This window comes from Sinorhizobium kostiense, assembly GCF_017874595.1.
GTDB classification, from domain to species: Bacteria; Pseudomonadota; Alphaproteobacteria; order Rhizobiales; family Rhizobiaceae; genus Sinorhizobium; species Sinorhizobium kostiense.
Genome location: NZ_JAGILA010000006.1, coordinates 1 through 114,028, shown reverse-complemented (window position 1 = coordinate 114,028; position 114,028 = coordinate 1). Strand labels below are relative to the sequence as shown.

The 114,028-nt window shown below is 63.1% G+C and carries 101 protein-coding genes, 1 tRNA gene and 1 pseudogene (1 of these 103 cut by a window edge); 61 read left to right on the top strand and 42 right to left on the bottom strand.

Annotated features, from left to right (window positions below; all coding sequences use genetic code 11):
- Positions 1-847, bottom strand: the 5' portion of a protein-coding gene (locus J2Z31_RS20335; protein WP_209603990.1) for a ubiquinone biosynthesis hydroxylase. 368 nt of this gene lie to the left of the window's left edge; only the first 847 of its 1,215 coding nucleotides appear in the window; it begins with the start codon at positions 845-847; its stop codon lies beyond the left edge, outside the window.
- Positions 848-933: 86 nt separating this feature from the next.
- Between J2Z31_RS20335 and tesB the strand changes: the two genes are divergently transcribed.
- The 6 genes from tesB to J2Z31_RS20305 all read left to right on the top strand — a co-directional run bounded on the left by tesB (position 934) and on the right by J2Z31_RS20305 (position 8,613).
- Positions 934-1,854 carry an acyl-CoA thioesterase II gene (gene tesB, locus J2Z31_RS20330; protein WP_209603988.1) on the top strand — a complete coding sequence of 307 codons (921 nt, stop codon included), beginning with the start codon at positions 934-936 and terminating at the stop codon, positions 1,852-1,854.
- A 238-nt stretch (positions 1,855-2,092) separates the two neighbouring features.
- Positions 2,093-2,431, top strand: coding sequence for a P-II family nitrogen regulator (locus J2Z31_RS20325; protein ID WP_209603986.1), 339 nt, complete (start codon positions 2,093-2,095; stop codon positions 2,429-2,431).
- Between the two features lie 28 nt (positions 2,432-2,459).
- Positions 2,460-3,827, top strand: a complete 1,368-nt coding sequence (locus J2Z31_RS20320) for an ammonium transporter (RefSeq protein WP_209603984.1) — start codon at positions 2,460-2,462, stop codon at positions 3,825-3,827.
- 303 nt (positions 3,828-4,130) lie between these two features.
- Positions 4,131-6,782 (top strand): FtsK/SpoIIIE family DNA translocase, encoded by a 2,652-nt coding sequence (locus J2Z31_RS20315; protein WP_209603983.1) that lies wholly within the window; start codon positions 4,131-4,133, stop codon positions 6,780-6,782.
- Between the two features lie 114 nt (positions 6,783-6,896).
- Complete coding sequence (locus J2Z31_RS20310) at positions 6,897-7,559, top strand: outer membrane lipoprotein carrier protein LolA (protein WP_209603981.1); 663 nt, start codon at positions 6,897-6,899, stop codon at positions 7,557-7,559.
- A 247-nt stretch (positions 7,560-7,806) separates the two neighbouring features.
- Positions 7,807-8,613: an exodeoxyribonuclease III gene (locus J2Z31_RS20305; RefSeq protein WP_209603979.1), complete on the top strand. Its 807-nt coding sequence runs from the start codon at positions 7,807-7,809 to the stop codon at positions 8,611-8,613.
- Between the two features lie 67 nt (positions 8,614-8,680).
- On the opposite strand, the gene J2Z31_RS20300 is transcribed toward J2Z31_RS20305, so the two are convergent.
- Together J2Z31_RS20300 and J2Z31_RS20295 are read right to left on the bottom strand one after the other, a co-directional pair.
- Complete coding sequence (locus tag J2Z31_RS20300) at positions 8,681-9,136, bottom strand: Crp/Fnr family transcriptional regulator (protein ID WP_209603977.1); 456 nt, start codon at positions 9,134-9,136, stop codon at positions 8,681-8,683.
- A 60-nt stretch (positions 9,137-9,196) separates the two neighbouring features.
- Entirely contained in the window at positions 9,197-9,880 is a 684-nt protein-coding gene (locus J2Z31_RS20295; protein ID WP_209603975.1) for a response regulator transcription factor, read from the bottom strand.
- Between the two features lie 138 nt (positions 9,881-10,018).
- On the opposite strand from J2Z31_RS20295, the gene J2Z31_RS20290 reads away from it, so the two are divergent.
- The gene (locus J2Z31_RS20290) at positions 10,019-10,564 is read left to right on the top strand and encodes a L,D-transpeptidase family protein (RefSeq protein ID WP_209603973.1); all 546 of its coding nucleotides are present in this window, start codon (positions 10,019-10,021) and stop codon (positions 10,562-10,564) included.
- Positions 10,565-10,568: 4 nt separating this feature from the next.
- Here J2Z31_RS20290 and J2Z31_RS20285 read toward each other — a convergent pair whose 3' ends face one another.
- Complete coding sequence (locus J2Z31_RS20285; protein ID WP_209603971.1) at positions 10,569-11,096, bottom strand: SixA phosphatase family protein; 528 nt, start codon at positions 11,094-11,096, stop codon at positions 10,569-10,571.
- A 277-nt stretch (positions 11,097-11,373) separates the two neighbouring features.
- Positions 11,374-12,783 carry a 3-isopropylmalate dehydratase large subunit gene (gene leuC / locus J2Z31_RS20280; RefSeq protein WP_209603969.1) on the bottom strand — a complete coding sequence of 470 codons (1,410 nt, stop codon included), beginning with the start codon at positions 12,781-12,783 and terminating at the stop codon, positions 11,374-11,376.
- 439 nt (positions 12,784-13,222) lie between these two features.
- Here leuC and J2Z31_RS20275 point away from each other — a divergent pair, with 439 nt between their 5' ends.
- Together J2Z31_RS20275 and ppa are read left to right on the top strand one after the other, a co-directional pair.
- Positions 13,223-13,729, top strand: a complete 507-nt coding sequence (locus J2Z31_RS20275; protein WP_209603967.1) for a GNAT family N-acetyltransferase — start codon at positions 13,223-13,225, stop codon at positions 13,727-13,729.
- Positions 13,730-13,902: 173 nt separating this feature from the next.
- Positions 13,903-14,436 carry an inorganic diphosphatase gene (ppa, locus tag J2Z31_RS20270; protein ID WP_209603965.1) on the top strand — a complete coding sequence of 178 codons (534 nt, stop codon included), beginning with the start codon at positions 13,903-13,905 and terminating at the stop codon, positions 14,434-14,436.
- A 42-nt stretch (positions 14,437-14,478) separates the two neighbouring features.
- Here ppa and J2Z31_RS20265 read toward each other — a convergent pair.
- A pseudogene (locus tag J2Z31_RS20265) lies at positions 14,479-14,750 on the bottom strand (DUF167 family protein).
- 42 nt (positions 14,751-14,792) lie between these two features.
- Positions 14,793-15,086: a YggT family protein gene (locus tag J2Z31_RS20260; RefSeq protein ID WP_209603963.1), complete on the bottom strand. Its 294-nt coding sequence runs from the start codon at positions 15,084-15,086 to the stop codon at positions 14,793-14,795.
- A 193-nt stretch (positions 15,087-15,279) separates the two neighbouring features.
- Here J2Z31_RS20260 and J2Z31_RS20255 point away from each other — a divergent pair, with 193 nt between their 5' ends.
- The gene (locus tag J2Z31_RS20255) at positions 15,280-16,527 is read left to right on the top strand and encodes an MFS transporter (protein WP_209603961.1); all 1,248 of its coding nucleotides are present in this window, start codon (positions 15,280-15,282) and stop codon (positions 16,525-16,527) included.
- A 1-nt stretch (position 16,528) separates the two neighbouring features.
- On the opposite strand, the gene J2Z31_RS20250 is transcribed toward J2Z31_RS20255, so the two are convergent.
- From J2Z31_RS20250 to hemC, 6 genes are all read right to left on the bottom strand, one after another.
- Positions 16,529-17,323 carry a glutamine amidotransferase gene (locus tag J2Z31_RS20250; RefSeq protein ID WP_234939548.1) on the bottom strand — a complete coding sequence of 265 codons (795 nt, stop codon included), beginning with the start codon at positions 17,321-17,323 and terminating at the stop codon, positions 16,529-16,531.
- 2 nt (positions 17,324-17,325) lie between these two features.
- Positions 17,326-17,808 (bottom strand): tellurite resistance TerB family protein, encoded by a 483-nt coding sequence (locus tag J2Z31_RS20245; protein WP_209603959.1) that lies wholly within the window; start codon positions 17,806-17,808, stop codon positions 17,326-17,328.
- 85 nt (positions 17,809-17,893) lie between these two features.
- Positions 17,894-19,513 (bottom strand): heme biosynthesis protein HemY, encoded by a 1,620-nt coding sequence (locus J2Z31_RS20240; RefSeq protein ID WP_209603957.1) that lies wholly within the window; start codon positions 19,511-19,513, stop codon positions 17,894-17,896.
- Positions 19,514-19,534: 21 nt separating this feature from the next.
- On the bottom strand, positions 19,535-20,779 hold the full coding sequence (locus J2Z31_RS20235; RefSeq protein WP_209603955.1) for a COG4223 family protein: 1,245 nt from the start codon (positions 20,777-20,779) through the stop codon (positions 19,535-19,537).
- 168 nt (positions 20,780-20,947) lie between these two features.
- Positions 20,948-21,658: a uroporphyrinogen-III synthase gene (locus J2Z31_RS20230; protein WP_209603953.1), complete on the bottom strand. Its 711-nt coding sequence runs from the start codon at positions 21,656-21,658 to the stop codon at positions 20,948-20,950.
- A 3-nt stretch (positions 21,659-21,661) separates the two neighbouring features.
- A complete protein-coding gene (hemC, locus tag J2Z31_RS20225) occupies positions 21,662-22,591 on the bottom strand; it encodes a hydroxymethylbilane synthase (RefSeq protein WP_209603951.1) in 930 nt (309 codons plus the stop codon).
- A gap of 185 nt (positions 22,592-22,776) precedes the next feature.
- On the opposite strand from hemC, the gene tsaD reads away from it, so the two are divergent.
- Genes tsaD through J2Z31_RS20200 form a run of 5 tightly spaced genes read left to right on the top strand, consistent with a single transcriptional unit; the run spans position 22,777 to position 26,331 of the window.
- Positions 22,777-23,871, top strand: coding sequence for a tRNA (adenosine(37)-N6)-threonylcarbamoyltransferase complex transferase subunit TsaD (gene tsaD, locus J2Z31_RS20220; RefSeq protein WP_209603949.1), 1,095 nt, complete (start codon positions 22,777-22,779; stop codon positions 23,869-23,871).
- Positions 23,872-23,881: 10 nt separating this feature from the next.
- On the top strand, positions 23,882-24,880 hold the full coding sequence (locus J2Z31_RS20215; RefSeq protein WP_209603947.1) for an NAD(P)H-dependent glycerol-3-phosphate dehydrogenase: 999 nt from the start codon (positions 23,882-23,884) through the stop codon (positions 24,878-24,880).
- Between the two features lie 60 nt (positions 24,881-24,940).
- A complete protein-coding gene (locus J2Z31_RS20210) occupies positions 24,941-25,234 on the top strand; it encodes a YciI-like protein (RefSeq protein WP_209603945.1) in 294 nt (97 codons plus the stop codon).
- A 6-nt stretch (positions 25,235-25,240) separates the two neighbouring features.
- Positions 25,241-25,672 carry an EVE domain-containing protein gene (locus J2Z31_RS20205; protein WP_209603943.1) on the top strand — a complete coding sequence of 144 codons (432 nt, stop codon included), beginning with the start codon at positions 25,241-25,243 and terminating at the stop codon, positions 25,670-25,672.
- A 2-nt stretch (positions 25,673-25,674) separates the two neighbouring features.
- A complete protein-coding gene (locus J2Z31_RS20200; protein ID WP_209603941.1) occupies positions 25,675-26,331 on the top strand; it encodes a class I SAM-dependent methyltransferase in 657 nt (218 codons plus the stop codon).
- A gap of 6 nt (positions 26,332-26,337) precedes the next feature.
- Here J2Z31_RS20200 and J2Z31_RS20195 read toward each other — a convergent pair whose 3' ends face one another.
- Positions 26,338-27,249, bottom strand: a complete 912-nt coding sequence (locus tag J2Z31_RS20195; RefSeq protein WP_234939547.1) for a hypothetical protein — start codon at positions 27,247-27,249, stop codon at positions 26,338-26,340.
- Between the two features lie 26 nt (positions 27,250-27,275).
- On the opposite strand from J2Z31_RS20195, the gene sdhC reads away from it, so the two are divergent.
- The 17 genes from sdhC to J2Z31_RS20110 all read left to right on the top strand — a co-directional run bounded on the left by sdhC (position 27,276) and on the right by J2Z31_RS20110 (position 45,514).
- Positions 27,276-27,668: a succinate dehydrogenase, cytochrome b556 subunit gene (gene sdhC, locus J2Z31_RS20190; protein WP_209603939.1), complete on the top strand. Its 393-nt coding sequence runs from the start codon at positions 27,276-27,278 to the stop codon at positions 27,666-27,668.
- Between the two features lie 10 nt (positions 27,669-27,678).
- On the top strand, positions 27,679-28,059 hold the full coding sequence (sdhD, locus tag J2Z31_RS20185; protein ID WP_209603938.1) for a succinate dehydrogenase, hydrophobic membrane anchor protein: 381 nt from the start codon (positions 27,679-27,681) through the stop codon (positions 28,057-28,059).
- A gap of 7 nt (positions 28,060-28,066) precedes the next feature.
- Positions 28,067-29,908, top strand: a complete 1,842-nt coding sequence (gene sdhA / locus J2Z31_RS20180; RefSeq protein ID WP_209603919.1) for a succinate dehydrogenase flavoprotein subunit — start codon at positions 28,067-28,069, stop codon at positions 29,906-29,908.
- A gap of 18 nt (positions 29,909-29,926) precedes the next feature.
- Positions 29,927-30,706, top strand: coding sequence for a succinate dehydrogenase iron-sulfur subunit (locus tag J2Z31_RS20175; RefSeq protein ID WP_209603909.1), 780 nt, complete (start codon positions 29,927-29,929; stop codon positions 30,704-30,706).
- A 153-nt stretch (positions 30,707-30,859) separates the two neighbouring features.
- Positions 30,860-31,456, top strand: coding sequence for a peptide-methionine (S)-S-oxide reductase MsrA (msrA, locus tag J2Z31_RS20170; RefSeq protein ID WP_209603908.1), 597 nt, complete (start codon positions 30,860-30,862; stop codon positions 31,454-31,456).
- Positions 31,457-31,592: 136 nt separating this feature from the next.
- On the top strand, positions 31,593-32,126 hold the full coding sequence (locus tag J2Z31_RS20165) for a protease inhibitor Inh/omp19 family protein (protein ID WP_209604472.1): 534 nt from the start codon (positions 31,593-31,595) through the stop codon (positions 32,124-32,126).
- 197 nt (positions 32,127-32,323) lie between these two features.
- Positions 32,324-33,478, top strand: coding sequence for a cell division protein ZapE (gene zapE, locus J2Z31_RS20160; protein ID WP_209603906.1), 1,155 nt, complete (start codon positions 32,324-32,326; stop codon positions 33,476-33,478).
- 180 nt (positions 33,479-33,658) lie between these two features.
- Entirely contained in the window at positions 33,659-34,621 is a 963-nt protein-coding gene (mdh, locus tag J2Z31_RS20155; protein WP_209603904.1) for a malate dehydrogenase, read from the top strand.
- A 33-nt stretch (positions 34,622-34,654) separates the two neighbouring features.
- On the top strand, positions 34,655-35,851 hold the full coding sequence (sucC, locus tag J2Z31_RS20150) for an ADP-forming succinate--CoA ligase subunit beta (RefSeq protein WP_209603902.1): 1,197 nt from the start codon (positions 34,655-34,657) through the stop codon (positions 35,849-35,851).
- A gap of 6 nt (positions 35,852-35,857) precedes the next feature.
- Positions 35,858-36,760, top strand: a complete 903-nt coding sequence (sucD, locus tag J2Z31_RS20145) for a succinate--CoA ligase subunit alpha (protein ID WP_209603900.1) — start codon at positions 35,858-35,860, stop codon at positions 36,758-36,760.
- A gap of 252 nt (positions 36,761-37,012) precedes the next feature.
- Entirely contained in the window at positions 37,013-40,009 is a 2,997-nt protein-coding gene (locus tag J2Z31_RS20140; protein WP_209603898.1) for a 2-oxoglutarate dehydrogenase E1 component, read from the top strand.
- A gap of 58 nt (positions 40,010-40,067) precedes the next feature.
- On the top strand, positions 40,068-41,327 hold the full coding sequence (odhB, locus tag J2Z31_RS20135; RefSeq protein ID WP_209603896.1) for a 2-oxoglutarate dehydrogenase complex dihydrolipoyllysine-residue succinyltransferase: 1,260 nt from the start codon (positions 40,068-40,070) through the stop codon (positions 41,325-41,327).
- Between the two features lie 177 nt (positions 41,328-41,504).
- Entirely contained in the window at positions 41,505-42,146 is a 642-nt protein-coding gene (locus tag J2Z31_RS20130; protein ID WP_209603894.1) for a LysE family transporter, read from the top strand.
- A 2-nt stretch (positions 42,147-42,148) separates the two neighbouring features.
- A complete protein-coding gene (locus J2Z31_RS20125) occupies positions 42,149-42,646 on the top strand; it encodes a hypothetical protein (protein ID WP_209603892.1) in 498 nt (165 codons plus the stop codon).
- The gene (locus J2Z31_RS20120) at positions 42,643-43,395 is read left to right on the top strand and encodes an SDR family oxidoreductase (protein WP_209603890.1); all 753 of its coding nucleotides are present in this window, start codon (positions 42,643-42,645) and stop codon (positions 43,393-43,395) included. The genes J2Z31_RS20125 and J2Z31_RS20120 overlap by 4 nt, the downstream gene beginning before the upstream one ends.
- Before the next feature lie 25 nt (positions 43,396-43,420).
- The gene (gene lpdA, locus J2Z31_RS20115; protein WP_209603889.1) at positions 43,421-44,827 is read left to right on the top strand and encodes a dihydrolipoyl dehydrogenase; all 1,407 of its coding nucleotides are present in this window, start codon (positions 43,421-43,423) and stop codon (positions 44,825-44,827) included.
- Positions 44,828-45,013: 186 nt separating this feature from the next.
- Complete coding sequence (locus tag J2Z31_RS20110) at positions 45,014-45,514, top strand: DUF2867 domain-containing protein (RefSeq protein ID WP_209603887.1); 501 nt, start codon at positions 45,014-45,016, stop codon at positions 45,512-45,514.
- Here the strand turns inward: J2Z31_RS20110 and J2Z31_RS20105 are convergent.
- Both J2Z31_RS20105 and J2Z31_RS20100 read right to left on the bottom strand, forming a co-directional pair.
- A complete protein-coding gene (locus J2Z31_RS20105; protein ID WP_209603885.1) occupies positions 45,492-46,574 on the bottom strand; it encodes a TraB/GumN family protein in 1,083 nt (360 codons plus the stop codon). The two genes, J2Z31_RS20110 and J2Z31_RS20105, sit on opposite strands and share 23 nt — an antisense overlap.
- Positions 46,575-46,761: 187 nt before the next feature.
- Complete coding sequence (locus tag J2Z31_RS20100) at positions 46,762-47,697, bottom strand: tyrosine recombinase XerC (protein ID WP_209603883.1); 936 nt, start codon at positions 47,695-47,697, stop codon at positions 46,762-46,764.
- A gap of 203 nt (positions 47,698-47,900) precedes the next feature.
- On the opposite strand from J2Z31_RS20100, the gene J2Z31_RS20095 reads away from it, so the two are divergent.
- Positions 47,901-48,815 carry a GNAT family N-acetyltransferase gene (locus tag J2Z31_RS20095; RefSeq protein WP_209603881.1) on the top strand — a complete coding sequence of 305 codons (915 nt, stop codon included), beginning with the start codon at positions 47,901-47,903 and terminating at the stop codon, positions 48,813-48,815.
- A 34-nt stretch (positions 48,816-48,849) separates the two neighbouring features.
- Positions 48,850-49,983, top strand: a complete 1,134-nt coding sequence (locus J2Z31_RS20090) for an AAA family ATPase (RefSeq protein ID WP_209603879.1) — start codon at positions 48,850-48,852, stop codon at positions 49,981-49,983.
- Between the two features lie 55 nt (positions 49,984-50,038).
- On the opposite strand, the gene fsa is transcribed toward J2Z31_RS20090, so the two are convergent.
- Positions 50,039-50,692 (bottom strand): fructose-6-phosphate aldolase, encoded by a 654-nt coding sequence (gene fsa, locus J2Z31_RS20085; protein ID WP_209603877.1) that lies wholly within the window; start codon positions 50,690-50,692, stop codon positions 50,039-50,041.
- A 167-nt stretch (positions 50,693-50,859) separates the two neighbouring features.
- On the opposite strand from fsa, the gene J2Z31_RS20080 reads away from it, so the two are divergent.
- The 7 genes from J2Z31_RS20080 to J2Z31_RS20050 all read left to right on the top strand — a co-directional run bounded on the left by J2Z31_RS20080 (position 50,860) and on the right by J2Z31_RS20050 (position 58,992).
- Positions 50,860-53,064: a primosomal protein N' gene (locus J2Z31_RS20080; RefSeq protein WP_209603875.1), complete on the top strand. Its 2,205-nt coding sequence runs from the start codon at positions 50,860-50,862 to the stop codon at positions 53,062-53,064.
- 121 nt (positions 53,065-53,185) lie between these two features.
- A complete protein-coding gene (locus J2Z31_RS20075; RefSeq protein WP_209603873.1) occupies positions 53,186-53,572 on the top strand; it encodes an AGROH133_08824 family phage infection protein in 387 nt (128 codons plus the stop codon).
- Positions 53,573-53,924: 352 nt separating this feature from the next.
- Complete coding sequence (locus tag J2Z31_RS20070) at positions 53,925-54,491, top strand: F0F1 ATP synthase subunit delta (RefSeq protein WP_209603871.1); 567 nt, start codon at positions 53,925-53,927, stop codon at positions 54,489-54,491.
- On the top strand, positions 54,491-56,020 hold the full coding sequence (atpA, locus tag J2Z31_RS20065; RefSeq protein WP_209603869.1) for a F0F1 ATP synthase subunit alpha: 1,530 nt from the start codon (positions 54,491-54,493) through the stop codon (positions 56,018-56,020). Before J2Z31_RS20070 ends, atpA begins: the two co-directional genes overlap by 1 nt.
- Before the next feature lie 27 nt (positions 56,021-56,047).
- Positions 56,048-56,929, top strand: a complete 882-nt coding sequence (locus J2Z31_RS20060; protein ID WP_209603867.1) for a F0F1 ATP synthase subunit gamma — start codon at positions 56,048-56,050, stop codon at positions 56,927-56,929.
- 24 nt (positions 56,930-56,953) lie between these two features.
- Positions 56,954-58,468 (top strand): F0F1 ATP synthase subunit beta, encoded by a 1,515-nt coding sequence (gene atpD, locus J2Z31_RS20055; RefSeq protein ID WP_209603865.1) that lies wholly within the window; start codon positions 56,954-56,956, stop codon positions 58,466-58,468.
- Positions 58,469-58,587: 119 nt separating this feature from the next.
- Positions 58,588-58,992 carry a F0F1 ATP synthase subunit epsilon gene (locus J2Z31_RS20050; protein ID WP_209603864.1) on the top strand — a complete coding sequence of 135 codons (405 nt, stop codon included), beginning with the start codon at positions 58,588-58,590 and terminating at the stop codon, positions 58,990-58,992.
- A 299-nt stretch (positions 58,993-59,291) separates the two neighbouring features.
- On the opposite strand, the gene J2Z31_RS20045 is transcribed toward J2Z31_RS20050, so the two are convergent.
- Positions 59,292-60,395, bottom strand: a complete 1,104-nt coding sequence (locus J2Z31_RS20045; RefSeq protein WP_209603862.1) for a saccharopine dehydrogenase family protein — start codon at positions 60,393-60,395, stop codon at positions 59,292-59,294.
- A 125-nt stretch (positions 60,396-60,520) separates the two neighbouring features.
- Between J2Z31_RS20045 and J2Z31_RS20040 the strand changes: the two genes are divergently transcribed.
- On the top strand, positions 60,521-60,952 hold the full coding sequence (locus tag J2Z31_RS20040) for an Lrp/AsnC family transcriptional regulator (protein ID WP_209603860.1): 432 nt from the start codon (positions 60,521-60,523) through the stop codon (positions 60,950-60,952).
- An 88-nt stretch (positions 60,953-61,040) separates the two neighbouring features.
- On the opposite strand, the gene J2Z31_RS20035 is transcribed toward J2Z31_RS20040, so the two are convergent.
- The 5 genes from J2Z31_RS20035 to J2Z31_RS20015 form a co-directional block, all read right to left on the bottom strand.
- On the bottom strand, positions 61,041-61,874 hold the full coding sequence (locus J2Z31_RS20035; RefSeq protein WP_209603858.1) for a DUF6030 family protein: 834 nt from the start codon (positions 61,872-61,874) through the stop codon (positions 61,041-61,043).
- 187 nt (positions 61,875-62,061) lie between these two features.
- Positions 62,062-62,913, bottom strand: a complete 852-nt coding sequence (locus J2Z31_RS20030; RefSeq protein WP_209603855.1) for a metal ABC transporter permease — start codon at positions 62,911-62,913, stop codon at positions 62,062-62,064.
- Positions 62,910-63,770 carry a metal ABC transporter permease gene (locus J2Z31_RS20025; protein WP_209603852.1) on the bottom strand — a complete coding sequence of 287 codons (861 nt, stop codon included), beginning with the start codon at positions 63,768-63,770 and terminating at the stop codon, positions 62,910-62,912. Before J2Z31_RS20025 ends, J2Z31_RS20030 begins: the two co-directional genes overlap by 4 nt.
- Positions 63,767-64,702: a manganese/iron ABC transporter ATP-binding protein gene (locus J2Z31_RS20020; RefSeq protein ID WP_209603850.1), complete on the bottom strand. Its 936-nt coding sequence runs from the start codon at positions 64,700-64,702 to the stop codon at positions 63,767-63,769. The genes J2Z31_RS20025 and J2Z31_RS20020 overlap by 4 nt, the downstream gene beginning before the upstream one ends.
- Positions 64,699-65,604, bottom strand: coding sequence for a metal ABC transporter substrate-binding protein (locus J2Z31_RS20015; RefSeq protein WP_209603849.1), 906 nt, complete (start codon positions 65,602-65,604; stop codon positions 64,699-64,701). The genes J2Z31_RS20020 and J2Z31_RS20015 overlap by 4 nt, the downstream gene beginning before the upstream one ends.
- A gap of 122 nt (positions 65,605-65,726) precedes the next feature.
- On the opposite strand from J2Z31_RS20015, the gene J2Z31_RS20010 reads away from it, so the two are divergent.
- Entirely contained in the window at positions 65,727-66,155 is a 429-nt protein-coding gene (locus J2Z31_RS20010; RefSeq protein ID WP_209603847.1) for a Fur family transcriptional regulator, read from the top strand.
- 30 nt (positions 66,156-66,185) lie between these two features.
- Here the strand turns inward: J2Z31_RS20010 and J2Z31_RS20005 are convergent, their stop codons facing one another.
- The 10 genes from J2Z31_RS20005 to J2Z31_RS19960 all read right to left on the bottom strand — a co-directional run bounded on the left by J2Z31_RS20005 (position 66,186) and on the right by J2Z31_RS19960 (position 77,324).
- Complete coding sequence (locus tag J2Z31_RS20005) at positions 66,186-66,791, bottom strand: deaminase (protein ID WP_209603844.1); 606 nt, start codon at positions 66,789-66,791, stop codon at positions 66,186-66,188.
- A 97-nt stretch (positions 66,792-66,888) separates the two neighbouring features.
- On the bottom strand, positions 66,889-68,361 hold the full coding sequence (locus J2Z31_RS20000) for a nucleobase:cation symporter-2 family protein (RefSeq protein ID WP_209603842.1): 1,473 nt from the start codon (positions 68,359-68,361) through the stop codon (positions 66,889-66,891).
- Between the two features lie 352 nt (positions 68,362-68,713).
- The gene (locus J2Z31_RS19995; protein WP_209603840.1) at positions 68,714-70,438 is read right to left on the bottom strand and encodes an ABC transporter substrate-binding protein; all 1,725 of its coding nucleotides are present in this window, start codon (positions 70,436-70,438) and stop codon (positions 68,714-68,716) included.
- Between the two features lie 81 nt (positions 70,439-70,519).
- Positions 70,520-70,939 (bottom strand): DUF2160 domain-containing protein, encoded by a 420-nt coding sequence (locus J2Z31_RS19990; RefSeq protein WP_209603838.1) that lies wholly within the window; start codon positions 70,937-70,939, stop codon positions 70,520-70,522.
- Positions 70,939-71,760, bottom strand: coding sequence for a carbohydrate ABC transporter permease (locus tag J2Z31_RS19985; protein ID WP_408022049.1), 822 nt, complete (start codon positions 71,758-71,760; stop codon positions 70,939-70,941). Before J2Z31_RS19985 ends, J2Z31_RS19990 begins: the two co-directional genes overlap by 1 nt.
- A 20-nt stretch (positions 71,761-71,780) precedes the next feature.
- The gene (locus tag J2Z31_RS19980; protein ID WP_209603833.1) at positions 71,781-72,647 is read right to left on the bottom strand and encodes a carbohydrate ABC transporter permease; all 867 of its coding nucleotides are present in this window, start codon (positions 72,645-72,647) and stop codon (positions 71,781-71,783) included.
- 1 nt (position 72,648) lies between these two features.
- A complete protein-coding gene (locus tag J2Z31_RS19975; RefSeq protein ID WP_209603831.1) occupies positions 72,649-73,719 on the bottom strand; it encodes an ABC transporter ATP-binding protein in 1,071 nt (356 codons plus the stop codon).
- Positions 73,720-73,740: 21 nt separating this feature from the next.
- Positions 73,741-74,811 (bottom strand): ABC transporter ATP-binding protein, encoded by a 1,071-nt coding sequence (locus J2Z31_RS19970; RefSeq protein WP_209603830.1) that lies wholly within the window; start codon positions 74,809-74,811, stop codon positions 73,741-73,743.
- 111 nt (positions 74,812-74,922) lie between these two features.
- The gene (gene glpD / locus J2Z31_RS19965) at positions 74,923-76,440 is read right to left on the bottom strand and encodes a glycerol-3-phosphate dehydrogenase (protein ID WP_209603828.1); all 1,518 of its coding nucleotides are present in this window, start codon (positions 76,438-76,440) and stop codon (positions 74,923-74,925) included.
- 119 nt (positions 76,441-76,559) lie between these two features.
- Complete coding sequence (locus J2Z31_RS19960) at positions 76,560-77,324, bottom strand: DeoR/GlpR family DNA-binding transcription regulator (RefSeq protein WP_209603826.1); 765 nt, start codon at positions 77,322-77,324, stop codon at positions 76,560-76,562.
- A gap of 164 nt (positions 77,325-77,488) precedes the next feature.
- On the opposite strand from J2Z31_RS19960, the gene J2Z31_RS19955 reads away from it, so the two are divergent.
- The 7 genes from J2Z31_RS19955 to J2Z31_RS19925 all read left to right on the top strand — a co-directional run bounded on the left by J2Z31_RS19955 (position 77,489) and on the right by J2Z31_RS19925 (position 85,757).
- Positions 77,489-78,256 carry an SDR family NAD(P)-dependent oxidoreductase gene (locus J2Z31_RS19955; protein ID WP_209603824.1) on the top strand — a complete coding sequence of 256 codons (768 nt, stop codon included), beginning with the start codon at positions 77,489-77,491 and terminating at the stop codon, positions 78,254-78,256.
- Between the two features lie 135 nt (positions 78,257-78,391).
- Positions 78,392-79,288 (top strand): LysR family transcriptional regulator, encoded by an 897-nt coding sequence (locus tag J2Z31_RS19950; protein WP_209603822.1) that lies wholly within the window; start codon positions 78,392-78,394, stop codon positions 79,286-79,288.
- Between the two features lie 159 nt (positions 79,289-79,447).
- On the top strand, positions 79,448-79,927 hold the full coding sequence (locus J2Z31_RS19945; protein ID WP_209603820.1) for a formate dehydrogenase subunit gamma: 480 nt from the start codon (positions 79,448-79,450) through the stop codon (positions 79,925-79,927).
- Positions 79,924-81,480, top strand: a complete 1,557-nt coding sequence (locus tag J2Z31_RS19940; RefSeq protein WP_209603818.1) for a formate dehydrogenase beta subunit — start codon at positions 79,924-79,926, stop codon at positions 81,478-81,480. The genes J2Z31_RS19945 and J2Z31_RS19940 overlap by 4 nt, the downstream gene beginning before the upstream one ends.
- Positions 81,481-81,712: 232 nt before the next feature.
- The gene (gene fdhF, locus J2Z31_RS19935) at positions 81,713-84,592 is read left to right on the top strand and encodes a formate dehydrogenase subunit alpha (protein WP_209603816.1); all 2,880 of its coding nucleotides are present in this window, start codon (positions 81,713-81,715) and stop codon (positions 84,590-84,592) included.
- Between the two features lie 8 nt (positions 84,593-84,600).
- Positions 84,601-85,500, top strand: coding sequence for a formate dehydrogenase accessory sulfurtransferase FdhD (fdhD, locus tag J2Z31_RS19930; protein ID WP_209603814.1), 900 nt, complete (start codon positions 84,601-84,603; stop codon positions 85,498-85,500).
- A gap of 23 nt (positions 85,501-85,523) precedes the next feature.
- Complete coding sequence (locus J2Z31_RS19925) at positions 85,524-85,757, top strand: formate dehydrogenase subunit delta (RefSeq protein ID WP_209603812.1); 234 nt, start codon at positions 85,524-85,526, stop codon at positions 85,755-85,757.
- Between the two features lie 261 nt (positions 85,758-86,018).
- On the opposite strand, the gene J2Z31_RS19920 is transcribed toward J2Z31_RS19925, so the two are convergent.
- Positions 86,019-86,498, bottom strand: coding sequence for a chemotaxis protein CheW (locus tag J2Z31_RS19920; protein ID WP_209603810.1), 480 nt, complete (start codon positions 86,496-86,498; stop codon positions 86,019-86,021).
- A 244-nt stretch (positions 86,499-86,742) separates the two neighbouring features.
- Positions 86,743-87,666: an arginase gene (gene rocF, locus J2Z31_RS19915; protein WP_209603808.1), complete on the bottom strand. Its 924-nt coding sequence runs from the start codon at positions 87,664-87,666 to the stop codon at positions 86,743-86,745.
- A gap of 126 nt (positions 87,667-87,792) precedes the next feature.
- Between rocF and J2Z31_RS19910 the strand changes: the two genes are divergently transcribed.
- Together J2Z31_RS19910 and J2Z31_RS19905 are read left to right on the top strand one after the other, a co-directional pair.
- The gene (locus J2Z31_RS19910) at positions 87,793-88,227 is read left to right on the top strand and encodes an Lrp/AsnC family transcriptional regulator (protein WP_209603806.1); all 435 of its coding nucleotides are present in this window, start codon (positions 87,793-87,795) and stop codon (positions 88,225-88,227) included.
- Positions 88,228-88,401: 174 nt separating this feature from the next.
- Positions 88,402-88,881: a VOC family protein gene (locus J2Z31_RS19905; RefSeq protein ID WP_209603804.1), complete on the top strand. Its 480-nt coding sequence runs from the start codon at positions 88,402-88,404 to the stop codon at positions 88,879-88,881.
- A 222-nt stretch (positions 88,882-89,103) separates the two neighbouring features.
- Here J2Z31_RS19905 and J2Z31_RS19900 read toward each other — a convergent pair whose 3' ends face one another.
- The 4 genes from J2Z31_RS19900 to J2Z31_RS19885 all read right to left on the bottom strand — a co-directional run bounded on the left by J2Z31_RS19900 (position 89,104) and on the right by J2Z31_RS19885 (position 98,765).
- Positions 89,104-94,716, bottom strand: a complete 5,613-nt coding sequence (locus J2Z31_RS19900; protein ID WP_209603802.1) for a translocation/assembly module TamB domain-containing protein — start codon at positions 94,714-94,716, stop codon at positions 89,104-89,106.
- Between the two features lie 133 nt (positions 94,717-94,849).
- Positions 94,850-96,763 carry an autotransporter assembly complex protein TamA gene (locus J2Z31_RS19895; protein ID WP_209603800.1) on the bottom strand — a complete coding sequence of 638 codons (1,914 nt, stop codon included), beginning with the start codon at positions 96,761-96,763 and terminating at the stop codon, positions 94,850-94,852.
- Between the two features lie 249 nt (positions 96,764-97,012).
- Positions 97,013-98,212: an NAD-dependent formate dehydrogenase gene (locus J2Z31_RS19890; protein ID WP_209603798.1), complete on the bottom strand. Its 1,200-nt coding sequence runs from the start codon at positions 98,210-98,212 to the stop codon at positions 97,013-97,015.
- Positions 98,213-98,513: 301 nt separating this feature from the next.
- Complete coding sequence (locus J2Z31_RS19885; RefSeq protein WP_209603796.1) at positions 98,514-98,765, bottom strand: glycine zipper domain-containing protein; 252 nt, start codon at positions 98,763-98,765, stop codon at positions 98,514-98,516.
- 430 nt (positions 98,766-99,195) lie between these two features.
- On the opposite strand from J2Z31_RS19885, the gene J2Z31_RS19880 reads away from it, so the two are divergent.
- The 4 genes from J2Z31_RS19880 to hemA all read left to right on the top strand — a co-directional run bounded on the left by J2Z31_RS19880 (position 99,196) and on the right by hemA (position 104,325).
- Complete coding sequence (locus J2Z31_RS19880; protein WP_209603794.1) at positions 99,196-99,684, top strand: (2Fe-2S)-binding protein; 489 nt, start codon at positions 99,196-99,198, stop codon at positions 99,682-99,684.
- Positions 99,685-99,738: 54 nt separating this feature from the next.
- Complete coding sequence (locus J2Z31_RS19875) at positions 99,739-102,087, top strand: xanthine dehydrogenase family protein molybdopterin-binding subunit (protein ID WP_209603792.1); 2,349 nt, start codon at positions 99,739-99,741, stop codon at positions 102,085-102,087.
- Positions 102,088-102,101: 14 nt separating this feature from the next.
- Entirely contained in the window at positions 102,102-102,899 is a 798-nt protein-coding gene (locus J2Z31_RS19870) for an FAD binding domain-containing protein (RefSeq protein WP_209603790.1), read from the top strand.
- A gap of 211 nt (positions 102,900-103,110) precedes the next feature.
- Complete coding sequence (hemA, locus tag J2Z31_RS19865; RefSeq protein ID WP_209603788.1) at positions 103,111-104,325, top strand: 5-aminolevulinate synthase; 1,215 nt, start codon at positions 103,111-103,113, stop codon at positions 104,323-104,325.
- 22 nt (positions 104,326-104,347) lie between these two features.
- Here the strand turns inward: hemA and dxr are convergent, their stop codons facing one another.
- Entirely contained in the window at positions 104,348-105,517 is a 1,170-nt protein-coding gene (dxr, locus tag J2Z31_RS19860) for a 1-deoxy-D-xylulose-5-phosphate reductoisomerase (RefSeq protein WP_209603786.1), read from the bottom strand.
- A 254-nt stretch (positions 105,518-105,771) separates the two neighbouring features.
- On the opposite strand from dxr, the gene J2Z31_RS19855 reads away from it, so the two are divergent.
- Entirely contained in the window at positions 105,772-106,497 is a 726-nt protein-coding gene (locus tag J2Z31_RS19855; protein WP_209603784.1) for an META domain-containing protein, read from the top strand.
- A gap of 94 nt (positions 106,498-106,591) precedes the next feature.
- Here J2Z31_RS19855 and J2Z31_RS19850 read toward each other — a convergent pair whose 3' ends face one another.
- Both J2Z31_RS19850 and J2Z31_RS19845 read right to left on the bottom strand, forming a co-directional pair.
- The gene (locus J2Z31_RS19850; RefSeq protein WP_209603782.1) at positions 106,592-106,783 is read right to left on the bottom strand and encodes a DUF6494 family protein; all 192 of its coding nucleotides are present in this window, start codon (positions 106,781-106,783) and stop codon (positions 106,592-106,594) included.
- 36 nt (positions 106,784-106,819) lie between these two features.
- Positions 106,820-106,896 (bottom strand) — tRNA-Arg (locus J2Z31_RS19845).
- Positions 106,897-107,077: 181 nt separating this feature from the next.
- Here J2Z31_RS19845 and J2Z31_RS19840 point away from each other — a divergent pair.
- From J2Z31_RS19840 to metH, 4 genes are all read left to right on the top strand, one after another.
- Entirely contained in the window at positions 107,078-107,974 is an 897-nt protein-coding gene (locus J2Z31_RS19840; protein WP_209603780.1) for an ROK family protein, read from the top strand.
- A gap of 51 nt (positions 107,975-108,025) precedes the next feature.
- Positions 108,026-108,520: a heme-degrading domain-containing protein gene (locus J2Z31_RS19835; protein WP_209603779.1), complete on the top strand. Its 495-nt coding sequence runs from the start codon at positions 108,026-108,028 to the stop codon at positions 108,518-108,520.
- Positions 108,521-108,531: 11 nt separating this feature from the next.
- Entirely contained in the window at positions 108,532-109,689 is a 1,158-nt protein-coding gene (gene pmi, locus J2Z31_RS19830) for a mannose-6-phosphate isomerase Pmi (RefSeq protein WP_209603778.1), read from the top strand.
- Positions 109,690-109,855: 166 nt separating this feature from the next.
- Positions 109,856-113,623, top strand: coding sequence for a methionine synthase (metH, locus tag J2Z31_RS19825; RefSeq protein WP_209603775.1), 3,768 nt, complete (start codon positions 109,856-109,858; stop codon positions 113,621-113,623).
- Positions 113,624-114,028 lie beyond the last annotated feature (405 nt).

Sequence of the window (114,028 nt, the reverse complement as noted above, 5' to 3'; positions counted from 1 at the left end):
CGAAACGGGGCGCGACGAATTCGCGCGCGAGCGTCAGGCCGAGCGGAAAGGCCCTGCGGCCGCCGACCACCTTGAGATGGCCGAGCTTGTGGCCGAAGCGGCGCTCCAGTTCAACCTCGAAGAGAAAGTCGTCGCCCTTGACCAGGCGTTCGGCGTCGACCGCATTTTCGGTCCAGACGAGCGACGAGCGATTGTTCTTGAGCGGCAGGGTGGCGAAGGGGCCGGCCGGCAGGAAATGCTCTTCCGCCGTGCCGTTATGCGGGCGCTCGTGCTCGACCGTCGTGACGATGCCGGATTGGCCGTAATCAAACTCGACCACCTTGATTCCGGCCGCCTCCCTGAGCTTCGAGCGTACCCCGTCACAGGCGACGAGCAGCCGCGCTTCGACCTCCTCGCCGTCGGCCAGCGATATGCTGACGGCGTGATCGCCGCTCGCGAAACGCTCGACCATCGTCGACTGGCGGATCGGAATGCCGAGTTCGCCGCAGGCTTCGCGCAGCGCTCCGACCAGCGCGGTGTTCGGCACCATGTGGGCGAAGGGCCGCCCTTCGCCGCCGTCGCCTTCGAAGGTCAGGAAGACCGGGCGCACCGGGTCGGCCGCCTTCGAATCGGTGATCACCATCCTGAGGATCGGCTCGGCCTCGGGCTTGATGGCGTTCCAGACGCCGAGGACATCGAGCATCCGTTCCGCCGCGAGCGCCACCGCCGAGGCGCGCTCGTCCCGCTTCCAGGCATCTTCCGGCGCGCCGTCGACGACGCGCACGTCGAGATGGGGTGCGGCTTTCTTCAGCGATACCGCAAGCGACAGGCCGACATAACCGCCGCCGGCAATCAATACATCGATCATTGCTGTCACCCCGTCGCACTTGAGCATCATCTTTCGCCTATATAGATCAATGCCATCGCCGTTCCTACCGTCGGAGACCGCCGAAAATGTCGCGCCCTACCGAGACCGCAACCCTCACTCCCATGGACGCGCTGCTCGCGATCCTCGATCTCGAGAAGCTCGAGGAAAACCTGTTCCGCGGATTGAGCCCGCAAGTCGGCTGGCAGCGGGTGTTCGGCGGGCAGGTGATCGGCCAGGCGCTGGTCGCCGCCCAGCGCACCGTCGACGAAGGGCGTTATGTCCATTCGCTGCACGCCTATTTCATGCGGCCCGGCGACCCTTCCGTTCCGATCATCTACGAGGTCGACCGCATCCGCGACGGCTCGAGCTTCGCGACGCGGCGCGTGGTGGCGATCCAGCACGGCAACGCGATCTTCGCGATGTCGGCCTCCTTCCAATATGACGAGGGCGGTTTCGATCATCAGGTCCGGATGCCGGACGTGCCGATGCCGGAGACCTTGCCAGGCGAACGGGAGCTCAAGGAGAAGTTCCTCGTTCACGCGCCGGAGGCGATCCGCCGCTACTGGGAACGGCCGCGGCCGATCGAGATTCGGCCGGTGTCGCTGGAGCAGTATTTCTCGCGTGACGAGGCTTCGCGCGAAAGGATCCTGCGGGATGGGGCGCTTCCGACGCAGAACGTCTGGGTCAAGGCGGTCGGCTCGGTGCCGGACGAACGGCATCTGCAGGCGGCCGTCCTTGCCTACCTCTCCGACATGACGCTGCTCGACACCTCCCTCTACGCCCACGGCACCTCCGTGTTCGACCGGTCCCTGCAGGTCGCGAGCCTCGATCACGCCATGTGGTTTCACCGCCCGTCCAGGATGGACGATTGGCTGCTTTACGCCCAGGACAGCCCGAACGCGCACGGTGCGCGCGGCATGACTCGCGGCTGCCTTTACGATCGCTCGGGCGCGCTGATTGCCTCCGTGGCGCAGGAGGGATTGATTCGTAAAAAGGCAATTGAATAAAAAATGCGCAATTCTGAATTTTTGCATATTTTTTAGGCTGAATAACTGACGTCTTTTTTAGCATTCTGCGGGGAACGCGCCGTGAAATGCGGTTTTTTCGTGTTTTTCCGGCATTTCAGGCCGCTTCATCGAATCTGGCACGCCCCTTGAATGTGGTTTCCCAGTTGCCCGGCGCCTCAGCGCTTAAAGCAGCCAGGAGAGACGGCCTCCCGCCGGAGGCAGACAAGGATGGGAACTGATGAAAATTGTGATGGCCATTATCAAGCCGTTCAAGCTCGATGAGGTTCGCGAAGCCCTCACCGCCGTTGGCATTCAGGGTTTGACCGTAACCGAAGTGAAGGGCTACGGCCGCCAGAAGGGGCACACCGAAATCTACCGCGGCACCGAGTATGCCGTGAGCTTCCTGCCGAAGCTGAAAGTCGAGGTCGCGGTCCCGACGGAGATCGTCGACAAGGCCGTGGAGGCGATCGCCTCGGCCGCCAAGACGGGTCAGATCGGTGACGGCAAGATCTTCGTCTATTCGATTGACCACGCCGTGCGCATCCGCACCGGCGAAACCGATTCAGAAGCGTTGTAAAACCACGCCGAGCAGGGAGCTTTCTTCGATGTCGTCATTCAACCTTTCCACCTCTCTTCGACGCGTGGGCGCAACCGCTGCCGCCTTGCTTGCGCCGGTCGTTGCATTCGCCCAGGAGGCGGCGCCTGCCGCTGCCGAGGCAGCCGCAGCAACGCCGGTTCCCGACAAGGCCGACACGACCTTCATGTTCATCTCGACGCTGCTGGTGCTCTTCATGCTGATCCCGGGCCTGGCGCTGTTCTATGGCGGCCTGGTGCGCGCCAAGAACATGCTGTCGGTGCTCATGCAATGCACCGTCGTCGGCGCCACGATGATGATCGTGTGGGTGGTCTACGGCTATTCCTTCGCCTTTGGCGGCTCGGAGAGCGCCTATTTCGGCGGTTTTGCCAAGCTCTTCCTCGCAGGCGTGACGGTCGACAGCACGTCGGCCACCTTCAGCGAGGGCGTGGTCATCCCGGAATACATCTTCATGCTGTTCCAGATGACCTTCGCAGCCCTCACCCCGGCGCTGATCGTCGGCGCCTTTGCCGAGCGCATCAAGTTCTCGGCAGCGATCCTCTTCGCCGTCCTCTGGGCGACCTTCGTCTACTTCCCGATCGCGCACATGGTCTGGGACGCCAACGGTCTGCTGTTCGGCATGGGTGCGCTTGACTTTGCCGGCGGCACGGTCGTGCATATCAATGCCGGCATCGCCGGGCTCGTCGGCGCGATCATGGTCGGCAAGCGCACCGGCTACGGCCGCGACATGATGGCACCGCATTCGATGACGCTGACGCTCGTCGGCGCGGCCATGCTGTGGTTCGGCTGGTTCGGCTTCAATGCCGGCTCCAACCTGGAAGCTTCCGGCGGTGCGGTTCTCGCGACGGTCAACACCTTCCTGGCGACCGCCGCGGCAGTGCTCTCCTGGTGCGTCGTCGAAACCCTCACGCGTGGCAAGGCCTCGATGCTCGGCGCCGCTTCCGGCATGATCGCCGGTCTCGTCGCCGTCACCCCGGCCGCCGGCATAGCCGGACCGATGGGCGCCATCATCATGGGCCTCGCCGTCTCGCCGCTCTGCTACTTCTTCGTCTCGGTCATCAAGAACAAGTTCGGCTATGACGACACGGCGGACGTCTTCGGCGTGCACGGGGTCGGCGGCTTCTTCGGGGCGCTCGCAACCGGCATCTTCGCCTCCGCATCGCTCGGCGGCATCGGTTATGCCGACGGCGTCACCATGGGCAGCCAGTTCATGACCCAGCTCACCGCCGTCGTCATCACGATCGTCTGGTGCGGCGTGGTCTCGGCGATCCTCTACAAGGTGGTCGACGCGCTCGTCGGCCTGCGGGTGACGGTCGAAGCGGAGCGCGAAGGTCTCGACCTCTCCTCCCACGGCGAAGCCGCCTACCACATCAGCTAAGCGAATCGCGGCGCCGGCAAACGGCGTCGCCAACAGTCCCGTCGCGGTCCGCTTTCGTGGATCGCCCTTGGCCCGGCTCCCCGCGATCCGGGCTTTTTTTGTGGACCGCCGCTGCACACGCTCATGGTTAATGTCGCATTAACCCTGCTCAGCTTAGGTTGTTTCCATGGCACGCAATGTGTCCGGTGCATCCTCGCTCGCGCGATCCCAGCGGACGGCGGCATGCTCCGACGGCAAACGACCGGACGTTCCCATTCGACAATCGCGTGGCGCTCCGGCGGATCGAAACGGGCAGCAGGCAATATGAGCAGAAGCAATACCGCAGCGCTTGACAGCCGTTCCAACCAGTTCGTGCTGAGCATCTTCCTCTGGCGCCAATTGGCGTCGCTGGCGGGGTTTGCCCTCCTCGGCGCGCTGGCGCTCGCCATTGCCGCCCTGTCGACCTGGAACGTTGCCGACCCGAGCTTTTCCTATGCGACCTCGGCGGAGCCGACCAACCTGCTCGGCTATGGCGGCGCCGCCTTCGCCGATATCTTCATGCAGTTCTTCGGGCTGGCGAGCGTCGTCGCCTTGCTGCCGGTCGTCGCCTGGGCCTTCGTGCTGATCGGCAACAAGCCCTTCGACAGGGTCCTGAAGCGGTTCGGCTCCTGGTTCCTCGGCACGGTGCTTGCGAGTGCCGCACTCAGCTGCGTGCCGGCGCCGATCACCTGGCCGCTGCCGAACGGCCTCGGCGGCGTCTTCGGCGACATGATCCTGCGCTTCCCGGCGCTTTTCACCGGCGCCTTTCCGACCGGTACCTTCGCGACCATTCTTGCCTGTCTGTTCGTCGCTTCGGCGGCCTGGGCCCTGGTCTACAGTGCCGGGCTTATCGGCATCAGCGAAGAGGACGAGGGGGAGCAGGTACCGGAACCTGCCCCGAGCAAGGCGCGCACCATCCGCGACGAACTCGAGGACGACGAAGACGAGGGTCCGCTGACCCTGCTGATGGGATCGCTCGCCCATATGCGCTACACGGCGCAAGCCCGGCTGCGCCGAGCCTTTGGCATCAGCGCTTCCCGCTCGGCGAAACGGCCGGACGAGCCTTATGATTTCAACGACGACGAGTTCGGCACGCTCAACGAGCCGGTTCGCCCGAAGGCCTTCTCGTCGGCCGATCGGATCGAGCCGTCGCTCGATCGCGCCGAGCGCCGCATCGTCACGCCGCCCTCGATCGCCGTCGACGACGAGCCGCCCTTCGACATCGACGAGCGCCGCCCCGCCGGCATCCTGCCGGACGACGACGAGGATGATGTCGCCGCCGACTGGGCGCCGCGGCCGGCACCCGCGAGGCCCGCTATGGCTGGGCCCGCATCAAGGGTCTCGGCGCCGCCGCCACGACCGAAGGGCGGCCAACGCATCGAGCGCGAGGCGCAGCGCTCCTTCGTCGAGGACGACGGCGATTTCGTGCTTCCGCCGATCCATTTCCTCGCAGAGCCGAAAAATGTCGCGCGCGATGCTTCGCTTTCGACCGATGCGCTGGAGCAGAACGCCCGCATGCTCGAGGGCGTGCTCGAGGATTTCGGCGTCAAGGGCGAGATCATCCACGTCCGACCGGGGCCCGTCGTCACGCTTTACGAGCTCGAACCCGCGCCCGGCATCAAGTCGTCCCGCGTCATCGGCCTTGCCGACGATATCGCCCGTTCGATGAGCGCGATCGCCGCCCGCGTCGCCGTCGTGCCGGGCCGCAACGCCATCGGCATCGAACTGCCCAACCAGCGGCGCGAGATGGTCTATCTGCGTGAGCTGATCGGCTCGCGCGATTTCGAGACGACCAAGACGAAGCTCGCCATGGCGCTCGGCAAGACGATCGGCGGCGAGCCGGTCATTGCCGACCTCGCGAAGATGCCGCACCTGCTTGTCGCCGGTACCACCGGCTCGGGCAAGTCGGTGGCGATCAACACGATGATCCTGTCGCTCGTCTATAGGCTTACGCCGGAGCAATGCCGCCTGATCATGATCGACCCGAAAATGCTGGAGCTCTCGGTCTATGACGGCATTCCGCACCTGCTCTCGCCGGTCGTGACGGACCCGAAGAAGGCCGTCGTCGCGCTCAAATGGACAGTGCGCGAGATGGAGGAGCGCTACAAGAAGATGTCGAAGATCGGCGTGCGCAACATCGACGGCTTCAACAGCCGCGTCGAGCAGGCGCTTTTGAAGGGCGAGGCGATCACCCGCACCGTCCAGACCGGCTTCGACCGCCAGACGGGGGAGGCGATCTACGAGACGGAGGAATTCGACCTTTCGCCGATGCCTTACATCGTCGTCATCATCGACGAGATGGCCGACCTGATGATGGTCGCCGGCAAGGATATTGAAGGCGCCGTGCAGCGGCTGGCGCAAATGGCCCGTGCGGCCGGCATCCACGTGATCATGGCGACGCAGCGCCCGTCCGTCGACGTCATTACCGGCACGATCAAGGCGAACTTCCCGACCCGCATCTCGTTCCAGGTGACGTCGAAGATCGACAGCCGCACCATCCTCGGCGAGCAGGGCGCCGAGCAGCTCCTGGGGCAGGGCGACATGCTCTATATGGCCGGCGGCGGGCGCATCCAGCGCGTGCACGGCCCCTTCGTGTCAGACACGGAGGTAGAGGAAGTCGTTTCCTACCTGAAATCGCAGGGAACGCCGCAGTATCTCGATGCGATCACCGCGGACGACGACGAGGACGGCGAGGGCGGTCCGGCGGGAACCTCCAATCTCGCCGATTCCGAGGATCCATACGACCAGGCCGTGGCGATCGTGCTGCGCGATGGCAAGGCTTCCACCTCCTATGTGCAACGGCGCCTCGGCATCGGCTATAATCGGGCAGCCTCGCTGATCGAGCGCATGGAGCAGGAGGGTATCATCGGACCGGCGAACCATGCCGGAAAGCGTGAGATTCTCGTACCCACGGAGGCGGAGATTTCCGGCCGCTGACGCCGCGTCGCGTGCCGGTAACGATCATTTGATCACGATGCATTGCGGGTTCTGGCAACGCCTTGAAGACGCCCCAGTTGCTCTCCAAATGATCCTTAATTGAAGGAGACTGCGATGACAGAGACAAAAACCGGCGAAATCGGAGTTCGGCCCATCTCGCGGCGCCTCTTCGTTTGCGGTCTGGCGGCTTTCGCCGGAACGGCCGGCACGCTGCTAAACACGCCACGCGCCTCGGCACAGGCGTCGAGCGTCGCCCAGAAGATCGCCGATCATTTCTCGTCGGTGAAGACGATGGCTGGAGAGTTCGTGCAGTTCGGCCCGCGCGGCGAACAGACCGGCGGCAAGTTCTATATCCGCCGGCCCGGGCGTATCCGCTTCAATTACGAGGCCCCTTCGCCGATGCGCGTGATCGCCGACGGCAGATCGGTGGTCATCGGCAATATGAAGCTCAAGACCTGGGACATCTATCCCTTGTCGAAGACGCCGCTGAAGCTCTTGCTCAGCGAAAGGATCGATCTCAGCAGCAGGATGGTGCGCGCCGTCCGGGAAGAGTCCGACCTCATCACCATCGTGCTCGGCGACCGTTCGATCTTCGGCGATTCGACGATCACGATGATGTTCGACCCGAAGACCTACAACCTCAGGCAATGGACGATCACCGACGCGCAGAAGAAGGACACCTCGGTGATGATCTTCAACGTCAGGACCGGGTTGCAACTGGACGACAAGGTCTTCCGCATTCCCTATGACGAGGTGCGCAACAGGGGCGGCGGCTGATCACGCCAGCTCTGACCACAGCATTGATGGGCCGCCTTCGGGCGGCCCTTTTTCGTGGCTTGCCGAAACCGGCCGGAGCTGGTTAAAAGCTTCCGCGCTGCCGGACGCGACTCCCTGACCGGCGGCATCTTCCTGGAGCGGAATGCGCTCACATGCGTTCGCACGCCCGCTCTATCCCTTTGTTTATGCCCCATTTATGCGACGTCAGGTGATTCCACCTGGCTGCAAAATGCTCCAAGGTTCGAAAATGGTCCTTTCCATCGCCACGTGGAACATCAACTCCGTACGCCTGCGCATGCCTCTGGTGGTGCGCTTCCTCGAAGAATGGCAGCCGGACGTCCTGTGCCTGCAGGAGACGAAGTGCCCGAACGAACAGTTCCCTTCGGCGCCGCTCAAGAACCTCGGCTACAGATATATCGAGATGCACGGGCAGAAAGGCTATCACGGCGTCGCCACCATATCGCGCTTGCCGCTGACCGAACTGACCGATCGCCGGGATTATTGCGGCGTCGGCGACGCGCGCCACCTGTCCGTCGTCTTCGATGCCGGGGGTCGACGAATCCGGTTGCACAATTTCTATGTCCCGGCCGGCGGCGACGAGCCGGACCGCACGATCAACCCGAAGTTCGGCCACAAGCTCGATTTCGTCGAGGAGATGAAGCTGCTGCATGCCGAGGCCGAAGCGGGCATGTCGTCGGTCCTTGTCGGAGACCTCAACATCGCGCCGCTCGAGCACGACGTCTGGTCACACAAGCAGCTGCTGAATATCGTCAGCCATACGCCGATCGAAACCGAGGGGCTGACCGCGGTGATGGCTGGAGGTGCCTGGGTCGACCTCATGCGCCAGCACACACCGGTGCCGGAAAAGCTCTATACCTGGTGGAGCTATCGGGCGAAGGATTGGGCAGCCGCCGACCGCGGCCGCCGGCTCGATCACATCTGGTCTTCCGCCGACCTCGCGCGGCAGCTCACGCGCGTCGATATCCTGAGAGAAGCCCGCGCCTGGGATCGCCCGTCGGACCACGTACCGGTGATCGCGCGCTTCGAGCTTTGAGGCCTTCGGATTTGCCTCTCTCCTCGAGTTTAACCCGAGGAGCGGGGCAAATCCTACTGGCGCTCACTTACGCAAAACGACCGGCGAGCGCCTCGACACGGCGGATCATCGCCTGGAGATTGTCGCGGATGCGGGCTTCGACGAGCACGGTGACCTCCGGATATTCCTCCAGCATGCGGCGGAAGAGCGGCCGGTTGATACGGATCACTTCGCTGTCCTCTTCGGCGGTTGCCGTGAACTTGCGTTCCACCATGGAGATCAGCGCCAGTTCCGAGAGCAGCGCACCGAGACCGGCGATCCCGATCGGCTGCGGTTTTCCGTCGAAATCCGCCTTCGTCAGCGAAAAGCGACCGGAAGCGACCGCATAGGCGCAGTCGGCAGGCGCGCCTTCGCGGAAAAGCTCATGGCCCTTGGCGACCCGGCGGCGCTCGGCGCCGAAGGCGATCAGGCGCAGCTTGTCCTCGCCGATGTCGGCAAAGAGCGCGATGTCGGACAGAAGCGCAATGTCGTCATTGAGCGCCAAGCGGGCATACTCCGGCTAATCAAATTGCGGTCCGGGAACGCGTTTTCCCGAATTCCCGCTCTAGGGGACGATCTTGTAACCGCCGTTCTCTGTCACCAAAATCTCGGCATTGGAAGGGTCACGCTCGATTTTCTGGCGCAGTCGGTAGACATGCGTCTCCAGCGTGTGGGTCGTCACGCCGGAATTGTAGCCCCAGACTTCCTCGAGCAGCACGTCGCGGGTGACGACCTTCTGATCGGCGCGGTAGAGATAGCGGATGATCGCCGCTTCCTTTTCGGTCAGCCGGATCTTCTGGCCGTTCTCCATGGTGAGCAGCTTCTGGCTCGGCTTGAACGTATAGGGGCCGACGCTGAAAGTGGCATCCTCGCTCTGCTCGTGCTGGCGAAGCTGGGCGCGGATGCGGGCAAGCAGCACGGCGAAGCGGAAGGGCTTGGAGACATAATCGTTGGCGCCGGCCTCGAGCCCGAGGATCGTGTCGGAGTCGGTGTCATGCCCAGTGAGCATGATGATCGGTGCCTTGAACCCGCCCTTGCGCAGAAGCTTCACCGCCTCGCGCCCGTCCATGTCCGGCAAGCCGACATCCATGATGAGAAGATCCACCTGGCGGGCGCGCGCCGTCTGGATGCCCTTCCCGGCGGTCGCCTCCTGCAGAAGCTCAAACTCCTCGTAGAGAGAAAGCTGTTCTATCAGCGTCTCACGCAGGTCATGGTCATCGTCGACAAGGAGGATGGTGCGGGTCGCCATGGGGCAATTCCTGTTTGCTTCCTGAATCAAAACTATCTCATATGCCGCTATTGGCAAGCGCTACGGGCGGTTGAGGCCCATATAGACCATCGTGCTTATGGTCGCGGTGAGATCACGGCAAGGCAATTATCTGTGAGAATGAAGCGCAAGAAAAAGTCGGGAGTAAGATCGGATTCCATCGTCGTAAGGGCCGCCCCGCGAGACCGCAAACGGGCTCTTGTGCAGTTCGGCGGCAGAACTGTGGAGGCGGCGATCGGGCGAAGCGGCATCAGCATCCTGAAGCGGGAAGGCGACGGGGCGACGCCACACGGGACGATGAAGCTGATCGGCGGCTATTTGCGTCGCGACCGCGTGCTCCTGCCGCCGTCCGCGTTGCCGATGAAGGCGATCCGCCGCGGCATGCTCTGGTGCGACGCCCCGAGCCACGCCTGCTACAATCGCCCGGTCAATGCACCCTTCGCCGCAAGCCACGAGAGCATGATGCGCGACGACGGGCTCTACGACGTCTGCCTCGTCATGGACTGGAACATCTCTTCAAGGCGCCGCCAGGCGGGCTCCGCGATCTTCTTCCACCTCATCCGCCCAGGCTACGAGCCGACGCAAGGCTGCATTGCCGTCAGCCTGCCCACGATGAGACGGATGATCCGGCACATGCGTCCGGGAATGGTGGTGAAGGTCGTCTGACGCCTCACTTGGCCGTGAGCATTCGCGGCGTGACGAAGCGGGCGAGACGGCCCTTGCCGGCGGCGACATCCGCCCATTGCTCGACGTCGAGTTCGATGACGGCAAGCCCGGCCGTTGGGAATTTCTCACGAAGACGCGGCAGGTCCTCGCCGCTTCCGGCCAACAGCAGCGCCAGTTCCGCCATCCCCGGATTGTGCCCGACGAGCATAAGGTCGTGCACGGACGGCTCCACGCCGCGTATGACATTGAGGATGGCGGGAGCGGCGACCTCGTAGATGCCGACGGCATCGCGGACTTCGACGCTTGCCGGCAGGGCCTTGGCGACGAGCTCCCAGGTTTCCTGGGCGCGTCGCGCCGTCGAAACCAGTGCGAGGTCCGGAACGAGCCCGTGTTCGGCCATGTAGGCGCCGATGATCGGCGCCGCCTTGCGTCCGCGCCCGGCAAGCGGCCGACGATGATCGGCAATGCCTTCCGGCCATGCCGATTTGGCGTGGCGGAGCAGCATCAGGCGCTTTGTCGGTTTGTCGGCCATGGCAGTTCTTCGTCTATGACCAAGGGAACCCGACCATTGTCGCACCGTCAGCGCCGCTTGTCTCCCGAGAAGCAGGAAGAGACTGGACTACCCCTTTCCACAAGCGGGAAGGATACGGCACCCGCGGCGCCTTCCTTCTATCCTCGGGGCCGGTGAGGCCGGGGCAGTGGTGAAGAATGGACGGAGCGGCGCAGCACGGAAAGCCCCACCCCCTTGTGGGGAGGGGTCAAACCTGAACGCCTGGAGGGCACCCCGGAGCGGGAAAGGCCTAATCCGCCTATTTCCACTCGCGGATGTCGACGAAGTGGCCTGCGACCGCAGCCGCGGCGGCCATGGCGGGCGAGACCAGGTGCGTACGTCCCTTGAAGCCCTGGCGGCCTTCGAAGTTGCGGTTCGAGGTCGAGGCGCAGCGCTCGCCCGGCTTCAGCCGGTCGTCGTTCATCGCCAGGCACATGGAGCAGCCGGGCTCGCGCCAGTCGAAGCCAGCCTCCTTGAAGATCTTGTCGAGGCCCTCCGCTTCCGCCTGCTCCTTCACGAGACCGGAGCCCGGCACGATCATCGCCGAGACGGTCGGGGCGACCTTGCGGCCCTCGACGACCTTGGCGACGGCACGCAGGTCCTCGATGCGGCCATTGGTGCAGGAGCCGATGAAGACGCGGTCGATGGCGATGTCGGTGATTTTCGTGCCCGGCTTCAGGCCCATATAGTCGAGGGCACGCCACTTCGAAGCGCGTTTCGTTTCGTCCCCAATTTCGTCGGGGTTCGGAACCACGCCTTGGACCGAAACGACGTCTTCCGGGGACGACCCCCAGGAGACGATCGGCGGCAGGTTGGCGGCGTCGAGCACGACGACGCGGTCGTAATGGGCGCCCTCGTCCGTGTTGAGCGTCTTCCAATAATCGAGCGCCATGTCCCAGGCCTTGCCCTTGGGGGCGCGCGGCCGGTCCTTGATATAGGCAAAAGTGGTCTCGTCCGGCGCGATCAGGCCGGCGCGGGCGCCGCCTTCGATCGTCATGTTGCAGACGGTCATGCGCCCTTCCATCGAGAGCGACCGGATCGCCTCGCCGGCAAACTCGATGACGTGGCCGGTGCCGCCGGCCGTGCCGATCTCACCGATGATGGCAAGGATGATGTCCTTGGCGGTGACGCCCGGAGGTAACTGGCCATCGACTCGCACCAGCATGTTCTTCGCCTTCTTCTGGATCAGCGTTTGCGTCGCCAGAACATGCTCGACTTCCGAGGTACCGATGCCGTGCGCCAGCGCGCCGAAGGCGCCATGCGTCGAAGTGTGGCTGTCACCGCAGACGATCGTCATGCCCGGCAGCGTGAAGCCCTGCTCGGGGCCGACGATGTGGACGATGCCCTGGCGCTTGTCGTTCTCCGAATAATATTCCACGCCGAAATCGGCGGCGTTCCTGGCGAGCGCCTCGACCTGGATGCGGCTCTCCTCGTTCTTGATGCCGAGGTGGCGATCCGGCGAGGTCGGCACGTTGTGGTCGACGACGGCGAGCGTCTTTTCCGGCGCCCGTACCTTGCGGCCGGCCATCCTGAGCCCCTCGAAGGCCTGCGGACTCGTCACCTCGTGCACGAGGTGACGGTCGATGTAGAGAAGACAGGTGCCGTCCTCCTGCTGGTTTACGAGGTGATCGTCCCAGATCTTGTCATAAAGGGTACGCGGTGCGCTCATGGCGAAATATCCATCGAATTGTCCATACGGGAAAGCCGGCGGGCGGCCGGAAACGGCACTGATCGAGCGATCAGGATAGGCGGCTCGTAAGCGCGCCGCAAACGCGCGCGAAGAAGCGGGCCGGCAGACGCTTATGGTCCTGCAGCACGACGATCTTCTGTTCGCGACATCCGAATTTGGATTCCATGGCCGCTGCTCATATCAATTTTTCAAGGGCTCCGCAATTGGCGAGATCGTACCGCGCCGCCCTGGCGCGCTCACCAGTCGGCCGGACAATGATCCGGATATTTGCTGTGTGTGCCTCTCGTGGCCAGCTTGCGAACAAAGTTAAAAAGACGTTAACCTTCTGATGGACGCCGTTAAAGTTGCTTGTGGGTTAACACCGCGTGAGCTTGTGCCGGGATTCCGGTTCACCCTGTCGTGTGGTTAGAGTCAGGTCATGAAGACTGTTTCGATCGAGGTCAGGCCCGGAGAGCCGCATGAAGCGGCGGCGATTGCCTCTGTGCATCGCGCCTCCTGGCTGCAGGCCTATGGCGGCCTGATCCCGCACCGGCCGTTAATCCGGATGGTCAACCGCCGCGATGAGACCTGGTGGCGAAAGGCGACTCGCGGACCGGCGACGCTGCTCGTCATCGACGTGGCCGGAACGATAGCCGGCTACGCGACACTCGGCTTGAGCCGCGCACGGGCGCTGCCGCAGGAAGGCGAGATCTACGAGCTCTATCTCCGCCCCGAATACCAGGGCATGGGGCTCGGGCGCATCCTGTTCCGCGAGGCCAGGAGCCTTTTGAGGTCGCTCGGTTGCGAGGGGCTCGTCGTCTGGTGCCTCGAAGAGAGCGATCAGGCCTATCAATTCTTCCACTCGGCCGGCGGCAACGATGTCGCAGAAGGCATGGAGGATTTCGGCGAAAAGCATCTGAAGAAGGTCGGCTTCGTCTGGAACTGAGCGTGCCCTGCGCAGCAAGCCTCAAAGGTTGAGCGGGAAAACTTCCGACCTGCCTCTATTTGGCCGCGGGGACTGCCTAGGCAATTCCACCCCTCGGACGAAAGTCATGTTGCAATGCGGCATGTTTCCCTTTATCCGACGGGGCGATTTTTCAAATTGGCCTGGAGGTGCTCATGCGGATCGACGCGATTTCCATCGGGAAGAATCCACCGGAAGATGTCAACGTGATCGTGGAAGTCCCCGTTGGCGGGCATCCGATCAAGTATGAAATGGACAAGGAAGCGGGCACGTTGGTCGTCGACCGCTTCCTCTATACGCCGATGACCTATCCGGGCAATTACGGTTTCGTGCCGCACACGCTTTCCGACGACGGCGATCCGATCGATGTCTTGATCTGCAACACGCGCCCGCTGGTGCCGGGCTGCGTCATCAATGTTCGCCCGATCGGGGTGATGATGATGGAAGACAATTCCGGCAAGGACGAGAAGATCATTGCCGTGCCGTCCGGACACCTGACCAAACGCTACGACAAGGTGCATGACTACACCGACCTGCCGGAAATCACGCTCAAGCAGATCGAGCACTTCTTCGAGCACTATAAGGACCTCGAGCCCGGCAAATGGGTGAAGATCTTCGGCTGGAAGGATGCGAGCGTCGCCCGGCAGCTGATCGTCGAGGCGATTGAACGCGCCAAGGCTAAAAAGTAACCAAGTCAGTGTCGCCGACGAAGGCCGCGCACACATTTTTCCTCAGCGCGCGCGAATCGCGGCGAGCCGTTTTTCGATCTCCTCCGGGTCGGCTTCGATCCGGAGGATTTTCTTGCGCTGCGTGTCGCCGGCAACAAGCGAGATTCTGTTCTTCGCCACACCGAATTCCTGGCGATGAGCGCGACCAGGGCTTGGTTCGCCTTGCCCTTCTCCGGCACGGCGCGCACCCGCACCTTGAGATGCTCCTCGCCGTCGGCGCCCGCCTCGAAGCCGTCGATCGCGTCGCGGCTTGCGTTCGGCGTCAGGCGCACCATAAGGCGCGCATGATCGCCGAGAGCGGTGAAGGCCTTGGCCACTTATCCGAGCAGCGCCGAAGCGACAGTGGTGTTCAGGAAATACCAGATGAAATAGAGGATCACCAGGACGACCAGCGGCGACAGATCGATGCCGCCCATGTCAGGCAGGAAACGACGGATCGGGCGATAGAGGGGTTCGGTCAGCTGGTAGAGCGAACGGCCGATCATGTTGATCGCCTGGTTGTTCACATTGATCACGTTGAAGGCGTAGAGCCAGGAGAAGATGGCCGATGCGATGATCAGGAACCAGGCGATATTGATGATGAGATTCAAGGTTGCGATGACTGCGAGCATGCCGGTCTCCAATTCGTCGTTGACAGACATGTAGACATTGGGAACTAAACGGGCAAGTACGTCGCTTGGCGCCGCCCAATCATGTTTAATGCCAACGGCGGTCGATTCTGTCCCATCAGATCGGTCAGAATCGACTGCCATTGGCATTGCGACATGGTCCGCCACAATTTCCCTCCGAGGAGTGCTTTCCGCCATGTCGGCCGATCATGCCGAGCATCGCTTCGCCGCCTTCCGCCATGTCGGCTACCGACGCTATTTCTTCTCGCGCTTTCTTGGCTATTTCGCCGTGCAGATCATGTCCGTCGCGGTCGGCTGGCAGATCTACGATCTGACGCGCGATCCCTTCGCGCTCGGGCTCATCGGCCTCTTCCAGTTCCTGCCGTCACTCGTTCTGATCCTCGTCACCGGCAGCGTCGCCGATCGCTACAACCGTCGCGTCATCATGGGACTTTGCATGCTCGTCAGTATGGTTTGCGCGGCGGCGCTGCTGATCCTGACGGTGACTGGCCTGTTTTCGCCCTGGCCGGTCTATGCAATCCTGATTGTCTTCGGTATCGAACGGGCATTCCTGGCGCCCGCCGCCCAGTCGCTCGCGCCCAATCTCGTGCCGCCCGAGGATCTGGCGAATGCGATTGCCTGGAACTCGACGTCCTGGCAGACGGCGACGATCGTCGGGCCGGTGGCAGGCGGTTTGATCTACGGTCTTGGCCCGACGGTCCCCTATGCGGTCAGTCTCTCTTTCTTCGCCGCGGCGTCGCTCATGGTGTTTGCCGTGCCGAAGCCGGCGCAACGCTCGCCCGCCGGGGCGCAGAGCTGGCAGACGATCACCGCCGGTTTCCGCTACATCAAGGCCCAGAAAATTGTGCTCGGGGCGATATCGCTCGACCTTTTCGCCGTGCTGCTCGGCGGCGCCATTGCGCTGATGCCGGTCTTTGCGCGCGACATCCTCGTGCTCGGACCCTGGGGCCTGGGGCTCCTGCGGGCCGCTCCAGGCATCGGCGCCGTCGGCATGGCCCTCTGGCTTGCCACCCACCCGATCCGCAGCCGGGCCGGCCTCTACATGTTCGCCGGCGTCGCGCTTTTCGGTCTTGCCACTGTCGTCTTCGGCCTGTCCACGACGGCCTGGCTTTCGATCGCAGCACTTGTCGTCATGGGGGCGGCGGACATGATTTCGGTCTATGTGCGCGAAACCTTGATCGCGCTCTGGACCCCGGACGAGCTGCGCGGCAGGGTCAATGCCGTCAACATGGTCTTCGTCGGCGCTTCCAACGAGCTCGGGGAATTTCGCGCCGGCACCATGGCATCGGGCTTCGGTGCTGTATTCGCAGTGGTCTTCGGCGGGTTCGGTACTTTGCTCGTCGCGCTCCTCTGGGCGATCGGCATTCCGCAATTGCGCAGGATCGACACGCTCGACGTGCCGGAGGAACATCGGACGGAGTGACTCAGTGCGGAGGCTGAACTCTAGGCACCGTGCTCTCTGGTTCCGACTTGCGGGTCGATTCGCCAGCCGACGCGCTCCGATTGTCCGCGCCGCGCAAGAAGATCAGGTCGAGGAATTTCTCCATCCAGGTTCGCAAGGGGTGGTCGTGGAGCATGCGGCCGTCGAGATGGGCTTTGCCCATCTGGGCACCCGGAAGCACGAATCGGTGGGCACCGTGGACGACCCAACGATGCATCATCGCCCGGGTCAACTCGCCATGAAACTGAATGCCCCACGCATTTTCGCCATAGCGGAACGCCTGGTTGGGATAGGTGTCGCCCGTCGCCAGCAGTTCGGCGCCCCTCGGCAGGTCGAAGCCCTCGCGGTGGAAATGGTAGACCATGGCCGGCCACTCCATCAGCGCCTTGCCCGCTTTGGTGGCTTTCAGCGGATACCAGCCGATTTCGGTCATGCCCTCATGATGGGGCGCAACCGCGCCACCGAGATTTCGGGCGAGCATCTGCGCGCCGAGGCAGATTCCGAGATAGGGCTTGTTCTCTTTCAGCGGTACCGACAGCCAGTCGATCTCGCGGCGAACGAACTCCTCCTCGTCGTTTGCGCTCATCGGCCCGCCGAAAACGATGGTGCCGGAATGGGCCGCCAATGTCGGCGGCAAGTCGTCGCCGAGCGCCGGGCGACGGATATCGAGGCGGAATCCCATCTGCTCGAGTATGTGGCCGACACGACCGGCGCTCGATCGCTCCTGGTGCAGGATAATGAGGATCGGTTTCTTGGTGTCGCGGGCCTCTCGCGGCATCGTCAGTTTTCCTGTTGCACCTCTTTATCCTCCTTGGTCTCGATCTTGGCGGCTGCTTCCTGCCGTTTCAAGACCCGGTCGCGTCCGGAGACGCCGAGGAGGTCGGCGATCCGCCAGATCACGTGGTCCTCCATCTCGCTGCGGTCGCCGTCGGCGTAGACGATGTCCCAGAGCATGCCGACGAGCTCGACCCGCTGCCCCTCCGAAAGGTGACGCTTGATCTCGGCGGTGAAGTGATAAAAGTCGATTGCCTCGCTCTCTGCCGTTTCGCCCGCCGCGACGAGCGCCTTCAAAGCCGCATCGTCGAGCTTGTAGTAATCCTTGATGAGAGCTCGCATTTTTCGGCGCTCCGAAGCGCGAATCTTTCCATCCGCCTCCATCACCTGAAAGCAAAGCCCGATTACGGCGACGCGCGGATCACCCTTTTCGATCCGCGCAGCCGAACCTGTCAGCCCTTCGAGGAAGGCTCGAAAACGTTCAAACATGTTCTAGTGCCTTAAGCCCGTCGAAACATTGGAGTTGCAAGTTAGAACCGGGTTTGCGGAAAGAACGCCGCATGCCCGCTCTACGTCAGAATAGGCGGAAGGCGACTTCGTTCTTTTCAGCCGGTGCCGCCTCGCGCACGCCGGGGTCGTCCGGGCGCCGGCCGAAGAACGGCGTCGACTCGTCCTTGCCGGCCTCGTCCTTGCCGGCCGCGTCCTTGCTCTCCGCCGGCGGCGAAGCATCTTCCTTTTCCTCGGGTACCGTTATCCGGACCTCTTGCTCGTCCGGTGGAACGGTGGAGGCTGGTTCGGGTCTGGAGATTTGCGGCGTTTCGGCGGCCGCGATCTGCGCGGCCGCGAGCGGCGGCAGGCTTCGGATCGCTTCCTCGGCGCCGAGCTGGCCTTCCTCGGCCGGCTGGAGCTGCGACGGCGGCGCCTTCCACTCGAAGGCGTCCAGGCGGCCAGTGATCGGCGAGACCGGGAGCCAGAAGGGTGAAATCACCCCATCGGCAGTCCATGCGGGATCGCGGGGGCTGCGCAGCGCCTGCGCCATCCAGTGGCGGATGCGACCCTCGTCACCGGTGTCCGCCTCCTCGATATCGGCAAGCAGCATATAAATGCTCTCGCTCGGGGCGAGCCGCGCCGCGGCCTCGGCCTTTTGCCGCGCAAGGGCGAATTCGCGCGCTTCGAGTGCGGCCTCGGCGACCGTCGCCAGCGAAACCGGATGGTTGCCGCGAAGCGACTCCAGCCTCTTCGCGCGCTTCAGCCGGTCGATCGCGGAATCGCCACCGCGGGCCCGCACATAGAGGCGCGCCAGCTCCGGGTGCGGCTCCTGTTTCCATATCTTCTCGAGGATCGAAGCGCCCTTGCGCAGATTGTCCTCGCGGAACAGGGCCTTGGCGGCAATCAGCGCCGCGGGGACCAAACGCTCATCGAGCTTCAGCGCCGCAAGCGCATCGTCCCGCGCCGATTTCGGATCCGTTTCGAGCTTGCCCATGGCGCGGGCCGTCAGCAGCACCGCCTTCTTCCGGTTCGCCTCCTTCTTGTCTGGAACGCTGGCGGCGCGGCTCTGGTCGAGGAGGCGGATCGCTTCGTCCCATTGACCCGCCTGGCTGCGGTGGTCGAGGGTCGCGAGCGTTGCCCAGCCGAGATGTGGAGCTTTCTCGGCGGCGCGTTCGGCGTATTGCCGGGCAGCTTCGTGGGCGCCGAGCCGCTTGGCTTCAAGATAGAGCCCGCGCAACCCGAGTTCGCGCGTCTCCGGGTCGTCCGCCATCCGTTCGAATTTGCGGCGCGCCTCTTCGTGCCTGCCTTCGATCAGCGCGGTCTGCGCTTCGAGCAGGTGAATGAGCGGCTCCTGATCCTCTCGAAGCAGGCTGCGGCTCCGCGCCGTCATCTTGCGCGCGAGCACGGCGTCGCCGGCGCCCGCTGCGATGAGCCCGGTCGAGAGCGCCTGGTAGCCGCGGTCACGCTTGCGGGCGCGGAAGTAGCGCGCAATAGTCTGTGGCGAGTGCCAGATCGCCCGGATGAGCCAGATGGCGATCAGGACCAGGGCAAAGAGCGAGATCAGCATGGAGGCGGCACGCATCAGGCTCATTTCGACGCGCTGCCCCTGCCAGATCAGCGAGAGTTCGCCAGGCCGATCCGCGAGCCAGGCAAAGCCGAGACCGAGAGCAAGGACGAGCAGGATGAAGAACAGTATCCGAACCATTTTGCCTTCTTTCCTCGCCTCTTAGCCTTGCGTGCCGCTGCGCGTCATAGTCGTAGACACGGCAGCGTCGATCGCCGCCTCGATCTTAAGCCGCCGGTCGAGCTTCTGCTTGAAATCCTGCCCGGCCAATTTCGCGGGTTCGGGAAGATTTTCCCATTCGAGCGAGGCGCCCTTGAGATCGCCATCGTCGAGCTTGTCCTCGATGCGCGCGATCACGGCCTCCGGCGTGTCGCCCTCGACGCTGCCGACCGGGCGCACGCGAATGCCGGACATGGCGCTCGAAACGAGGCGGTCGAAAATGCCTTCGTTCGGATCGGGGCGATTAAGCGCGTCGAGCATCGCGGAGGCAGTCTGCGGAAACGCTGTCCGCAGTTCCGCGCGTGTGGCGACGCCGGTTGGGGCGTCCTCAGCCAGCTCCTTCACCGCCGGGTTTTCCGGGGCAATGCTCTTCAGCGCGTCGAGTTCGGCAAGGAACGGCCCGCCTCGATCGATCGCCGTCTTCAGCGCCGTGACGGCAACCGCCTTTGCCATCTCGATATCATTCACCGGCTCGTTCAGCTTCTGCTCCGTCCGGTCGATGCGGCTTGCTAACTCTTGCCGGGCGGCATTCGCCGCTTGGCGTGCATCTGCCAGTTCGGTCTTCAGTGTGGCGATCTCCTTCGTCAGGTTGTCGATCGCGGCTTCGAGCGCAGGCACCTGCGGCGCGCTCCCGCCGCCAGCCGTCTCTACCCTCTGTTCCAGTTTAGCGAGGCGGCCTTCCAACGGCGCGACGTCTACTGCCGCCGGCTGAGGCCGGGACCGAAGCTCGGCCTTGACCGCCTCGATCTCGCTCGACAGGTCCTGCTCAACCGTGCCGCTGCCCCGTTGCGGTCCGGCGGAGGGGACGTAGCCCGCATATTGCAGCACGCCCGCCCCGGCGAGCGCGACCAGCCCGCCAAGGATGCCGGCGGCAAGCGCACCGGAAACCGTTGCCGCCTTGCGTTTCGGCTCGGGCATGGCGCCATTGGCCAGGTGCGGCGGTTCCTCGTCGAAGGCGGCGGCGGCATCCTCGATCCGTGCCTCCTCCCTTTCGCCGTCGCGCCCGGCCTGTTCCTGTTGGGCCTCGCTGAGCGTCTCGCTCCCGGAAATCTCCGCCGGCTCGTCGGTGGCCGCATCCTGACCGGCGACGGCCTGCGTCTCCTCCGCCCCCGTCCTTTCCGCCTCAAGGTCGATCGTCAGCGGTTCCTTCTCGCCTTTCGAACGGCGCGGCGGTTTTTCCGATACCATAGTGACCTCTTCGCGTTTCTTGGCTCTCGGCTTTCAGTCAAACCTAGTCAGGGAAGCCTGTGAGGGAAAGTCCCCGGTGCCCATTTTCGTGAAATGGCTCTCACCAAATGACGGCAATATCGCGTTGGAAGTAAGCGAAAAACCGGCGTTGTCTTTGCCGATCCCGTCTCAGAGCAGCTTCAGGAGTGCTTTCTCATCCGGTTCGGCGGCAATCTGAGCGACGGCGTCGTCGGGCAGGGCCTCCCTGACCGCTGAGCTCATGCAAAGATACCGCGCGGAGAAAGCGGTGACGTCGAGATTGCTCTCCTTGAGCAGCGCGGCAAAGTGCCGTGCGGTCTCGCGCGAATAGAGCAAGACCCCATCGAAAGCCCCCGGTCGGACAAGATCGAACAGGGCTTGCCGTCCGTACGAAACGGGTGCCATCCGATAGCACTCGACGGTCACGTGATCGATCCCTCGCTCCGCGAGCGCTCGTTCGAAGCCGTCCGCGCGCGGCGCACCGGCAAGATAGAGGAGCTTTCCCGCTCCGGCGCGCCTCTCGGCGGCAACAGTCTCGGCGAGCGCCTCGCCGGTTCCCCCGCCGACGCGAACATTGGTGAAGCCGATGCCGCTCGCGGCACGTGCGGTCGCTTCGCCGACGGCGAAGAGCGGTGCCGCAAGATGTGACCTGACTGCCGGGCCGAGCGCGGCGAGAACGCGGACCGCCTCGGCGCTCGTCACCGCAATGCCGTCGGGGGACCGGTCGAGCGCCGCCCGAACAGCGCCTGGAAGATGCTGTGCTTCCATCAGCGGCAGGATCGTGACTTGATGCCCCAGCGCGTGCAGCTTCTCGGCCGTTCTTTCCGCGGCGGGGCGCGGCCGGGTCACGAGCAGGCGCATCGATCAGGTCCAGCTCGAGAAAAATCCCGGCCCCGCCTTGCCGCGAATGTCTTCGCCGGCCTTCCGTCCAAGCTCGGCCGCTTCGGCCGCCTTGCCGTCGATCTCGACGCGGTGGCAGGTGGTTCCATCCGGCGTCAGGATCATGCCGGAAAAGTGGACATGCGTGCCATCGGAGACCGCGTAGCCGGCGATCGGCGTCTTGCAGGAGCCGTCGAGTGTGGCCAGGAAACCGCGTTCGCAGGAAACCGCCTCATGGGTGCGACGGTCGTCGATGGCGGCAAGCAGTGTGCCGACGCGGGCGTCGCCTATCCGACTTTCGATGCAGATGGCGCCCTGGGCCGGTGCGGGTGGAAACTCTTGCGGATCCAGCAGTTCGGTCGGTACGTCGCTCATGCCGAGCCGCCGGAGGCCGGCATAGGCGAGCAGCGTGCCGTCGACCTGGCCCTCGGCAAGCTTGCGCAGCCGCGTTTCGACCTGTCCGCGATAAGTGATGACATTGATATCGGGTCTCAGCCGGCGAATGAGCGCCTGACGGCGAAGCGATGACGAGCCGACGGTGGCACTCCGAGGCAGCTCGATGAGCTTCGCTGCCGTGCGGCCGATGAAAGCGTCGCGAATGTCCTCGCGCGGCAGGAAAGCGGAGAGGGTGAGGCCATCGGGCAGCCTGGTCGGCATGTCCTTCGAGGAATGCACCGCGAAATCGAGTTCGCCGGACAAGAGCTGCTGCTCGAGTTCTTCGGTAAAGAGGCCCTTGCCGCCGATCTCCGCCAGCGGCCGGTCGGTGATCCGGTCGCCTTTTGTCGAGAGAATGACCACCTCGAACATCTCCGGCGGCAGACCATGCGCGGCGGCCAACCGGTCGCGCGTTTCATGGGTCTGGGCGAGCGCCAGCGGGCTGCCGCGCGTGCCGATGCGGAAAGGTTTCGTTTGCATCCTCGGTCATCCATTGTTACTGCATGGTTCCTTAAATCGATATCGATTTAAGGACAAACCATGCAGCACTTCAAAGCGTTACAGCTTCCCTTGTACGCCTGAACGACAGACGCCGCTGTAGGAGTTTCGTGTACCCACCTTTCGGCGCGACTGCAATCCGCGACCGCACTCATAGAGTAGACCTGATGTCCACGCCGCTGCGCATCCTTGGCATCGAGACGAGCTGCGACGAAACCGCGTCCGCGGTCGTGCTGCGCGACGAGCAAGGCGGCGGACGGATTCTAGGCGATGTCGTGCTTAGTCAGCTGGAGGAGCACAGCGCCTATGGGGGCGTCGTGCCGGAGATCGCCGCCCGCGCCCATGTCGAGGCGCTGGATACGCTTATCGAGGAAGCGCTCTTACGCGCCGGCGTGACGCTCAAGGATATCGACGCAATCGCTGCGACAAGCGGTCCCGGTCTGATCGGCGGGCTCATCGTGGGGCTGATGACCGGCAAGGCTATTGCCCGGGCGACGGGCAGGCCGCTTTATGCCATCAACCATCTCGAAGGCCATGCGCTCACGGCGCGGCTGACGGACGGGCTTCCGTTTCCCTATCTGATGCTGCTCGTCTCCGGCGGCCACACGCAACTCGTTCTGGTGAGGGACGTCGGCGACTATGAGCGCTGGGGCACGACGATCGACGATGCTCTCGGCGAGGCGTTCGACAAGACGGCGAAGCTGCTTGGCCTGCCATATCCGGGCGGCCCGGCGGTCGAGCGGGCGGCACGTGCCGGCAATCCGCAGCGCTTCGATTTCCCGCGCCCGCTCGTCGGCGACGCACGGCTCGATTTCTCCTTCTCAGGCCTCAAAACGGCCGTTCGCCAGGCGGCTCAGTCGCTGGAACCGGTGACGGATGAGGATGTCGCCGACATCTGTGCTTCCTTCCAGCGTGCCATCTCGCGTACGCTGAACGACCGCATTGGGCGAGGGCTCAAACGGTTCAAGGCAGATCATCCCGCAGTCGACGGGCCGGCTCTCGTCGTTGCTGGGGGCGTGGCTGCCAACCAGACGCTACGCGCGACGCTGCAGGGGCTCTGCGACGAGCACGGCTTCCGCTTCGTCGCGCCGCCGCTTCAGCTTTGTACGGACAACGCGGCGATGATCGCCTGGGCGGGGGCCGAACGAATGGCAGCGGGCCTGCCGGCCGACAGCCTCGACGTCGCGCCGCGCTCGCGCTGGCCGCTCGATGCGCAAGCGCAGGCAGTGATCGGCTCCGGCAGGCGCGGCGCCAAGGCATGATGGACATTTGATGAGAGGCAAGACAGGATTGGGGCCAAAGATCGTGGTCATCGGCGCGGGCGCCTTCGGCACCGCGCTCGCCGCCGTTGCGGCGGCAAAGGCGGATTCGGACGTGACGCTGCTTGCGCGGCGGGAGGAAATTGCTGCCGAATGCCGCCGTAGCGGTCGCAACGAGGCGGCACTGCCCGGCATTCCGCTTCCGGGCGGGCTTGCCTATTCGGCCGACCCTGCCGTCCTCATAGATGCGGATATCGTACTCTTCGCCATGCCGTCGCAGGAGCACCGGGCCGCCGCCCGCGCCTACGGCGCCTCGATCGGCGCGGATGCGACGATCGTCACCTGCGCCAAGGGCATGGAACAGGCGACCGGCCGGCTCCTGACGGACGTTCTCGGCGAGGAATTGCCGGGCCACCGGATCGCCGTTCTCTCGGGCCCCGGCTTTGCCGCCGACATTGCCAGGGGGCTGCCGACGGCGATGGTCATCGCGGCAACAGACATGGCACTGGCGAAGGGGCTCGCTGCGGCGCTTTCCGGACCAACGTTCCGCCTCTATCCATCGACGGATCGCATCGGCGTACAGCTTGGCGGTGCGTTGAAGAACGTGCTGGCGATTGCCTGCGGCATCGTCGAAGGGGCGGGGCTCGGCGATTCGGCCCGGGCGGCGCTGATCTCGCGCGGCCTTGCTGAGATGTCGCGCTTCGTGGCGGCACGAGGCGGCGAGGGTGACACGGTTCGCGGTCTTTCCGGACTCGGCGACCTGGTTCTGACGGCGACGAGCCATCAATCGCGCAACCTGCGTTTCGGCATCGCGCTCGGCAAGGATGGGCGCGCAAGCGGCGGCGGCGAACTGGTCGAAGGCGCTTTTGCGGCATCCGTCGCGGGACGCGTGGCAAGCGATCTCGGCATCGACATGCCGATCACCGAAGCTGTCGCGGCGATCATCGACGGCAGGCTCGATGTCAGCGCCGCCCTTGAGCGATTGATGTCGCGGCCGATCACCCAGGAATAATCCCATCACAGCGCCGCGCTTAGGAGCGCAGGCCGCTGTGGCAGCCTTGAAGGAGGATCAATGCTCTTCGCACTTCTATGCACCGACAAGCCGGGGGCCCTGCAATTGCGGCTCGACACCCGGCCGGACCACCTTGCCTATCTCGCGGATCTCAACGCCAGGGGCATCCTCAAGATCGCCGGGCCCTTCCTCGGTGAGGACGGCAAGCCGACGGGTAGCCTGATAATCGTCAAGGCCGAAACCATCGAAGAGGCGAGAGCGATTGCCGATGCCGACCCTTATGCCAAGGCAGGCCTTTTCTCGGCTGTCGAGATCAAGGGCTACAACTGGGTCTTCAACAATCCGGAGGCGTGAGGCGCGATGGCGAATTGGCTCTACAAGTCCGAACCGCACAAGTGGTCGTGGCAGATGCAGAAGGATGCCGGCGAGGCGGGCACCGAATGGACCGGGGTACGCAACTATCAGGCGCGCAACAACATGCGGGCGATGCAGGTCGGCGACAAGGGTTTCTTCTATCACTCGAACGAGGGGTTGGAGATTGTCGGCATCACCGAGGTCTGCGCCCTTTCGCATCCGGATTCGACGGCGGAGGGCGATGCGCGCTGGGACTGCGTGGACATTCGCGCCGTCATGGACATGCCACGCCCGGTCTCCTTGAAGGAGATCAAGGAAAATCCAAAGCTTGCCAAAATGTCGCTGGTGACCTCAATGCGCCTTTCCGTCCAACCGGTGACCGAGGACGAGTGGATTGAGGTCTGCCGCATGGGCGGGCTCGACAATCCGCCGCGGTAATCGTGAAAACCGATCCCGAAAGCTTCATCCGCGCCAATACCGGCATTCTGTCGCCGCCGCACGTTCCGGAAATCCGGCTGCATTTGGCGAGCGAAGCGCACGAGCTCTGGCTTAAGACCGAGGAGGAACTGGAGGAGATCGGACTGCCGCCGCCCTTCTGGGCCTTCGCCTGGGCGGGCGGGCAGGGGCTCGCACGATATGTGCTCGATCATCCGGAAACGGTGCGAGAGCGTCGCGTCATCGATTTCGCCTCCGGCTCCGGACTCGTCGCGATCGCCGCAAAGATGGCCGGCGCGCAAGACGTCATTGCCGCCGACATCGACCCCTGGGCCGAGACGGCGGTCAGGCTCAATGCGGAGGCGAACGGCGTCTCCGTGACTTTCCTCGGCGAGGATATCATCGGGCGGCAGCGGCACGCCGACGTCTATCTCGCCGGCGACGTTTTCTACGACCAGGAATTTGCCGATCGCCTTCGCCCCTGGTTCGACGCGCTTGCTCGAGCCGGCGCCCTCGTCCTCGTCGGCGATCCGGGCCGAAGCTATTGCCCACGCGAGATGATGTCGGCGCTTGCGACTTACGAGGTGCCGGTGACGCGGGCGCTCGAGGACAGCGAGGTGAAGCGGACGACGGTCTGGCGGTTCGGTGCCGAAGGCGACTGACGGCCTTCAAGGCCGGATGACGCACACGCCGGCTTCGAAGGAGCAGGCGCTGGCATTCGTTTTCGGCGTCACAAAGATTATCTTGGCGCGCTTCGTCGGCGGAGAGTCATAAAAGTCGTTCTCGGCAACATAGCGATAATCGCGGGTGCGGCGGAAATAGATGCCGTTGCCTACGTCCTCATAGGCGGAAAGATCGCCGGCATAGGTTCCGATGCCCGGGATCACCGACGGCAGGTCCGCGTCATAGCTGCCATAGAAGGGCGCATAGCCGCCGCCGATGACGATGACGCGGGGAAAGCGCTTCCGGTCACGGCGCGCGAAATGATGCCGCCGGTCCTGCAGCCGGAGGTGCCGGGTCTTGGTGCGGACGCTGAATAAATCCCGGGAGCCGATCGACGAAAAGCCGTCGAAAGCGGTGTTGACCGAGCGATGGCGTCGATCACCGGCAAAGAAGCGATGATGATTGTCGTTCTTGCGGAATGCATGACCAGGCGGCCGGTGCTTGGAACGAATATGGCGCACCTGCGTCTGGACTCCGGCCAGGCCGTCCTCCGCCGCCGCCGGCAGACCGGCCGGCATGGCAAGCGCGCAGGCGAGCACTAGCACTTTGGTCGCATGGAATGCTTGCAACAGATTCATTCCTGTCCTCGCCCCGGTCGCGGTTAACGAAACGTTAACCCGCATCCTGCGGCATTCGCGGGCAAATGTCACGGATTCGATTGGCTTTTCCGCCTTCATCGTTAACGGGTGGCATGTCTTCGCCAGACAGGAAAATGCCGCTTTTCGTCTAATCGATTTTATTTGTTTTGCACTGCAAACATACTTGTCGTTAAGCAATATGGTGATTAAAGGTCCGAAGGACTGAATTGCGCACAATCGGGTGCGGAACCGGATAAATAAAATCAAGATTTCGGTCATTTATCCGGTCATTTCGTGAGGTTCCGATGACGGATGTCACAAGAAGCCGGCCGCTCTCGCCGCATCTTCAAATCTACAAGCCGATCCCCACCATGGTGATGTCGATCATGCACCGCATCACCGGCGGCGCGCTCTATTTCGGCACGGTCCTGGTTGCCTGGTGGCTGATCGCCGCCGCTTCGGGTGCGGCCTATTATGATTGGGTGAACTGGCTGTTCGCAACGCTGATCGGCAAAATCGTCCTCTTCGGCTACACCTGGGTGCTCATGCACCACATGCTGGGCGGCATCCGCCACCTCGTCTGGGACCTCGGCTACGGTTACGAAAAGCACTTCGCCACCAAGATGGCCAAGGCGACGCTCATCGGCTCGGTGACGCTGACGCTCGTCATCTGGATCATCGGTTTTCTGGCGCGCTGAGGGGGTCACAATGGATATGCGCACACCCCTCGGCAAGGTTCGCGGGCTCGGTTCCGCCAAGGAAGGCACGGAGCACTTCTGGCGCCAGCGGCTGACCGCCGTCGCCAATCTTCCGCTCCTCATCTTCTTCGTGTTTTTCGTCGCCCGCTATGCCGGCGCGCCGCATGCGGAAATCGTCGCGGCGCTCTCGAACCCCTTCGTCGCCGTCATCATGGCCCTCGTGGTGACGTCCGCGCTCACCCACATGCGGATCGGCATGCAGGTGATCATCGAGGATTACGTTCACGCCGAAGGCGCCAAGATCGCGCTTCTCATCCTCAACACGTTCTTTGCGATCGCGATCGGCGGGCTCTGTCTTTTCGCCATCCTGAAGATCGCTTTTGCAGGTTAGTTTCGTCATGGCATCGATCAGTTCACCCGCTGCAAACGGCAAGGCCTACCAATATGTCGATCACGCCTTCGACGTCGTTGTCGTCGGCGCCGGCGGTGCGGGCTTGCGCGCGACCCTCGGCATGGCCGAGCAGGGCCTCAAGACCGCCTGCGTCACCAAAGTCTTCCCCACCCGCTCGCACACGGTCGCAGCCCAGGGAGGCATCGCCGCCTCGCTGCAGAACATGACGCCCGACAGCTGGCAATGGCACCTCTACGACACGGTCAAGGGCTCCGACTGGCTCGGCGACGTCGATGCCATGCAATATCTCGCCATGGAAGCGCCGAAGGCGGTCTATGAGCTCGAGCATTACGGCGTGCCCTTCTCGCGCAACGAGGAAGGCAAGATCTATCAGCGACCCTTCGGCGGTCACATGCAGAACTACGGCGAAGGCCCGCCGGTGCAGCGCACCTGCGCGGCGGCCGACCGCACTGGCCATGCGATCCTGCACACGCTCTACGGCCAGTCGCTCAGGAACAACGCCGAATTCTTCATCGAATATTTCGCGATCGACCTGATCATGTCGGACGACGGCCGCTGCACCGGCGTCGTCGCCTGGAACCTCGATGACGGCACGATCCACCGCTTCGCCGCCAAGATGGTGGTGCTCGCGACCGGCGGCTACGGCCGCGCCTATTTCTCGGCGACCTCGGCCCACACCTGCACCGGCGACGGCGGCGGCATGATCGCACGCGCCGGCCTGCCCCTGCAGGACATGGAATTCGTGCAGTTCCACCCGACCGGCATCTATGGTGCGGGCTGTCTCATCACTGAAGGCGCGCGCGGCGAGGGCGGCTACCTCGTCAACTCCGAGGGCGAGCGCTTCATGGAGCGCTATGCGCCGTCCGCCAAGGACCTCGCCTCGCGCGACGTCGTTTCACGCTGCATGACGATGGAGATCCGCGAGGGCCGCGGCGTCGGCAAGAACAAGGACCACATCTTTCTGCATCTCGATCATCTCGATCCGAAGGTGCTGCACGAACGCCTGCCGGGCATCTCCGAATCGGCGAAGATCTTCGCCGGCGTCGACGTCACCCGCGAGCCGATCCCGGTGCTGCCGACGGTGCACTACAACATGGGCGGCATCCCGACCAATTACTGGGGCGAGGTCCTCAACGCCGACGGCCAGAATCCCGAGCGCATCGCGCCCGGCTTGATGGCGGTCGGCGAGGCCGGCTGCGCCTCGGTGCATGGCGCCAACCGCCTCGGCTCGAACTCGCTGATCGACCTCGTTGTCTTCGGCCGAGCGGCGGCGATCCGTGCCGGGCAGATCATCGATCGCAACGAGTCGGTGCCCGGGGTCGACGAGGCCGCCTGCGAGCGGATCATGGACCGCTTCGACCGGCTGCGCTTCGCCAATGGCGGCACGCCGACGGCGGTGCTGCGCGACAAGATGCAGCGTGCCATGCAGGAAGACGCGGCCGTGTTCCGCACGCAGGAATCGCTCGAATCCGGTTGCCGGCGTCTGTCGGCGATCTGGAAGGAGCTGCCGGATGTCAAGGTCACCGACCGTTCGATGATCTGGAACTCGGACCTCGTCGAGACGCTGGAACTCGAAAACCTGATGGCCAACGCCATCACCACGGTCTACGGCGCGGAAGCCCGCAAGGAAAGCCGTGGCGCGCATGCGCGCGAGGATTACAAGGACGGCCCTCTCGGCGGACGCGACGACCTCAACTGGCGCAAGCACACACTCGCCTGGGTCAGTGAAGCGGGGGACGTCCGGCTCGAATACCGCCCGGTCCACACCGAGCTCATCGCTGACGGTATCGATCCGAAGAAGATCGAGCCGAAGGCGCGCGTCTACTGATCTCGAGGATTAAGGCATATGGTTGAACTCGCTCTTCCCAAGAACTCGCAGATCAGCGAAGGCCGGGTCTGGCCGAAGCCCGCCGGCGCGACGAAACTTCGCGAATACCGGGTCTATCGCTGGAACCCGGATGACGGCAAGAACCCGCGGATCGATACCTATTACATCGATGTCGACGATTGTGGGCCGATGGTGCTCGACGGTCTGCTCTACATCAAGAACAAGATCGATCCGACGCTGACCTTGCGTCGCTCCTGTCGCGAGGGCATCTGCGGCTCCTGTGCGATGAACATCGACGGCACCAACACGCTTGCCTGCACCAAGGGCATGGACGAGGTCAATGGTGCAGTGAAGGTCTATCCGCTGCCGCATATGCCGGTGGTCAAGGACCTGGTGCCGGACCTCACCAACTTCTATGCCCAGCACCGCTCCATCGAGCCCTGGCTGAAGACGGTCTCGCCAACCCCGGCCAAGGAATGGCGACAGAGCCATGAGGACCGCGCCAAGCTCGACGGGCTCTACGAGTGCATCCTCTGCGCCTGCTGCTCGACCTCCTGTCCGAGCTATTGGTGGAACGGCGATCGCTATCTCGGCCCGGCCGTTCTCTTGCAGGCTTATCGCTGGCTCATTGATTCAAGAGACGAGGCGACCGGCGAGCGGCTCGACAATCTCGAGGATCCGTTCCGCCTCTACCGCTGTCACACGATCATGAACTGCGCCCAGGCCTGTCCCAAGGGTCTGAATCCGGCGAAGGCCATCGGCGAGATCAAGAAGATGCTGGTCGAGCGGCGGTTCTGACCGCCGGAATTCAAATCCGAACTGCCAATCGAGCGGCGGGCCACCTGCAGTGGCCCGCCGTTTTGCGTTATCACGGCTCTCATATCGACGTGTTGCTATGTGATTTTGAAAGCCGCGGCGAGACGCATAGGTATTACGCGGAGGAGATCGCCAATGCTTCGCCCGCTTGTCGGCTTGGCCGCTTTATCTCTGCTGCACATGCCGGCGCGGGCGGCCGAGCCGCAATATGCGGTATTCGCCGGCGGCTGCTTCTGGTGCGTGGAGTCCGATTTCGATGCGGTGCCGGGCGTTCTCGAGACGATCTCCGGCTATGCCGGCGGTAGAAGCACGAACCCGACCTACAAGACCTTTGCGGGGGGCGGACATCGCGAAGTGGTTCGCATCAAATTCGATCCCGCCAGGGTCTCCTATGCCGAGCTCGTCAACATCCTGCTCCGCGCTACCGACCCGACGGATGCCGGAGGGCAGTTCTGCGATCGCGGCTTTGCCTATACGACGGCAATCTACCCGCTGAACGATGCCCAAGCAATGGATGCGAAGGCCGAGAAGATCAAGGCCGAGGCGGAACTCGGCCGGCCGATCGTCACGTCCGTGGAGGGAGGTGCAAAGTTCTGGCCGGCCGAAGATCATCATCAGGACTTCGCGGCGCGAAATCCGCTGCGATACTGGTATCGCCGCAGCAGCTGCGGTCGAAACAGAACGGTCGAAGCACTCTGGGGCGAGCGCGCCTATGTCGGCGTCGAACATTGACCCAGCTTGGGAGCGTTTCCCCCGTGCAACAGCCTCGGCAGAAATGCGTCGCCTTGATTTGACAGGTGGATTTGCTGTAATTCGGCCTTTATTATCGCGTTGCATCATGAGCGTGAACAATATCGGGGGTGAGGATATGCGGGTTTTTCATGCGGCGGCGGGGCTAGTTATTGTGCTCGCGCTGGCCGGATGCCAGAGATCCTTTGGTGGCTTCGGCTCTCAGGACATTTCTCCCGCTCCCGCTCCCCTGCAAGCGCAGCCGGTGCCGTCGGTCTCATCGAGCCAGCTGCCCGATCCATCGACGAGTACCGCGCAGTTCCCCGCGGCGCCCAGCGGCGCTGCGGCCGGCGCACCGGGCGGTACGGACGTCGCGGCAGCGACCAACGCACTCGACGTGACGAAGGAATCGATGGTCGGAAGCTGGCGGGTCTCGAGCGCTGGCAGTTCCTGCGACATGTTCCTGACGCTGACCAACCTTGGCAGTGGCTCCCGTGGCGGCACGCGCGGCTGCGCTGGGGAGTTGACGACGATGGGGTCCTGGGAAGTGTCTGGCAAGCAGGTCGTGCTCAAGGACCGGAACGGCAGTGCGATCGCGCGCCTCTACAAGACCGCCGATACGCGCTTCGACGGTTCGACCAATGGCGGTCAGCCGGTCAGCCTCAGCCGCTAAGACGATCGCGGCCGCCTCGTGCAGGCCGTCGAAAGCGGTCTGCAGCCGGAGTGGCCGCAGCAGCATCTCGCCTCTTCGCATGGTGCCTTCGACCGGAGCCGATAGACCATGCAGCGGCTCAAACTGTTGCAGCGGTCTTTCTGCGTTCGAGGAGACGTGTATGCTGCAACTAACGGCTCCTGCCTCATGGATGCACCGTGCTCAATCCTGACGACAGCATTCTTCACAAGCTTGAAACACTCGTAGCGGCCGGCCAGCGCCAGCGCGATTCCGCCCAGAGCGCGATCGCAAGGCGCCTGGACCATCTGACGGCGGAGTTGCTCGCCAGCCGCCCGTCGCGCAAGGCCAATGCCCTCGGCTGGCTTTTTGCGGCGCGCAAGAAAGACCACCCGCCGGTCAAGGGGCTCTACATCCACGGAGGTGTGGGCCGCGGCAAGACCATGCTGATGGACATGTTCTTCGACGCGGTGCCGATTGCGCGCAAGCGCCGCGCCCATTTCCATGAATTCATGGCGGATGTGCACGAGCGCATCTATAGGCACCGTCAGAAGCTCAAGAACGGCGAGACGAAGCAGGCGGATCCTATCCCCCCGGTTGCCTCCGAGCTCTTCGGAGAGGCGCGGCTTCTGTGCTTCGACGAATTTTCTGTCACCGATATTGCCGACGCCATGATCCTCGCCCGCCTGTTCGGCGAGCTCTTCGCCAAGGGTTGCGTGCTCGTTGCGACCTCCAACGTGGAGCCCGACGATCTTTATCGCGACGGCCTCAATCGCGGCCTCTTTCTTCCCTTCATCGACCTTCTGAAGGCGAATGCCGAGATCATCTCCCTCGATACGGAAACGGATTACCGCCTCAACAAGACGGACGGGCATCCGGTCTGGCTGGCGCCGCTCGGACCGGAAACGGAGGCGGCCATGGACCGGGCCTGGTATGTCGAGACCGGCGGCGCGCCGGTCGCTTCAGCCGAAATCGGCCGCAAGGGCCGGAAGATCCATGTGCCGGCAGCCGCGGGGACCAGCGCCCGCTTCACCTTCGCCGACCTCTGCGCAGAGCCGCTCGGTGCAGCCGATTACCTCGCGATCCTCTCGCGGTACAATACGATCTTCCTCGACCACGTTCCGCATCTCGGGCCGCATATTCGCAACGAGACGAAGCGGTTCATCATTCTCGTCGACGCGCTTTATGACCAGGGCGCCCGTCTCTTCGCCTCGGCCGTCGCCGAACCGCAGCACCTCCTGACCGCCAAAAGGGGTACGGAGGGCTTCGAGTTCGACCGGACCGTCTCCCGCCTTATCGACATGCAGAGCGCGGATTATGCTGCGCAACATCCGGGAAGCCTTACCGTCCGGTGACAGAATAGTGGCGACAAGCCTTACGTTTACGTAAGAACTTTATGGTTTAACCGATTGAATTTGCTCCACTCAAAAGTATCGATTGATATTTCACCATTTGCCGTTTAAGGGCTTTCTCCCGAAGGTTTGGCGTTTGCCGCGTTTCAGGCCTCGATCATGGATCACAAGGGAAGCACTTTCATGGCGCGCAACAAGATCGCACTTATTGGTTCAGGGATGATTGGTGGCACGCTGGCGCATCTCGCCGGCCTCAAGGAATTGGGCGACATCGTCCTCTTCGACATCGCCGACGGCATCCCCCAGGGTAAGGGCCTCGACATCGCCCAGTCGTCGCCGGTCGAGGGCTTCGACTCATCGCTCACCGGCGCCAGCGACTATGCGGCGATCGAGGGCGCCGATGTCTGCATCGTAACCGCCGGCGTGCCGCGCAAGCCCGGCATGAGCCGCGACGACCTGCTCGGCATCAACCTGAAAGTGATGGAACAGGTCGGCGCCGGCATCAAGAAATACGCTCCGAACGCCTTTGTCATCTGCATCACCAACCCGCTCGACGCCATGGTCTGGGCGTTGCAGAAATTCTCCGGCCTGCCGAAGAACAAGGTCGTCGGCATGGCAGGCGTGCTTGACTCGTCGCGCTTCCGCCTCTTCCTCAGCCAGGAATTCAACGTTTCGGTGAAGGACGTCACGGCCTTCGTGCTCGGCGGCCATGGCGACACGATGGTGCCGCTCGCGCGCTACTCGACGGTCGCAGGCATTCCGCTGCCGGATCTCGTGCAGATGGGCTGGACTACCAAGGAGAAGCTCGAGCAGATCATTCAGCGTACCCGTGACGGCGGTGCGGAAATCGTTGGCCTCTTGAAGACCGGCTCGGCCTATTACGCGCCGGCCGCTTCCGCGATCGAGATGGCCGAAGCCTACCTCAAGGACAAAAAGCGCGTGCTTCCCTGTGCGGCTCACCTTTCCGGCCAGTACGGCGTCAAGGACATGTATGTCGGCGTTCCGACCGTCATCGGTGCCGGCGGCGTCGAGCGCATCATCGAGATCGACCTCAACAAGGGCGAGAGGGAAGCCTTCGACAAATCGGTCGCGGCGGTTGCCGGCCTTTGCGAAGCCTGCATCGAAATCGCCCCCGGCCTGAAGTAACCGCCGTTCGGCCTATCAGACAGGAAAGAACCCATGAACATTCATGAATACCAGGCCAAGGCTCTCTTGAAGAGCTATGGCGCGCCGGTCGCCGAAGGTGTCGCGATCTTCTCCGCGGACGAGGCGCAAGCGGCCGCGAGCAAGCTGCCGGGACCGCTCTACGTCGTGAAGAGCCAGATCCATGCCGGTGGCCGCGGCAAGGGCAAGTTCAAGGAACTCGGACCCGACGCCAAGGGCGGCGTGCGCCTGGCGAAGTCGGTCGAAGAGGTCGTCGCCAATGCCAAGGAGATGCTTGGAAACACGCTGGTGACGAAGCAGACCGGCCCGGCCGGCAAGCAGGTCAACCGCCTCTATATCGAGGACGGTGCCGACATCGAGCGCGAGCTCTATCTCTCGATCCTCGTCGACCGCTCCGTCGGCCGCGTCGCCTTCGTCGTCTCGACCGAAGGCGGCATGGACATCGAAGCGGTTGCCGAGCACACGCCGGAAAAGATCGTCACCGTGGCGATCAATCCGGAGACGGGTGTCACGGCCGAGAACCTGAAGACGCTTGCCGAGGCGCTGAAGCTCGAAGGCGAAGCCCGCGCCGACGCCGAAAAGCTCTTCCCGATCCTCTATAAGGCCTTCGTCGAGAAGGACATGAGCCTGCTCGAGGTCAATCCGCTGATCGTCATGAAGAACGGGCGCCTGCGCGTGCTCGACGCCAAGGTCTCCTTCGACGGCAATGCCCTCTTTCGCCATGAGGACGTCGTGGCGCTCCGCGACAAGACGGAAGAGGACGAGAAGGAAATCGAGGCTTCCAAATACGACCTCGCCTATGTGGCGCTCGACGGCAATATCGGCTGCATGGTCAACGGCGCCGGCCTCGCCATGGCGACTATGGACATCATCAAGCTCTATGGGGCCGAGCCCGCGAACTTCCTCGATGTCGGCGGCGGCGCTTCCAAGGAGAAAGTGACGCACGCCTTCAAGATCATCACGGCCGATCCCGCGGTTAAGGGCATCCTGGTCAATATCTTCGGCGGCATCATGAAGTGCGATGTCATTGCCGAGGGCGTGCTGGCTGCGGTCAAGGAAGTCGGCCTGACAGTGCCGCTGGTCGTGCGCCTCGAAGGCACCAATGTCGAGCTCGGCAAGAAGATCATCAATGAATCGGGCCTCAACGTCATCTCCGCCGATGATCTGGACGACGCCGCCCAGAAGATCGTTGCAGCCGTGAAGGGAGCCTGAGGTTTCATGTCCATCCTGATCAACAAAGACACCAAGGTTCTCGTCCAGGGCCTGACCGGGAAGACCGGCACCTTCCACACCGAACAGGCGCTCGCCTACAATGGCACCAAGATGGTCGGCGGCATCCACCCGAAGAAGGGCGGCGAGACCTGGACCGGCTCCAAGGGCGAACAGCTCCCGATCTTCGCGACGGTTGCCGAAGGCCGCGAAGCCACCGGCGCCAATGCATCGGTCATCTATGTCCCGCCGGCAGGCGCTGCCGCGGCGATCATCGAGGCGATCGATGCGGAAATCCCGCTGATCGTCTGCATCACCGAGGGCATTCCCGTTGCCGACATGGTCAAGGTCAAGGCGCGGCTCGAAAAGTCGTCCTCGCGCCTCATTGGCCCCAACTGCCCTGGGGTCCTCACCCCTGACGAGTGCAAGATCGGCATCATGCCCGGCAACATCTTCCGCAAGGGTTCGGTCGGCGTGCTTTCGCGCTCCGGCACGCTCACCTATGAGGCGGTGTTCCAGACGACGAACGAGGGCCTCGGCCAGACGACCGCCGTCGGCATCGGCGGCGACCCGGTCAAGGGCACCGAATTCATCGACGTGCTCGAGATGTTCCTCGCCGACGACGAGACGAAGTCGATCATCATGATCGGCGAGATCGGCGGCTCGGCCGAGGAGGACGCGGCGCAGTTCCTGAAAGACGAGGCCAAGCGCGGCCGCAAGAAGCCGATGGTCGGCTTCATCGCCGGCCGTACGGCTCCTCCCGGCCGTACCATGGGCCATGCCGGCGCCGTGATCTCCGGCGGCAAAGGCGGCGCGGAAGACAAGATCGCGGCGATGGAATCGGCAGGCATCCGTGTCTCGCCGTCGCCGGCACGTCTCGGCAAGACGCTGGTCGAAGTGTTGAAGGGCTGACGAACACGATCCGATTGGGCGGCATTTGAAGCCGCCCATCGGGACCTTGAACGATGCAAAGATGAATGCATCGGAGCGGGTGCTGAGGCGACATTCGCGTCCGACGCTCCGCTCCGGCCCACATAAGCCAGGGTCGGGACGTCTCCTGATCGTCCGATCATCCCGACTCCGGCACGAGGCATGATGAACGGCCGGGACAATCCGGCATCCCAAACTTCAAGTCAGGAGGCGGACCCAAGTCCGCGAGAGACCATGACAAGGCAAGAGGCCAACGAGCAATTTCAGCTCACTTCGTTTCTGGACGGCGCCAATGCCGCCTATATCGAGCAGCTCTACGCACGCTACGAATCGGATCCGTCTGCCGTTTCCGCCGAATGGCAGGCCTTCTTCAAGACGCTTGCCGATCGGCCCGAAGATGTGGTGAAGGCGGCAAAGGGCGCCTCCTGGAAGAAGAGCAATTGGCCGATCGCCGCCAATGGTGAACTCGTCTCGGCGCTCGACGGCGACTGGGGCACGGTCGAGAAGATCGTCGAGAAAAAGGTCAAGGCGAAAGTCGAGGAAGCCGCCGCCCTTGCCGGCGTTCCGGTGAGCGAGGCCGAGGTCCATCAGTCGACCCGCGATTCCGTCCGGGCCATCATGATGATCCGCGCCTACCGCATGCGCGGCCACCTGCATGCGAAGCTCGACCCGCTGGGCCTCGCCGATCCGGTCGAGGACTACGACGAGCTCTCGCCGAAGACTTACGGCTTCGAGGAGAAGGATTACGACCGCAAGATCTTCATCGACAACGTGCTCGGCCTCGAATATGCGACCGTGCGCGAGATGGTCGAAATTCTCGAACGGACCTATTGCTCGACGATGGGCGTCGAGTTCATGCACATGTCCAACCCGGAAGAGAAGGCCTGGATCCAAGAGCGCATCGAAGGGCCGGACAAGGGCGTCGAATTCACCCCGGCGGGCAAGCGCGCGATCCTGCAGAAGCTCATCGAGGCCGAGGGCTTCGAACAGTTCATCGACGTCAAGTACAAGGGCACGAAGCGCTTCGGCGTCGACGGTGGTGAATCGCTGATCCCGGCCCTCGAGCAGATCATCAAGCGCGGCGGCCAGCTCGGCCTCAAGGAAATCGTTCTCGGCATGGCGCATCGCGGCCGCCTGAACGTTCTCTCCCAGGTCATGGCCAAGCCGCACCGGGCCATTTTTCACGAGTTCAAGGGCGGTTCCTATGCGCCCGATGACGTCGAAGGTTCGGGCGACGTGAAGTACCATCTCGGTGCCTCGTCCGACCGGGAATTCGACGGTAACAAGGTGCACCTGTCGCTCACGGCTAACCCGTCGCATCTCGAAATCGTCAACCCGGTGGTCATGGGCAAGGCGCGTGCCAAGCAGGACCAGATCGCCACCGTCTTCGAAGGCGACATCATCCCGCTGCGCGAGCGCGTCAAGGTCATGCCGTTGCTGCTGCATGGCGATGCCGCCTTCGCAGGGCAGGGCGTCGTTGCCGAAATCCTCGGCCTTTCCGGCCTGCGCGGCCATCGCGTTGCCGGCACCGTGCATTTCATCATCAACAACCAGATCGGCTTCACCACCAACCCAGCCTTCTCGCGCTCTTCGCCCTATCCGTCGGACGTCGCCAAGATGATCGAGGCGCCGATCTTCCACGTGAACGGCGACGATCCGGAAGCCGTCGTCTACGCCGCCAAGGTCGCGACCGAGTTCCGGATGAAGTTCCACAAGCCGGTCGTCATCGACATGTTCTGCTATCGTCGCTTCGGCCATAACGAGGGCGACGAGCCGGCATTCACGCAGCCGAAAATGTACCGCGCGATCCGCGCGCACAAGACGGTGGTCCAGCTCTATTCCGCGCGCCTGATCGCCGAAGGCCTGATCACCGAAGGCGAAGTCGAGAAGATGAAGGCCGACTGGCGCGCTCATCTCGAGCAGGAATTCGAGATAGGCCAGTCCTACAAGCCGAACAAGGCCGACTGGCTCGACGGCGTCTGGTCGGGTCTGCGCACCGCCGACAACCAGGATGAGCAGCGCCGCGGCAAGACCTCGGTGCCGATGAAGCAGCTGAAGGAGATCGGCCGCAAGATTTCCGAGATCCCGGCTGGTTTCCACGCGCATCGCACCATCCAGCGTTTCATGGAAAACCGCGCCAACATGATCCAGTCCGGAGAGGGTATCGACTGGGCCATGGCGGAAGCACTGGCCTTCGGCACACTCGTGACCGAGGGCACGAAGATCCGTTTGTCGGGTCAGGACTGCGAACGCGGCACCTTCTCGCAGCGCCATTCGGTCCTCTACGACCAGGAGTCCGAAGAGCGCTACATCCCGCTCGCCAACCTGTCGCCGACGCAGGCGCGCTACGAAGTCATCAACTCGATGCTCTCGGAAGAGGCGGTGCTCGGCTTCGAGTACGGCTATTCGCTCGCTCGTCCGAACGCACTGACGCTGTGGGAAGCCCAGTTCGGCGACTTCGCCAATGGCGCCCAGGTGGTTTTTGACCAGTTCATTTCGTCGGGCGAACGCAAGTGGCTGCGCATGTCCGGTCTCGTCTGCCTGCTGCCGCACGGCTATGAGGGGCAGGGACCGGAGCATTCGTCCGCCCGACTCGAGCGCTACCTGCAACTTTGCGCCGAAGACAACATGCAGGTCGCCAATGTGACGACGCCGGCGAACTATTTCCATATCCTGCGCCGCCAGGTGAAACGCGATTTCCGCAAGCCTCTGATCCTGATGACGCCGAAGTCGCTGCTGCGCCACAAGCGCGCGGTTTCCAGCCTTTCCGACATGGCCGGAGACAGCTCCTTCCACCGCCTGCTCTGGGACGATGCCGAGGTGATGAAGGACGGCCCGATCAAGCTGCAGAAGGATTCGAAGATCCGCCGCGTCGTGATGTGCTCGGGCAAGGTCTATTACGATCTTCTCGAAGAGCGCGAGAGGCGCGGCAGCGACGACATCTACCTGTTGCGCGTCGAGCAGCTCTATCCATTCCCGGCGAAAGCTCTCATCAACGAGCTCAGCCGCTTCCGGCACGCGGAGATGGTCTGGTGCCAGGAAGAGCCGAAGAACATGGGCGCATGGTCGTTCATCGACCCCTATCTCGAATGGGTGCTTGCCCATATCGACGCCAAGTACCAGCGGGTGCGCTACACCGGTCGCCCGGCCGCGGCATCGCCTGCCACGGGCCTGATGTCCAAGCACATGGCGCAGCTTGCCGCCTTCCTCGAGGACGCGCTGGGGGGCTGATACCCCCTCACGGTCTGCCAATCGACAGAAACAGACATCTGATCAACGGAACAAAATCATGGCAACAGAAATCCGCGTTCCCACTCTTGGCGAATCCGTCAGCGAAGCTACCGTCGGCACCTGGTTCAAAAAGGTCGGCGATGCGATCAAGGCGGACGAGCCGATCCTCGAGCTCGAGACCGACAAGGTGACGATCGAGGTTCCGGCGCCGGCTGCCGGAACGCTCTCCGAAATCGTCGCTGAGGCGGGCGAGACCGTCGGCCTTGGCGCGCTGCTCGGCCAGATCGCCGAAGGCGCCGCCGCGGCTCCAGCCGAAAAGAAGCCCGAGCCAGCCGCGGCTCCGGCCGAGAAGAAGCCTGAGCCCGCCGCTGCTGCCCCGGCAAGCGCGGAAGTCGGAAACATGTTGGGTGCTGCATTGGCGGCGAGGCAGCCGGCGCCCTCTGCAGCCAAGCTCATCGCCGAGAACAATCTCTCCGCCGACCAGATCGACGGCTCGGGCAAGCGCGGCCAGGTTTTGAAGGGCGACGTGCTCGCCGCCGTCGCCAAGGGCATCTCGGCACCGGCCGCCGCTGAGCCAGCCAAGGTCCAAGCCCGTGCGCCCGCGCCCGCCGAGGACGCTGCGCGCGAAGAGCGGGTCAAGATGACCCGCCTGCGTCAGACGATCGCCAAGCGTCTGAAGGATGCGCAGAACACCGCGGCGATGCTCACCACCTATAACGAGGTGGACATGAGTGCGGTCATGAGCCTGCGCTCGAAATACAAGGATGTCTTCGAGAAGAAGCACGGCGTGAAGCTCGGCTTCATGGGCTTCTTCACCAAGGCGGTCACGCACGCACTCAAGGAGTTGCCGGCTGTCAACGCCGAGATCGACGGCACCGACATCATCTACAAGAACTTCTGCCATGTAGGCGTCGCCGTCGGCACAGACAAGGGCCTCGTCGTGCCGGTCGTGCGCGACGCCGACCAGATGTCGATCGCCGAGATCGAGAAGGAAATCGGCCGTCTCGGCAAGGCGGCGCGCGACGGCGCGCTGTCGATGGCCGACATGCAGGGCGGCACCTTCACCATCTCCAATGGCGGCGTCTACGGTTCGCTGATGTCCTCGCCGATCCTCAACGCGCCGCAGTCGGGCATCCTCGGCATGCACAAGATCCAGGACCGGCCGGTCGCGATCGGCGGACAGGTCGTCATCCGTCCGATGATGTACCTGGCGCTCTCCTACGATCATCGCATCGTCGACGGTAAGGAAGCAGTCACCTTCCTCGTCCGCGTCAAGGAGAGCCTCGAAGATCCGGAACGCCTGGTGCTCGATCTCTGAGATCGCCACCTTCAAGCAGTGGCGGGGGTGCAAGCCCCCGCTGCCGGAGGCGATCCTCCGATGCCCCGTGCGGGGCATCGACAGCCATGGAGCTGGACGCTAGGCTATGGGAGCACGCTATGCGTGCATCCCGACGTCCGCCAAATCATCTGGTCTTCAACGCACCGGTCGCAAAAGATGAGCAATTACCTGTTCGAACTTGCATCGCTGATGGCGATCTTCTCCTTCGCCATCGTTTCTCCCGGCGCTGACCTCGCCATGGTCATACGGCAATCGCTGGTACACGGCCGTCGGTCGGCAATCATCACCGCCTTCGGCATCGGCGCGGCCCTGATGTTCCATGTCACCTACACCATTCTCGGCCTGGGGCTGATCATTTCCCAATCGATCTACCTCTTCAACATCGTCAAATGGTGCGGCGTCGCTTACCTGATCTATATCGGCATCAAGGCGCTCAGGGCCGGCCAGACAGAGATTGCCGTCGACGTGCAAGGCCCTGCCGGGGCGGCCAGGAGGCAGTCGGCGTTGAAGGCATTCGGGCTCGGCTTCGCGGCCAATGCTCTGAACCCCAAGGCCGTATTCTTCTTCCTGTCGATCTTCTCGACGGTCGTCGGTGCGAATACGCCGATGCCGGTCAAGTTCGGCTACGGCATGATCATGGCGAGTTCCCTCATCCTATGGTTCGTCGGCGTCAGCCTGTTCATGACGACGCCAAGGATGCGGGCGGCCTTCACCCGCGCGAGCAAGTGGATCGATCGGGCGAGCGGCCTCGTCTTCATTGCCCTCGGCTTGAAGCTTGCCACCGAAAAGGCTGCGTGAAGATGGATGGCCGCATAGTTTTGTTCTTCTTCGCTCTGGCGCTCGCTTGTCCGGCACATGCGGACGAATGCAGCCAGGCGAAGGCGGTCTATGCGGACGAGGCCGGCGGTTATGAGCTCTACTTCGAGCCGGTCGGCTCGGAAGCGGCTGTCACCAGCAATCATTTCAAGATCAGCCTCACCGGCACCAGCCTCTCGCTTAACGGGGTGGTCATGGCCTCCGGCGAACCGGAACGCCCGAATGGCATCGTCATGCACGATTGCCCGACCGGTGACGTGACCGGTGCCGAGCTTGCCGCCTGCACTGTCTGGCAGGGGCCGATCTATACCGTCGACGGCGCCGGCAATGTCGGCCTGCTTCAGGGCGAGGATGCGCCGGCCGCCGAGAAGGTCCTGCTCCCGGCTTTCGGCCCGTCGCTGCGCGCCTCGACCGCCTGGGGCAAGGGCAAGGCGCAGACGGACAGTTCCGACGTCTTCGCGTTCAAGGGATGCGCCGGATGAGCGAAGGGCGCGTTCTTCTCGTGACCGGCGGTAGCCGCGGCATCGGTGCGGCCGTCTGCCTTGCGGCGGCGAGCGAAGGTTGGCGGGTGGCCATCAACTACGCCTCTAACCGGCAGGCAGCGGAGGAGGTGGCCCGCCGGATTTCCGAGGCGGGCGGTTCGGCAATCGCGGTCGAGGGCGACGTCGGCTCGGAAAATGGCGTACGGGCGATCTTTGCGGCGGTCGATGCCGCCTTCGGCCGGCTCGACGGTCTCGTCAACAACGCCGGTATCGTCGGCCCGCCGCAGCGGATCGACGAGATTTCGCCCGAACGGCTGGAGCGGATGTTCCGCATCAATGTGACCGGCGCCATCCGCTGCGCGGCAGAGGCGGTGCTTCGCATGTCGACGCGCCATGGCGGGAAGGGCGGTGTGGTCGTCAATCTCTCGTCCGCTGCAGCCGTGCTCGGCTCGGCAGGGCAATATGTCGACTATGCCGCGACCAAGGGGGCAATCGACAGTTTTACGATCGGGCTTGCGCGCGAAGTGGCGGCGGAAGGCATCCGCGTCAATGCCGTGCGGCCGGGTATCATCGATACGGACATCCATGCCTCCGGCGGTCTGCCGGATCGCGCCCGTCAAATGGCCTCTTCCATCCCCATGCAGCGGCCCGGCACGGCCGGCGAAGTAGCCGATGCAATTCTCTATCTCCTGTCGGATAAGGCGACTTATGTGACGGGGGCCATACTCAGTGTCAGCGGCGGGCGATGACCGCGCTCCCAGGAAGGAACAATATATGGCTTATGATCTCATCGTTATCGGAAGCGGCCCTGGGGGCTATGTCTGCGCCATCAAGGCAGCGCAGCTCGGCATGAAGGTCGCCGTGATCGAAAAGCGCAGCACCTTTGGCGGCACCTGCCTCAATGTCGGCTGTATTCCGTCCAAGGCGCTGCTGCACGCTTCCGAAATGTATCACCATGCCCAGCACGGCCTCGACGCGCTCGGCGTGGAGGTCGCAAGTCCGAAGCTCAACCTTGAAAAGATGATGGCCCATAAGGACGCGACGGTTAAGGCGAATGTCGACGGCGTGTCCTTCCTCTTCAAGAAAAACAAGATCGACGCCTTCCAGGGGCTGGGCAAGGTACTCGGACAGGGCAAGGCCTCCGTCACCAATGATAAAGGCGAGGAGCAGGTCCTCGAAGCGAAGAACATCGTCATCGCCGCGGGCTCGGATGTCGCCGGAATTCCGGGCGTTGACGTTCAATTCGATGAGAAGGTGATCATCTCGTCGACCGGAGCGCTGGAGCTGGAAAAGGTGCCGGCGAGCATGATCGTGGTCGGGGGCGGCGTCATCGGCCTCGAACTCGGCTCGGTCTGGGCACGTCTCGGCGCGAAGGTTACAGTCGTCGAGTATCTCGACACGATCCTCGGCGGAATGGATGGCGAAGTCGCCAAGCAGCTCCACCGCATGCTGACGAAGCAAGGCCTCGACATCAAACTCGGCGCCAAGGTGACCAGCGTCCAAAAACCGGGCTCTGGCGCGAGGGTCACCTTCGAGCCGGTCAAGGGTGGCGAATCGACGGCGCTTGATGCCGAGGTCGTGCTGGTGGCGACCGGCCGCAAGCCCTGCACGGAGAATATGGGCCTCGCGAAAGCCGGTGTCGTGCTCGATTCCCGTGGCCGCATCGAAATCGACAGTCACTTCCAGACGAGCATCACCGGCGTTTACGCGATCGGCGACGTCGTGCGCGGCCCGATGCTTGCGCACAAGGCCGAGGACGAGGGCGTCGCGGTTGCGGAGATCATCGCGGGGCAGGCGGGCCATGTGAACTATGACGTCATTCCGGGCGTCGTTTATACGCAGCCGGAGGTCGCTTCCGTCGGCAAGACGGAGGAGGAGCTGAAGGCCGCGGGCGTCGCCTACAGGGTTGGCAAGTTCCCCTTCACCGCCAATGGCCGCGCCCGCGCGATGCTTCAGACGGACGGATTCGTGAAGATCCTCGCCGACAAGGAAACCGATCGCGTACTCGGCGGCCATATCATCGGTTTCGGCGCCGGCGAAATGATCCACGAGATTGCCGTGCTGATGGAGTTCGGCGGCTCGTCCGAAGATCTCGGCCGCACCTGTCACGCGCATCCGACCATGTCGGAAGCAGTCAAGGAAGCGGCGCTCGCGACCTTCGCCAAGCCGATCCATATGTGACAAATAGCCCGGGGGCTGCGACAAGCGGCCTCCTGCCATTGCGCCGCCACAGGGCGCAATCATGAACGTGCTCCACGGGTGAGACGGGATCCGACAACAACCGCATCCTTCGTCCATGCCGCTCGAGCGGCCCGTCACGGCCGCCGGATCAATCGCCCTCCGGCGAGTGCGAGAAGGATCGTGTTCATGAGACCCCGCAGTGTTACGGCTCGCCTGCCGAATGCCTGGCTGCCCGGCGCCGACTGGGCGGATTGCTACGAACTCCTCTTTCTCGGCGAGCGGCTGACCGCCTTGGAAGCGGCAAGGCGGACGCTCGGAAGCGCGCCGCGTTGGGTTCGCAACCTGCTGGCGCTACGCAATCGCCTGATGGCGCCCTTCGGACTCAAGGCCGCGATTCCGGCCGCCGCCGGCGGCCTTGTCGGCGCATTCCCCATCGTGGGGGAGGGCGAGCGCGAGACCGTACTCGGCTTCGACGACCGCCATCTCGATTTCCGGATCGTCGTCGACGTGCGCGACGGCCCGGCCGAGAGCCAGGTCATCGGCATCACGACGCTGGTTCGCCGCAAGAATCTTCTCGGTTATCTCTACCTTGCTGCCGTCACGCCCTTTCACAAGGCGATCGTGCCGACCTTGCTTGCCGAGGTGAACGCGCGCTATGAGCCGGTTACTGTACGGGCGTCACGGTGAAGCCCTGCTGGCGCAAGAGCTCGATGAGACCTTCCTTGCCCGGAAGATGCAGCGCCCCGACAGCCATGAAGGCTTTGCCTTCCTTCAGGATCGGCTCGGCGCGGGTCGCCATGGTCCTGTTGCGGTCGATGATGATCCGCTGCTCGAAAGCGGCGTAGCCGAGATCACCGGGCGCTGTCTCGGCCGACGCGGCTTTCATCATCGGCATGATCATGCCCGTTTCGCCGGCGAGATAGAGATCCGTCATCGTCGCGATGACGTCGTCGATCGTCCTGCCGAGCGCAAGCGTATCGATCAGCGCCCTCAGGTGCCATTCGACTGGGAGAGAATCCATGGCCGAAAGCTGTTCGATCAGCGTCTCCAACCCCTTCAGGCCCTTGCCCTGGCTCACGGCATCCTCGGCCAATCTCTTGTCGAGGAAGGCGGTGCCCGCCGCCTTGCGCGAGAATTCGCAGGCTGGCAGCGCCACGAAGCTCGCTATCATCCAGGGCTTCATCTTGGCGACAAGCGGCAACGGAATGCCGCGCGCTTTAAGCCCCGCCTCGAGGCGCAACCGGTCCTCCGGCGTGAGGAAATCGTCGATCGTCCTGTTGTCCGCGAACATGGTGAGGTCGGGCCGCATCATGATCGCGGCGCTGGCCTTCCTCTCGTCGATGATCTCGTCCGATTCGACGACCACGGTGGCGGCCCCGGCAAAAGCATCCGCGGCGCCCGCAGGCATCGCCAGGACGCGCGGATCGGTGACATGCATGGTGCCGAGCAGGAAGGACGGCGCCGACCCGCGCCCCTCGATCCTCCAGAGCAGACCCTTTCCGTTCGGCACGGCAGCGGCCTCCTCGCGCAAGGCCGCAAACCGCGCGGGATCGGATTGTTCCAGCGCCGCAAGGATGTTGCGGCCGCCGCACCCCTCATCTTCCGCGGCGTTCGCGTCCGAAAGGGTGAGCAAGGCGACGACAAGGCTCGCGGCCATCATCACGTGGATGAGCGCGATCAGCCAGATGAGACCATCGGCCGCCTTGGCCGCGAGTGTGCGAACGGGTCTGAGCATCGTCGTTGTCATGGGCGTCTGTTCCCGGGTGGTAACAAGCAAGCCTACGCCCCCCTGGTCACAGGTCTCTTAACGGGCGTGGTTAACGGGCAAGCGCGCCGGATATTAAAGCAATTCGGCGAAGAGTGCGCCCTGCCCTTTTGGGCGAGATCGATTGTCGCAGTTGGAGTGGAGACAGGACTGCAGAGGCATGCATCGTTCAGGCACGCGGATGGGCGCGATCATAGATCTCGAGCAGGCGTGCCGAGTCGACGCCGGTATAGACCTGCGTGGTCGAGAGGCTGGCATGGCCGAGCAGTTCCTGGATCGTTCGCAGATCCCCGCCACCCGCCAGAAGATGTGTCGCAAAGGAATGCCGCAGCGCGTGCGGCGTTGCCGAATCGGGGAGGCCGAGGGCGGTCCGCAGCTTCTGCATCTCACGCTGGATGATCGCTGGCTGCAGCCGCCCGCCGCGGGCGCCGCGGAAGAGTGCCTCGCGCTGACCGAGGTGGTAGGGGCAGAGCTTGCGATAGGCCGCGACCGCCTCGTTGGCCGCGGCAATCAGCGGTACGATCCGGGTCTTGCCGCCTTTGCCGGTAATCCTGAGCGACGTCGGCATGCCTGCAAAATCGTCCGCCGTCAGGCCAAGCGCTTCGGAGATGCGCAGACCGCAGCCGTAGAGAAGCGTCAGCACGGCGGCGTTCCGCGCGGCGATCCAAGGCTCCTCGGCGAGCTGTGCATCGGCCGTGACCACCTTCAGCGCATCGCGGTCGGTGAGCGGCTTCGGCAGCGATTTCGGCTGTTTCGGCGAGCGCACGGCAGCCGCGCCTGCGGCATTGGCGAGGCCGTTTCGCTCGAGATAGCGCAGGAACGACCGCAGGCCTGCGAGCCCGCGTCCGAGCGTGCGCGCCCCCGCGCCGCCCTTGCGGCGTTGCGCGAGAAAGCCTCGCAGGTCGGCGGGACGAAGCGCGCGAATGTCGGCGAGCGCGGGAGGACCGGCGAGGTGCCCCGTCAGAAAGGTGAGGAACTGCCGCGTGTCGCGCTCATAAGCCTCGATCGTCTTTTCAGAAAGCCGGCGTTCTTCGGCGAGAGTCGCAAGCCACCTTCGACGCTCTGCCATAACCTCTGGGTGGCCTATTACAAGAAGGTCGTTCATCCTCGGCCCAGGCGTGATTGCTGCGTTTCCAAGAAGTTGGTGCGGGGCAGGAAAACCGCTCGTGCTTTTCCTCCCGCGCCACTTTGCCACCGGGCGCTTATGTTTTTGCTAACGTATCATTTGTTCGCCAACAGCCCCTTGGATTTTGTCATTGTTCGATCATATTGAACTGCGATGTTCGCCTCAGCAAAGCGGGTACACTTATGGCGAGACGTGATTCGGGCGCGTTGGCGCATTTTGCAGAGGCTGTCGCGCTGGTCTCACAGGGACAGCCTGGCCACATCGTCGACACGCTGATTGCCGAACGCGGCCAGAAGATCGTCCGGCATCCGCTATGGCCCGTGATGCGGCCCTTTCTCTACACTCTGCTTAACTACCGCAAGGCGATCGAATTCGCCGATTCCGTCGCCAACATGCAGGGCTTCCAGGCCTTCGAGCATTTAAGTTCGCTGCTCTCACTCGACATCCGCGTCGACAAGCCGGAGCGCATACCGGCGCGCGGCGGCTTCCTGCTCGTCAGCAACCACCCGACCGGCATCGCCGACGGCATCGCCGTCTTCGACCTTCTCAAGAGCCGCCGGCCCGACATGATGTTCTTCGCCAACCGCGATGCCATCCGCGTCAATCCGCGCTTCGTTGAGATGATCATCCCGGTCGAGTGGCGGGAGGAGCACAAGTCGAAGCTCAAGGCACGCGAGACGCTGCAGGTCACCAATCGTGCCATCGAAGCGGGGAAGGCGACCGTACTCTTCCCCTCCGGTCGAATCGCCTATTGGGCAGATGGGCGTCTCAACGAGCGTCCGTGGAAAAGTTCAGCCATCAGTTTCGCCCGCAAGTACGGTTTGCCAATCCTGCCGGTCCACATGAGCGCGCGCAATTCCGGCCTGTTCTACTGGTTCGCGAAGTGGTCGACGGAACTGCGCGACATGACCGTCTTCCACGAGCTTCTCAACAAGAAGGGCGACCTCTTCGACTTCCGGATCGGCAACCTGATCGCGCCTGAGGCGCTGGACGGCGATCCGATGGACGTTACCCGTGCGCTCGAGCACCACACGGTTTTCGCGCTCGCGCGAGACGGCGATGCGGCCTTCGATCCCCAGGCCAAGGTTCCAGCGTGAGGCTTTTGGCGAAGAGCGCGCCCAGGTTAGAGCCATGCTGCTTCGCTCCATGTCTGTAGAAAACTACCGCTCATTGCGCTCCCTGCGCATTGATACGGCCGACGTCAACCTGTTCATCGGCGAGAATGGTGTCCGAAAATCCAACCTCTATCGTGCGCTGCAACTGGTGCAATCGGCAATGCGGGGCAGTTTTGCGCGCGACATCGCTGCGGAAGGAGGGATGTCGTCCGCCCTCTGGAGCGGTGCGCGCCGAGCCGGCAAGGCTGTGCGCATCTGCCTTATGACAGAACTGATCGACGAGGAGCGCGCAATCACGTTCCGATACCGGATCGAAGCGGGTCTGAAGCCCCCGGCAGCCGCCGGCTTCAGCTTTGAGCCGCAGGTGAAGGAGGAGGAGCTGAGCGTCGAGACCGGCCGCAGGCCCGTCACGATGATGAAACGGGCGGGGCCGAGCATAGCCGTTCGCGGTGAGCACGGGCGCTTGGAAGACTATCCGGGCGAGGCGATGCAGTCGGAAACGGCGGTATCGCTTCTCGGTGATGCGGGTCACTACCCCGAAATTGGCGCGGTCAGGCGGGCCATCGGCCAGTGGCGCTTCTTTCATGGCTTCCGCACCGATCGCGATTCGCCCTTGCGGGCGCCATGCCTGGCGGTGACTGCGCCGATGCTCGACGAAGAAGGCGGCAACATGGCCGCGGTCTTTGCAACGCTCTACCACACGCGCGAAGACACGCTCGATCTCGACCGGGCCGTGGCAAGCGCCTTTGGCGGTGCGAAGCTCGAGGTGCCGCCGCCGGGGCAATTCGCCGAATTCGCGCTGGTCTTTCCCGAATTTCCGCAACGCCCCTTCTTGCCGCGCGAGCTTTCGGACGGACAGATGCGCTTCCTGGCCCTTGCCGCTGCGCTGCTTTCCTACCGTCGCCCGCCTTTCATCGCGCTCAACGAACCGGAGACGAGCCTCTATCCGGATATGCTGCCGGCGCTTGCGGATATGATCGTGAGCGCTTCCAGAGACAGCCAGATCTGGATCGTCACTCACTCCGAGCGCCTGGCGGCGGCGGTTCAAGAGCGTTGCGGCGTGCGGCCGCGACGGGTGGTCCGCAAGAACGGCGCCACGTCGATCGATGGAATGCGCCTCACCGGTTCGCTAGACGGCGAGGACGAATGAAAAAGGCCCCGCATCGCTGCGGAGCCTCCTAATGCTGCGGCGTGATCTCCGCCGATCAGCCGATCTTCTGACCGGTCTTCGCCCAGTCGGCGAGGAACATTTCGAGACCTTTGTCGGTCAGCGGGTGCTTGACGAGCGCCTTCAGCGTTGCCGGCGGTGCGGTGACGACGTCGGCGCCGATGAGGGCGGCTTCCTTGACGTGGTTGACCGTGCGTATCGAGGCAGCGAGAATTTCGGTCTCAAAACCGTAATTGTCGAAGATGTGGCGGATCTCGCGGATCAGGTCCATGCCGTCGAAGGCGATGTCGTCGAGGCGGCCGATGAAGGGCGAAACGAAGGTCGCGCCCGCCTTGGCGGCGAGCAGCGCCTGGTTGGCCGAGAAGCAGAGCGTGACATTGGTCTGGTGCCCGTCCGAGGTCAGCGCCTTGCAGGCCTTCAAGCCGTCAAGCGTCAGCGGCAGCTTGATGCAGATATTGTCGGCGATCTTCGCGAGCGCCGCCGCTTCCCTCATCATCTCGCCATATTCGGTCGCGGTGACTTCCGCCGAGACCGGACCGTCGACGATCGAGCAGATTTCCTTGGTGACCTCGACAATGTCGCGACCCGACTTCAGGATCAGCGAGGGATTGGTGGTGACGCCGTCGAGCAGGCCGAGATCGTTCAGTTCCCGGATTTCCTTCACATCGGCGGTATCGACGAAAAATTTCATGGGAGCCTTCCTTGGCACTCAGCCGTTCGGGCGCTTCTCCACTGTCGGGTGGCGAAAATCGCGCGCGTTGAAACTCGGGCGGAACCGTGACAAACCCTGCTATCCACAAGGCAGCGGTTCGCTGCGCAGTTTTCTTTAGCCGAAAGCGGTGGCAAGGTCACGGCAAAATGACTCTCGATTCAACCGATTTATTCGGGGACGTACTCGATCGCCGTGTGGTGCCCGTCCTGCTGCCGATGCCGGCGCCGAGGGGGTATTCCTACGTCGTGCCGGATCGGATGGCGGTCGAACCGGGATCGATCGTACAGGTGCCGCTCGGCCCTCGCCTCGTCGTCGGCGTCGTCTGGGATGGCCCCGACGACGGCACGGTCGACCCCAAGAAGCTGAAGGCGATCGAGAAGGTTTTCGATTGTCCGCCGCTCAACCGTGACATGCGCACCTTCCTGGACTGGGTGGCCAACTATACGATAACGCCACCGGGGCTTGTCGCGCGCATGGCGCTCAGGGCGCCGACCGCCTTCGATCCGGAGCCGATGGTGGAAGCGTTGCGTCTTACCGAAAGACGGCCGGAACGGATGACGGCGACGCGCGAGCGGGTGATCGCTGCGGCGAGCGACGGATATTCCTGGACCCGCTCAGGACTTGCCCATGCGGCCGGTGTCTCGTCGAGCGTCATCGACGGCCTTCAGGCGCAGGGCGTGTTCGAAACGGTTTTCGTGCCGCCGCCGCCGGTCGTCACCGCCCCCGATCCGGATTTTGCCGTACCGCGCCTCGAGGGGCCGCAGCGGCAGGCGGCCGCGGATCTGCTCACGGCGGTCGAGGCGCGCAATTTCTCCGTCTCGCTGATCGATGGCGTTACCGGTTCCGGCAAGACCGAGGTCTATTTCGAGGCAATCGCGGCGACGCTTCGGGCCGGCAAGCAGGTGCTCATCCTGCTTCCGGAAATAGCGCTGACCGCAAGCTTCATGGAACGCTTCCAGGATCGCTTCGGAGCGAAGCCGGCGGAGTGGCATTCCGACCTCGCGCCGCGCACCAGGGAAAAGGTCTGGCGACAGGTGACGACCGGCCAGGTGCGCGTCGTCGCCGGCGCGCGTTCGGCCCTGTTCCTGCCTTTCGAGGATCTGGGCCTCATCATCGTCGACGAAGAGCACGATCCCGCCTACAAGCAGGAGGATCGTGTCTTCTACAATGCGCGTGACATGGCGGTCGTGCGCGGCCGCATCAGCGGTTTCCCGGTCGTGCTGGTCTCCGCCACGCCTTCGGTCGAAAGCCGGGTCAACAGTGAGATCGGGCGTTACCGGCCGATCCACCTGCCGACGCGTTTCGGCGATGCGGCGCTGCCGCATCTCGGCGTAATCGACATGCGCCGGCACCCGCCAGGGCGCGGCGGCTTTCTCTCTCCGGTGCTTCTTACCGAGATCGGCAGGGCGATCGGCCGCGGCGAGCAGGCGCTTCTCTTCTTGAACCGCCGGGGATATGCGCCCTTGACGCTCTGCCGTGTCTGCGGTCATCGCTTCCAGTGTCCTGACTGCTCGAGCTGGCTGGTCGAGCACCGGTTCCGGGGTCAGATCCAGTGCCATCATTGCGGCTATTCGGAGCGGATGCCGGAGGCCTGCCCTGAGTGCGGCACGCTCGACCACCTGGTCGCCTGTGGGCCGGGCGTCGAGCGCATTGCCGAGGAAGTCGAGCGGCATTTTCCCGAGGCCCGCACCATCGTGCTTTCCTCCGACCTGATGGGGGTCAAGCGGCTGAGACTGGAGCTCGAAGCGATCGCCAAGGGCGAGGCGGATATCGTCATCGGCACGCAGCTCGTCGCCAAGGGTCATAATTTTCCGATGATGACGCTCGTCGGCATCGTCGATGCCGATCTCGGCCTTGCCAACGGCGATCCGCGCGCCGCCGAGCGGACGTACCAGCTCCTATCGCAGGTAACCGGGCGCGCCGGCCGGACGGGTCTGAAGAGCCTTGGATTGCTGCAGACGTACCAGCCGCAACACCCGGTGATGCAGGCCATCGTCTCCGGTGACGCCGAGGCTTTTTACGAGCGCGAGATAAACGAGCGGGAACGCGCGGCCCTGCCACCCTTCGGGCGGCTCGCCTCGATCATCGTATCCGCGGACTCGCGCCAGGATGCGGAAGGGCATGCGCGCGGCCTGCGCAATGCCGCGCCGCGCGTCGACGGCATTTCGATCCTCGGCCCGGCCGAGGCGCCGCTGGCGCTGATCCGCGGCCGGCATCGTTTCCGCCTGCTCGTCCACGGGCGGCGCAATAGCGACATGCAATCCTTCCTGAAGGCGATGATCGCGGCGGGCCCGAAGGAGCGCGGCTCGGTGAGCGTCCAGATGGACGTCGATCCGCAGAGTTTTCTGTGATCGGAGTCGCTCCCTTAAGACAGCCGATTCCCATCGCCATGGACATAGAATAGGCTGGATCAAGGATGCGCCGTAACGAATCAGCCGGAGCGGCGAGATCACCTGCCCGCGGGGAATCGAGATGGAGTTATACATTCCAACGGAAACCGGCGAGTTCCTGGCCTTTTTTGCGGCCGCCGCGGCGGCGCTGCTCGGACTCGTCATGCTGTTTGCGCCGCGCCTCACTTTTCGTGCAGCCGGCATCGGCCTAGCCGAGGGGCGCCGCGGCGGCCTGGCGGAGGCCCGTTCCACCATGGGCGGCATGCATGTCGGGCTCGGACTCGGGGCCATCCTGCTCGCCCAGCCGATGGTCTATCTTGCCGTCGGCGCCGCCTTTGCGCTGGCTGCCTTCGGCCGCGCCTTGTCGATGATGAGCGATAATGGCGCCACCCTCTTCAACTGGCTTGCGCTTCTTGTCCAGGCGGCGCTCGCCGTCCTGCCGCTCGCCTATGTCTTCGGGCTTATCTAACTGCTGCATGTCTCCTTAAATCGACCTCGATTGAAGGAAAAAGACATGCAGCATTTCAAAGTGCTACAGCGACCTTTGCGCGTCTGATCAAGACGCGCGGCGCTATAGGAACGGCAGGCGCGGGGGCCTGCGACACAATGTACGGCAAAATTCGGCCGAACTCGGTCGAGTTATGCCGCATTCCTGGCGTTGGCGTGTTGCGAGTCCAAACATCCTATGCTAGACGAACCGCGAATTGCGGGGGAAGTGGGTCGAAGGGCCTCGATATCCTGCGAATTAATGCAGCAAATTCAAGACGTTAAATGGACGGTTCGCCGCTGCTGACGCTCTTGGATGATTTTGAGAGAAGCTTGTGCCCGTGGCAGACACATCCCAGCTTATTTCCGGTGTTGCAGAAAGATATGCCTCCTCCCTCTTCGAGCTTGCCCTCGAGGCCGGTGCGGTAGAAGCGGTCGGTGCCGATCTTGATCGCGTCCAGGCGCTGATCGACGGCAGCGACGATTTGAAGCGGCTGGTCGCAAGCCCGGTTTTTTCCGCTGACGATCAGTTCAAGGCCATCTCGGCGGTCGCGGATCAGTTCGGTTTTTCCGGCCTCGTCGGCAACTTCCTCAAGGTCATCGCGCGCAATCGCCGCCTCTTCGCGCTGCCCGGCATCATCAAGGCCTTCCGCCTGATCGCCGCGCGTCACCGCGGCGAAATCACTGCCGACGTCACGTCGGCCCACGCGCTGACCGAAGCGCAGCAAACCGAATTGAAGGCGACGCTGAAAGGCGTCACCGGCAAAGACGTGGCGATCAACGTCACCGTCGACCCGTCTATTCTTGGAGGTCTGATCGTCAAGGTCGGGTCCCGCCAGATTGACACCTCCCTTCGCACCAAACTCTCTACCCTTAAGCTTGCACTGAAAGAGGTCGGCTGATGGATATCCGCGCCGCGGAAATTTCCGCAATTCTCAAAGATCAGATCAAAAATTTCGGCCAGGAAGCAGAAGTCTCCGAAGTCGGCCAGGTGCTTTCCGTCGGTGACGGTATCGCCCGCGTCTACGGCCTCGACAATGTTCAGGCAGGCGAGATGGTCGAATTCCCGGGCGGAATTCGTGGCATGGCGCTGAACCTCGAATCCGACAATGTCGGTGTGGTTATCTTCGGCTCCGACCGCGACATCAAGGAAGGCGACACCGTCAAGCGGACCGGCGCCATCGTTGACGTTCCGGTCGGTCCGGAGTTGCTCGGCCGCGTGGTCGACGCGCTCGGCAACCCGATTGACGGCAAGGGCCCCATCAACGCCAAGCAGCGCGCCCGCGTCGACGTCAAGGCACCCGGCATCATTCCGCGCAAGTCGGTTCACGAGCCGATGTCGACCGGCCTCAAGGCCATCGACGCCCTGATCCCGGTCGGCCGCGGCCAGCGCGAGCTCGTCATCGGCGACCGCCAGACCGGCAAGACCGCAATCATCCTCGACACGTTCCTGAACCAGAAGCCGATCCATGACAACGGCCCGGAGCAGGACAAGCTCTACTGCGTCTACGTCGCTATCGGCCAGAAGCGCTCGACCGTCGCCCAGTTCGTGAAGGTCCTCGAAGAGCGCGGCGCCCTGCAGTACTCCATCATCGTCGCGGCCACGGCTTCCGACCCGGCGCCGATGCAGTATCTCGCTCCGTTCGCCGGCTGCGCGATGGGCGAGTATTTCCGCGACAACGGCAAGCATGCGCTGATCGGCTATGACGACCTGTCCAAGCAGGCCGTGGCCTACCGCCAGATGTCGCTGCTGCTCCGCCGCCCGCCGGGCCGCGAAGCGTATCCGGGCGACGTCTTCTACCTGCATTCCCGCCTCTTGGAGCGCGCTGCGAAGCTCTCCGACGAAAAGGGCGCTGGCTCGCTGACGGCGCTGCCGGTCATCGAGACGCAGGGCAACGACGTGTCCGCGTTTATCCCGACCAACGTGATCTCGATCACCGACGGCCAGATCTTTCTTGAAACCGACCTGTTCTACCAGGGTATCCGTCCGGCCGTTAACGTCGGCCTGTCGGTTTCGCGCGTCGGCTCCTCCGCGCAGATCAAGGCGATGAAGCAGGTTGCCGGCTCGATCAAGGGCGAACTCGCCCAGTACCGCGAAATGGCGGCCTTCGCCCAGTTCGGCTCCGACCTCGATGCTGCTACCCAGCGCCTGCTTAACCGCGGTGCCCGCCTGACCGAACTCCTGAAGCAGCCGCAGTTCTCGCCGCTGAAGACGGAAGAGCAGGTCGCGGTGATCTTCGCCGGCGTCAACGGCTATCTCGACAAGCTGCCGGTCAATGAAGTCGGCAAGTTCGAGCAGGGTCTGCTCTCCTATCTGCGTTCGGAAGGCAAGGCCGTTCTGGATACCATCCGTACGGAGAAGGCGATCTCTGACGACACCAAGGCAAAGCTGAAGGCTGCTATCGACAGCTTCGCCAAGTCTTTCGCCTGAGCGGACCTCAACTAGGACGGACAACGGATGCCTTCACTTAAGGATCTGAAGAACCGGATCGCCTCCGTCAAGGCGACGCAGAAGATCACCAAGGCGATGAAGATGGTCGCCGCGGCGAAGCTTCGGCGCGCGCAGGAGGCGGCCGAGGCCGCCCGGCCTTATTCGCAGCGCATGGCTGCCGTTCTCGCCAATATCGCCCAGGCGGTTGGCGCGGACGACGCCGCGCCGCGGTTGATGACCGGGACCGGCAGGAACGACACGCATCTCCTGATCGTCTGCACCGCAGAACGCGGTCTCTGCGGCGGCTTCAACTCGCAGATTGCGCGCCATGCTCGCGACCATGTGCGCAAGCTCCTGGCCGAGGGCAAGACGGTCAAGATCATCTGCGTCGGCAAGAAGGGCTTCGATATCCTGCGGCGGGAATTCGCGTCGCTGATCATCGACCGCGTCGACTTGCGTGAAGTCAGGAAGATCGGTTTCGAGAATGCAGACCGAATCGGTCACAAGGTGATCGAGCTCTTCGAAAGGGGAGAGTTCGACGTCTGCACCTTGTTCTATTCCGAGTTCAAGTCCGTCATATCGCAAATCCCGACCGCGCAGCAGCTCATCCCGGCATCGGCCGGACCGGTGGCAGCCGAGACCGAGAGCAATTCAGCGATCTACGAATACGAGCCGGATGCTGCCGCCATCCTCAGCGACCTCATTCCGCGCAACATCTCCGTGCAGATCTTCCGGGCATTGCTCGAGAACGTCGCCGGCGAAATGGGCGCCAAGATGAGCGCCATGGACAATGCGACGCGCAATGCCGGTGAGATGATCAACAAGCTGACTCTCAACTACAACCGTCAGCGGCAGGCGCAGATCACCAAGGAACTCATTGAAATTATCTCGGGCGCGGAAGCGCTCTAAGGTTACGAGAAGAGGGTAAGAATTATGGCTAAGGCAGCTACCCCGAAAGAAACCGCAGCGGTGAAGAAGCCTGCTGCTCCGAAGAAGGCAGCTCCCGCCAAGACAGCCGCTGTGGCTACGGGTGCTGTCGGCCGTGTCACGCAGGTTATCGGCGCCGTCGTCGACGTCGCGTTCGAAGAGGGCTACCTGCCGCAGATCCTGAACGCGCTGGAAACCGACAACCAGGGCAACCGCCTCGTTCTCGAAGTCGCTCAGCATCTCGGGGAAAATACCGTCCGCACGATCGCCATGGACTCGTCCGAAGGCCTCGTCCGTGGTCAGTTGGTCACCGACACCGGTGCCCCGATCGCGGTGCCGGTCGGCAAGGAAACGCTCGGCCGCATCATGAACGTCATCGGCGAGCCGGTTGACGAAGCCGGTCCGGTCGTTACGGCATCGCGCCGCGCGATCCACCAGGACGCGCCGGCCTATGTCGAGCAGTCGACGGAAGCGCAGATCCTCGTCACCGGCATCAAGGTCGTCGACCTGCTCGCTCCTTACGCAAAGGGTGGCAAGATCGGCCTCTTTGGCGGTGCAGGCGTCGGCAAGACCGTTCTGATCATGGAACTGATCAACAACGTCGCCAAGGCGCATGGCGGTTACTCGGTGTTCGCGGGCGTGGGCGAGCGTACCCGCGAAGGCAACGATCTCTATCACGAAATGATCGAATCGGGCGTGAACAAGCACGGTGGCGGCGAAGGCTCCAAGGCCGCGCTCGTTTATGGCCAGATGAACGAACCGCCGGGTGCCCGCGCCCGCGTCGCGCTCACCGGTTTGACCGTCGCCGAGCACTTCCGTGACGAAGGCCAGGACGTTCTCTTCTTCGTCGACAACATCTTCCGCTTCACCCAGGCCGGTTCGGAAGTGTCGGCTCTGCTCGGCCGCATTCCATCGGCCGTGGGTTACCAGCCGACGCTTGCGACCGACATGGGCGCGATGCAGGAGCGCATCACCACGACGACCAAGGGCTCGATCACCTCGGTTCAGGCGATCTACGTTCCGGCCGACGACTTGACCGACCCGGCTCCGGCGACCTCGTTCGCCCACCTCGACGCGACGACGGTTCTGTCGCGCTCGATCGCCGAAAAGGGCATCTACCCGGCCGTGGACCCGCTCGACTCGACCTCGCGCATGCTCGATCCGATGATCGTCGGCGAGGAGCACTACGAAGTCGCCCGTAAGGTGCAGGGTACGCTGCAGCGCTACAAGGCGCTCCAGGACATCATCGCCATCCTCGGCATGGACGAGCTTTCCGAAGAGGACAAGCTCACCGTCGCCCGCGCCCGCAAGATCGAGCGCTTCCTGTCGCAGCCGTTCTTCGTCGCTGAAGTCTTCACCGGCTCGCCGGGCAAGCTGGTCGCCCTCGAAGACACGATCAAGGGCTTCAAGGGTCTCGTCAACGGCGAGTACGACCACCTGCCGGAAGCCGCCTTCTACATGGTTGGCTCCATCGACGAAGCCGTCGAAAAGGCCAAGAAGCTGGCTGCCGAAGCCGCCTAATCGAGCGTGAGCCGTGGCGCGAGTTTTTTGCGCCGCGGCTTCCATTCTGCCGCGGCGTCAGCGGCTCTAGAACATGCACAGCCGCCGCTTTACGGTGCGCTTACCAGAAGTGAATGGTCATGGCCGACAGTTTCAATTTCGAACTTGTTTCCCCGGAGCGCCTGTTGCTTTCCGCACAGGTGACTGAAGTCGTCATCCCGGCAACCGAGGGTGAAATGACCGTGATGGCCAATCACGCGCCGACCATGACGACTGTCAAGCCGGGTGTGGTCACCGTCAAGATGGCCGACGGCAAGAGCGAGCGCTTCGCGGTCTTCGGGGGGTTCGCCGATATCCTGCCGACCGGCTGCACGCTGCTTGCGGAATCGGCCGTTCACGTGGACGAACTCGACCCCTCGGTGCTCGAGAACCGCATCGCTGTGGTCCGCGCCGAACTCGAAGGCGCCGGTGACGAGAAGAAGACCCGTCTCGAGCAGTTCATCGCCGAACTGACGAAGCTCGGGGAGATCGTAATCCCGGCCTGAAAGGGACATCCCGACAAGGGAAATGAGGATTAGAACTTCGGACCCCGCTTCGAGCGGGGTTTTTTGCGGGTTGGAGCGGCCGCCTCTGGCCGCAGCGAATTTGCCGGCGAACGATCTCTCCCTGCGTGCGATTTCCGCAGGCGCGGGAAGGGCGACCGCGGTCGCGATCTTCCTCCTGGTCGGCGGGTAACGGAAGGTTGCCGCCAATTTCGTCAAAAAGGATCACCGTGAACGCAGATGCCCGGACAATGTCCGGGCATTTTTCGTTTCATGTTTCGAGGATGCGACTGGACAGCGTCTCAGCTTGCGGCGCGCTCGCTGCCGTTCTTTTGCGCGTAGTGGTGGCCGAAGCGGTTGGCGAGGAATGTGTCGAGCGCGATGTCCTCCTGACGAATGAAGCCCTTTGCCGGGAGCTTGCCTTCGGCGACGAGGTCGAGCACGGCGCAGATGCTGGCGGCTGTGGTAATTTGAATGCCGCTGTGCATCCGCCCGGCGACGGCGCCGCTATAGACCTTGTTGGCATAGGTTTCCTGGACCAGGTGGCCGTCGCGGAAGCCGGAAACGGTGACGAAGATGACGACGACGTCCTGGGTCGTGGTCGGCAGCGCATTTTCGAGGATGTCCTTCAGGACTTCGCGGCGATGGCGCAGGCCGAGATCGTTCAACAGCGCCTTGAAGATGGCTGCATGGCCGGGATAACGGATCGTCTTGTAGTTCAGGGTGCGCACCTTGTCCTTGAGTGTCTCGCAGAGTGTGCCGAGACCGCCCGAGGTGTTGAATGCCTCGTAGGTGACCCCGTCGAGGGAGAACTCCTCGCGCGCCTCCATCGCCGGCACTTCGACCAGCGCACCTTCGACGATCGCTTCGCAGGGCTCGATATATTCGTTGATGACCCCGTCCGTGCTCCAGGTGAGATTGTAGTTGAGCGCGTTCGACGGATATTGCGGCAGCGCGCCGACGCGCATGCGGACGCTCTCGAGCTTGTCGAAGCGTTTGGCAAGGTCGTAGGCGACGATCGAGATGAAGCCGGGGGCAAGCCCGCATTGCGGGATGAAGGCGGTGTTCGCCTTGGCGGCAATCGCCTTGACCTGCCGGGTCGATTCGACGTCTTCCGTCAGGTCAAGATAGTGAATGCCGGCCTCGGCGGCGGCCTCGGCGATCGCCACCGTCAGATGGAAAGGAGCGGCGCTCAATACAGCGAACTTGCCCGCGAGCAAGCCGACAAGCGCCTTCCTGTCGGTAATGTCGATTGCAGCCGTCGAAATTGCGTCGTGCTTTTCGACCTCCTGCAACTGCTCGGCACTGCGGTCGACGACGCAGACGCGATAGTCGCCGGAGTGGGCCAGCATGCGGGCGATCGTCGATCCGATCTTGCCGGCGCCGATGACTACGATCTCTTTCATTCTTTTCTTCCCCTCGAACATGAGCTCTTCGAGCGCATTGTCCCTCTGCCGACTGTTGCTTTGAAGCGCTGAAATGAGTAAATCGACGGAGAGATATCGGCATTTCGCCGAACAGAGTCGACAATATGCAGGTTACCGACAAGGATCGTGAATTACTCGCCGTGCTCAGCGAGAACGCCCGCATGCCAACGGCGACGATTGCCCGTCGGCTCGGCCTCTCGCGCACGACCGTGCAGGCGCGTCTGGAACGTCTGGAGCGCGACGGTGTGATCGCGGGCTACGGCGTGCGCCTTTCGGAGAATTACGAAAAGGGATTGGTGAAGGCGCATGTGCTGATCACGATCGCGCCGCGGGCGCTCAGTCGTGTCACGCCCGAGCTTGCCGCGATACGGGAAATCCGCACCCTTCACTCCGTCAGCGGCAGTTTCGATCTGATCGCCATTGTCGCTGCGAGCTCGATCAGCGAACTGGATCATCTGATCGACCGTATCGGGGAAATCGGCGGCGTTGAAAAGACACTCTCGTCAATCATCCTTTCGACGCGGATCGACCGCTAGCCGGGACGAGATAGTCGGCGCGGCTTTCCGCCCGTACACCGAACTTCGTATAATTGAACCGACCTAAAGTATCCTGATCTGAGGCGGTTCAGCGACCATCGCCGTTCGTAGACATCCATGCCGAGGGTCCACGGCCGACGAAGGTGTGCGAGCCATCGCCGGCTGCGAGCCATTGATCGCGGTCGAAAAAAGTTTCGGCGATGCTCTTGGGGCGCGTTCGCCTCGCCTGGTTAGCAAGGAGATTGTAGCGCGGCGTTTCGCCGGACTCGCGCTTGAACTGTATGCGGCTGCCGAAGCGGCGGAGATCGAATTCGTCGAGTGCCTGAATCTTGAGCGCTACGCTCTCGCGATCGGCCCAGCGAACGTGACTGAGGAAAACCGCGGCGGCCATCGCCGCGCCACTCGTAACCACCTGCGTGTCGTCCGGGTGTTCGATATTCAGCTTGACGCGGAAGGAGGTGATTTCGTCCTCGTCGCTGCCTTTGACGAAAATGAAGATCGACGAGCTCTTCTGGTCTCCCGGCCGGGCGAATGGGACGAGGGACGAACATTCCCAGCGGCCGCTCTCGGCGGATGTCCATTCGAGATCGCGGAAGCCGGCTTCGCGAAGCGCCTCGCAGAGCGCGCGTGGGTCGCTGCGAAGCTGGCGGAGGAATTGCTGTTCCGGAGCGTTCAGGTCCGCGAAGATCCGCTCCGGCAGGACCACGGTCTCAGGCTTTGGCCGCCGCTGGGGGGTGCGCGACGGCAGGGGCGGCCTTTCCGGTTGCGCGGCGCTGGTCTCGAGCCCCAGTGCCGTTAGAAGCTGCCTCAGATTGCGCTGTTCGTTCGCAAGTAGCACGGTTGCGAGTATCGCCGTGAAGATCAGCGCCACGGCACTGAGAAAGAAAGCAATGCCGGCACGGCCCCTATGCTTTCTCTCCATCGCCCGAAACTCACCTTACCCACTCGCCAGGCGCACAATAAAGGATCGGAGCGTCGCCTTCCAAGAGGCATCTCGCTACAGCGCCGCGCGCCTTATGAGACGCGCAAAGGTCGATGTAGCACCTGAAGCGCTGCATGTCTTTGTCCTTAAAATCGAGGTCGATCCAAGGAGACATGCAGTAGACACCTTATTCGAACGGAGTCCTCTGCGCCTCGGTGCGCGCCGTCCTCCAGTTGGAGTAGGCGAAGGCGAACAGAAAGGTTGCCGACATCAGCAGAACGATGGTCGGAGCCGGGGCGCTATCGATGAAGAAGGAGATATAGACGCCGGAGAAGGAGGTGAGAACGGCGATGAGGACCGCTGACACCAGCATGCCGCTGAAAGTCCGGGTCAGCAGGAAGGCAATCGCGCCGGGGGCTATCAGCATGGCGATGGCGAGGATAAGCCCGACGGCTTTCAGTGCGCCGACGATCGTCAGCGACAGGATCGCAAGCAGTCCGTAGTGCAGCCATGCGACCGGCAGCCCGACGGCGCGGGCCTGGGCCGGATCGAAGGCGTGGAGCAGAAGATCGCGCCATTTGAATCCGAGGATGCCGGCGGCAACAAAGGCGATGAGGCCCGTTCCGACGATGTCGCTCCAGCCTATGCCGAGCATATCGCCGAAGAGGATGTGGTCGAGGTGAACATCGGTCTGGATATTGACGTAGAGCACCAGGCCGAGACCGAACATGCCGGAGAAGACGACGCCCATCACCGTATCCTGCTTGATGCGGCTGTTTTCCTTGAGATAGCCTGTCAGGAGCGCGCAGCACATGCCGGCGGCGAAGGCGCCGACGGCGAGCGGCAGGCCGACGATGTAGGAGACGACAACGCCGGGGAAGACCGCATGCGAGATCGCGTCGCCCATCAGCGACCAGCCCTTGAGCACGAGGAAGCAGGAGAGCATGGCAGTGGGGATTGCGACCAGCACCGAGATGATCAGCGCGTTTCGCATGAACTCGAACTGGAAGACGGCGGTCAGCATGTCGAGGGATATCATCGCCGAACCTCCAAGACTGCGGATGCGCGGCGGCGGGCGGCGATGAGCCCATGCTTCGGTGCGAAGATGAAGGCCAGCAGAAAAATCAACGTCTGCAGCACGATGATGATGCCGCCGGTCGCGCCGTCGAGAAAATAGCTCGAATAGGCTCCGACGAAGCTCGTCAGCGCCCCGATGGCGACGCTGATCAGGATCAGCCGCGGGAATCGATCGGTGAGGAGGTAGGCGGTCGCGCCGGGGGTGACGACCATGGCGATGACGAGAAAGGCGCCGACCGTCTGCAGGGCGGCGACCGTGCAGGCGGAAAGCAGCGTGAAGAACAGCACCTTCAGGAAAGCCGTGTTGATGCCGATCGAATTGGCATGGTTCTCGTCGAAAAAGGTGACCATCAGGTCCTTCCATTTGGCCGAGAGGATCGCCAGCGAGACAAAGCCGATGATCGCGAGTTGCAGCGTGTCGGCGGGCGTGATGGCGAGGATGTTGCCGAGCACGATCGTCTGGATGTTCACCGAGGTTGGCGCCAGCGACACCAGGAAGAGGCCGAGGCCGAAGAAGGAGGTGAAGATCAGGCCGATAATCGTATCCTCCTTGAGCCGCGTGCGCTGGTTCAGGAACAGCATGGCGCCGGCGGCAAGCGCGCCGGAGAAGAAGGCGCCGAGCGAGAAGGGGAGGCCGAGCATATAGGCGCCGGCGACACCGGGCACGATCGAATGAGAGAGCGCGTCGCCGATCAGAGACCAGCCTTTCAGCATGAGATAGGCGGAGAGAAAGGCGCAGACGGCGCCGACCAGCGCACTGACCCACATCGCGTTCAGCATGTATGTATAGGTGAACGGCTCGACGAGCGTCGCGATCATTCGCTGTCGGCCTCCGGCTCGGTTTCGGGTTTTGCCGGTTGCGCCACCATTCGATCCCGGGCGCCATACATGACCAGCGGCCGCTCGTCGTCGCTTATCACTGAAAGCTGGCGAGGATCCGCATCGGAATGCAGGCTCTCGCCGCCGAGCACGAAATGACGCAGCACGCCGCCGAAGGCGAGTTCGAGATTGTCGCGGGTGAAGGTGGTATCCGTCGGACCGTAGGCGAGCACGGTATTTTTCAACAGGATCGTGCGATCGCAGAATTCCGGAACGCTGCCGAGATTGTGGGTCGAGACGAGCATCACCCGTCCTTCGTCGCGAAGGGCGAGGAGCAGGCGAATGATCGCATCCTCCGTCTTGACGTCGACGCCGGTGAAGGGTTCGTCGAGCAGGATCACGCGGCCATCCTGGGCAAGTGCCCGAGCGAGGAAGACGCGCTTCTTCTGGCCTCCGGAAAGCTCGCCGATCTGGCGCTTGCGGTAATCGCTCATTCCGACGCGCGCGAGCGCCGACTCGACCGCCTCATGGTCGGCCTTCTTCGCCATGCGCAGCATGTTCATGTGGCCGTAGCGGCCCATCATCACGACGTCCTCGACGAGGACCGGGAAATTCCAATCGACCTCCTCGGCCTGCGGCACATAGGCGACGAGGTTTTTCTTGAGCGCCTGCGGCACGGTCAGGCCTAAGACAGAAATCTCGCCTTCCGCCAGCCGGACGAAGCCCATGATCGCCTTGAACATCGTCGATTTGCCGCTGCCGTTAACGCCGACGAGTGCGGCGATCGTCCCTGTCGGTATTTCGAAGGATGCCCCCTGGAGCGCCCGGTGGCCGTTGCGATAGGTGACGGTCGCGTCTCGGACGCGAATACCGCTGTCCTCGTCTTCGGTCGCCGGCCGCGTCACAGGCCGTGCCCCTGCCTGAAGGTTCATTGCGAAAGACCTTTCGCGATGGTTTCGGACGTAACGCGCAGGAGGTCGATGTAGGTCGGCACCGGGCCGTCGGCCTCGCTCAGCGAGTCCACATAGAGCACCCCGCCGTATTTTGCACCCGTTTCGCGCGCCACTTGCATGGCAGGGTCGGGCGAGATCGTGCTCTCGGAGAAGACCACGGGGATGTTGCTGGCCCTGACGGCGTCGATGACCTTGCGCACCTGTTGCGGCGTACCCTGCTGGTCGGCATTGATCGGCCAGAGATAGAGCTCCTTCAGGCCGAAATCACGGGCGAGATAGCTGAAGGCGCCCTCGCTCGAGACTAGCCAGCGCTTCTCGGGCGGGATCCTGTCAAGCGTAGCGCGGATCGGCGCGATCGTCGCCTCGATCTTCTGCTTGTAGGCCTCGGCATTGGCTTTGTAGGTCTCCGCGTTCTCGGGGTCGAACTTCACGAAGGCGTCGCGGATGTTGTCGACATAGACCAGCGCCGCCGTTGGCGACATCCAGGCATGCGGGTTCGGCTTGCCCGTATAGGGGCCTTCGGCGATGCCCATGGGCTCGACCCCCTCGGAGACCACGACGCCAGGAATATTGTCGAGATTCTGGAAGAACTTCTCGAACCAGAGTTCGAGATTGAGGCCGTTCCAGAGGATCAGTTGCGCGTCGTGCGCCTTGAGGATGTCGCGCGGGGTCGGCTGGTAGTTGTGGATCTCGGCACCGGGCTTGGTGATCGATTCGACGATGGCCGCTTCCCCCGCGACGTTCTGCGCCATATCGGCAATGACGGTGAAGGTCGTGACCGCCTTGAATTTTTCCGCAGCCGGCGCATTAGCCGGAGCGAGCCAAAAAGCAGCCATCGCCGCGGTTGCCGTCAACATCATACGCCTTGTCATACCGGTCATGCACAATCTCCTCTTCTGCTCTCCCACTATGGGTAGGCGAATGGCCTGCATAAGTCAATGCAAATGAGAACCATTCGCAACTAGCTATTTTCAAAACAGCCGCCCTTGGCTAGTGTCGGCGGATGAGACAGACAAAAAATCGGGTCCAGGAACTGGAAGGAATCCTGCGCGAAGGAGGGGTGCGCGTCACACGCCAGCGCGCCGCGATCCTGAAGATTCTGGCCGAAGCAGAAGACCACCCGGACGCCAGCGAACTGCACCGCCGCGCCAAGGAGATCGATGCGACGGTATCGCTCTCGACCGTCTACCGGACGCTTTCGGCGCTCGAACAGCAGGGTGTCGTGCAGCGGCATGCCTTCGAGAATGCGACCGCCCGGTTCGAGACGGCCGACGCCCCGCATCACGACCATCTGATCGACATCGAAACGGGTGCGGTCATCGAGTTCCGCTCGGACAAGATCGAGCAATTGCAGGCGGAGATCGCCGCAGAACTCGGCTACGAGCTGGTGCGCCACCGGCTGGAGCTCTATTGCCGGAAGCGCAAGGATTGAACCTGGACCCGTCGGTCCCGGAGGGCTGGTCTAGTTCAGCGGAATCGCGTTGTTCTCCTTGCCGGACTGATAGCTGGCGGAGAGCTCGGCATATTTGCGGCTGATCGCGTCGGCACGCCCTTGAAATAGCGGTCGATCCGTTCCGGGAAGGCGGGCGATCAAATCTCTGATCGACTGGCCTTTCCAGAAGGCATTCGTCCTATTGTAGCCGCCAGGCTCCAGCGTGAAGACCTCTTTGAGGATCCTGAGGTCGTGCGGGATCGAAAAGGCATCGCGCGAATCCTCGTGGCTGAAGAAATAGTAAAAATTGTCGAAGCCCGCCCAGGTAATCGCGGACAGGCACATCGAGCAGGGTTCATGGGTCGACAGGAAGAGGAGGTCGCGCGAGTCGGGGCGGGCTGATCCGGCCATTTCGTAGAACCGCTTCAATGTGTGGACTTCGCCGTGCCAGAGCGGATTCTCGGTTTCATTATTGGTCTCAGCGAGGATGACCGACAGGTCCGCTTTCCTGATGAGCGCGGCACCAAAGACTTTATTGCCCGCCGCCACGCCGGCTTCCGTGGCAGGGATGATTACGTGCTCCATCGTGGTCAGCAGGGCGTCGAGCAGCCGGAGCAAATCCTGTTGTTGTGCCATGATCGTTCCTTTGTTGTTGCGCCGCGCCGCTGCGCCGCCCCGGGAGCGGTCGTGACCGATCCCGGGTGCAAGCACGATGCATTGCGGCAGTTGCGGATTAGTGCGCTTCCGATGCGATCACCGGCACCTCGATGCCTTTCGCGTCGTAGAGTTTGCCATTGAGGAAATAATCGCCATCGTGCAGCCGCGCGATATCCTGGTACCGGAGGGTTCGCTCCGTTCCCGCGACGAACACCGATTGCTGGTCGGAATTGCCGGCCGTCATGTGATTGAAGATCAGATTGAGGCTGATCGCCATCAAAGCAGCGGAGCTGATGCCGGAGTGGAAGATCGTCGCAAACCAGGCCGGAAAATGCTCATAAAAGCCGGGAGAGGCGATTGGGATCATGCCGAACCCGATCGAAGTGGCGACAATGACAAGGTTCATGTTGTTGTTGTAGTCGACCTTCGAGAGGGTGCGGATGCCGCTCGCGGCGACCGTGCCGAAGAGGACTATGCCGGCGCCACCGAGCACGGCGCTCGGAACCGCCGCGACGATGCGGCCCATGACTGGCAGCAGGCCAAGCATCACGAGAAACAGCCCGCCGGTTGCGACCACATAACGGCTCTTGATGCCGGTGACCGCCACGAGCCCGACATTTTGGGCAAAGGCGCTCTGGGTGAAGGAGCCGAAGACCGGCGCGATGAAGCTCGACAGCATGTCCGCCCTCAGCCCGTCACCGAGGCGTCGCGAATCCACTTTCGTCTCGATGATTTCGCCGACGGCCAGGATATCCGCCGACGTTTCGACCAAGGTGACCATGATAACGATGAACATCGACACGATGGCCGCGATCTCGAAGGTTGGATAGCCAAAGTGGAATACCGCCGGAAACGCGAAGAACGGCCCTTCGATCACCTTCGAAAAGTCAGTCATGCCGGAGAAATAGGCGATGACGGTGCCGATGATCAGGGCAATGAGGATCGAAAGCCTCGAGATCGATGCACTTCCGAGCTTGCTGAGCAAAAGCACGATGACGAGGGTTGTCGCCGCAAGCTGGATATTGGCCGGGCTGCCGAAGTCCGGTGCGGCGCTGTTGCCGCCCATGGCCCAGCGCGCTGCGACCGGCATCAGCGTCAAGCCGATGGTCGTTATCACTATGCCGGTGACGAGCGGAGGGAAGAAGCGGGTGACCCGCGAAAAGATCGGCGTGATCAGAAGGCCAATCAGCGAGGCGGCCATGACCGCGCCGAGCACCGGCTGCATGCCGCCATTGCCGGAAATGGCAATCATCGTCGCGACGCCGGAAAACGAAACACCCTGGACCAGCGGCAGCCGGCTTCCGAAAAACGGAATTCCAATGGTCTGCAGGATAGTAGCGAGACCGCCGGCGAAGAGCGATGCGGTGATCAGCGTTCCGACATCGCTGGAATTGAGGCCTGCCGCCTGACCCAAAATCAGCGGCACCGCGACGATGCCGCCATACATGGTCAGGACATGCTGCAGGCCATAGGCCAAATTGGCGCCGATACCGAGTTTTTCATCTTCCGGTCGCGTTTGCGCCACGGTCTCCTCTGGGCTTTTTGCCAAGGTAGTCTCCTCCAATACCTTTGCGTGCATGCCCACCTCCTCCTACGACGTGGGCGGCAAACTATGGCACTGGATGTGGAGCCTGACTTTATCGAAAAGAGGGAAACAGTTTTCGGTTGTACGACAGTAATGCTTTCGGCTGCTGCATAGAGCTCGATCTAAGGAAACACGCAGCAATTCAAAGTGCTAGCGACCTTTGCGCGTCTGATAGCGTCTGATACGCGCGGCACTGTCGGTGTGGGCTCCAGCATGCGCCTCGCCGACTGAAGAAACCGGGGCTGTTTCCAGCCCCGGTGCCGCATCTCCGGTATTCGTGCGTCGCCCAGAGACCGGGCGACACTTTATCGATGGCTCAGTTGGTCTGCCAGCTCTTGACCAGCTCGTCATAGTTGACGGTGATCGGCTTTTCCTTCTCGTTCTCAACCTTCAGCTGCGGAGCGAGGTTGCCGGCCTTGACGGCTTCCGCGTTCCAATATTCGAGATCGTGCTCCTCGGCGAGCTTCGGACCGATGTCGCCCTGGATGCCGGCGCGTTCGAGGCGCTGCAGCACCTTCTCCTGCTCGGCGCAAAGCGAGTCCATCGCTTCCTGGGCGCTCTTGGCGCCGGAAGAGGCATCGCCGATCGCCTGCCACCAGAGCTGTGCCAGCTTCGGATAGTCAGGAACGTTCGTGCCGGTCGGCGACCACTGCAGGCGGGCCGGCGAACGGTAGAACTCGATCAAGCCGCCGAGCTTCGGTGCGCGGTCGGTGAAGCTCTTATGGTCGAGTGTCGACTGGCGGATGAAGGTCAGTCCGACATGGCTCTTCTTCACGTCGATTGTCTTCGAGGTGACGAACTGCGCATAGAGCCATGCGGCCTTCGCGCGATCCTCCGGGGTGGACTTCATCAGGGTCCAGGAACCGGCGTCCTGGTAACCGAGCTTCATGCCGTCCTTCCAGTAGACGCCATGCGGGCTCGGCGCGAAGCGCCACTTCGGCGATCCGTCCTCGTTCACGACCGGCAGGCCTTCCTTCACGAAGCTCGCGGTGAAGGCCGTATAGGTGAACATCTGCTGGGCGATTTCGCCTTGCGACGGAACCGGGCCGGATTCCGAGAAGGTCATGCCCTGGGCGGCAGCCGGCGCATAGGCCTTCATCCAGTCGAGATACTTCTGGATGGCGTAAACCGCAGCCGGGCCGTTGGTGTCTCCGCCGCGCGCGACGCACGAGCCGACGGGCCGTGAGTTCTCGTCGACCTTGATGCCCCATTCGTCGACCGGCTTGCCGTTCGGGATGCCCTTGTCGCCGTTGCCGGCCATCGAGAGCCAGGCGTCGGTGAAGCGCCAGCCGAGCGACGGGTCCTTCTTGCCGTAGTCCATGTGACCATAGACCTTCTTGCCGTCGATCTCGCGGCCGGTAAAGAACTCGGCGATGTCCTCATAGGCAGACCAGTTGACCGGAACGCCGAGGTCATAGCCGTACTTGGCCTTGAAGTCCGCCTTGTTCTTCTCGTCGTTGAACCAGTCGTAGCGGAACCAGTAGAGGTTCGCGAACTGCTGGTCGGGCAACTGATAGAGCTTGCCATCCGGCGCCGTGGTGAAGGACTTGCCGATGAAGTCGTCGATGTCGAGGTTCGGATTGGTAACGTCCTTGCCCTCGTTCGCCATGAAATCTGTGAGGCTGCGCGCCTGCTGATAGCGCCAGTGCGTGCCGATGAGGTCGCTATCGTTGATGTAGGCGTCGTAGATGTTCTCACCCGACTGCATTTGGGTCTGCAGTTTTTCGACGACATCGCCTTCGCCGATCAGGTCATGGGTGACCTTGATGCCGGTGATGGCGGTGAAGGCCGGGGCGAGCACCTTCGATTCGTATTCATGGGTGGCGATCGTTTCGGATACGACCTTGATTTCCATGCCGGCGAAGGGCTTCGCCGCATCGACGAACCATTGCATTTCCGCTTCCTGGGCGGCGCGGTCGAGCGAGGAGAGATCGGCGATTTCCTTGTCCAGGAACTGCTTTGCCTCGTCCATGCCGGCAAATGCCGAGCCGGTGAGTGCCAGCAGCATCGCCGCCGTCGTAGTCATAAGGTGCCGTCGCATCAATTCCTCCCTTGGGTTTTGCGATTGCGTTTCCTTGCAGTTTCGAAGGACGCCCCTCGGGGCGCCCCTCATTTCAGCGCCTCAAACGTAGCGGAAGACGGCGATGGCGTAGATCACCGAGAGGGCGAGCGCCCACCAGAGATTTGCGCCGACCAGCCCCAGCCAGGCGAGGTGAATGAATGCGCTTCCGAGCAGCGAAACGAAAAGCCTGTCGCCGCGGGTCGTTTCGAAGCGCAGGATGCCGACGCGCGGGGCACCGCCCGGCCGGGCATATTCCCAGACGGCCATCAGCGCGAGCAGCAAGAAGATCGTCAGGAAGAACATGGCGGTCGGGAACGACCAGGCCATCCAGCCGCCGGGGATCAGCGAGGCGAACCAGTCGCGCTCCCCGTCCGCCACGGGCAGAGCGGAAAAGAGCAGGCCGGCAGCTGCGACATAGATGACGAGCACGGCGACAAGCGCGACGGGCCAGCGGTTCTTGCGCGTGGCGATGGTGACCATCAGACCCTCCCCAGGGCGAAGCCCTTGGCGATATAGTTGCGAACGAAATAGATGACGAGCGCGCCGGGGATGATCGTCAGCACACCGGCGGCGGCGAGCACGCCCCAGTCGAGGCCGGAGGCCGAGACCGTGCGGGTCATGGTCGCGGCGATCGGCTTGGCATCGGTCGTCGTCAGCGTGCGGGCGAGCAGCAGCTCGACCCAGGAGAACATGAAGCAGAAGAAAGCGGCGACGCCGATGCCCGATGCGATCAGCGGCACGAAGATCTTCATGAAGAAGCGCGGGAAGGAATAGCCGTCGATATAGGCGGTCTCGTCGATCTCCTTCGGCACGCCGGACATGAAGCCTTCCAGGATCCAGACGGCGAGCGGCACGTTGAACAGGCAGTGCGCGATCGCCACCGCGATATGCGTGTCGATGAGGCCAAAGGCGGAATAGAGCTGGAAGAAGGGCAGCGCGAAAACCGCCGGCGGCGCCATTCGGTTGGTCAAGAGCCAGAAGAACAGGTGCTTGTCGCCCAAGAACCGATAGCGCGAGAAGGCATAGGCCGCCGGCAGCGCCACCGTCACCGAGATCACCGTGTTGAGCACCACATAGATGATCGAGTTGATATAGCCCGAATACCAGGAGGGATCGGTGAAGATCACCTGGTAGTTCCTGAGCGTCGGGTTCTCGGGCCAAAGCGTGAAGGCGCCGAGGATCTCGCTCGTCTCCTTGAAGCTCATATTGACGAGCCAATAGATCGGCAGCAGCAGGAAGACGATGTAGATCGTCGGCACCAGCCAGGAGAGGCGCTGCGAAAGAGGTTGCTTGGTGGTCATCATGGTTTCCTCCCTCCTTCTCAACCCTGCGCGTCGCTCGTGGTCATCACCGTGTAGAAGATCCACGAGAGCAGCAGGATGATGAGGAAGTAGATGATCGAGAGGGCTGCGGCCGGGCCGAGGTCGAACTGGCCGATCGCCATCTTGACGAGATCGATCGACAGGAAGGTTGTCGAGTTGCCCGGGCCGCCGCCGGTGACGACGAAGGGCTCCGTATAGATCATGAAACTGTCCATGAAACGCAAGAGGAAGGCGATCAGGAGCACCCGCTTCATCTTCGGAAGCTGGATATAGCGGAAAACGGACCAGCGCGACGCGCCATCGATCTTCGCGGCCTGGTAATAGGCATCCGGGATCGAGACGAGGCCGGCATAGCAGAGCAGCACGACGAGGCTCGTCCAGTGCCAGACATCCATGATGATCAGCGTCACCCAGGCATCGATCGGGTTCTGCACGTAGTTGTAGTTGATGCCCATCGAGGCGACCACTCGTCCGAGCAACCCGATATCGACGCGGCCGAAGACCTGCCAGATGGTGCCGACGACGTTCCACGGGATGAGCAGCGGCAGCGCCATCAGGACGAGGCAGATCGGCACGCCGATGCCCCTCTTCGGCATGTTGAGGGCGATGACGATGCCGAGCGGAATCTCGATCGCGAGAATGATCGCCGAGAAGATCAGGTTGCGGGTGAGCGCATCCCAGAAGCGATCGGACTCGAGCACGTCCTGGAACCAGTCGGTACCGGCCCAGAAGAACTCATTGTTGCCGAAGGTGTCCTGGACCGAATAATTGACGACGGTCATCAGCGGGATCACCGCCGAGAAGGCGACGAGCACCAGCACCGGCAGGACCATGAACCAAGCCTTGTTGTTCCAGGTCTTTTCCATGTCAGGCCTCCCCGCCGACGCGCCAGGAATCGGCGTAGATGTTGATTGCCTTCGGGTCGAAGGTAACGCGCGGCTCGGCGGGGATCTCGCGGTCCTCGTCGACGATGATCGAGATCGGCCGGTCGGCAAAGCTGGCGCGCACGATCTTGTGACGGCCGATGTCCTCGACCTTGTTGATCGAAACCGGCATGCCCTCGCGGCCGAGCGAGATGAATTCCGGGCGGATGCCGAGCTCGGTCTTGGCGCCTGCCTTGATCTGCGGTTGGAAATTGAGCGTGATGCTCTGGTCACCGATGGCGGCGGTATTGCCGGCGATCTCGGCGGGTAAGACGTTCATGCCCGGCGAGCCGATGAAATAGCCGACGAAGGTGTGGCGCGGCCGCTCGAAGAGCTCGGCCGGCGTGCCGATCTGGACGATCTGGCCGTCGTACATGACGACCACCTTGTCGGCGAAGGTCAGCGCCTCGGTCTGGTCGTGCGTGACATAGACCATGGTGAAGCCGAACTGCTTGTGCAGGCGCTTGATCTGCGAGCGCAAGACCCACTTCATCTCCGGATCGATGACGGTCAGCGGCTCGTCGAACAGGATGGCGCTGACGTCGGAGCGCACCAGACCGCGGCCGAGCGAGATCTTCTGCTTCTGGTCTGCCGTCAGCCCCCGCGCCGTCTTATTTGCCCAGCCGCCGAGACCGATCATCTCGACAATTTCCTTGACGCGGCGGTCGACCTCCGTCTCCGGCACATGACGGTTGCGAAGCGGAAAGGCGAGATTGTCGTAGACGGTCATCGTGTCGTAGATGACCGGGAACTGGAACACCTGGGCGATGTTGCGGTGTTGGGTCGTCAGATGTGTCACGTCCGTGCCGTCGAAGAGGATGCGGCCTTCCGACGGGTTGATCAGCCCCGAAATAATGTTGAGCAGCGTGGTCTTGCCGCAGCCTGAAGGGCCGAGCAGCGCATAGGCGCCGCCGTCGTTCCATTCGTGATGGACTTCCTTTAGCGCGTAGTCGGCTTCCGATTTCGGCCTGGCGCCGTAGGCGTGGCGGATATGGTCGAGATTGATGCGTGCCATGGTTTCCTCCCAGCGCTTGCCTCAGGCCGTACCGCCGATCGCCCGGCCGTCAGTCCCGAAGGCCATGAGATGCCGGGTGTCGACGAAGACCTCGAGGGTCGCGTCCGGTTCGATGTCGTGAACGCCGGGCGCCAGCATCACCCAGCGCGCATCGGCAAAGCCGACGTGAATGAAGCTTTCGGATCCGGCGATTTCGGAAATTGCCGTCTTCACGGTCAGCGGGTTGCCGCTGCCGTTCGGCCGGTCGAAGGAAATGTGGTGCGGCTGGAAGGCGACCGTGCAGGGTCCATCCGCAACCGATGCCAGATGCGCAGGAACGGAAAGCACCGGCTTACCTTCGAGCGTGAAATGCGGCCCCGTTTTCACGAGCCCGATCGTGTTGAGCGGCGGATCGGCGAAGGTGCGGGCGGTGACGAGATCGACGGGCCGGCGATAGACATCGATGGTTCGGCCGAATTGCGTGATGCGGCCTTCTGACAGGGTGGCGGTATTGCCGCCGAGCAGCAGCGCCTCCGACGGCTCCGTCGTCGCATAGACGAAGATCGCGCCGGACGCGGCGAAGATCTTCGGCAACTCTTCGCGCAACTCTTCGCGCAGCTTGTAGTCGAGATTGGCGAGCGGCTCATCGAGCAGCACCAGATCCGCATTCTTGACGATTGCACGGGCAAGCGCCGTGCGCTGCTGCTGACCTCCGGAAAGGTTGAGCGGCGTGCGGTCGAGATAGGGGGTGAGTTTCAGGAGCTCCGCAGCTTTCCTCACCTCCCGGTCGATGGTGGCGGCGTCGGCACCCTTGATGCGCATGGGCGAGGCGATGTTGTCGTAGACGGTCATCGCCGGATAATTGATGAACTGCTGATAGACCATTGCGACCGAACGTTTCTGCACCGGCACACCCGTCACGTCGGCGCCATCGAAATGAACCGAACCGGAGGCGGGCTTGTCGAGACCGGCCATGAGCCGCATCAGCGACGTCTTGCCGGAGAGCGTCGGGCCGAGCAATACGTTCAGAGACCCCCTCTCCAGCGCAAGGTTGGTCGGGTAGACATGCGTCTCCCCGCCGACGACCTTGGATATGTTCTTCATTTCGAGCATTGAATTCTCCGGTGTTCCACCCAGCCATCGGCAGCTTCAATTGCGGGATCCACGCGGGATGAGAAAAACTGTGATCGGCTTTTCGTAGGCATCCCGCTCCGACGCTTCAGATCAGGCGGCGGCATCGACTGCGCCGCGCACATAGTCCTCCAGGTCCGCCGTCTCCGCCGGCGAGAGCTTCAGTCCCAGTTTCGTGCGACGCCACAGCACGTCCTCCGCGCGCCGCGCCCATTCCTGGCCGATCAGCCAGTCGACCTCGACCGCGTAGAGATCCGCGCCGAAGCGTCTTCCAAGATCGGCCTCGCTTCGGGCAGGGCCGAGCAGCCTTGCCGCGAGCGTGCCGTATAGCCGCACCAGCCGCCGCGCATGCGAGGCGGCAAGAAAGGGATAGCGCATTTTCAGCTTCTCGACCTCCGCCTCATAGGCTGTCGCGGGAAAATCCCCACCCGGCAGGCGCGATCCGGCTGTCCACCTCGCGCCCTTGGTGCCGATCGCCTCGCCGATGTTTTCGAGCGCGGATTCGGCGAGGCGCCGATAGGTCGTGAGCTTGCCGCCGAAGACATTGAGCAGCGGCGCCTCACCGTTCTTGCGCTCGAGGCGCAGGACATAGTCACGGGTTGCTTCCTGGGCCATGCTCGCGCCGTCGTCGTAGAGCGGACGCACGGCCGAGTAGCTCCAGACGATCTCGTCTTTCGTCACCGGATCGGAAAAATACTCGCTTGCCGCCTTGCAGAGATAGTCGATCTCGGCATCGCTGATGTGCACGTCGGCCGGATTTCCGGCATAATCCCGATCCGTCGTTCCAATCAGGGTGAAATCTTCCTGGTAAGGAATGGCGAACATGATCCGGCCGTCCGGGTTCTGGAAGAAATAGGCGCGCGGATCGTCGAACTTCTTCCTGATGACAATATGACTGCCCTGGACGAGGCGGACATTGTGAACGTCTTTCTTGCCGAGCGCTTCGGCCAGCACCCGGTCGACCCAGGGACCGGTGGCGTTGACAAGTACGCGCGCGCTGAGGACCTCCCGGATACCCGTTGCGGTGTCTTCCGCTTCGATCGCCCACAGGCCGTTCTGGCGCCGGGCCGAGACCACGCGAGTGCGCGCCATGATCCTGGCGCCGCGGTCGGCGGCATCGCGTGCATTCAGCACCACGAGACGGGCATCGTCGACCCAGCCATCCGAATATTCGAATGCCTTGGTAAAGAGGCGCTTCAACGGTTCTCCCGCCGGATTGCGGGTCATGTCCAGCGTGCTCGTAGGCGGCAACAGCTTGCGGCCGCCGATATGGTCATAGAGAAAGAGCCCCAGGCGGATCAGCCAAGCGGGGCGCAGTCCGCCCTTGTGATAGGGGAGCACGAAACGCATCGGCCAGATGACGTGCGGCGCCATGGCCCAGAGCACTTCACGCTCCATCAGCGCCTCGCGCACCAGCCGGAATTCGTAATGTTCGAGATAGCGTAAGCCGCCATGGATGAGTTTGGTGGAGCCGGAGGAGGTGCCGGAAGCGAAATCGTTCATCTCGGCGAGCGCGACGGAATAACCCCGGCCGACCGCATCACGCGCGATGCCGCATCCGTTGATGCCGCCGCCTATGACAAAGACGTCGAAGACTGCCTGCTCTGACACCGCGTTTGCCCCTCCGCTTTTCGCAATGCACAATTTTAGCGCAATCGCGAAAGTAAATGGAGTTAAAATGAAAACTGAGCGAATGTCAAACGAATGTTATGCGAATCTGCCATCGCCAGTCAGGCCTCGGTCTCGATTAGGCGAACACCCTGGTCGGCGCAGATTTTACGAACGTTATCAGTGATGCAGCGGTCGGTAATAAAGGTCTGGACCTGAGAGATATGACCGATCCTGACCGGAGCCGTGCGTTCAAATTTCGTCGAATCGGACACCAGGATCACGTGGCGCGCATTGGCGATGATCGCCTGCGCCACTTTCACTTCGCGGTAATCGAAATCCAGAAGCGCACCATCGCTGTCGATCGCCGAGGCGCCGATGACGGCGAAATCAACTTTGAACTGCTTGATGAAGTCGACGGCTGCCTCCCCGACAATGCCGCCATCCGAGCCGCGGACCACGCCGCCGGCAATCACCACCTCGATAGACGGAAAGATCCTCAACCTGTTGGCAACGTTGATGTTGTTGGTGATGATCATCAGTTCCTTGTGGTCGAGGAGCGCTTCGCCGACCGCTTCCGTGGTGGTGCCGATATTGATGAAGAGGGAGGAACTATCGGGAATCAGAGCGGCAGCAGCGCGGCCGATCGCCTGTTTCTCCGCCGCGGCGATCTGGCGACGAGCATCGTATTTCACATTTTCTTTGCCGCTCGGGAAGATCGCACCGCCGTGAATGCGATTGAGCACCCGCGCATCGCACAGGTCGTTCAGATCCTTGCGAATCGTCTGTGGGGTTACCGAAAAGCGCTGGGCGAGTTCCTCGACGAGCACCCGGCCTTCGGCCTTGGCTAGTTCGAGAATTTCCTCCTGCCGTCCGCTAAGATACATGTGCCGCTCCCCGCGCTTTCGTTTGTTTTCATAATATGCAAAAACGAAAGCCGCGCAATTTCAGAATGGATCTTGCCGTTACCGCTGCGACGCCGCTGATGTTGGCGTTGCATTCCGGTGGACGATGGGCCAGCCTGCCAGACCTCAGAATAGGATGTGAGAACATGTTTCATCCGGCCTTGTTCAAGGGCATGAATGTGGTGGTGACCGGCGGCAGCCGCGGCATTGGCCTCGAGGTCGCGCGGCAGTTTCTCGATTGCGGCGCGCGGGTGCTCGTGCATATGGGGCGAACGATCGCCACCGACCGGCCGGACTTTCTCGATATCGCCGCGAACGAGGGCAGGGCATATCTGGCGACGGCGGATTTCCTTGCCGGCGGGGTCGAGAACCTGGCGGACGAGGTCAGAACCCGTTTCGACAGCCTCGACGTGCTCATCAACAATGCCGGCACAATGGTCGGCCGCTTTCCCGTCGCGGAGGTCAGTGACGACGAGTACCGCACAATCGTGGAGCTCAATCAGACTTCCGTCGTCAGGATGACGAGGGCCATGCTGCCGCTGCTGCGCAAGTCCGTCCACCCGGCAATCGTCAACACCGTCTCGATCTCGGCGCGTACCGGCGGCAGCGCCGGCTCGTCGATCTATTCCGCGACCAAGGCTTTCGTGGCTACTTACTCGAAGGCGCTGGCCCGCGAACTGGCGCCGGAGGGCATCCGCGTCAATTGCGTCTCACCCGGCACGATCGCCACCGACTTTCATCAGCGCTACTCGACGCCTGAAAAACTCGAGGCGACGCGGAAGGGCATCCCGCTCGGCCGACTCGGAACCGCCGAGGACTGTGCCCCCGCCTATCTCTTTCTCGCCTCGCACGCGCTTTCCGGCTATATCACCGGCCAGGTGCTGGAAGTGAACGGCGGACAGCTGATCTGCTAGGACGGCTGCCACTGGAAACGCTGTGCTGCTTCTGCCGCTCATCCAAATTCCCTCTCCCCGCACGCGGGGAGAGGGCCAGTCCTCGGGTTTAACCCGAGGAGAGGGGCGAAACCAATCTGCTCTAAGGGCTGAGGCATGATCGATAAGCTGGAATTCTTTCTCGCGCTCGCCCGCGAACGGCATTTCGGCCGGGCGGCGGAGGAGTGCGGCGTAACGCAGCCGACATTGTCTGCCGCCATCCGCCAGCTGGAGGATCAGCTCGGCGTGATGCTTGTCAATCGCGGCTCGCGCTTCCAGGGGCTGACGCCGGAGGGGCAGCGGGTGCTCGAATGGGCGCGGCGAATCGTCGGGGATGCGCGCACCATGCGCGAGGAAATGCGCGCGGCGCGCAAGGGCCTGTCCGGCCATATCCGGCTTGCCGCGATCCCGACGACGCTCTCGATGGTGCCGATGATCACCGCGCCGTTCCAGGAGAAGCATCCCGACGTCACCTTCTCCGTGCTGTCGACGACCTCGCTCCAGATCCTGGCACTCCTGGAAAATCTCGAGGTCGATGCGGGACTGACCTATCTCGAGAACGAGCCGCTCGGCCGGGTTACAAGCGTGCCGCTGCAGATCGAGCAATATCATCTCGTTACGGCCGCCGGCACGCCTCTGTCGGATCGCGCAAGCGTGACGTGGAAAGAGGTTAGCGATATTCGGCTTTGTCTATTGACCGCCGACATGCAGAACCGGCGCATCATCAACCAGCACTTCGCCGAAGCCGGAGCGGCCCCCAGCCCGACGCTCGAATCGAATTCGATGATTGTGCTCTTCTCCCATGTCCGCACCGGCCGCTGGGCGAGCATCATGCCGTATAACGTCGCGAAATCGTTCGGCTTTAACGAGGATATCCGGATGATTCCGATCGTCGATCCGGACGTGCGCCACACGGTCGGCCTCGTCGCCACCTATCGCGAACCGTTTACGCCCTTGGTATCGGCGCTGCTGCATGAGGCGCGTATCCTCGGCGAGCAGAATGCAGCTCAATAGATTTTTTCTATCGTTCAACGGAACAGCATTATTGACCCTTGTTGCCATAAGCGCGAAGCTTGCGTGACGTGCAGGTTCGGCGGGGCTCGGCCTCTGCCGAGAGGTGTTCGAGAACATTGGTGCGCCGCGGCGCACCACGGGCCGGGAGGGCTCTTCAACGTGAATATTCAGCTGCCGCGCGCGGACGTGGCCGAGCGAACGCTGGCGATCGTCGGCGAACTGAACGGTCTGGAAGGCCCGTTGCTTCCGATATTGCATGCAGTCCAGGACGAATTCGGCTATGTGCCGCAGGAAGCCCTGCCGGTGATTGCGCGCGAGCTCAATCTCTCGCGCGCAGAGGTCTACGGCGTCGTCACCTTCTATCATGACTTTCGTGAACACGCCGCCGGGCGGCATGTGCTGAAGCTCTGTCGGGCCGAAGCCTGCCAGTCGATGGGCGGAGACCGGCTGGCCGAACGCGCCAAGGCGCTGCTCGGCATCGATTTCCACGAGACCACGCCCGACGGCGCCGTGACACTGGAGCCAGTCTACTGTCTCGGGCTCTGTTCCTGCTCGCCGTCGGCCATGCTGGACGGCGAGGTGCATGCGCGGCTCGATGAGACGGAACTCGAGGCCTTGGTCGCGGAGGCGCGCAGATGACCGTGAAGATTTATATTCCGCGGGATGCGGCAGCGCTGGCGCTTGGCGCCGAGAAGGTGGCGACGGCGATGGCCGAGGAACTCGCTCGTCGCGGTGTCGATGCGACGATCGTCAGAAACGGTTCGCGCGGCATGCATTGGTTGGAGCCGCTCATCGAAGTCGAAACCGTAGACGGCCGCATCGCCTACGGGCCGGTGAAGCCGCGCGATGTCGCATCACTGCTCGATGCCGGCTTCGTCACCGGTGGCTCGCACCCGCTCCATCTCGGGAAGACGGAGGAAATCCCGTTCCTCAAGCGTCAGGTGCGGCTGACCTTTGCCCGTTGCGGCATTACGGATCCGCTGTCGCTCGAAGACTACCGCGCCCATGGCGGCTTGCGAGGCCTCGAAAAGGCGGTGTCGATGGAGCCCGCGGCGATTGTCGCCGAAGTGACCGAAAGCGGTTTGCGCGGGCGCGGCGGCGCCGGCTTCCCGACCGGCATCAAATGGAAGACGGTGCTCGAAGCGCAAGGACGGCAGAAATACATCGTCTGCAACGCCGATGAGGGCGATAGCGGCACTTTCGCCGATCGGATGATTATGGAGGGCGATCCCTTCGTGCTGATCGAAGGCATGGCGATTGCCGGTATCGCGGCGGGCGCGACGAAGGGCTACATCTATACCCGCTCTGAATATCCGCATGCGATCGCGGCGATGACGGAGGCGATCGAGATCGCGCGAGCCGCCGGCGTGCTTGGCCGCTCGGTGCTCGGTTCGGCGAACGCCTTCGACATGGAAGTCCGGACCGGCGCCGGCGCCTATGTGTGCGGCGAGGAGACGTCGCTCCTGAACAGCCTCGAAGGCAAGCGTGGGCTGGTGCGCGCCAAGCCGCCGCTCCCCGCCCACAAGGGCCTGTTCGACTGTCCGACCGTTATCAACAACGTGATCTCGCTTGCCTCCGTGCCAATCGTCCTCGACAAGGGTGCCGCCTTCTACCGTGATTTCGGGATGGGACGCTCGCGCGGCACGATCCCGATCCAGATCGCCGGCAATGTCAGGCACGGCGGCCTTTTCGAGATCGGCTTCGGCCTGACGCTCGGGGAGATCGTCGACGAGATCGGCGGCGGCACGGCAAGCGGCCGGCCGGTTAGGGCAGTGCAGGTCGGAGGTCCGCTCGGCGCCTATTTCCCAAGGGCGCTGTTCGACACGCCCTTCGATTACGAGGCGTTCGCGGCCAGGGACGGGCTCATCGGCCATGCCGGCGTCGTCGTCTTCGACGACACGGTCGACATGCTGAAGCAGGCGCGCTTTGCCATGGAGTTCTGCGCGGTCGAGAGCTGCGGCAAGTGCACGCCTTGCCGCCTCGGCTCGACGCGCGGCGTCGAAGTCGCGGACAAGATCAGGGCCGGGATCGAGCCGGAGAAGAACCGCGAACTGCTTGCCGATCTCTGCAATACGATGAAATTCGGCTCGCTCTGTGCGCTTGGCGGTTTCACGCCCTATCCGGTGATGAGCGCGATCACGCATTTTCCGGAAGATTTCGAGCCGGCGCCGGCGGCGGAGGCTGCGGAATGATGGACGCGGCGTACACCCCCCTCTGGCCTGCCGGCCATCTCCCCCATAAGGGGGGAGAACGCATATGGCACGGGCCGCGCGCCCATAGGGGCGTTCCGCGTGCGCAAGCCTTTCCGTTGGAGCGAACGGCTCGCCGCGAGTCGATCTCCCCCCTTGTGGGGGAGATGGCCGGCAGACCAGAGGGGGGTACGCCAGTCGCATCCGCCCTGAAATTTTCCCAGGAGGCCTAATAATGTCCCTCATTCATGAAATCGACTACGGCACTCCTGCTTCGACGTCCGAAAAGCTGGTGACGCTGACGATCGACGGGCGCGAGATCACGGTGCCGGAGGGCACCTCGATCATGCGCGCGGCGATGGAAGCGGGCGTCGAGGTGCCGAAGCTCTGCGCCTCCGACATGATGGAAGCCTTCGGTTCCTGCCGGCTCTGTCTCGTCGAGATCGAAGGCCGGGCCGGCATGCCGGCCTCCTGCACCACTCCGGTGGCACCGGGCATCAGCGTCTCCACACAGACGCAACGGCTCAAGGATGTCCGCCGCGGCGTGATGGAACTCTATATTTCCGACCATCCGCTCGACTGCCTCACCTGTGCCGCGAACGGCGATTGCGAGCTGCAGGACATGGCGGGTGCGGTGGGCCTGCGCGACGTGCGCTACGGTTATGACGGCGCCAATCATGTCGCGGCGCGCAACAATGGCGACATCAACATCAATTGGGCGCCCAAGGACGAGTCCAATCCCTATTTCACCTTCGACCCGGCGAAATGCATCGTCTGCTCGCGTTGTGTGCGCGCCTGTGAAGAGGTGCAGGGCACCTTCGCGCTGACGATCAGCGGCCGCGGCTTCGATTCGCGCGTATCCGCTGGCATGAGCGAGGATTTCGTCTCCTCCGAATGCGTTTCCTGCGGCGCCTGTGTACAGGCCTGCCCGACGGCGACGCTGACGGAAAAATCGGTGATCGAGATCGGCCAGCCGGAGCACTCGGTCGTCACGACCTGCGCTTATTGCGGCGTCGGCTGCTCGTTCAAGGCGGAAATGCGCGGTGAAGAACTGGTAAGGATGGTGCCGTGGAAGGATGGCCAGGCGAACCGCGGCCATTCCTGCGTCAAGGGCCGCTTTGCCTATGGCTATTCGACCCACAGGGACCGCATCCTCAATCCGATGATCCGCGAGAAGATCACCGATCCCTGGCGCGAGGTCACCTGGGAGGAGGCTTTCGCCCATGTCGCTTCCGAGTTCCGCCGCATCCAGTATCAGTATGGCCGCGATTCGGTCGGCGGCATCACGTCATCGCGCTGCACCAACGAGGAGACCTATCTGGTTCAGAAGCTGGTGCGCGCCGGCTTCGGCAACAACAATGTCGACACCTGCGCCCGCGTCTGCCATTCGCCGACCGGCTACGGTCTCAACCAGACCTTCGGCACTTCGGCCGGCACGCAGAATTTCGACAGCGTCGAGCATACTGACGTCGCCGTCATCATCGGCGCCAACCCGACCGATGGCCACCCGGTCTTCGCCTCGCGGCTGAAGAAGCGGCTGCGCCAGGGCGCGAAGCTGATCGTCATCGATCCGCGCCGGATCGATCTCGTCCGCTCGGCGCACGTCGAAGCCGCCTATCACCTGCCGATCAAGCCCGGCACCAACGTCGCCATCCTGATGGCAATGGCGCATGTCATCGTCACCGAGGGACTGGCCAACGAGGCCTTTATCCGCGAGCGCTGCGACTGGTCGGAATTTGAGGATTGGGCGGCTTTCGTTTCCGAGCCCTACCACAGCCCGGAGGCGACCGAAGCCTATACCGGCGTTCCGGCGGAGCTGGTCCGCGGCGCAGCCCGGCTCTACGCAACCGGCGGCAATGGCGCGATCTATTACGGCCTCGGCGTCACCGAGCACAGCCAGGGCTCGACCACGGTGATGGCGATCGCCAACCTTGCCATGGCAACCGGCAATATTGGGCGGCCCGGCGTCGGGGTCAATCCGCTGCGCGGCCAGAACAACGTGCAGGGCTCCTGCGACATGGGCTCCTTCCCGCACGAGTTGCCCGGCTACCGGCATATCTCCGACGACGCCACGCGCGAGACCTTCGAGAAGCTCTGGGGCGTGACGCTCAACAACGAGCCGGGCTTGCGTATCCCCAACATGCTCGATGCGGCCGTCGACGGCACCTTCAAAGGCCTCTACATCCAGGGCGAGGACATCCTGCAGTCCGACCCGGACACCAAGCACGTGGCCGCCGGCCTTGGCGCAATGGAATGCGTCGTCGTGCAAGATCTCTTCCTCAACGAGACGGCCAATTACGCGCATGTCTTCCTGCCGGGCTCGACCTTCCTCGAAAAGGATGGCACCTTCACCAATGCCGAACGCCGCATCAACCGCGTTCGCCGCGTAATGCGGCCGAAGAACGGCTACGCCGACTGGGAGGTGACGCAGGAGCTCGCCCAGGCGATGGGGCTCGACTGGAACTATAGTCATCCGTCCGAGATCATGGACGAGATCGCCGCGACGACGCCGACCTTCGCCCTGGTCTCCTACGACTATCTCGACGAGATGGGCTCCGTGCAGTGGCCTTGCAACGAAAAGGCGCCGCTCGGCTCGCCGATCATGCATGTCGACGGCTTCGTGCGCGGCAAGGGCAAGTTCATTCGCACGGAATATGTCGCGACCGACGAGAGGACCGGTCCGCGCTTCCCGCTACTTCTGACGACCGGCCGCATTCTCAGCCACTACAATGTCGGCGCGCAGACGCGGCGGACCGAAAACGTCGTCTGGCATCCGGAAGACCGGCTGGAGATCCATCCGCACGATGCCGAACAGCGCGGCATCCGCGACGGCGACTGGGTGAAGCTTGCAAGCCGCTCGGGCGATACGACGCTTCGGGCGCTGATCACCGATCGCGTTGCGCCGGGTGTCGTCTACACCACCTTCCATCACCCGACGACCCAGGCGAACGTCATCACCACCGACTTCTCCGACTGGGCGACGAACTGCCCGGAATACAAGGTCACGGCGGTGCAGGTCTCGCCCTCGAACGGCCCGTCCGATTGGCAGCGCGATTATCACGAGCAGGCCCGGCAGTCACGACGCATTGCCGGCAAGCTGGAGGCGGCTGAATAGGAGGCGGGATGGCGGACAACCGATCTTTCTCCTCGCCGGCCGCCCGTATCGGGGCGGCCGACATGACCCGTTTCGAGACGACGCGGAAGGTCCCGGAGAGCGCGCGGCGCGCCGGGGCGCGCGTCGGTCAATCGCGGGTGGTGCCGGAGGAAACGCCGGTAGCCCTGACTTATGGCGGCTCCACCCACGCGGTGATGATGGCGACACCCGCCGATCTCGAGGATTTTGCGGTCGGCTTCAGCCTGACCGAAGGCATCATCACCGATCCGGATCAGATCGAGGCGATCGAAGTCGTTGCCGAGGAGAAGGGCATCGATGTGCAGATCACACTCAAGAATGAGGTGAACGAGGCGCTGCGCTTGCGCCGCCGCCATGTGGCGGGGCCGGTCGGCTGCGGGCTCTGTGGTATCGAATCGATCGAACAGGCCGTGCGCTTAGCGCCGGATGTCTCGGCTTCGCCGCTCAAGCTCACCGATGCGGACGTGGTCCAGGCCGTCGCGCTCCTCGATGGCAGGCAGCCCCTCCATAGCGAAACGCGCGCTGTCCATGGCGCGGCATTCTATGTGCCGGGGAGCGGATTGATTGCGGTTCGCGAGGATGTCGGCCGCCACAATGCGTTGGACAAGCTGACGGGAGCGGCCGCGCGAGCCGGCTTCAAGGGCGTTCAAGGCGCCGTCGTCGTCACCTCGCGCGTTTCCGTCGAGATGGTCCAAAAGACAGCGATCACCGGCAGTCCGGTGATCATCGCCATTTCCGCCCCGACGGCGCTTGCGATCCGCACGGCGGAGGATGCGGGCATGGCGCTGGTCGCGCTCGTGCGCGGCGACGAATTCGAAATCTTCACCCATGCCGAACGCATAGAGCGGGATGGCGGAAGCGCGCGGCTTTCCGCCCGCGTCCCACTCTAATTCTGGAAACCGGAGCCTCGCCAATGTCCGCCGAAAACACCAACGCCAAGCTTATCTACATGGCGAACCAGATCGCGACGTTTTTCCAGAGCCAGCCGGCGAATGAGGCGGCGCAAGGCGTCGCCACTCACATCAACAAGTATTGGGAACCGCGCATGCGCCGCAAGCTGTTCGAGCATATCGACCGGGGAGGCGAGGGATTGAATCCACTGGTGCTCGAAGCGGCTTCGAAGATCCGCCGTCCGGAGGCGGCATAGTCAAAAACCGAAGGACAAGAGGCCCTCCCTACCCTCCCTACAGGTGGGACGGGGCTCAACTCCCGCACCGTCTTCGCTGCCTCTTCATCGTTGCGGCAGGGGTCTGTGGTTTTGGAATGGCAGGCGGTGGCAACGGACGTCAAAGACCCCTCCCACCTGTGGGGAGGGTCTTTGCACGTCCCGGATCAGCCCTGGGATCCCGAACGAGAAAGCCGCCTCGCGAAGAGGAGGCAGCTCTAACATCAAGGATGTTCGACCACGTCAGGCGGCGAGGTCTTCGACCTCGCGTTCCTTGAACATGCGGGCGAGGTTGAGGAAGCAGATCATGCCGGACTCGTTGGCGATGATGCCTTCCGCGAAGCTCTTGTCAAAGGAGGCGGTCACTTCCGGCACCGGCTGGACCTGGCTGCCCTGGACGGTGAGGATGTCGGAGACACGGTCGACGACGAGGCCGATCACCATGTTGTGGACCTCGGCGACGACGATGGCGCTGCGCTCGTTGGCGACCGTCGATTTCATTCCGAGCTTGTGGGCGAGGTCGATGATCGGGATCACCGTGCCACGCAGGTTCATGACGCCGATCACTTCCGGGGGCGAATGCGGAATGGGCGTCGACGGCGCCCAGCCGCGGATCTCCCGGATCGTCGTGGTCTTGACGCAAAATTCCTGATCGTGCAGGCGGAACGCTATGATTTCCAGCGTTTCGCCGTCGAAACCGGCCGTTTTTAATGTGCCTGTCATCGAAGGTCCTTCCAGCTTTCCCGTCGTCGCCTTCTTGGGCCACAACCGCCAAACATCTCAGGCTCCGTCGAATGCGCGTCGTGCGCCAGTCCGCTCGGGAGCCGGGGTCCGCCACCGGCGAGGCGCAAGCTGCATCATGCGCGGGGTCACCGTTTTGCGCTGCGATCATTCTAGGCCCGGATTCGTTAAGACTTGCTTTTGCCGGTTTCGCGAAATGCATCCAGTCCTGGGCAGCAGGCTGATCTCAGGCGCTGCGGGTCGGGCGGTCGAGAATGCGGCGGCCGAACAGGCTTGCCGTCAGTTCAACCAGGATACGGGCGCTCTTGCCGCGGTCATCGAGGAAGGGATTGAGTTCGACAAGGTCGAGAGAAGAGACGAGATCGCTGTCGCATAGCATCTCCATGATGAGATGGGCCTCGCGGAAGGTGGCGCCGCCTGGAACGGTGGTGCCGACGCCGGGCGCGATCTCCGGATCGAGAAAATCGACGTCGAGGCTCACATGCAGGAGGCCGTTGGCGGTACGCACGTCCTCCAGGATCTGCTTCATGATATTGGCCATCCCCATCTCGTCGACGGCCCGCATGTCGTAGACATTGACGCCGTGTTCGGCGATCTCGTCGCGCTCGCGTGCGTCCACCGAGCGGATGCCGACCTGATAGACCCGCTTGGGCGCGACCAGGGCCCGCTCCTTGGGAAGAATCGGTGCAAACTCCGCCTCGCCGCAGAAGAATGCGACCGGCATGCCATGCATGTTGCCGGAGGGCGACGTGGCTGGCGAGTTGAAGTCGGCATGGGCGTCGAGCCAGAGCACGAAGAGCGGCCGGCCGATCTCGTCGGCGTAGCGCGCCACGCCCGAAACGCTACCCATCGAAAGAGCGTGATCTCCGCCGAGGACAAGGGGGAAATGGCCCTTGCGCGCCGCGTCGTGCACTGCGTCATGGATCGCACGGGCGAAAGCGGCAACCATCTGCAGGTTATTGGCGCCCGGATGGGCGGAAAGATCGCGGGCCGGCAGTGGCCGGATGTCACCCTCGTCCTCGACCCTGTGGCCGAGTTCGGCAAGTACCGTGTCGATGCCTGCTATTCTCAACGCAGTCGGGCCCATGCCTGCGCCGCGGCGCCCGGAGCCTTCTTCGATGGGTGCGCCGATCAGTGTGATGGTTTTCATGTCCGCCTCTTCTTTGATTCGAATTCCCGGCCGCCGGATTATCGCCAAAAGCAATGGCGGCAAAAAGATGGAAAACTGTCGATCCGAAAGCTAGACTTCGCAAATTGATATGCTCTACCTAGCAATATGGATGATCTCGACCAAACGCTGATCAGCGTCCTTCGACAGAACTCGCGAATCCCCGTCTCTACGCTCTCGGCGATGACGGGTGTCTCGCGTGCGACGGTTGCAGCCCGCATAGAACGGTTGGTGGCAAACGGCACGATAGCGGCGTTCACTATACGGACCGGCTCGGAGATTCCCGCCTCCGGCGTGCGCGCCGTCGTCATGATCGAGGTGCATGGCAAGATGGCCGATCGCGTCGCCGAGCAATTGCGCGGACTGCCGCAGGTGAGGGCGCTGCACAGCACAAACGGCCGGTGGGACTTCATCGCCGAGCTTGAGGAGCGCGACCTCGCCAGCTTCGACGAGACCTTGCGACGAATCCGGCTGATCGACGGCATCAGCGTTACGGAGACGAACATCCTGCTCAAGACGAGCAAAATGGCTGGCGGGTTGTGAACTTCCTCGATTTTGTTCTTGATATGTTCTAATTTCGCGGTAAAATGGCGCCCTCAACTTGAGAGGCATTGGGAGAGCGCGGTCATGCCGCGCTTCCGCTTCAAACAATCGGAACCGGTCACATCTGCGATCTTGGGTCTAATGGCTCGGGTGCGCGAGCCCGTGGAGGATGTCATGGCGAGATACGATGGCGGCGCAGCGACGAGGCAGATCTGCATCAAGCTATTCGTCAGGCATGGCGATGAAGACAACGCGATCGCTTTTTATCGTGACGTCTTGGGCGCCGAACTCCTGCGTCGTCACGAGTGGGGAGGCATTCTGACAAGCGCCGATCTCTGCATCGGCGATTCCGTCTTCAGGGTGGCGGGCGCAAACCCGCGTCGGGATGCGGAGCCGCGGCTCGGCGGGCCGCGCTCGCCGCATGCGCTGGGCACGACCGCGGCAATTCTGGAGCTCAGCGTCGACGACGTCGACCGCGTGCTCGAACGGGCGATCGGCGCCGGCGCGAGCCTGCGCAATGCCGCAGAGACGCTGCCGACCGGAGACCGCGTCGGCGCGCTGATCGATCCGTTCGGTCATATCTGGGCGCTGTTCACCGCCATCGATGAGGGCGAGATCGTCGACGCATTCGGCGTCGAGCGGAATGCCGCTTGATGTGCTTCCCACCGCTCCGAATGTCCTGATGCGCGAAGGACCCCTCCCCAACCCCTCCCCACAAGGGGGAGGGGCTTATATAGCCGCGCCGTCTCCACTCCTGCCGAAGCTCATGCGAGCCTGGAAGTAAGCAGGAGATTGCAGCGAGCGACAAAGCCCCTCCCCCTTGTGGGGAGGGGTTGGGGAGGGGATCTTAATCCCGCAGCGCGGGAAAAGCCTCGCTTAATACTCCCGCTCGAAGAAAATGCCGCCGGCGGCCGAGCCGTCGCCGGCGGCTTCGCCTTTGAGTTTCACGCCGCGGCCGATGTCGAGATTGATCGTCGCCTTGCTCGACGCTGAATCTGCGCCTTGCTGCAGTTCGATATAGGTGCGGTCGTTGAGGTATTTGCCGGCGCGCAGCTGGGCTCCGCCGCTTTCGTCGGTGGTGATGTCGAGGTCGTCGACGCCGAGTTGATTCCTGAGCCCGTCGAGCAGCGAGGTCGATCCGCCACCGGCGAGCTGGCTGGCGGCGGAGGCGAGCTGGGCAACCTGGAAGGCCGAAAGGTTGTTCAGGGATCGGTTGAAAATCAGCTGCGCCAGGATCTCGTCCTGCGGCAGCGCCGGGGAGGAGGAGAAGGTTACCGTAGGATCGTTTGCGAGCCCGGAGACATTGACGGTGATGACCGTCGAGCCGGCGCTCGAGGTCGCATCGAGATCGAGGGTGGGGATGAGGTCGCCGCCGAACCCGATATTTCCTTCCGTGAAGGTCAGCCGCTTGCCGAGGATTTCCAGGCGACCGCGCCGCATGTCGAAGCCGCCTGAGACGCTCGGCCGGGCGGCGGTACCGCGAATGGCGAGATCCCCCCCGAGTTCGGCGTCGATGCCGCGTCCGCGCACGAAGAACTGACCGGGCGAGTGGATTGCAAGGTCGAAGGCGACAATCCCTTCGCCATTGACGCCCGCATCCGGGGTCGTGTCCCTGCGCACATCCCTCGTCATCTGGCGGACCCGGCGCGGCGCGTTTTTGTGTTTGATGTCGATCTCGGCGAGCGAGGTCGGCAGTTTCTCCGGGATCGAGATGGCCGCCCTGCGGATGGTCACCTGACCGCCGAGCACCGGCGTTGAGGCAAGCGGACCCTTGAGCGTCAGATCGCCGAGGAGATTGGCGGTGAACAGCGTACCATCGACATAGGTCGCGTCGTTCAGGCGGATTCTCAGGTCCGCCGGCAAGCCGGAGCCCGGCGCAATCCCGATTGTGCCGCTCGCGCCTATCGATCCGCCGCTGGCGAGATTGCCGGTAAGATCAGTGATCGTGGCGCGCTGGCCGTCGAGCGCGACATTCGCCGAGAGATCGTTCACGGCGAGATTGCGCCGGACGTCGACGAGCCGGCTGCCGCGGGTCGCGACGGTGCCGGCAACTCGCGGCTCTCTCGCGGAGCCGGTCAGCGAGAGATCGACATTGGCCGAGCCGGTGAGGGTAAAGCCGCTTTCGGCCAGTCTAGCGGCAAGCAGCGCGAAGGGCACATCGCCGGTAAATTTCATCTGGATCGGCATGGTGCCGCCGATGTCGACATGGCCGCCTCCGCGGAAGGAGAGGTCTCCTGGCCCGGAAATGGTTGCGTCGACCGTGACGCGATTATTTGCGAACCTGCCGCTTGCCGAAACCTCGAGTGCAGCAACGCCGGCATTCCGGGTCGCCGTGACCGAGGCGCCGCTCCATCTGAGATCGTAGGCGACTACGGGCGCGGCCGCGGGGCCGGTTATGTTGAGCGTTCCGTTGATCGTGCCTTCGGCGCCGAGCGTCGGGGCGAAGCTGTTGATCAGTCCGGCGGGCACCGCATCGAGCCGGGCCGAAATCTCCAACGACGCGCCGGCGGTTCCGGTGACGGCGATCGTGCCCCTTGAGGCATCTATCGTCAGGCCGTCGAGGCGGACGACGCCATTCTCGACGGCAACGACGGTGGGCTTGGCGAGGTTCAATTGGATGTTTCGTGGCGCGGCCGCCAGGGAGGCAAGTCGAAATTCGGTGCGGCCGCCGGCGCTCACCATGTCGCCTGCGGCTGAGAGCGGGCTGCCGTCATAGCGGCCGTTGATCCTGAAACCTGTTCTGCCGTCCTGCTGATCGAACGAGAGATTGACGTCAGAGACGTTTCCTCCCAGTGCGACGGTCTCGGCCTTGATGCTGCCTGTGACCGCCAAGGCGCCAAGGTCGGCAATGCTGATGTCCACCGCGGGCTTGGAGATCGTCAGTGCATCACGCTTGACGGCGCCCCCAGCCGCTTTCAGCGCAAGCGAGGTCGTGCCATCGGCCGTACGAATGGTGGCTGAGCCGGAAAGGTCGCCGGAGGCTTCCTGGCCGACCATCGCGGCTATAAGCCCGAGATCGGGCAGGTTGAATTCGATAGTGCCGTCGGGCGCGAAACCCGGCGTAAAGGTGAGCGCACCCGTCAGCTGGTTGTCGCCGACCCTCGCCTCGATGGCTGGTATGGAGGTTCGACCGTCTTTCGATACCACATCCGCCCGGACGTCGATCACCTGACCGCCAAGCGCCCCGGTGGCCGTCAGTTTCGCCTGTGGGCTCCCCGGCTTGAGCGTGGCGTCGGCGTTGATCATCAGGTCCGTCAGCGAGCGGCCGGCGAGCGTGGCGCCGCTGGAACTCATCTCAGCCTTCACGGCAAGCGCGTCGAGCGGGCCGGAAATGTCCGCACTGAACGAAGCCTTGCCTTCTGCATCCGCGAGGAGTTTGCCGATATCAGGCAAGGTCCCCCGGATGTCTGCCGTCAAAGCGCCGTCGGTAAGGGCGAGGGAACCGGCGGCGGTGATCGTATCCGAGGTGATGTCGAGCGCGCTCAGCCTGACGCTTCCGCCGCCTGTCTCGACTTTACCCGAAACCGTGACCGGAGTGTTGAATCGTCCCGCCAGGCCGGAGGGCAGCACGCTAGGCTCGGCAACGAATTCGAAGCGCGCTTCGGCCGTCGTGTCGATCGTGTCTAGATTGCCAGTGAGCTTTCCGCGCAAACCGGCACTGTCGATAGCCGTGGGGTCGAAACGGATATTGCCTTGCGTGACGGTGACAGTGCCCTCCGCGCCAAGGTCCTGGCCGGCAATGCCGATGGAGCGCGTCGACGCGATGGAGGCCTCGTCCCAGGTGAGGTCGTATTTTACGACCGGCGCCCGGACCTCTCCGGTGACGTCGACGCTGCCCGAGATCGCGCCCCGCGCCCCAATGGTCGGTGCGAAGCGGTCGATCAGGCCAGCGGGTAACGAGTCGACCTTGGCCGTAAGATCGAGTGTGTCGCCGGCAGTACCGGTCACGCTGACGGTGCCGGTTGCGGCCTGGACCGTCAGCGCGTCGAGCCGGGCAACGCCAGCTTCGACGGTCACGACGGTCGGAGCCGCAAGCCGGACCTCAACGCCTCTTGGTGCGGCGGAAGCGGAGGCGAGCCGGACTTCGGTACGGCCGCCACCGAGCCGCAATTCGCCCGCGGCAGACAGCGGTGCGTCATCATAGCGGCCTTCGAGGGCAAAGCCGGTTGCGCCCCCTTGGCGCTGGTCGAGAGCGACGCTCAAGCCGGAAACGCGGTTTTCTCCCAGTGTGAGGCTCTCCGCCTCGATCGTCCCGCTGAGCGCGGGATTGGCCGTGTCGGCAATGCGGATGTCTACCTTCGGGGCGGCGACCCTCAAGGTGCCGAGACCAAGGCTGCTGCCCTGCGCCTTTATTGTCACCGATGTGGTTCCTTCGGCCGTCTCGAAGGTCGCGGAACCGGAAAGATCGCCGGAGAGCGGTTGGCCCGCCATGGCAGTGATGAGGCCGAGGTCCGACAGGTTGAAGTCGATCGTGCCGCTCGGCTTGAATCCGGCACTGAGGTCGAGCGTGCCGGTCAGCCGATTGCCCCCGATCGTCCCTTCGATCTTCGGGACGGAGGTGCGGCCGTTTTCAGAGACCACGTCGGCTCGAATGTCGATCGGCTGGCCGTTCATGGTGCCGGTGGCGGTGACCTTCGCTTGGGGAGCGCCGGATACCACCGTCCCATCGGCGTTGATGGTGATGTCGCTGAGGGTGCGGCCGCCGATCGTAGCGCCGCTCGACGTCATCTCGGCCCTGATGTCCGGTTTTGCAAGCGGACCCTCGATGGCTGCGTGGAAGGCGGCCGGTCCTTCGGCATCGTCAATGAGCCTGCCGAGATCAGGCAGCTTGCCGGAGAGATCGGCCGTCAAAACGTCGCCCGCAAGGGCAACCGAGCCGGAGGCGTCGAGCGTTTCCGATTTGACTTCCAGACCGCTCAGCTCGATGCGGCCGTCCGGCTCGGTCGCGAGAGTGCCGGAGAGGGCAATCGTGCCGTCGAACTTTCCGGCGATCGCCGGCGGCAGCACCTCGGGGACCGCGAAGAGCTTCAACGATGCCTGCAGCATTCCATCGGCGCGGTGAAGTGTGCCGCTGACCGTGCCGCCGATACTGGCGCTCTCGATCGTAATCGGATCGAAGCGGATCGTTTCCGGGGCGACGGCAAGGGTGCCTTCGGCCTTGATGGGTGCCTGGATCGCCCGGTCAAGCTCCGCTTTGACAAAGCGGCTTTCACCGATCTCCACCGTCGTCTTCAGCAATCCCGAGCGCGCTTGCAGGTCGAACGCGTCGCTTTGCGCCGATAGCCGCACATCGCCGAGCGTTCCCTGCGGCAGCTCGACGGATGCCACATCGGCGGTCACATCGAGGTTAGCCGATTGCCCTTCGCCGATCAGCGACAGATTGGCCGTGTCGATCAGCGCCCGCAGCTCTCCTTCCTGCAGCGGCCAGCGGAAATCCACCGGCCCGTCCGTGCCGGCGAGGCTCGCCTGCAGATTGTTCTCGCCGCGGCTGTCGATCGTTCCGGAGGCGTTGAGGGTCAGAGAACCGGTGGAGAGCCTGCCGGTCTCGATACGCACCATGCTCTCGCCGTCGAAGGCGGCGGTCAGGTCGATGTCGGTCGTGCCTTCGAAAAGCGGCTTCAGAGCAACGGGCAGGATCGGTGCAAAAGCGCCACCGCCGGAAACCGAAAGCCTATGCATGCCATCGGCAGCAAGAAGATGGCGCCCCTCCAGACGGAGAATCTCGCTTCCGTCGAGAGCAGCTGTGCCCGATCCCGTCCAGTCCGACAGCGGCCCTTCGCCGGTCAGTGTGATGTCGACCGCCGGTTCGTTCGGCAGCCGCAGCAAATTGGCGATGAGCCCACCCCTCGGTTCCGAGACGCGCGCCTCGAGCTTAAGTTCGTTGCCGGCCGGATTGAAGACGAGATCGGCGACGGCACGTGTTTGAGGCCGGTCCCGCTCGGCCGCCTCGAAGGCGAGCGCGACGCTCGACCCGGTGGCATGGACACGGCCCGTTGCCCTCAGCACCTGCTCTTCGCCGGCGATCGCCTCACCGACGATGATCTCCTCGAGGTTGAAGGCCTGGATCTTGACATCGAGCGGAAGCGCGAGTGTCGAGCGGACCTCCTTCGTCTCCTGCGAAGGAACGGGGAGCCGTTCCATGCGGACGGATCCTGCCGTGACGCGTGCCGCATCGAAGCGCCCGGAGAAAAGCTCTGCTGGCGACCAGTCGACGGAGAGGTCCCGTATCTCCGCGTAAATTCCCTCTCCGTCGAAGAGCGTGACACTGCCGGCGGTGAACTCGCCCGACAGGATGGGTCCCGGCTCGGCAATGCGGACGATCTGGTCGGGCGTCGCCGCATATTTCTCGATTGCCCAAGCCACCACCTGCGCCCCGGGCACCGTAAAGCCGAGAAAGCCGACGATGAGGAGCAATGCGACGATGGCTGCGCCGAGTATGGCGGCGAAATAGCGAAACGCGAGGCGGAGAAAGTAGATGACCCGATTCATGTCCTATCCATAGCCCATGTTGCGCCGCTCTGGAATCGGCAGGACGTTGGCCTTCAGCGCCCGGTGTCTTATTCGACGCGCAAAGGCCGCTTATGCAGTGAGCCAAGTATTCTACCACGGCATCGGGCGCAAATCAGAAGGATTGGCCGATACCTGCATAGATGCCGTAATCGGTGCCGCCGGGATATTTGTTGAGCGGCACAGCGAAGTCGAGCCGGATCGGTCCAAAGGGTGTTGCATAGCGTAGCCCTATCCCGGCGCCGGCGCGGATATCGGAGAAATCTGGTGCCGTGCTCGTCGAAACGCTGCCGGCATCGATGAACGGCACGATGCCGATCGTGTCGGTGATGGCGATACGGGCCTCGAGCGAGGCGTTTACATAGGATCGGCCGCCGGTCTGCTCGTTCTCCGCGTTGCGGGGACCGATCTCCTGGAACGAATAGCCGCGCACCGATCCGCCGCCGCCGAGATAGAAGCGCCGCGGTGCCGGGATGTCGGCGAGATCGTCGCCGCCGACGAGCACGCCGGCGGCAACCTTGCCGGCCAGCACGAAGCGATTTTCTGGCCCAAGCGCTTGATAGCCCGAGGCGGTGGCCTCGAAGGAGCTGAAGAAGGTCTTGCCTTCGATCTCGTAGCTCGGCTTGGCGCTGATCAGCGCGCGGTAGCCTTCCGTCGCATTCAGCTTGTCATTGCGGGTGTCACGCACATATTCGAGTGGAATCGCGGCGGTGAGATAGCTGTTTGAGCCGAATGCGTCATCGACATCCGCAAGACTCACTTCCGCGCCGGCCGAGACCGTATCTTCCTGCGAAAGCTCGAAGCCCGCACTCGCCGCTCCCGTGATGCTCTTGGCGCGATAAGCATCCGGATCGTCAATGGCCGCCTTGACGCTTGCCGTGAACGTTGACGCCGGTCCGAAAGCGCCAGGTTTTGTAAAGAGAATACTGGCGGAATAGTCGAGTCCGCCGATGTCTGTGGTCTCGCCGATGCGGCCGACCGAGCCCTCGATCCGGATCGATTCGGCACGGCCGAAGAGATTGCGGTGTCCCCAGTAGCCCTGCAGACCCAGTCCGTCGGTCGTGGAGACCTGTCCGCCGAAGCCGAAAAAGCGGTGCTTGCCTTCGGACACCTGGATGTTCATCGGGATTGTGCCGTCCGGCGCGAGCTCAGCGGCTTCAGTGATGGTGACGCTCGAGAAGACATTCAATTGCCGCAGCCGCTCGGCCGCCCTGCGAATTCTCTCCGGCGAATAGGGCCGGCCCTCGTTTAGGCGCGAATAGTCCCGAACGAAACCGGGGTCCACGGTCCTCGTTCCGGTGACGGTCAAGTCGCCGACCGGCGCAACAGGCCCGCCATCGGCGGCGATCGTCACATCGACCGTCGACGTGGCGTGGTCGGCAACGACGCTGCGTTCGGTAAGCCTGGCGAGCGGTCGGCTCTGCTCCTTCAGATCGTTGACGATCTGCTCGCCGGCTTTGATGATCAGAGTCGAATCGGCCCGGGCGCCGGGCGTCAGATCGTAGGTCGACGGCTCGAAGCGGGCGGCGTCCCCTTCGAGCCTCACCAAGCCCAGGGTAAAGACCGGCCCGGGTGTCACGGTGACCGTCACGGGCACGGCTTGTCCATCGGGGAAGGACGGGTCGGGCGGCAGGCTATCGATGTCCTGGCCGTTGATCAGGATGCTGACGGTGCCGCCATAACGCGCCTTCTCGTAGAGGGCGGCGAGCAGGCGCTCACGGTCGTCGCGCGCCTTTATCAAGAGGCCGAGGTCCCCGGAGACCGGCTCCTCGCGATCCTGGAAAAGCTGCGATGCATTTTCGAGCGCTTCGCGCAGTTCCTCGTCGTCCGTCCCGGGGTCGAAGGTGAGGGTATAGTTGACCGGGTCGATGACCTGGACCTGCTCTTCGGCGCTTTCGAAGAAGCGCATGCCGAAGATTCTGATCGCATGGGCCTGGTTGGCAAATACCGGACCGAGCGCTGTCGAGGCCGCAAAGACAAAGGCAGCCGCGGCCTTCCAGTACGCGATACTCGACCGTGGTGGAGACATCCCCTCCGCATCCCGTTTCAGGCGACTCTTTACTCACTGCCTGCATGTGCGGCAATGGGCAGTTTAGCATTGCTTCGTTCTCTATCTGTTAACGATGACGGGGCGCCGCATCCACCCCGGAGCGGCGATTCGGTGGCGGTTCTCCGCAAAAAGGCCCGGTTTTGTTGTCCGTGAGGCACAAAAAGCGCAGACGGCAGCGACCGCCGCCTTGATGCTTACCTAGCGGGTTGTTCTCGCGACCTGTCGCATTCACGTCTTGAAACGTGCCGCCTCCTCGGACCCGCGCGTCGCATCTCCTGCGCTGTAGGAGTGCGCTCCGGCGCCGGCGAGCTTGCCACCGGCGACGATCAGATACTCCTCGCGGATCGGCCTGCCTTCGAACCAGCATTCGAGAATCTCTCGCGTGCCGGCCGCATAGCGCGTCTGGGCAGAGAGCGACGAACCCGAAATATGGGGCGTCATGCCGTGATGGGGCATCGATCGCCATGGATGATCCTTCGGGGCCGGCTGCGGGAACCATACATCACCGGCATAGCCGGCGAGTTGGCCGCTCTCGAGGGCCCGCGCAATGGTATCGCGATTGCAGATCTTGCCGCGCGCCGTGTTGACCAGATAAGCCCCGCGCTTCATTTTGGCGATCATCGCCTCGTCAAAGAGGTTTTCCGTCTCCGGGTGAAGGGGCGCATTGATTGTGACGACGTCGCAGACGGGCACCATCTCCCCCGCTGTCTTGTGGAAAGTGACGCCGAGTTCCTTCTCGACCGCATCCGGCAGCCGGTGCCGATCGGTATAGTGCAGCTTGACGTCAAACGGCTTCAAGCGGCGCAGCACCGCCGTGCCGATCCGCCCGGCGCCCACGGTACCGATGTCCATGCCCTCGATATCATAGGAGCGCGCGACGCAGTCGGCGATGTTCCAGCCGCCCTTCACGACCCATTCATAGGAGGGGATATAGTTGCGCGCGAGACTGAGGATCATCATCACCACATGTTCGGACACGCTGATCGAGTTGCAATAGGTCACTTCGGCGACGGTGATGCCGCGCTCGATCGCGGCCTGGAGATCCACGTGGTCAGAGCCGATCCCGGCAGTAATCGCGAGCTTAAGCTTGCCTGCCTTGGCAATCCGTTCGGCAGTCAGGTAGGCAGGCCAGAAGGGTTGCGAGATAACGATGTCGGCATCGACGAGTTCCCGTTCGAAGACGCTGTCGGGACCGTCCTTGTCCGAGGTCACAACCAGACTATGCCCCTGGCTTTCGAGAAACTTCCTCAAGCCGAGCGCGCCGGAGACGCTGCCGAGCAGTACTCCCGGTTGAAAATCGATGGCCTTCGGGCTGGGAAGCGTCTGTCCGCCGGGGTAATGTTCGAGTTTCGGCAGGCCATCCCGCGCATAGGCGGTCGGATAGCCATCGACCGGATCGTCGTAGAGGACGCAAACGACCTTTGCCATTTCCATCTCCCTTCACTGGAACGAAGAGGAAGGCCTCGGCTTCTTGACGCTGCCGGTCAATGCGGACGAACAGCAGGGCGATGCGCTCTGTTGAATTATCAGTGGCCAGCAGACTCGCTCCTGGCACTCCCACGTTCGTTAAATTGATATCACCTTGAAAAGGTGGAGGAGCCGGACGCGGTTTCAAGTGGTCCGCGTCGTCGCCTGCCGGTCCCGTGCTCCAAACGTGCCGATGGCGATGGGAGCGCAAGAAAAAGCCCCGGATCGCTCCGGGGCCGTTTAGACGCGGTCGACGAGCCAATCAGCAACGGTCGATGTAGCGGCGGCCGTAACGATCGCGGTAGTAGCACTGGCCCGGCTGTTCGGTGGCATGGCCGATCAGCGCGCCGGAAACGCCGCCGATGGCCGCGCCGACGGCTGCGCCGCGCACGTTGCCGGTGACGGCGCCGCCGATGATCGCGCCCGATGCGGCACCGATGCCGGCGCCCTTTTCCGTTTGCGTGCAGCTAGCGACCGACAGGGTTACCAGCACAAGTGCGATGGCTTTCTTCATTTTGTCCTCTCCGAACTTCACGGATCTCAGCCTGTGCCTGGTCCGTCTATTAGACTGATGGGAGGCCGGCGTGATCCCCTTCCTCCACTTGAACTTGCAATCGGGAAGATATCCATGCGCCCAGGAAAGTCCACGGGGCAGGCGAATCTTCCGCGGCAAGATAATGCGATCCTTCCTGAACAGAAGATGAAGGTGCTGTTACCGTTGGCACACATGGCACCGCAATTTTTTGCCGTCCCGCGGCTGCAAACGGTTGCTACATTTCCAAAAAAGACAAATGATACAACGTCGCCAGGCCGGTCCGGGAGGAGTGGGCCGCTGGCAAGGGCATTGATATCAGTGGGCGCGTCCTCGTAAGTCGCGTGAACATCTACCACCCGACCTGAAGCCGCGCTCGAGTTGGCACCCGACCGACCCCCGGAGGAGCGAAATGGCGAACATAAGGATGACGGTCAATGGCCGTCAGGTGAGCGGCGTCTGTGACGACCGCACGCTGCTGGTGCACTTTATCCGCGAGAACCTAGGGCTGACCGGAACGCATGTCGGCTGCGACACGACCCAGTGTGGCGCCTGCGTCGTCGACATGGACGGGCAATCGGTGAAAAGCTGTTCCATCCTCGCGGCGCAAGCCGCCGGATCGACGATCACCACGATCGAGGGGCTGGCGCAGAACGGCGATCTTCATCCGGTCCAGGAAGCCTTCAAGGCGCATCATGGCCTGCAATGCGGCTTCTGCACTCCGGGGATGGTAATGACCGCCGTCGACATGATCCGCCGCCACGGCGGCAATCTCGACGAAGAAACGGTACGCGCCGAGCTCGAAGGCAATATCTGTCGCTGCACCGGCTATCACAACATCGTCAAGGCGATCCTTGCTGCTGCCGCCGAGATGGGCGGTTCGCGCCAGGCCGCCGAATGAGCGCCAGGCGCTCGCATGCACTCGTCTGCGAACATCTCGGGAGGAGATAGGTAAATGGGCGTTGAAGGGATCGGCGCGCGCGTGGCGCGCAAGGAGGACAAGCGTTTCCTCACCGGCAAGGGGCGCTACACCGACGATATGACCGTGCCGGGAATGAAATATGCGGTATTCGTGCGTAGCCCGCATGCGCATGCGAGGATCACCGGCCTCGAAAAGACGGCGGCCGCGGCCATGCCCGGTGTGATCGACGTGCTGGACGGCCAGCAACTGCTGGCGGACGGGATCGGCAACCTCATCTGCGGATGGATGATCCATTCCAGGGACGGGTCGCCGATGAAGATGGGAGCCTGGCGGCCGCTCGCCAACAAGACGGTGCGCTATGTAGGCGATGCGGTTGCAATCGTGGTCGCAGATAGTGTGGCCGCGGCCCGGGACGCGGCGGAAGCGGTCGTCGTCGATTACGAGCCCCTGCCGGTGGTCACCGATCCGGTCAAGGCACTGGAAGCGGGCCAGCCGCAGATCCACCCGGAAGCGCCTGGCAACCTGATCTTCGACTGGGAGCTCGGCGATGCGGCTGCGGCCGACCAGGCGATTGCCGGCGCGGCGCATGTCACGGAAATGAAGATCTTCAACAACCGCCTTTCTCCCAACCCGATGGAGCCGCGCTCGACGCTCGGCATCTACGATCCCGGCGACGACCACTACACCTGCTATACGACCAGCCAAAACCCGCATCTTGCGCGCCTGGTGATGAGCGCCTTCTACAATGTCGCGCCGGAGAACAAGCTGCGCGTCGTGGCACCCGATGTCGGCGGCGGCTTCGGCTCCAAGATCTATATCTATCCAGAGGAAATCGTCTGTCTCTGGGCCTCGAAACGCACCGGCGTTCCGGTCAAATGGACGTCGGACCGCACGGAGGCTTTCCTCACCGATGCGCATGGCCGCGACCATGTGTCGACCGTCAAGATGGCCTTCGACGGCAATAGTCGGATCACCGCGCTGAAGGTCGACACCATCGCCAATCTCGGCGCCTATATGTCGCTCTTCTCCTCGGCGGTGCCGACCTACCTCTATGCGACGCTGCTTTCCGGGCAATACGACATCCCGGCGATCCACGCCAACGTTCGCACCGTCTATACCAATACGGCGCCGGTCGACGCCTATCGTGGTGCCGGGCGTCCCGAGGCGACTTATCTTCTGGAGCGGACGATGGAGACGGCGGCACGCGAGCTCGGCATCTCACCGGCCGAGCTCCGCCGCATCAACTTCATCCGCTCCTTCCCGCACCAGACGCCGGTGATCATGAATTACGACGCCGGCGACTACGACGCCTCGTTGAACGCGGCGATGGCGGCCGCCGACTGGGACGGCTTTGCTGCACGCAAGGCCGAGGCCGAGCAGCGCGGCATGAAGCGCGGCATCGGCATGAGCTGCTATATCGAGGCCTGCGGCATCGCGCCGTCGGCGGCGGTGGGATCGCTCGGCGCCGGGGTGGGATTGTGGGAATCGGCCGAGGTCCGGGTCAATGCGGTCGGCACTATCGAGGTGATGACCGGCTCGCACAGCCACGGCCAGGGACACGAGACGACCTTCGCCCAGCTCGTCGCCGATCGGCTCGGCGTGCCGATCGACAGCGTCAATATCGTGCATGGCGATACCGACAAGGTGCAGATGGGCATGGGTACCTATGGCTCGCGCTCGGGTGCGGTCGGCATGTCGGCGATCGTCAAGGCGCTCGACAAGGTCGAGGCCAAGGCGAAGAAAATCGCGGCGCACCTGATGGAGGCCGACGAGAATGACGTCGTCGTCGAGAACGGCGAGCTGAAGGTCGCGGGCACGGACAGGTCTGTTCCGTGGTCGCAGGTGGCGCTTGCCGCCTATACGGCCCATAATCTGCCGGCCGGCATGGAGCCGGGCTTGAAGGAGGGCGCCTTCTATGATCCCGCCAATTTCACCTTCCCGGCCGGCTGCTATATCTGCGAGGTCGAGGTCGATCCGGAAACCGGCCAGACGAAGATCGTCCAGTTCGTTGCGGCGGATGATTTCGGCAATATCATCAATCCGATGATCGTCGAGGGGCAGGTGCATGGCGGACTTGCGCAGGGCATCGGCCAGGCACTGCTCGAGGGCGTCCATTACGATCCGGAAAGCGGGCAGCTTCTGACGGCGAGCTACATGGACTATGCCATGCCTCGCGCCGACGACCTGCCGTCCTTCAATGTCTCGACGTCGAATACGCCCTGCCCGAACAATCCGCTCGGGATCAAGGGATGCGGCGAGGCCGGCGCGATCGGTTCACCGCCGGCGCTGATAAACGCGATCACCGATGCGATCGGCCACAATACGCTCACCATGCCCGCGACCCCGCAAAAGGTCTGGGCCGTGGCGAATGCCGCCAATTGACGGGAGGACGAGCCATGTATCAGACGAACTATCACCGCGCCTCCTCGGTTCAGGAGGCGGTCGAGATGATGAGCAACGTCCCCGAAGGCAAGTATCTTGCCGGCGGCATGACGCTCATTCCCACGATGAAGCAGCGGCTTGCTGCGCCCAGTGACCTCGTCGACCTCCGCCATATAACCGAGATGAGGGGGATTATGGTCGACGGCCGGTCGGTCAGGATCGGTGCGGCCACGACCCACGAGGAGGTCGCCACCTCGGTGGAAATCCGGGCGGTCTGTCCGGCGCTCTGCGGGCTCGCCAGCCATATCGGCGATCCGCATGTACGCCATATGGGCACGATCGGCGGCTCGATCGCCAATAATGATCCGGCGGCCGATTATCCTGCGGCCGTGCTGGCCCTCGACGCGACGATCGTCACCGACAGACGAGAGATTACGGCGGATGATTTCTTCACGGGTCTGTTCGAGACGGCTCTGGAGGATGGCGAGATCATCACCGCCATCCGTTTCGACGCGCCCGCGACGGCCGCGTACCAGAAGTTCGCCAATCCGGCTTCGCGTTATGCGATGACCGGCGTCTTCGTCGCGCGGCGCGATAATGGCGAGGTCCGCCTTGCCGTGACGGGAGCCGGTTCGAACGGGGTTTTCCGCCACCGGGGGCTCGAGGCGGCGCTTGCTGCAAACTGGTCGCCGGATGCGGTCGCCAATGTGACGGTGGATGCCTCCGACCTGCTTTCCGACCTGCATGCCAGTGCGGCCTATCGGGCCAACCTCGTCAGGGTGATGGCGAAACGCGCCGTGGCGGCGGCCTGATGGACGACTTAGGTATTGGAAAAGGGCGGCAACGGCCGCCCTTTTTCGTAATTGCTTGACTTCGATCAAAGTTGAGGGGATTGAGTTGCACTAGCTGTTTTGGAATAGTTCAAAAGTAAGAGGCCTTTTGCCGCACGCATCGAGGCCTTTCCGGGGTTGACCCCCTGGCCGCTTTGAAGGAACAAAGGCGGGCAGGGCACTGGAGATGATGATGGATTTCGAGAGTTTCTTCAAAAGCGAACTTGACGGGCTGCATCAGGAAGGCCGCTACCGCGTTTTTGCCGATCTCGCCCGCCACCGCGGCGATTTCCCGCGGGCAACGCGCTACACGACTGACGGCACCCAGCAAGTGACCGTCTGGTGCTCGAACGATTATCTCGGCATGGGTCAATCGCCGATCGTCACCAATGCCATGAAGCAGGCGATCGATGAATGCGGCGCCGGCGCCGGCGGCACCCGCAACATCTCCGGCACCAACCACTATCACGTTCTGCTCGAGCGCGAGCTTGCCGATCTGCACGGCAAGGAAGCCGCGCTTCTGTTTACCTCCGGCTACGTCTCGAACTGGGCAGCGCTCGGCACGCTCTGTTCCAGGATTCCCGGTATCATCTGCTTCTCGGATGCCGGGAATCACGCTTCGATGATCGAGGGCATCCGCCATTCGAAATGCGAGCGCGTCATCTTCAAGCACAATTCGGTGGCCGACCTTGAAGCCAAGCTCGCGGCGGCTGATCCGCGTGCGCCTAAAATCATCGCCTTCGAATCGGTCTACTCGATGGACGGCGATATCGCGCCGATCAAGGAAATCTGTGATCTTGCCGATAAATACGGTGCGATGACCTATCTCGACGAGGTGCATGCGGTCGGCATGTACGGCCCGCGCGGCGGCGGCATTGCCGAGCGCGAAGGTTTGATGCACCGGCTGACTGTAATCGAGGGCACGCTCGGCAAGGCCTTCGGCGTCATGGGCGGCTACATCACCGGGTCGGCGGCGCTCTGCGACTTTGTCCGCTCCTTCGCCTCCGGCTTCATCTTCACCACCGCCTTGCCGCCGGCGCTCGCCGCAGGAGCGCTCGCCTCGATCCGGCATCTGAAGACAAGCCAGATCGAGCGCTTCGCCCATCAGGAGCGTGTCAGGCGGCTGCGGTCGCTGCTCGACCAACGCGGCATTCCGCACATGGTGAATCCGAGCCATATTGTGCCGGTCATGGTGGGCGACGCCGCCAAGTGCAAGTGGATTTCTGACCTGCTGCTCGATAATTTCGGTGTCTATGTGCAGCCCATCAACTATCCGACGGTGCCGAAGAAAACCGAGCGTCTGCGCATCACGCCGACGCCGCTGCACTCCGACGCCGATATCGACCATCTGGTCGGCGCGCTGCATTCGCTCTGGTCGCGCTGTGCGCTGGCGCGGGCTGTGGCGTAAGCTGCAGCGAACGGATACGACGCTACTTGATCAGCCCGGCAGCCGTCTGCCGGGCTTTTTCGTCCGCGGCGAAGACGTCGTCCATGGTCGTGGCGGCAGGCAGGTCGGCGAGCTGATCCATCACCTTCTCGACGATGTCGGCCATTGCCAGGAAGCCGATCCGCCCCTTGATGAAAGCCTCGAGCGCGGTCTCCTTAGAGCCGTTCAGCACTGCACCCTGCACGCCTCCCGCCTCCATTGCCCACCGTGCAAGACGCAATGCCGGGAAGCGGACTTCGTCCGGCGGCTCGAAGTCGAGCCGCGCCAGCTTCGCGAAATCCAGCCGCTCCACCGGAAGATCGCAGCGCTTCGGGTAGGAAAGAGCATAGCCGATCGCTGTTCGCATATCCGGGCAGCCGAGCTGGGCCAGCACCGATCCATCGGTGTAGCCGACCATCGAATGGATCACCGATTGAGGATGGACGATCACCTCGATCTGGTCCGGGCGAAGTCCGAAAAGATGACGCGCCTCGATCATCTCGAGCGCCTTGTTGAACATCGAGGCACTGTCGATGGAGATTTTCAGCCCCATCGACCAGTTCGGATGGGCGCGGGCGATGTCGGCCGTTACATGCCGCATCTCTTCGAGCGATTTCGTGCGGAACGGTCCGCCGGAGGCCGTAAGCACAATGCGCTCGACGGCATGGCGCTGGTCGTTCTCCAGGACCTGGAAGATCGCATTGTGCTCGCTGTCGACCGGCAGCAGGCGGCCGCCGCCCTTCCTCACGGCTTCGAGGAAAAGACTGCCGGCGGAGACGAGGCATTCCTTGTTGGCAAGCGCGATGTCGGCACCGCGCCGAGCGGCCGCGAGTGTTGGGGCGAGCCCCGCATTGCCGACGATCGCCGCCATCACCCAGTCGGCTTCGCGCTCGGCCGCCTCGATCAGGCCGCTGCGTCCGGCAGCGACGTCGATGCCGCTTCCCGCCAGCGCCTCCTTGAGCTCGCCGTAGCGATGTTCGTCGGCGGTGACGGCGAGTTCGGCGCCCACCTGCCGCGCCTGTTCGGCAAGCAAAGGTATGTTGCCGTTTCCGGTCACCGCTGCGATTTCGAAGCGGTCGCGGCCACCGAGCCGCTCGACGACGTCGAGCGTGCTGGTGCCGATAGACCCGGTGGAGCCCAATACAGCGAGGCGGCGCCTGTCGCCGGATGCCATTGCAAAATCCCGCATTCTTCTCGTTTATAGACCCTGCAGCGCCGCGCGTCTTATCAAACGCGCAGGTCCCTGTAGCACTTTCTGTCGCTGCATGTCTTTTTTCCTTAAATCGAGGTCCGTTTAAGGAGACATGCAGTAGGCTCTACAGCCGAAAGCCTTCGGCAACAAGGGCGGAAGCGGCGCGGCTTCTATATCCGCTGCGGCTGGGGTAAGAATCCGTATGCGGCGGTGCCGATCCCAAAGGAGGAGTAACGATGCTCAAAGCCGTGTTCGCCTCGTCCTGTGCCTGCATCCTGGTCGACCTCGCCCCCATGAACACGATTGCAGCCGAGAGCGTCCCGCCGGAACTCGTCGGATCCTGGCGTGCCGAGGGCATCGGCGGCGAAGGCGTCATCGACGATTTCGACACCGTGCTCGAAATCCGCGAGGACGGCACCTATGGCGGCATGGCCGGCTGCAACAATTTCACGGGAATATTCACTCTCTCCGGACGGATGATCACTTTCGGCCCCACTGCCGCAGCGCGCAAGATGTGCGAGCCGGCGATCATGGAACAGGAGCAGAGATTCCTCGACGCCCTGCGCGGACGGCTTAGCTGGAAGGTCGGCGGCACGAGTCTCACTCTGGCAAGCCCGGGCGGCACGCCCCGCATGCGGCTCACCTCCGCTGGTCCGGCTGTCGCGGGTGGCGCCGAAATCACCCTGCGCGTCCCCGGCGCCGGCTCGGTCGACCGGCAAACGATCCGCTACGATTGCGGTGGCGAGGGAGTCGAGGCGGAGTACGTCAATGCCGGTCCGGTGTCGCTCGTCGCCTTCTCATTCGGCGGCGACTACATCGTCGCCTCCGGCATCATCTCCGGCTCGGGCGCCCGCTATGCCGGAGGTCGCTACATCTGGTGGACCGAGGGGGAGGAGGCGACGCTGTTCGACGTCACGAAGGGGGAAGAGGATCCGGGCGTGGTTTGCGCGAGGAAGCAATAGAGCGCCAGGAGTCTGTTTAACTCGAGACAAGGTTGACGAAAGGTCCCAAGTCCACTGCGGCCGCAGAAGTCGAGCGGCAATCGTTTTGGGCGGTCTATGGAAGCTCGATCTCGCCGTCGACCACGTGATTGAGGTCGGTGCCTTCCGCCGTCAGCGTCATGCGCACTTTCAGCTTCTTGTCTCCGACCTGCCCCTCGCGCACCGTCTCCTCGATCTTGCGCTGAGAAGTAACTCCGACTTCCTTCAGGAACTTGCGGAGCGACATGTTGAAAGCGTCTTCGCTCATGACGGAACTCCTAGTGTCAGAGGCGAGGCGTCAAAATGGTGATCCCGGCGCGATTCGAACGCGCGACCCCCAGATTAGGAATCTGATGCTCTATCCTGCTGAGCTACGGGACCACTCGGTATAGACCCATACAAAAGCGAGGCTCTTTCGCCAAGTGTTTTTCGCTGCGCTGTCCAATTTGCGGCTCGTTCAAACCAGGGGCTAGCGTCGTGGACGGAACGGATGCTAAGCAATGTCAGCGGCCTTGAGAGGCCGTCATCCCGAAGCGACTTCATCCTGAGACGTGATCCGCACATGTTCATCGGAATCGATTGGGGTGGCACGAAAATGGAAGTCATCGCGCTCGGTCGCGATGGCGAGACCCGTGCCCGGCACCGCGTGCCGACCCCGACCAGCGGCTATGACGATTGCATTCGCGCCGTGGTCGACCTCGTCGCCGCCGCCGAACAGATGGCGGGCGAGCGCGGTTCGATCGGCCTCGGTATTCCCGGGAGCCCCAGTCCGCGCACTGGAATCGTGCGCAATTCCAACGCAGTGTTGATCAATGGCAAGCCGCTCGGGCGTGATATCGAGGCTGCGATCGGCCGGCCGGTGCGCCTTGCCAATGACGCCAATTGCCTGGCGGTCTCTGAGGCCGTAGACGGGGCGGGTAGGCAGGCACGCGTCGTCTTCGGCATCATCGTCGGGACCGGCCATGGCGGAGGGCTTGCGATCGACCGGAAGGTTCATGCAGGCTACCAGGGCATTGCCGCCGAGATCGGCCATTACCCATTGCCCTGGATGACAAAGGAAGAATGTCCCGGACACAAATGCTGGTGCGGCAAGCTCGGCTGCCTCGACATGTACGCCTGCGGAACAGGCCTCGAGCTCGACTACCGCAGGACAACGGGCATCGATCGCCGCGGCCGCGACATCATCGAATTGAAGCGTGCGGGAGATCCGGTCGCGACCGGCGTCTACAAGCGCTTCGTCGATCGTCTCGCCCGCAGCCTGGCCCTGCTGACCAATATCGTCGACCCTGACGTCTTCGTGCTCGGCGGCGGCATGTCCAATGTCGACGAGATCTATGGCGAGCTGCCGGCCTTGATCGCCGGATACATCTTTGGCGACAGTTTCGAGACGCCGATCCTGAAGGCCGTGCACGGCGACAGTTCGGGCGTGCGCGGTGCGGCATGGCTGTGGAAGGAATAGTTCGGACACGGCGGTAGTGATCCGCGGGCGGTCCGATCACGAGGAGGTATCATGAACATCGACAATGATCTGCGCCGCATCGCGCTCCAAGAACGGGAGCTTCAGTTCGACCGCTTCGATCTCGATGCCGCATGGCAACTCGGCTCAGCGCTCCGCCGCATGGCGGCCGACCGCAAGCTCGGCGTCGTCATCGACATCACGCTGTTCTCCATGCAGGTTTTCTATGCGGCGCTCGAGGGCGCGACCCCGGACAATCCGAGCTGGGTGCGGCGCAAGCGCAACACGGTTTTCCGCCTGTTCAGAAGCAGTTACGCTACCGGCCTGGGCTTGCTCAAACAGCAGACGAACCTGCAGGCGAAGCTCGGCCTGCCGGACGCCGAATATGCGGCCCATGGCGGCAGCTTCCCCATCGTCGTGAAGGGCACGGGCTGCATCGGCGCCGTCACCGTTTCCGGTTTACCGCAGCGCGACGACCACAATCTCGTGGTCGAGGCGCTTTCAGAGGTGCTCGGCGCCGACTACGACGCGATCAAGCTCGAGAATTGACAGGGAATGGCATGGATATCCTTGTGCAGGCGCGGGAACTCGAGCACTGGCTGACCGACACGGCCCTGCCGCTCTGGCGGTCCAAGGGCTACGACGCCCTGGGCGGCGGCTTCGTCGAAACGATCGACATGAAAGGCGAGCCGACGCGCGATAATCGCCGTTCGCGCGTGCAGCCGCGACAGGTCTATTGCTTCGCCGAGGCAGGCCGCCGAGGCTGGCAAGGAGATTGGCGCAGCGTCGCCGAAGGCGGACTTCAGTATTTCGATCGGGTCTATCGGCAGCCGAGCGGCTTCTATGGCGCGCTTGCGGATGTCGATGGCCAGATCATCGATGCAGGCTTCGATATCTACAACCAGGCCTTTGCCCTGCTTGCCTTCGCCTATCTCGGCCAAATCCTGCCGGGGAGAAGGGCCGAAATGGTCGAGCGCAGCAACCAGATGAGGCTAAGGCTCGAGACCCATTGCAAGCATCCGGTTGCCGGTTTCGAGGAGGACAATCCGCCGCGCCTTCCGCTCTGCTCCAATCCTCACATGCATCTGTTCGAGGCCTGCCTTGCCAGCGAGAATGTGGAAGGCTTCGACCGGGTCGCCTGGGCCAATCTCGCCGATGAGATCGCCCATCTCGCTATGGAGCGCTTCATCGATCTTGAAACGGGCGCGCTGCGCGAGTTCTTCGACCACGATTGGACGCCCTTTCCCGGCGAAAAAGGGCGGATCGTCGAGCCAGGCCACCAGTTCGAATGGGCTTGGCTGCTTCTTCGCTGGGCAGAACGGCGTGGACATATGCAGGCGATCGTCAAGGCGCGGCGGCTTTTCGAGATCGGCGAGACTGAGGGCATCTGCCCGAACCGTGACGTCGCCATCATGACGCTCTTTGACGACTTTTCGATCGCCGATCCGCTGGCGCGACTGTGGCCGCAGACGGAATGGCTGAAGTCGGCGATCCGCTTCGCGGCCTTGAGCGAGGGCGCGGAGCGCCAGCGCTATCTTGCTTCGGCTTCGCGCGCAGCAGCCGCGCTTGATCGCTTTCTGCAAACGCCCGTCCCCGGCTTGTGGCGCGACAAGCAGAAGGCGGACGGCACCTTTGTCGACGAGCCCGCGCCGGCGAGCAGTTTCTACCATATCCTCAGCGCCATTTATGAATTGGGGGATTGCCTCAAGCGGATGTAGGGCTGGCAGGCACCAACCCAAGCCGCATTTGAGTTCATTCAAGCCTGCCGCTTCCGCGGCAGGCTTTTTTCTTTGCTTGATGCCAAATTGTGATCCGAACGTATGTTGACATAAAGATATCTTTATGTGACTAAAACGATGTCGTTTTCAGAACGGGAGGTTTCCCATGTCCGCCGTGTCCCTCTTTGGAGAGGTCGCCCAGAGGCCCGACGGCTCGGAGATCTTCCAGGCCCTGCGCCAGGCGGCAGCCGAGCGTATCCTGATCATGGACGGGGCCATGGGCACCGAGATCCAGCAGCTCGGTTTCGGCGAAGATCATTTCCGCGGCGTGCGCTTCGGCGGCTGCACCTGTCACCAGCAGGGCAACAACGACCTTTTGACACTGACCCAGCCGAAGGCGATCGAGGACATCCACTATCGCTACGCCATTGCCGGCGCCGACATTCTGGAAACCAACACCTTTTCCTCGACCCGAACCGCCCAGGCCGATTACGGCATGGAGGAGATGGTTTATGAGCTAAATCGCGACGGCGCGCGGCTGGCGCGGCGGGCGGCAAAGCGCGCCGAGGCGGAGGACAGCAGGCGGCGGTTCGTTGCCGGCGCGGTAGGCCCGACGAACCGTACTGCGTCGATCTCGCCGGACGTCAACAATCCCGGCTACCGTGCCGTCACCTTCGACGAGCTGAGGCTCGCCTATGCGGAGCAGGTCCGCGGGCTGATCGAGGGCGGCGCCGATATCATCCTGATCGAGACGATCTTCGACACACTGAACGCCAAGGCGGCAATCACTGCGACGCAAGCGGTGTTCGCGGAAAAGGCCATCCGCCTGCCGGTAATGATCTCCGGCACGATCACTGACCTTTCTGGCCGTACGCTCTCCGGCCAGACGCCCGAGGCGTTCTGGTATTCCGTGCGTCATGCTGAGCCTTTCACCATAGGCCTCAACTGCGCCCTCGGCGCCAATGCAATGCGCGCTCATATCGACGAGCTATCGACGGTCGCCGAAACACTTCTCTGCGCTTACCCGAATGCAGGCCTGCCGAACGAATTCGGCCGTTACGACGAGAGCCCCGAGGCGATGGCGGCGCAGATCGAAGGCTTCGCGCGCGACGGGCTGGTCAATATCGTCGGCGGCTGCTGCGGCTCGACACCGGACCACATCCGCGCCATAGCCGACGCCGTCGGAAAATATCCGCCGCGCAAGGTCCCGCGGATCGAGCGGCGCATGCGGCTCTCCGGCCTCGAGCCCTTCACGCTTACCGACGAGATCCCCTTCGTCAATGTCGGCGAGCGCACCAATGTCACCGGCTCGGCGAAATTCCGCAAGCTGATCACCGCAGGCGACTACGCCGCTGCCCTCGACGTCGCACGCGACCAGGTCGCGAACGGTGCCCAGATCATTGACGTCAACATGGACGAGGGTCTGATCGATTCGAAGCAGGCGATGGTCGAGTTCCTGCATCTCGTCGCCTCCGAGCCGGACATCGCCCGCGTGCCGGTGATGATCGATTCCTCCAAATGGGAGGTGATCGAAGCCGGCCTCAAATGCGTGCAAGGCAAGGCTTTGGTGAATTCCATCTCGCTGAAAGAGGGTGAGGAGGCATTCCTCAATCACGCGCGGCTGGTGCGCGCCTATGGCGCGGCCGTGGTGGTGATGGCCTTCGACGAGAAGGGGCAGGCCGATACGAAGGCGCGAAAGGTCGAAATCTGCAGGCGCGCCTATCGGCTGCTGGTCGAAGAGGTCGGCTTCCCGCCGGAAGACATCATCTTCGACCCGAACATTTTCGCGGTCGCCACCGGCATCGACGAGCACAACAATTACGGCGTCGATTTCATCGAGGCGGCGCGCGAAATCACAGCCTCGCTGCCGCATGTGCATGTCTCGGGCGGTGTGTCGAATCTCTCCTTCTCCTTCCGCGGCAACGAACCGGTGCGCGAGGCGATGCACGCGGTGTTTCTCTATCACGCCATTCGGGCGGGCATGGACATGGGCATCGTCAATGCCGGCCAGCTCGCCGTTTATGACGCGATCGAACCGGAATTGCGCGAGGTTTGCGAGGACGTCGTGCTCAATCGGCGTGCGGACGCGACCGAACGCCTCCTGGAGATCGCCGAGCGCTATCGCGGCCAGGGGGGTGCGCAGGGTAGGGAGAAGGATCTCGCCTGGCGGCAATGGACGGTCGAGAAGCGCCTGGAGCATGCGCTCGTCAACGGCATCACCGAGTTCATCGAAGCGGATACGGAAGAGGCGCGGCTTGCAGCCCAACGCCCGCTTCATGTCATCGAAGGACCGCTGATGGCCGGCATGAACGTCGTCGGCGACCTTTTCGGCTCGGGCAAGATGTTCCTGCCGCAGGTGGTGAAATCGGCGCGGGTGATGAAGCAGGCGGTCGCCGTGCTCCTGCCTTACATGGAGGCGGAAAAGCTTGCCAATGGCGGCGACACACGCGAAAGCGCCGGCAAGATCCTGATGGCGACGGTTAAAGGCGACGTGCATGATATCGGCAAGAACATCGTCGGCGTCGTGCTCGCCTGCAACAATTACGAGATTATCGACCTCGGCGTCATGGTGCCCTCCGCGAAGATCCTGGAAGTCGCCAGGGAGCAGAAGGTCGATGCCATTGGGCTTTCCGGGCTCATCACGCCGTCGCTCGACGAGATGGTGCATGTCGCCTCCGAGCTCGAGCGGGAAGCCTTCGACATTCCGCTCTTGATCGGTGGGGCGACGACGAGCCGCGTGCACACGGCGGTGAAGATCAATCCGCGTTACACGCTCGGCCAGACCGTCTATGTCACCGACGCGAGCCGTGCCGTCGGCGTCGTGTCGAGCCTCTTCTCGCCCGAGGCAAGGAAGGCCTACAAGGAGGCGATCCGCGCCGACTATCTGAAGGTCGCGGAGGCGCATGCCCGCAACGAAACCGAGAAGCGCCGATTGCCTCTGTCGCAGGCGCGTGCGAACGCCCATAAGCTCGATTGGGACGCCTATCGACCGAAGACTCCGTCCTTCCTGGGCACCCGCGTGTTCGAGAGCTGGGATTTGGCGGAACTCGCGCGCTACATCGACTGGACGCCGTTTTTCCAGACCTGGGAGTTGAAGGGCGTCTACCCCCGTATCCTCGACGACGAGAAGCAGGGCACTGCCGCCCGCCAGCTCTTCGAGGACGCCCAGGCGATGGTCGCGAAGATCGTCGAAGAGAACTGGTTCACGCCGAAGGCGGTGGTCGGTTTCTGGCCGGCAGCAAGCCACGGCGACGACATCCGCCTCTTTGCCGACGAGACGCGCCGAACCGAGCTTGCGACCTTCTTCACGCTTCGCCAGCAGCTTGCAAAACGGGAGGGCCGGTCGAATGTGGCGCTCTCCGATTTCGTCGCTCCCATCGACAGCGGCAAAGGCGACTACATCGGCGGCTTTGTGGTGACCGCCGGGATCGAGGAACTGGCGATCGCCGAGCGCTTCGAACGCGCCAATGACGATTATGCCTCGATCATGGTCAAGGCGCTTGCCGATCGCTTCGCCGAGGCTTTTGCGGAGCGGATGCATGAATATGTGCGCAAGGAACTCTGGGGCTATACACCGGAGGAATCTTTCACGCCTCAGGAACTGATCGGGGAGCCCTATCAGGGCATCCGCCCGGCGCCAGGCTATCCAGCCCAGCCGGATCATACCGAGAAGGAAACTCTCTTCCGGCTGCTCGATGCAGAGGCCGCGATCGGCGTCAGGCTGACCGAGAGCTACGCCATGTGGCCCGGTTCCTCGGTGTCGGGCCTCTATATCGGCCATCCGGACGCCTATTACTTCGGTGTCGCCAAGATCGAACGCGATCAGGTCGAGGATTACGCCGAACGCAAGCGCATGGCCGTGCGCGAGGTCGAGCGGTGGCTTTCACCGATTCTCAATTACGTGCCGATCCCGGAAACACAAGCGGCGGAATAGGCCTGTTTATCGGCGCATCTCGGCCGCTTTCTCCCGATCAGGACCACGGCGAATTGGTGTTGCCGAAGCTGATCTTCGCGACAATCGAGGCATCAACGACTGGCGGTTGCTTTCCCGGGGAGTTTCCAATTCGCCGCGCCAGCAGCGTCCCCTTGAACTCTAAAAGTCATTAACCATATACGGCATGCAGCACGGCAACGGTTTCCCCCGGCGGTTAACCTCGAAGAGCGGCAAAGTTTGCCAGGCGCTTCTCAGCGCTTCCTGGTTGCGGGAAATGAATCGTTGAAAATCAACCACTTACGATTTTCTGCGATTTTTTGAGAAAAGGCTGTTGACGTGCGAATGGTGGCGGGTCTATAAGCCCGATCACTGACGAGGGCGGCGGCGCTGCTGGCGACGACGGCT

Coding starts and splice junctions, on each gene's coding strand:
- tesB (WP_209603988.1), top strand. CDS start 934: ATGTCGCGCCCTACCGAGACCGCAACCCTCACTCCCATGGACGCGCTG.
- J2Z31_RS20325 (WP_209603986.1), top strand. CDS start 2,093: ATGAAAATTGTGATGGCCATTATCAAGCCGTTCAAGCTCGATGAGGTT.
- J2Z31_RS20320 (WP_209603984.1), top strand. CDS start 2,460: ATGTCGTCATTCAACCTTTCCACCTCTCTTCGACGCGTGGGCGCAACC.
- J2Z31_RS20315 (WP_209603983.1), top strand. CDS start 4,131: ATGAGCAGAAGCAATACCGCAGCGCTTGACAGCCGTTCCAACCAGTTC.
- J2Z31_RS20310 (WP_209603981.1), top strand. CDS start 6,897: ATGACAGAGACAAAAACCGGCGAAATCGGAGTTCGGCCCATCTCGCGG.
- J2Z31_RS20305 (WP_209603979.1), top strand. CDS start 7,807: ATGGTCCTTTCCATCGCCACGTGGAACATCAACTCCGTACGCCTGCGC.
- J2Z31_RS20295 (WP_209603975.1), bottom strand. CDS start 9,880: ATGGCGACCCGCACCATCCTCCTTGTCGACGATGACCATGACCTGCGT.
- J2Z31_RS20290 (WP_209603973.1), top strand. CDS start 10,019: ATGAAGCGCAAGAAAAAGTCGGGAGTAAGATCGGATTCCATCGTCGTA.
- J2Z31_RS20285 (WP_209603971.1), bottom strand. CDS start 11,096: ATGGCCGACAAACCGACAAAGCGCCTGATGCTGCTCCGCCACGCCAAA.
- leuC (WP_209603969.1), bottom strand. CDS start 12,783: ATGAGCGCACCGCGTACCCTTTATGACAAGATCTGGGACGATCACCTC.
- J2Z31_RS20275 (WP_209603967.1), top strand. CDS start 13,223: ATGAAGACTGTTTCGATCGAGGTCAGGCCCGGAGAGCCGCATGAAGCG.
- ppa (WP_209603965.1), top strand. CDS start 13,903: ATGCGGATCGACGCGATTTCCATCGGGAAGAATCCACCGGAAGATGTC.
- J2Z31_RS20260 (WP_209603963.1), bottom strand. CDS start 15,086: ATGCTCGCAGTCATCGCAACCTTGAATCTCATCATCAATATCGCCTGG.
- J2Z31_RS20255 (WP_209603961.1), top strand. CDS start 15,280: ATGTCGGCCGATCATGCCGAGCATCGCTTCGCCGCCTTCCGCCATGTC.
- J2Z31_RS20250 (WP_234939548.1), bottom strand. CDS start 17,323: ATGCCGCGAGAGGCCCGCGACACCAAGAAACCGATCCTCATTATCCTG.
- J2Z31_RS20245 (WP_209603959.1), bottom strand. CDS start 17,808: ATGTTTGAACGTTTTCGAGCCTTCCTCGAAGGGCTGACAGGTTCGGCT.
- J2Z31_RS20240 (WP_209603957.1), bottom strand. CDS start 19,513: ATGGTTCGGATACTGTTCTTCATCCTGCTCGTCCTTGCTCTCGGTCTC.
- J2Z31_RS20235 (WP_209603955.1), bottom strand. CDS start 20,779: ATGGTATCGGAAAAACCGCCGCGCCGTTCGAAAGGCGAGAAGGAACCG.
- J2Z31_RS20230 (WP_209603953.1), bottom strand. CDS start 21,658: ATGCGCCTGCTCGTGACCCGGCCGCGCCCCGCCGCGGAAAGAACGGCC.
- hemC (WP_209603951.1), bottom strand. CDS start 22,591: ATGCAAACGAAACCTTTCCGCATCGGCACGCGCGGCAGCCCGCTGGCG.
- tsaD (WP_209603949.1), top strand. CDS start 22,777: ATGTCCACGCCGCTGCGCATCCTTGGCATCGAGACGAGCTGCGACGAA.
- J2Z31_RS20215 (WP_209603947.1), top strand. CDS start 23,882: ATGAGAGGCAAGACAGGATTGGGGCCAAAGATCGTGGTCATCGGCGCG.
- J2Z31_RS20210 (WP_209603945.1), top strand. CDS start 24,941: ATGCTCTTCGCACTTCTATGCACCGACAAGCCGGGGGCCCTGCAATTG.
- J2Z31_RS20205 (WP_209603943.1), top strand. CDS start 25,241: ATGGCGAATTGGCTCTACAAGTCCGAACCGCACAAGTGGTCGTGGCAG.
- J2Z31_RS20195 (WP_234939547.1), bottom strand. CDS start 27,249: ATGACCGAAATCTTGATTTTATTTATCCGGTTCCGCACCCGATTGTGC.
- sdhC (WP_209603939.1), top strand. CDS start 27,276: ATGACGGATGTCACAAGAAGCCGGCCGCTCTCGCCGCATCTTCAAATC.
- sdhD (WP_209603938.1), top strand. CDS start 27,679: ATGGATATGCGCACACCCCTCGGCAAGGTTCGCGGGCTCGGTTCCGCC.
- sdhA (WP_209603919.1), top strand. CDS start 28,067: ATGGCATCGATCAGTTCACCCGCTGCAAACGGCAAGGCCTACCAATAT.
- J2Z31_RS20175 (WP_209603909.1), top strand. CDS start 29,927: ATGGTTGAACTCGCTCTTCCCAAGAACTCGCAGATCAGCGAAGGCCGG.
- msrA (WP_209603908.1), top strand. CDS start 30,860: ATGCTTCGCCCGCTTGTCGGCTTGGCCGCTTTATCTCTGCTGCACATG.
- J2Z31_RS20165 (WP_209604472.1), top strand. CDS start 31,593: ATGCGGGTTTTTCATGCGGCGGCGGGGCTAGTTATTGTGCTCGCGCTG.
- mdh (WP_209603904.1), top strand. CDS start 33,659: ATGGCGCGCAACAAGATCGCACTTATTGGTTCAGGGATGATTGGTGGC.
- sucC (WP_209603902.1), top strand. CDS start 34,655: ATGAACATTCATGAATACCAGGCCAAGGCTCTCTTGAAGAGCTATGGC.
- sucD (WP_209603900.1), top strand. CDS start 35,858: ATGTCCATCCTGATCAACAAAGACACCAAGGTTCTCGTCCAGGGCCTG.
- J2Z31_RS20140 (WP_209603898.1), top strand. CDS start 37,013: ATGACAAGGCAAGAGGCCAACGAGCAATTTCAGCTCACTTCGTTTCTG.
- odhB (WP_209603896.1), top strand. CDS start 40,068: ATGGCAACAGAAATCCGCGTTCCCACTCTTGGCGAATCCGTCAGCGAA.
- J2Z31_RS20130 (WP_209603894.1), top strand. CDS start 41,505: ATGAGCAATTACCTGTTCGAACTTGCATCGCTGATGGCGATCTTCTCC.
- J2Z31_RS20125 (WP_209603892.1), top strand. CDS start 42,149: ATGGATGGCCGCATAGTTTTGTTCTTCTTCGCTCTGGCGCTCGCTTGT.
- J2Z31_RS20120 (WP_209603890.1), top strand. CDS start 42,643: ATGAGCGAAGGGCGCGTTCTTCTCGTGACCGGCGGTAGCCGCGGCATC.
- lpdA (WP_209603889.1), top strand. CDS start 43,421: ATGGCTTATGATCTCATCGTTATCGGAAGCGGCCCTGGGGGCTATGTC.
- J2Z31_RS20110 (WP_209603887.1), top strand. CDS start 45,014: ATGAGACCCCGCAGTGTTACGGCTCGCCTGCCGAATGCCTGGCTGCCC.
- J2Z31_RS20105 (WP_209603885.1), bottom strand. CDS start 46,574: ATGACAACGACGATGCTCAGACCCGTTCGCACACTCGCGGCCAAGGCG.
- J2Z31_RS20100 (WP_209603883.1), bottom strand. CDS start 47,697: ATGAACGACCTTCTTGTAATAGGCCACCCAGAGGTTATGGCAGAGCGT.
- J2Z31_RS20095 (WP_209603881.1), top strand. CDS start 47,901: ATGGCGAGACGTGATTCGGGCGCGTTGGCGCATTTTGCAGAGGCTGTC.
- J2Z31_RS20090 (WP_209603879.1), top strand. CDS start 48,850: ATGCTGCTTCGCTCCATGTCTGTAGAAAACTACCGCTCATTGCGCTCC.
- fsa (WP_209603877.1), bottom strand. CDS start 50,692: ATGAAATTTTTCGTCGATACCGCCGATGTGAAGGAAATCCGGGAACTG.
- J2Z31_RS20080 (WP_209603875.1), top strand. CDS start 50,860: ATGACTCTCGATTCAACCGATTTATTCGGGGACGTACTCGATCGCCGT.
- J2Z31_RS20075 (WP_209603873.1), top strand. CDS start 53,186: ATGGAGTTATACATTCCAACGGAAACCGGCGAGTTCCTGGCCTTTTTT.
- atpA (WP_209603869.1), top strand. CDS start 54,491: ATGGATATCCGCGCCGCGGAAATTTCCGCAATTCTCAAAGATCAGATC.
- J2Z31_RS20060 (WP_209603867.1), top strand. CDS start 56,048: ATGCCTTCACTTAAGGATCTGAAGAACCGGATCGCCTCCGTCAAGGCG.
- atpD (WP_209603865.1), top strand. CDS start 56,954: ATGGCTAAGGCAGCTACCCCGAAAGAAACCGCAGCGGTGAAGAAGCCT.
- J2Z31_RS20050 (WP_209603864.1), top strand. CDS start 58,588: ATGGCCGACAGTTTCAATTTCGAACTTGTTTCCCCGGAGCGCCTGTTG.
- J2Z31_RS20045 (WP_209603862.1), bottom strand. CDS start 60,395: ATGAAAGAGATCGTAGTCATCGGCGCCGGCAAGATCGGATCGACGATC.
- J2Z31_RS20040 (WP_209603860.1), top strand. CDS start 60,521: ATGCAGGTTACCGACAAGGATCGTGAATTACTCGCCGTGCTCAGCGAG.
- J2Z31_RS20035 (WP_209603858.1), bottom strand. CDS start 61,874: ATGGAGAGAAAGCATAGGGGCCGTGCCGGCATTGCTTTCTTTCTCAGT.
- J2Z31_RS20030 (WP_209603855.1), bottom strand. CDS start 62,913: ATGATATCCCTCGACATGCTGACCGCCGTCTTCCAGTTCGAGTTCATG.
- J2Z31_RS20025 (WP_209603852.1), bottom strand. CDS start 63,770: ATGATCGCGACGCTCGTCGAGCCGTTCACCTATACATACATGCTGAAC.
- J2Z31_RS20020 (WP_209603850.1), bottom strand. CDS start 64,702: ATGAACCTTCAGGCAGGGGCACGGCCTGTGACGCGGCCGGCGACCGAA.
- J2Z31_RS20015 (WP_209603849.1), bottom strand. CDS start 65,604: ATGACCGGTATGACAAGGCGTATGATGTTGACGGCAACCGCGGCGATG.
- J2Z31_RS20010 (WP_209603847.1), top strand. CDS start 65,727: ATGAGACAGACAAAAAATCGGGTCCAGGAACTGGAAGGAATCCTGCGC.
- J2Z31_RS20005 (WP_209603844.1), bottom strand. CDS start 66,791: ATGGCACAACAACAGGATTTGCTCCGGCTGCTCGACGCCCTGCTGACC.
- J2Z31_RS19995 (WP_209603840.1), bottom strand. CDS start 70,438: ATGCGACGGCACCTTATGACTACGACGGCGGCGATGCTGCTGGCACTC.
- J2Z31_RS19990 (WP_209603838.1), bottom strand. CDS start 70,939: ATGGTCACCATCGCCACGCGCAAGAACCGCTGGCCCGTCGCGCTTGTC.
- J2Z31_RS19985 (WP_408022049.1), bottom strand. CDS start 71,760: ATGACCACCAAGCAACCTCTTTCGCAGCGCCTCTCCTGGCTGGTGCCG.
- J2Z31_RS19980 (WP_209603833.1), bottom strand. CDS start 72,647: ATGGAAAAGACCTGGAACAACAAGGCTTGGTTCATGGTCCTGCCGGTG.
- J2Z31_RS19975 (WP_209603831.1), bottom strand. CDS start 73,719: ATGGCACGCATCAATCTCGACCATATCCGCCACGCCTACGGCGCCAGG.
- J2Z31_RS19970 (WP_209603830.1), bottom strand. CDS start 74,811: ATGCTCGAAATGAAGAACATATCCAAGGTCGTCGGCGGGGAGACGCAT.
- J2Z31_RS19960 (WP_209603826.1), bottom strand. CDS start 77,324: ATGTATCTTAGCGGACGGCAGGAGGAAATTCTCGAACTAGCCAAGGCC.
- J2Z31_RS19955 (WP_209603824.1), top strand. CDS start 77,489: ATGTTTCATCCGGCCTTGTTCAAGGGCATGAATGTGGTGGTGACCGGC.
- J2Z31_RS19950 (WP_209603822.1), top strand. CDS start 78,392: ATGATCGATAAGCTGGAATTCTTTCTCGCGCTCGCCCGCGAACGGCAT.
- J2Z31_RS19940 (WP_209603818.1), top strand. CDS start 79,924: ATGACCGTGAAGATTTATATTCCGCGGGATGCGGCAGCGCTGGCGCTT.
- fdhF (WP_209603816.1), top strand. CDS start 81,713: ATGTCCCTCATTCATGAAATCGACTACGGCACTCCTGCTTCGACGTCC.
- fdhD (WP_209603814.1), top strand. CDS start 84,601: ATGGCGGACAACCGATCTTTCTCCTCGCCGGCCGCCCGTATCGGGGCG.
- J2Z31_RS19925 (WP_209603812.1), top strand. CDS start 85,524: ATGTCCGCCGAAAACACCAACGCCAAGCTTATCTACATGGCGAACCAG.
- J2Z31_RS19920 (WP_209603810.1), bottom strand. CDS start 86,498: ATGACAGGCACATTAAAAACGGCCGGTTTCGACGGCGAAACGCTGGAA.
- rocF (WP_209603808.1), bottom strand. CDS start 87,666: ATGAAAACCATCACACTGATCGGCGCACCCATCGAAGAAGGCTCCGGG.
- J2Z31_RS19910 (WP_209603806.1), top strand. CDS start 87,793: ATGGATGATCTCGACCAAACGCTGATCAGCGTCCTTCGACAGAACTCG.
- J2Z31_RS19905 (WP_209603804.1), top strand. CDS start 88,402: ATGGCGAGATACGATGGCGGCGCAGCGACGAGGCAGATCTGCATCAAG.
- J2Z31_RS19900 (WP_209603802.1), bottom strand. CDS start 94,716: ATGAATCGGGTCATCTACTTTCTCCGCCTCGCGTTTCGCTATTTCGCC.
- J2Z31_RS19895 (WP_209603800.1), bottom strand. CDS start 96,763: ATGTCTCCACCACGGTCGAGTATCGCGTACTGGAAGGCCGCGGCTGCC.
- J2Z31_RS19890 (WP_209603798.1), bottom strand. CDS start 98,212: ATGGCAAAGGTCGTTTGCGTCCTCTACGACGATCCGGTCGATGGCTAT.
- J2Z31_RS19885 (WP_209603796.1), bottom strand. CDS start 98,765: ATGAAGAAAGCCATCGCACTTGTGCTGGTAACCCTGTCGGTCGCTAGC.
- J2Z31_RS19880 (WP_209603794.1), top strand. CDS start 99,196: ATGGCGAACATAAGGATGACGGTCAATGGCCGTCAGGTGAGCGGCGTC.
- J2Z31_RS19875 (WP_209603792.1), top strand. CDS start 99,739: ATGGGCGTTGAAGGGATCGGCGCGCGCGTGGCGCGCAAGGAGGACAAG.
- J2Z31_RS19870 (WP_209603790.1), top strand. CDS start 102,102: ATGTATCAGACGAACTATCACCGCGCCTCCTCGGTTCAGGAGGCGGTC.
- hemA (WP_209603788.1), top strand. CDS start 103,111: ATGGATTTCGAGAGTTTCTTCAAAAGCGAACTTGACGGGCTGCATCAG.
- dxr (WP_209603786.1), bottom strand. CDS start 105,517: ATGGCATCCGGCGACAGGCGCCGCCTCGCTGTATTGGGCTCCACCGGG.
- J2Z31_RS19855 (WP_209603784.1), top strand. CDS start 105,772: ATGCTCAAAGCCGTGTTCGCCTCGTCCTGTGCCTGCATCCTGGTCGAC.
- J2Z31_RS19850 (WP_209603782.1), bottom strand. CDS start 106,783: ATGAGCGAAGACGCTTTCAACATGTCGCTCCGCAAGTTCCTGAAGGAA.
- J2Z31_RS19840 (WP_209603780.1), top strand. CDS start 107,078: ATGTTCATCGGAATCGATTGGGGTGGCACGAAAATGGAAGTCATCGCG.
- J2Z31_RS19835 (WP_209603779.1), top strand. CDS start 108,026: ATGAACATCGACAATGATCTGCGCCGCATCGCGCTCCAAGAACGGGAG.
- pmi (WP_209603778.1), top strand. CDS start 108,532: ATGGATATCCTTGTGCAGGCGCGGGAACTCGAGCACTGGCTGACCGAC.
- metH (WP_209603775.1), top strand. CDS start 109,856: ATGTCCGCCGTGTCCCTCTTTGGAGAGGTCGCCCAGAGGCCCGACGGC.